This window comes from Sphingomonas phyllosphaerae 5.2, from assembly GCF_000419605.1.
Classification (GTDB): Bacteria; Pseudomonadota; Alphaproteobacteria; order Sphingomonadales; family Sphingomonadaceae; genus Sphingomonas; species Sphingomonas phyllosphaerae_B.
Map to the genome: position 1 here is coordinate 1,285,167 of NZ_ATTI01000001.1, position 108,066 is coordinate 1,393,232.

Annotated in this window: 120 protein-coding genes, 3 tRNA genes and 1 pseudogene (2 of these 124 running past the window's edge); 41 read left to right on the forward strand and 83 right to left on the reverse strand. The window is 66.9% G+C overall.

Annotated features, from left to right (window positions below):
* On the forward strand, window positions 1-550 hold the end of the coding sequence (locus tag SPHPHY_RS0105890; RefSeq protein ID WP_022685778.1) for a CitMHS family transporter. 758 nt of this gene lie to the left of the window's left edge; 550 of the gene's 1,308 nt are visible here — the last part of the coding sequence; the start codon falls outside the window, past its left edge; the stop codon is at window positions 548-550.
* A 26-nt stretch (window positions 551-576) separates the two neighbouring features.
* Entirely contained in the window at window positions 577-1,245 is a 669-nt protein-coding gene (locus tag SPHPHY_RS0105895; protein WP_022685779.1) for an alpha/beta fold hydrolase, read from the forward strand.
* Between the two features lie 94 nt (window positions 1,246-1,339).
* Here the strand turns inward: SPHPHY_RS0105895 and SPHPHY_RS20900 are convergent, their stop codons facing one another.
* The gene (locus SPHPHY_RS20900; protein WP_156025031.1) at window positions 1,340-2,512 is read right to left on the reverse strand and encodes a helix-turn-helix transcriptional regulator; all 1,173 of its coding nucleotides are present in this window, start codon (window positions 2,510-2,512) and stop codon (window positions 1,340-1,342) included.
* 130 nt (window positions 2,513-2,642) lie between these two features.
* On the opposite strand from SPHPHY_RS20900, the gene SPHPHY_RS0105905 reads away from it, so the two are divergent.
* The gene (locus SPHPHY_RS0105905) at window positions 2,643-3,218 is read left to right on the forward strand and encodes a PEPxxWA-CTERM sorting domain-containing protein (RefSeq protein WP_022685781.1); all 576 of its coding nucleotides are present in this window, start codon (window positions 2,643-2,645) and stop codon (window positions 3,216-3,218) included.
* A 110-nt stretch (window positions 3,219-3,328) separates the two neighbouring features.
* Here SPHPHY_RS0105905 and SPHPHY_RS0105910 read toward each other — a convergent pair whose 3' ends face one another.
* The 4 genes from SPHPHY_RS0105910 to SPHPHY_RS0105925 all read right to left on the reverse strand — a co-directional run bounded on the left by SPHPHY_RS0105910 (window position 3,329) and on the right by SPHPHY_RS0105925 (window position 4,618).
* Window positions 3,329-3,550 (reverse strand): hypothetical protein, encoded by a 222-nt coding sequence (locus SPHPHY_RS0105910; protein WP_022685782.1) that lies wholly within the window; start codon window positions 3,548-3,550, stop codon window positions 3,329-3,331.
* Window positions 3,551-3,569: 19 nt separating this feature from the next.
* On the reverse strand, window positions 3,570-4,091 hold the full coding sequence (locus SPHPHY_RS0105915; protein ID WP_231370366.1) for a GAF domain-containing protein: 522 nt from the start codon (window positions 4,089-4,091) through the stop codon (window positions 3,570-3,572).
* 142 nt (window positions 4,092-4,233) lie between these two features.
* A complete protein-coding gene (locus SPHPHY_RS21850; protein ID WP_022685784.1) occupies window positions 4,234-4,404 on the reverse strand; it encodes a hypothetical protein in 171 nt (56 codons plus the stop codon).
* Window positions 4,397-4,618, reverse strand: coding sequence for a hypothetical protein (locus tag SPHPHY_RS0105925; protein WP_022685785.1), 222 nt, complete (start codon window positions 4,616-4,618; stop codon window positions 4,397-4,399). The genes SPHPHY_RS21850 and SPHPHY_RS0105925 overlap by 8 nt, the downstream gene beginning before the upstream one ends.
* A 194-nt stretch (window positions 4,619-4,812) precedes the next feature.
* On the opposite strand from SPHPHY_RS0105925, the gene SPHPHY_RS22240 reads away from it, so the two are divergent.
* On the forward strand, window positions 4,813-5,319 hold the full coding sequence (locus tag SPHPHY_RS22240) for a hypothetical protein (protein WP_196802130.1): 507 nt from the start codon (window positions 4,813-4,815) through the stop codon (window positions 5,317-5,319).
* Window positions 5,320-5,414: 95 nt separating this feature from the next.
* On the opposite strand, the gene SPHPHY_RS19505 is transcribed toward SPHPHY_RS22240, so the two are convergent.
* The 5 genes from SPHPHY_RS19505 to SPHPHY_RS0105960 form a co-directional block, all read right to left on the reverse strand.
* A complete protein-coding gene (locus tag SPHPHY_RS19505; protein ID WP_081645254.1) occupies window positions 5,415-8,165 on the reverse strand; it encodes an EAL domain-containing protein in 2,751 nt (916 codons plus the stop codon).
* A 221-nt stretch (window positions 8,166-8,386) separates the two neighbouring features.
* Complete coding sequence (locus SPHPHY_RS0105945) at window positions 8,387-9,466, reverse strand: tyrosine-type recombinase/integrase (RefSeq protein WP_022685788.1); 1,080 nt, start codon at window positions 9,464-9,466, stop codon at window positions 8,387-8,389.
* A gap of 169 nt (window positions 9,467-9,635) precedes the next feature.
* Window positions 9,636-10,601 carry a MerR family transcriptional regulator gene (locus tag SPHPHY_RS20905; protein WP_022685789.1) on the reverse strand — a complete coding sequence of 322 codons (966 nt, stop codon included), beginning with the start codon at window positions 10,599-10,601 and terminating at the stop codon, window positions 9,636-9,638.
* 117 nt (window positions 10,602-10,718) lie between these two features.
* Window positions 10,719-10,907: a hypothetical protein gene (locus SPHPHY_RS0105955; RefSeq protein ID WP_022685790.1), complete on the reverse strand. Its 189-nt coding sequence runs from the start codon at window positions 10,905-10,907 to the stop codon at window positions 10,719-10,721.
* Complete coding sequence (locus SPHPHY_RS0105960) at window positions 10,904-11,116, reverse strand: hypothetical protein (protein ID WP_022685791.1); 213 nt, start codon at window positions 11,114-11,116, stop codon at window positions 10,904-10,906. Before SPHPHY_RS0105960 ends, SPHPHY_RS0105955 begins: the two co-directional genes overlap by 4 nt.
* A gap of 452 nt (window positions 11,117-11,568) precedes the next feature.
* Here SPHPHY_RS0105960 and SPHPHY_RS21320 point away from each other — a divergent pair, with 452 nt between their 5' ends.
* Both SPHPHY_RS21320 and SPHPHY_RS0105970 read left to right on the forward strand, forming a co-directional pair.
* Window positions 11,569-11,757: a hypothetical protein gene (locus tag SPHPHY_RS21320; RefSeq protein ID WP_156025034.1), complete on the forward strand. Its 189-nt coding sequence runs from the start codon at window positions 11,569-11,571 to the stop codon at window positions 11,755-11,757.
* 2 nt (window positions 11,758-11,759) lie between these two features.
* Entirely contained in the window at window positions 11,760-12,329 is a 570-nt protein-coding gene (locus SPHPHY_RS0105970; RefSeq protein WP_081645255.1) for a hypothetical protein, read from the forward strand.
* Between the two features lie 34 nt (window positions 12,330-12,363).
* On the opposite strand, the gene SPHPHY_RS21865 is transcribed toward SPHPHY_RS0105970, so the two are convergent.
* Entirely contained in the window at window positions 12,364-13,074 is a 711-nt protein-coding gene (locus SPHPHY_RS21865; RefSeq protein ID WP_156025035.1) for a hypothetical protein, read from the reverse strand.
* Window positions 13,075-13,221: 147 nt separating this feature from the next.
* On the opposite strand from SPHPHY_RS21865, the gene SPHPHY_RS21870 reads away from it, so the two are divergent.
* On the forward strand, window positions 13,222-13,575 hold the full coding sequence (locus tag SPHPHY_RS21870) for a hypothetical protein (RefSeq protein ID WP_156025036.1): 354 nt from the start codon (window positions 13,222-13,224) through the stop codon (window positions 13,573-13,575).
* Window positions 13,576-13,688: 113 nt separating this feature from the next.
* On the forward strand, window positions 13,689-13,889 hold the full coding sequence (locus SPHPHY_RS21875) for a hypothetical protein (RefSeq protein WP_156025037.1): 201 nt from the start codon (window positions 13,689-13,691) through the stop codon (window positions 13,887-13,889).
* 11 nt (window positions 13,890-13,900) lie between these two features.
* On the opposite strand, the gene SPHPHY_RS21880 is transcribed toward SPHPHY_RS21875, so the two are convergent.
* The 19 genes and pseudogenes from SPHPHY_RS21880 to SPHPHY_RS0106055 form a co-directional block, all read right to left on the reverse strand.
* Window positions 13,901-14,920 (reverse strand): hypothetical protein, encoded by a 1,020-nt coding sequence (locus SPHPHY_RS21880; RefSeq protein ID WP_156025038.1) that lies wholly within the window; start codon window positions 14,918-14,920, stop codon window positions 13,901-13,903.
* 181 nt (window positions 14,921-15,101) lie between these two features.
* Window positions 15,102-15,512, reverse strand: a complete 411-nt coding sequence (locus tag SPHPHY_RS21885) for a hypothetical protein (protein WP_156025039.1) — start codon at window positions 15,510-15,512, stop codon at window positions 15,102-15,104.
* A 95-nt stretch (window positions 15,513-15,607) separates the two neighbouring features.
* Window positions 15,608-16,153 (reverse strand): HK97 gp10 family phage protein, encoded by a 546-nt coding sequence (locus SPHPHY_RS19515; protein ID WP_022685794.1) that lies wholly within the window; start codon window positions 16,151-16,153, stop codon window positions 15,608-15,610.
* Window positions 16,150-20,199, reverse strand: coding sequence for a phage tail length tape measure family protein (locus SPHPHY_RS0105980; RefSeq protein WP_022685795.1), 4,050 nt, complete (start codon window positions 20,197-20,199; stop codon window positions 16,150-16,152). Before SPHPHY_RS0105980 ends, SPHPHY_RS19515 begins: the two co-directional genes overlap by 4 nt.
* Window positions 20,199-20,372, reverse strand: a complete 174-nt coding sequence (locus tag SPHPHY_RS21890; RefSeq protein ID WP_022685796.1) for a hypothetical protein — start codon at window positions 20,370-20,372, stop codon at window positions 20,199-20,201. The genes SPHPHY_RS0105980 and SPHPHY_RS21890 overlap by 1 nt, the downstream gene beginning before the upstream one ends.
* Window positions 20,369-20,629: a hypothetical protein gene (locus SPHPHY_RS0105990; RefSeq protein ID WP_022685797.1), complete on the reverse strand. Its 261-nt coding sequence runs from the start codon at window positions 20,627-20,629 to the stop codon at window positions 20,369-20,371. Before SPHPHY_RS0105990 ends, SPHPHY_RS21890 begins: the two co-directional genes overlap by 4 nt.
* Window positions 20,629-21,372, reverse strand: a complete 744-nt coding sequence (locus SPHPHY_RS0105995) for a phage major capsid protein (protein ID WP_196802131.1) — start codon at window positions 21,370-21,372, stop codon at window positions 20,629-20,631. The genes SPHPHY_RS0105990 and SPHPHY_RS0105995 overlap by 1 nt, the downstream gene beginning before the upstream one ends.
* Window positions 21,373-21,745: 373 nt before the next feature.
* Window positions 21,746-21,955 carry a hypothetical protein gene (locus tag SPHPHY_RS21895; RefSeq protein ID WP_156025041.1) on the reverse strand — a complete coding sequence of 70 codons (210 nt, stop codon included), beginning with the start codon at window positions 21,953-21,955 and terminating at the stop codon, window positions 21,746-21,748.
* Window positions 21,956-22,406: 451 nt separating this feature from the next.
* Complete coding sequence (locus SPHPHY_RS0106005; RefSeq protein ID WP_156025042.1) at window positions 22,407-22,694, reverse strand: hypothetical protein; 288 nt, start codon at window positions 22,692-22,694, stop codon at window positions 22,407-22,409.
* A gap of 87 nt (window positions 22,695-22,781) precedes the next feature.
* Entirely contained in the window at window positions 22,782-23,459 is a 678-nt protein-coding gene (locus SPHPHY_RS22475) for a hypothetical protein (protein WP_231370367.1), read from the reverse strand.
* Window positions 23,460-23,916: 457 nt separating this feature from the next.
* Window positions 23,917-24,147 (reverse strand): annotated as a pseudogene (locus tag SPHPHY_RS22780) (helix-turn-helix domain-containing protein); the annotation flags it as partial.
* Window positions 24,148-24,379: 232 nt separating this feature from the next.
* A tRNA-Arg gene (locus SPHPHY_RS0106020) sits at window positions 24,380-24,456 on the reverse strand.
* Window positions 24,457-24,516: 60 nt separating this feature from the next.
* Window positions 24,517-24,918: a hypothetical protein gene (locus SPHPHY_RS0106025; protein ID WP_043129955.1), complete on the reverse strand. Its 402-nt coding sequence runs from the start codon at window positions 24,916-24,918 to the stop codon at window positions 24,517-24,519.
* Between the two features lie 2 nt (window positions 24,919-24,920).
* Entirely contained in the window at window positions 24,921-25,580 is a 660-nt protein-coding gene (gene nth, locus SPHPHY_RS0106030; protein ID WP_022685804.1) for an endonuclease III, read from the reverse strand.
* Window positions 25,581-25,590: 10 nt separating this feature from the next.
* Complete coding sequence (dapB, locus tag SPHPHY_RS0106035) at window positions 25,591-26,319, reverse strand: 4-hydroxy-tetrahydrodipicolinate reductase (protein ID WP_022685805.1); 729 nt, start codon at window positions 26,317-26,319, stop codon at window positions 25,591-25,593.
* A gap of 88 nt (window positions 26,320-26,407) precedes the next feature.
* The gene (mqo, locus tag SPHPHY_RS0106040) at window positions 26,408-28,090 is read right to left on the reverse strand and encodes a malate dehydrogenase (quinone) (protein ID WP_022685806.1); all 1,683 of its coding nucleotides are present in this window, start codon (window positions 28,088-28,090) and stop codon (window positions 26,408-26,410) included.
* 225 nt (window positions 28,091-28,315) lie between these two features.
* Window positions 28,316-30,895, reverse strand: a complete 2,580-nt coding sequence (gene clpB / locus SPHPHY_RS0106045) for an ATP-dependent chaperone ClpB (protein WP_022685807.1) — start codon at window positions 30,893-30,895, stop codon at window positions 28,316-28,318.
* 75 nt (window positions 30,896-30,970) lie between these two features.
* Window positions 30,971-31,768: a glycosyltransferase family 2 protein gene (locus tag SPHPHY_RS0106050; protein WP_081645257.1), complete on the reverse strand. Its 798-nt coding sequence runs from the start codon at window positions 31,766-31,768 to the stop codon at window positions 30,971-30,973.
* Window positions 31,738-32,790 carry a glycosyltransferase family 4 protein gene (locus SPHPHY_RS0106055; RefSeq protein WP_022685809.1) on the reverse strand — a complete coding sequence of 351 codons (1,053 nt, stop codon included), beginning with the start codon at window positions 32,788-32,790 and terminating at the stop codon, window positions 31,738-31,740. The genes SPHPHY_RS0106050 and SPHPHY_RS0106055 overlap by 31 nt, the downstream gene beginning before the upstream one ends.
* 60 nt (window positions 32,791-32,850) lie before the next feature.
* Between SPHPHY_RS0106055 and SPHPHY_RS0106060 the strand changes: the two genes are divergently transcribed.
* A complete protein-coding gene (locus SPHPHY_RS0106060) occupies window positions 32,851-33,627 on the forward strand; it encodes a glycosyltransferase family 2 protein (protein ID WP_043129956.1) in 777 nt (258 codons plus the stop codon).
* A gap of 12 nt (window positions 33,628-33,639) precedes the next feature.
* Window positions 33,640-34,614 (forward strand): hypothetical protein, encoded by a 975-nt coding sequence (locus SPHPHY_RS0106065; protein WP_028056550.1) that lies wholly within the window; start codon window positions 33,640-33,642, stop codon window positions 34,612-34,614.
* A 203-nt stretch (window positions 34,615-34,817) separates the two neighbouring features.
* Here the strand turns inward: SPHPHY_RS0106065 and SPHPHY_RS0106070 are convergent, their stop codons facing one another.
* The 6 genes from SPHPHY_RS0106070 to dnaK form a co-directional block, all read right to left on the reverse strand.
* The gene (locus tag SPHPHY_RS0106070; RefSeq protein WP_022685810.1) at window positions 34,818-36,218 is read right to left on the reverse strand and encodes an efflux transporter outer membrane subunit; all 1,401 of its coding nucleotides are present in this window, start codon (window positions 36,216-36,218) and stop codon (window positions 34,818-34,820) included.
* Window positions 36,215-37,375 (reverse strand): HlyD family secretion protein, encoded by a 1,161-nt coding sequence (locus tag SPHPHY_RS0106075; protein WP_022685811.1) that lies wholly within the window; start codon window positions 37,373-37,375, stop codon window positions 36,215-36,217. The genes SPHPHY_RS0106070 and SPHPHY_RS0106075 overlap by 4 nt, the downstream gene beginning before the upstream one ends.
* Entirely contained in the window at window positions 37,372-39,024 is a 1,653-nt protein-coding gene (locus tag SPHPHY_RS0106080; RefSeq protein WP_022685812.1) for an MFS transporter, read from the reverse strand. Before SPHPHY_RS0106080 ends, SPHPHY_RS0106075 begins: the two co-directional genes overlap by 4 nt.
* 108 nt (window positions 39,025-39,132) lie before the next feature.
* Complete coding sequence (gene era / locus SPHPHY_RS0106085) at window positions 39,133-40,125, reverse strand: GTPase Era (RefSeq protein ID WP_022685813.1); 993 nt, start codon at window positions 40,123-40,125, stop codon at window positions 39,133-39,135.
* A complete protein-coding gene (dnaJ, locus tag SPHPHY_RS19520) occupies window positions 40,122-41,243 on the reverse strand; it encodes a molecular chaperone DnaJ (protein WP_022685814.1) in 1,122 nt (373 codons plus the stop codon). Before dnaJ ends, era begins: the two co-directional genes overlap by 4 nt.
* Before the next feature lie 149 nt (window positions 41,244-41,392).
* Window positions 41,393-43,297, reverse strand: a complete 1,905-nt coding sequence (gene dnaK / locus SPHPHY_RS0106100) for a molecular chaperone DnaK (RefSeq protein ID WP_022685815.1) — start codon at window positions 43,295-43,297, stop codon at window positions 41,393-41,395.
* Between the two features lie 177 nt (window positions 43,298-43,474).
* Here dnaK and SPHPHY_RS0106105 point away from each other — a divergent pair, with 177 nt between their 5' ends.
* Window positions 43,475-43,756, forward strand: coding sequence for an NADH dehydrogenase ubiquinone Fe-S protein 4 (locus SPHPHY_RS0106105; protein WP_022685816.1), 282 nt, complete (start codon window positions 43,475-43,477; stop codon window positions 43,754-43,756).
* Between the two features lie 145 nt (window positions 43,757-43,901).
* Here SPHPHY_RS0106105 and SPHPHY_RS0106110 read toward each other — a convergent pair whose 3' ends face one another.
* Window positions 43,902-44,441 (reverse strand): NUDIX hydrolase, encoded by a 540-nt coding sequence (locus tag SPHPHY_RS0106110; RefSeq protein WP_022685817.1) that lies wholly within the window; start codon window positions 44,439-44,441, stop codon window positions 43,902-43,904.
* 93 nt (window positions 44,442-44,534) lie between these two features.
* Between SPHPHY_RS0106110 and mscL the strand changes: the two genes are divergently transcribed.
* Entirely contained in the window at window positions 44,535-45,002 is a 468-nt protein-coding gene (gene mscL, locus SPHPHY_RS0106115) for a large conductance mechanosensitive channel protein MscL (RefSeq protein WP_022685818.1), read from the forward strand.
* A gap of 202 nt (window positions 45,003-45,204) precedes the next feature.
* On the opposite strand, the gene SPHPHY_RS0106120 is transcribed toward mscL, so the two are convergent.
* The 9 genes from SPHPHY_RS0106120 to hisB form a co-directional block, all read right to left on the reverse strand.
* Entirely contained in the window at window positions 45,205-46,740 is a 1,536-nt protein-coding gene (locus SPHPHY_RS0106120) for an amino acid permease (protein WP_022685819.1), read from the reverse strand.
* An 88-nt stretch (window positions 46,741-46,828) separates the two neighbouring features.
* Window positions 46,829-47,221, reverse strand: coding sequence for an HIT domain-containing protein (locus SPHPHY_RS0106125; RefSeq protein WP_022685820.1), 393 nt, complete (start codon window positions 47,219-47,221; stop codon window positions 46,829-46,831).
* Between the two features lie 10 nt (window positions 47,222-47,231).
* On the reverse strand, window positions 47,232-47,579 hold the full coding sequence (locus SPHPHY_RS0106130) for a phosphoribosyl-ATP diphosphatase (protein WP_022685821.1): 348 nt from the start codon (window positions 47,577-47,579) through the stop codon (window positions 47,232-47,234).
* A 32-nt stretch (window positions 47,580-47,611) separates the two neighbouring features.
* Complete coding sequence (gene hisF, locus SPHPHY_RS0106135) at window positions 47,612-48,385, reverse strand: imidazole glycerol phosphate synthase subunit HisF (protein WP_028056553.1); 774 nt, start codon at window positions 48,383-48,385, stop codon at window positions 47,612-47,614.
* A 7-nt stretch (window positions 48,386-48,392) separates the two neighbouring features.
* Window positions 48,393-49,463, reverse strand: coding sequence for a bile acid:sodium symporter family protein (locus SPHPHY_RS19525; protein ID WP_331271027.1), 1,071 nt, complete (start codon window positions 49,461-49,463; stop codon window positions 48,393-48,395).
* Window positions 49,460-50,194, reverse strand: a complete 735-nt coding sequence (gene hisA, locus SPHPHY_RS0106145) for a 1-(5-phosphoribosyl)-5-[(5-phosphoribosylamino)methylideneamino]imidazole-4-carboxamide isomerase (RefSeq protein ID WP_022685824.1) — start codon at window positions 50,192-50,194, stop codon at window positions 49,460-49,462. Before hisA ends, SPHPHY_RS19525 begins: the two co-directional genes overlap by 4 nt.
* A complete protein-coding gene (gene hisH / locus SPHPHY_RS0106150) occupies window positions 50,182-50,787 on the reverse strand; it encodes an imidazole glycerol phosphate synthase subunit HisH (protein WP_022685825.1) in 606 nt (201 codons plus the stop codon). The genes hisA and hisH overlap by 13 nt, the downstream gene beginning before the upstream one ends.
* Window positions 50,784-51,095 (reverse strand): YciI family protein, encoded by a 312-nt coding sequence (locus SPHPHY_RS0106155; RefSeq protein ID WP_022685826.1) that lies wholly within the window; start codon window positions 51,093-51,095, stop codon window positions 50,784-50,786. Before SPHPHY_RS0106155 ends, hisH begins: the two co-directional genes overlap by 4 nt.
* The gene (gene hisB, locus SPHPHY_RS0106160; RefSeq protein WP_022685827.1) at window positions 51,092-51,679 is read right to left on the reverse strand and encodes an imidazoleglycerol-phosphate dehydratase HisB; all 588 of its coding nucleotides are present in this window, start codon (window positions 51,677-51,679) and stop codon (window positions 51,092-51,094) included. Before hisB ends, SPHPHY_RS0106155 begins: the two co-directional genes overlap by 4 nt.
* 83 nt (window positions 51,680-51,762) lie before the next feature.
* Here hisB and SPHPHY_RS0106165 point away from each other — a divergent pair, with 83 nt between their 5' ends.
* Together SPHPHY_RS0106165 and SPHPHY_RS0106170 are read left to right on the forward strand one after the other, a co-directional pair.
* Entirely contained in the window at window positions 51,763-52,248 is a 486-nt protein-coding gene (locus SPHPHY_RS0106165; RefSeq protein WP_022685828.1) for an SspB family protein, read from the forward strand.
* Between the two features lie 103 nt (window positions 52,249-52,351).
* Window positions 52,352-52,765 carry a GNAT family N-acetyltransferase gene (locus SPHPHY_RS0106170; protein ID WP_028056556.1) on the forward strand — a complete coding sequence of 138 codons (414 nt, stop codon included), beginning with the start codon at window positions 52,352-52,354 and terminating at the stop codon, window positions 52,763-52,765.
* A gap of 316 nt (window positions 52,766-53,081) precedes the next feature.
* Here SPHPHY_RS0106170 and SPHPHY_RS19530 read toward each other — a convergent pair whose 3' ends face one another.
* Window positions 53,082-53,660, reverse strand: a complete 579-nt coding sequence (locus SPHPHY_RS19530; protein ID WP_022685830.1) for a hypothetical protein — start codon at window positions 53,658-53,660, stop codon at window positions 53,082-53,084.
* A 56-nt stretch (window positions 53,661-53,716) separates the two neighbouring features.
* Between SPHPHY_RS19530 and fumC the strand changes: the two genes are divergently transcribed.
* The 3 genes from fumC to SPHPHY_RS0106190 are packed head-to-tail and all read left to right on the forward strand — an operon-like array spanning window position 53,717 to window position 55,611.
* Window positions 53,717-55,111: a class II fumarate hydratase gene (gene fumC / locus SPHPHY_RS0106180; RefSeq protein WP_022685831.1), complete on the forward strand. Its 1,395-nt coding sequence runs from the start codon at window positions 53,717-53,719 to the stop codon at window positions 55,109-55,111.
* A 57-nt stretch (window positions 55,112-55,168) separates the two neighbouring features.
* A complete protein-coding gene (locus tag SPHPHY_RS0106185) occupies window positions 55,169-55,381 on the forward strand; it encodes a hypothetical protein (RefSeq protein WP_022685832.1) in 213 nt (70 codons plus the stop codon).
* Complete coding sequence (locus tag SPHPHY_RS0106190) at window positions 55,378-55,611, forward strand: hypothetical protein (protein ID WP_022685833.1); 234 nt, start codon at window positions 55,378-55,380, stop codon at window positions 55,609-55,611. Before SPHPHY_RS0106185 ends, SPHPHY_RS0106190 begins: the two co-directional genes overlap by 4 nt.
* Before the next feature lie 366 nt (window positions 55,612-55,977).
* Here SPHPHY_RS0106190 and SPHPHY_RS0106195 read toward each other — a convergent pair whose 3' ends face one another.
* The gene (locus tag SPHPHY_RS0106195; protein WP_022685834.1) at window positions 55,978-57,123 is read right to left on the reverse strand and encodes a CaiB/BaiF CoA transferase family protein; all 1,146 of its coding nucleotides are present in this window, start codon (window positions 57,121-57,123) and stop codon (window positions 55,978-55,980) included.
* Between the two features lie 171 nt (window positions 57,124-57,294).
* Between SPHPHY_RS0106195 and SPHPHY_RS0106205 the strand changes: the two genes are divergently transcribed.
* The 4 genes from SPHPHY_RS0106205 to gmk all read left to right on the forward strand — a co-directional run bounded on the left by SPHPHY_RS0106205 (window position 57,295) and on the right by gmk (window position 60,502).
* Window positions 57,295-58,401 carry an S-(hydroxymethyl)glutathione dehydrogenase/class III alcohol dehydrogenase gene (locus SPHPHY_RS0106205; RefSeq protein ID WP_022685836.1) on the forward strand — a complete coding sequence of 369 codons (1,107 nt, stop codon included), beginning with the start codon at window positions 57,295-57,297 and terminating at the stop codon, window positions 58,399-58,401.
* Window positions 58,402-58,414: 13 nt separating this feature from the next.
* Window positions 58,415-58,798: a VOC family protein gene (locus tag SPHPHY_RS0106210; RefSeq protein WP_022685837.1), complete on the forward strand. Its 384-nt coding sequence runs from the start codon at window positions 58,415-58,417 to the stop codon at window positions 58,796-58,798.
* A 156-nt stretch (window positions 58,799-58,954) separates the two neighbouring features.
* Window positions 58,955-59,785 (forward strand): S-formylglutathione hydrolase, encoded by an 831-nt coding sequence (gene fghA, locus SPHPHY_RS0106220; protein WP_022685839.1) that lies wholly within the window; start codon window positions 58,955-58,957, stop codon window positions 59,783-59,785.
* A 57-nt stretch (window positions 59,786-59,842) separates the two neighbouring features.
* Window positions 59,843-60,502 carry a guanylate kinase gene (gene gmk / locus SPHPHY_RS0106225; protein WP_022685840.1) on the forward strand — a complete coding sequence of 220 codons (660 nt, stop codon included), beginning with the start codon at window positions 59,843-59,845 and terminating at the stop codon, window positions 60,500-60,502.
* Between the two features lie 696 nt (window positions 60,503-61,198).
* On the opposite strand, the gene SPHPHY_RS0106235 is transcribed toward gmk, so the two are convergent.
* The 5 genes from SPHPHY_RS0106235 to aroA form a co-directional block, all read right to left on the reverse strand.
* A tRNA-Leu gene (locus tag SPHPHY_RS0106235) sits at window positions 61,199-61,282 on the reverse strand.
* A gap of 63 nt (window positions 61,283-61,345) precedes the next feature.
* Window positions 61,346-61,627 carry an integration host factor subunit beta gene (gene ihfB / locus SPHPHY_RS0106240; RefSeq protein WP_022685841.1) on the reverse strand — a complete coding sequence of 94 codons (282 nt, stop codon included), beginning with the start codon at window positions 61,625-61,627 and terminating at the stop codon, window positions 61,346-61,348.
* Window positions 61,628-61,811: 184 nt separating this feature from the next.
* Complete coding sequence (gene rpsA, locus SPHPHY_RS0106245) at window positions 61,812-63,515, reverse strand: 30S ribosomal protein S1 (protein WP_022685842.1); 1,704 nt, start codon at window positions 63,513-63,515, stop codon at window positions 61,812-61,814.
* Between the two features lie 329 nt (window positions 63,516-63,844).
* Window positions 63,845-64,468 (reverse strand): (d)CMP kinase, encoded by a 624-nt coding sequence (cmk, locus tag SPHPHY_RS0106250; protein WP_022685843.1) that lies wholly within the window; start codon window positions 64,466-64,468, stop codon window positions 63,845-63,847.
* On the reverse strand, window positions 64,465-65,802 hold the full coding sequence (aroA, locus tag SPHPHY_RS0106255) for a 3-phosphoshikimate 1-carboxyvinyltransferase (protein WP_022685844.1): 1,338 nt from the start codon (window positions 65,800-65,802) through the stop codon (window positions 64,465-64,467). The genes cmk and aroA overlap by 4 nt, the downstream gene beginning before the upstream one ends.
* 100 nt (window positions 65,803-65,902) lie before the next feature.
* Here aroA and SPHPHY_RS0106260 point away from each other — a divergent pair, with 100 nt between their 5' ends.
* The 3 genes from SPHPHY_RS0106260 (at window position 65,903) to SPHPHY_RS19535 (ending at window position 68,379) form a co-directional block, all read left to right on the forward strand.
* Complete coding sequence (locus tag SPHPHY_RS0106260; RefSeq protein WP_022685845.1) at window positions 65,903-66,223, forward strand: FYDLN acid domain-containing protein; 321 nt, start codon at window positions 65,903-65,905, stop codon at window positions 66,221-66,223.
* A gap of 85 nt (window positions 66,224-66,308) precedes the next feature.
* A tRNA-Ala gene (locus SPHPHY_RS0106265) sits at window positions 66,309-66,384 on the forward strand.
* Between the two features lie 240 nt (window positions 66,385-66,624).
* Complete coding sequence (locus SPHPHY_RS19535) at window positions 66,625-68,379, forward strand: methyl-accepting chemotaxis protein (RefSeq protein WP_022685846.1); 1,755 nt, start codon at window positions 66,625-66,627, stop codon at window positions 68,377-68,379.
* A 649-nt stretch (window positions 68,380-69,028) separates the two neighbouring features.
* Here the strand turns inward: SPHPHY_RS19535 and SPHPHY_RS0106275 are convergent.
* Both SPHPHY_RS0106275 and rpsD read right to left on the reverse strand, forming a co-directional pair.
* Window positions 69,029-69,217, reverse strand: a complete 189-nt coding sequence (locus SPHPHY_RS0106275) for a hypothetical protein (protein WP_022685847.1) — start codon at window positions 69,215-69,217, stop codon at window positions 69,029-69,031.
* A 228-nt stretch (window positions 69,218-69,445) separates the two neighbouring features.
* Window positions 69,446-70,060: a 30S ribosomal protein S4 gene (gene rpsD, locus SPHPHY_RS0106280; protein ID WP_022685848.1), complete on the reverse strand. Its 615-nt coding sequence runs from the start codon at window positions 70,058-70,060 to the stop codon at window positions 69,446-69,448.
* Between the two features lie 235 nt (window positions 70,061-70,295).
* Here rpsD and SPHPHY_RS0106285 point away from each other — a divergent pair, with 235 nt between their 5' ends.
* On the forward strand, window positions 70,296-70,598 hold the full coding sequence (locus tag SPHPHY_RS0106285; RefSeq protein ID WP_022685849.1) for a chorismate mutase: 303 nt from the start codon (window positions 70,296-70,298) through the stop codon (window positions 70,596-70,598).
* A 125-nt stretch (window positions 70,599-70,723) separates the two neighbouring features.
* Here the strand turns inward: SPHPHY_RS0106285 and SPHPHY_RS0106290 are convergent, their stop codons facing one another.
* Window positions 70,724-71,464: a murein L,D-transpeptidase catalytic domain family protein gene (locus tag SPHPHY_RS0106290; RefSeq protein ID WP_022685850.1), complete on the reverse strand. Its 741-nt coding sequence runs from the start codon at window positions 71,462-71,464 to the stop codon at window positions 70,724-70,726.
* Window positions 71,465-71,670: 206 nt separating this feature from the next.
* On the opposite strand from SPHPHY_RS0106290, the gene SPHPHY_RS19540 reads away from it, so the two are divergent.
* Window positions 71,671-72,252, forward strand: a complete 582-nt coding sequence (locus tag SPHPHY_RS19540) for a L,D-transpeptidase family protein (protein ID WP_022685851.1) — start codon at window positions 71,671-71,673, stop codon at window positions 72,250-72,252.
* Window positions 72,253-72,256: 4 nt separating this feature from the next.
* Here SPHPHY_RS19540 and SPHPHY_RS0106305 read toward each other — a convergent pair whose 3' ends face one another.
* The gene (locus SPHPHY_RS0106305) at window positions 72,257-73,036 is read right to left on the reverse strand and encodes a TSUP family transporter (RefSeq protein WP_022685852.1); all 780 of its coding nucleotides are present in this window, start codon (window positions 73,034-73,036) and stop codon (window positions 72,257-72,259) included.
* Window positions 73,037-73,092: 56 nt separating this feature from the next.
* Between SPHPHY_RS0106305 and SPHPHY_RS0106310 the strand changes: the two genes are divergently transcribed.
* Complete coding sequence (locus tag SPHPHY_RS0106310; protein ID WP_022685853.1) at window positions 73,093-73,782, forward strand: NAD-dependent deacylase; 690 nt, start codon at window positions 73,093-73,095, stop codon at window positions 73,780-73,782.
* 238 nt (window positions 73,783-74,020) lie between these two features.
* Here SPHPHY_RS0106310 and SPHPHY_RS0106315 read toward each other — a convergent pair whose 3' ends face one another.
* Genes SPHPHY_RS0106315 through SPHPHY_RS0106325 form a run of 3 tightly spaced genes read right to left on the reverse strand, consistent with a single transcriptional unit; the run spans window position 74,021 to window position 75,852 of the window.
* Window positions 74,021-75,109: an RluA family pseudouridine synthase gene (locus SPHPHY_RS0106315; protein WP_022685854.1), complete on the reverse strand. Its 1,089-nt coding sequence runs from the start codon at window positions 75,107-75,109 to the stop codon at window positions 74,021-74,023.
* The gene (gene crcB / locus SPHPHY_RS0106320) at window positions 75,106-75,486 is read right to left on the reverse strand and encodes a fluoride efflux transporter CrcB (RefSeq protein WP_028056557.1); all 381 of its coding nucleotides are present in this window, start codon (window positions 75,484-75,486) and stop codon (window positions 75,106-75,108) included. The genes SPHPHY_RS0106315 and crcB overlap by 4 nt, the downstream gene beginning before the upstream one ends.
* A gap of 36 nt (window positions 75,487-75,522) precedes the next feature.
* Complete coding sequence (locus SPHPHY_RS0106325) at window positions 75,523-75,852, reverse strand: DMT family transporter (protein ID WP_022685856.1); 330 nt, start codon at window positions 75,850-75,852, stop codon at window positions 75,523-75,525.
* Between the two features lie 91 nt (window positions 75,853-75,943).
* On the opposite strand from SPHPHY_RS0106325, the gene SPHPHY_RS0106330 reads away from it, so the two are divergent.
* Entirely contained in the window at window positions 75,944-76,165 is a 222-nt protein-coding gene (locus SPHPHY_RS0106330) for a hypothetical protein (RefSeq protein WP_028056558.1), read from the forward strand.
* Window positions 76,166-76,244: 79 nt separating this feature from the next.
* Here the strand turns inward: SPHPHY_RS0106330 and SPHPHY_RS0106335 are convergent, their stop codons facing one another.
* The 7 genes from SPHPHY_RS0106335 to SPHPHY_RS21905 form a co-directional block, all read right to left on the reverse strand.
* Window positions 76,245-76,814, reverse strand: coding sequence for a hypothetical protein (locus tag SPHPHY_RS0106335; RefSeq protein ID WP_028056559.1), 570 nt, complete (start codon window positions 76,812-76,814; stop codon window positions 76,245-76,247).
* A gap of 98 nt (window positions 76,815-76,912) precedes the next feature.
* A complete protein-coding gene (locus SPHPHY_RS0106340; RefSeq protein WP_028056560.1) occupies window positions 76,913-77,341 on the reverse strand; it encodes an OsmC family protein in 429 nt (142 codons plus the stop codon).
* Between the two features lie 115 nt (window positions 77,342-77,456).
* Window positions 77,457-77,762, reverse strand: coding sequence for a glycine zipper 2TM domain-containing protein (locus SPHPHY_RS0106345; protein ID WP_028056561.1), 306 nt, complete (start codon window positions 77,760-77,762; stop codon window positions 77,457-77,459).
* Between the two features lie 85 nt (window positions 77,763-77,847).
* Entirely contained in the window at window positions 77,848-78,441 is a 594-nt protein-coding gene (locus SPHPHY_RS20910; RefSeq protein ID WP_022685861.1) for a winged helix-turn-helix domain-containing protein, read from the reverse strand.
* 22 nt (window positions 78,442-78,463) lie between these two features.
* Window positions 78,464-79,378, reverse strand: a complete 915-nt coding sequence (locus tag SPHPHY_RS19550; protein ID WP_156025047.1) for a transposase — start codon at window positions 79,376-79,378, stop codon at window positions 78,464-78,466.
* Window positions 79,375-80,352, reverse strand: coding sequence for a hypothetical protein (locus tag SPHPHY_RS20915; protein ID WP_196802133.1), 978 nt, complete (start codon window positions 80,350-80,352; stop codon window positions 79,375-79,377). Before SPHPHY_RS20915 ends, SPHPHY_RS19550 begins: the two co-directional genes overlap by 4 nt.
* Complete coding sequence (locus SPHPHY_RS21905; RefSeq protein WP_022685864.1) at window positions 80,301-80,444, reverse strand: hypothetical protein; 144 nt, start codon at window positions 80,442-80,444, stop codon at window positions 80,301-80,303. The genes SPHPHY_RS20915 and SPHPHY_RS21905 overlap by 52 nt, the downstream gene beginning before the upstream one ends.
* A gap of 104 nt (window positions 80,445-80,548) precedes the next feature.
* Between SPHPHY_RS21905 and SPHPHY_RS0106370 the strand changes: the two genes are divergently transcribed.
* From SPHPHY_RS0106370 to SPHPHY_RS0106380, 3 genes are read left to right on the forward strand one after another with little or no spacing between them, the layout of a single operon-like run.
* Window positions 80,549-81,001: a PaaI family thioesterase gene (locus tag SPHPHY_RS0106370; protein WP_022685865.1), complete on the forward strand. Its 453-nt coding sequence runs from the start codon at window positions 80,549-80,551 to the stop codon at window positions 80,999-81,001.
* Entirely contained in the window at window positions 81,001-81,384 is a 384-nt protein-coding gene (locus SPHPHY_RS0106375) for a PaaI family thioesterase (RefSeq protein ID WP_043130701.1), read from the forward strand. Before SPHPHY_RS0106370 ends, SPHPHY_RS0106375 begins: the two co-directional genes overlap by 1 nt.
* Window positions 81,381-82,016, forward strand: a complete 636-nt coding sequence (locus tag SPHPHY_RS0106380; RefSeq protein WP_022685867.1) for a trimeric intracellular cation channel family protein — start codon at window positions 81,381-81,383, stop codon at window positions 82,014-82,016. The genes SPHPHY_RS0106375 and SPHPHY_RS0106380 overlap by 4 nt, the downstream gene beginning before the upstream one ends.
* 419 nt (window positions 82,017-82,435) lie before the next feature.
* Here SPHPHY_RS0106380 and SPHPHY_RS0106385 read toward each other — a convergent pair whose 3' ends face one another.
* From SPHPHY_RS0106385 to SPHPHY_RS0106420, 8 genes are all read right to left on the reverse strand, one after another.
* Window positions 82,436-83,194 carry a phosphoadenylyl-sulfate reductase gene (locus SPHPHY_RS0106385; RefSeq protein WP_022685868.1) on the reverse strand — a complete coding sequence of 253 codons (759 nt, stop codon included), beginning with the start codon at window positions 83,192-83,194 and terminating at the stop codon, window positions 82,436-82,438.
* Window positions 83,187-83,648, reverse strand: a complete 462-nt coding sequence (locus SPHPHY_RS0106390) for a DUF934 domain-containing protein (RefSeq protein WP_022685869.1) — start codon at window positions 83,646-83,648, stop codon at window positions 83,187-83,189. Before SPHPHY_RS0106390 ends, SPHPHY_RS0106385 begins: the two co-directional genes overlap by 8 nt.
* Entirely contained in the window at window positions 83,641-85,272 is a 1,632-nt protein-coding gene (locus SPHPHY_RS0106395) for a nitrite/sulfite reductase (protein WP_022685870.1), read from the reverse strand. Before SPHPHY_RS0106395 ends, SPHPHY_RS0106390 begins: the two co-directional genes overlap by 8 nt.
* Window positions 85,273-85,311: 39 nt before the next feature.
* Window positions 85,312-85,608, reverse strand: a complete 297-nt coding sequence (locus tag SPHPHY_RS0106400; RefSeq protein WP_022685871.1) for a DUF2849 domain-containing protein — start codon at window positions 85,606-85,608, stop codon at window positions 85,312-85,314.
* Window positions 85,605-86,393: a uroporphyrinogen-III C-methyltransferase gene (gene cobA / locus SPHPHY_RS0106405; RefSeq protein ID WP_028056564.1), complete on the reverse strand. Its 789-nt coding sequence runs from the start codon at window positions 86,391-86,393 to the stop codon at window positions 85,605-85,607. Before cobA ends, SPHPHY_RS0106400 begins: the two co-directional genes overlap by 4 nt.
* A 159-nt stretch (window positions 86,394-86,552) precedes the next feature.
* Window positions 86,553-87,467 (reverse strand): DUF808 domain-containing protein, encoded by a 915-nt coding sequence (locus tag SPHPHY_RS0106410; RefSeq protein WP_022685873.1) that lies wholly within the window; start codon window positions 87,465-87,467, stop codon window positions 86,553-86,555.
* A gap of 23 nt (window positions 87,468-87,490) precedes the next feature.
* Entirely contained in the window at window positions 87,491-88,900 is a 1,410-nt protein-coding gene (gene astD / locus SPHPHY_RS0106415; protein WP_022685874.1) for a succinylglutamate-semialdehyde dehydrogenase, read from the reverse strand.
* Between the two features lie 46 nt (window positions 88,901-88,946).
* On the reverse strand, window positions 88,947-90,305 hold the full coding sequence (locus SPHPHY_RS0106420) for a protein adenylyltransferase SelO family protein (protein WP_022685875.1): 1,359 nt from the start codon (window positions 90,303-90,305) through the stop codon (window positions 88,947-88,949).
* Window positions 90,306-90,343: 38 nt separating this feature from the next.
* Here SPHPHY_RS0106420 and SPHPHY_RS0106425 point away from each other — a divergent pair, with 38 nt between their 5' ends.
* Genes SPHPHY_RS0106425 through SPHPHY_RS0106435 form a run of 3 tightly spaced genes read left to right on the forward strand, consistent with a single transcriptional unit; the run spans window position 90,344 to window position 93,146 of the window.
* Complete coding sequence (locus tag SPHPHY_RS0106425; protein ID WP_028056565.1) at window positions 90,344-91,216, forward strand: alpha/beta fold hydrolase; 873 nt, start codon at window positions 90,344-90,346, stop codon at window positions 91,214-91,216.
* A gap of 41 nt (window positions 91,217-91,257) precedes the next feature.
* A complete protein-coding gene (locus tag SPHPHY_RS0106430; RefSeq protein ID WP_022685877.1) occupies window positions 91,258-92,016 on the forward strand; it encodes an SDR family oxidoreductase in 759 nt (252 codons plus the stop codon).
* The gene (locus tag SPHPHY_RS0106435; RefSeq protein WP_022685878.1) at window positions 92,016-93,146 is read left to right on the forward strand and encodes a glycosidase; all 1,131 of its coding nucleotides are present in this window, start codon (window positions 92,016-92,018) and stop codon (window positions 93,144-93,146) included. The genes SPHPHY_RS0106430 and SPHPHY_RS0106435 overlap by 1 nt, the downstream gene beginning before the upstream one ends.
* 204 nt (window positions 93,147-93,350) lie before the next feature.
* Here SPHPHY_RS0106435 and SPHPHY_RS0106440 read toward each other — a convergent pair whose 3' ends face one another.
* Window positions 93,351-93,692, reverse strand: a complete 342-nt coding sequence (locus tag SPHPHY_RS0106440) for a hypothetical protein (protein ID WP_231370368.1) — start codon at window positions 93,690-93,692, stop codon at window positions 93,351-93,353.
* Window positions 93,693-93,725: 33 nt separating this feature from the next.
* Here SPHPHY_RS0106440 and SPHPHY_RS0106445 point away from each other — a divergent pair, with 33 nt between their 5' ends.
* The 3 genes from SPHPHY_RS0106445 (at window position 93,726) to SPHPHY_RS19560 (ending at window position 96,803) form a co-directional block, all read left to right on the forward strand.
* Window positions 93,726-94,841 (forward strand): glycosyltransferase family 4 protein, encoded by a 1,116-nt coding sequence (locus SPHPHY_RS0106445; protein ID WP_022685880.1) that lies wholly within the window; start codon window positions 93,726-93,728, stop codon window positions 94,839-94,841.
* A gap of 74 nt (window positions 94,842-94,915) precedes the next feature.
* Window positions 94,916-96,319 carry an NAD(P)H-dependent flavin oxidoreductase gene (locus tag SPHPHY_RS0106450; protein ID WP_022685881.1) on the forward strand — a complete coding sequence of 468 codons (1,404 nt, stop codon included), beginning with the start codon at window positions 94,916-94,918 and terminating at the stop codon, window positions 96,317-96,319.
* A 46-nt stretch (window positions 96,320-96,365) separates the two neighbouring features.
* Window positions 96,366-96,803: a hypothetical protein gene (locus SPHPHY_RS19560; RefSeq protein WP_043129960.1), complete on the forward strand. Its 438-nt coding sequence runs from the start codon at window positions 96,366-96,368 to the stop codon at window positions 96,801-96,803.
* A 592-nt stretch (window positions 96,804-97,395) separates the two neighbouring features.
* On the opposite strand, the gene SPHPHY_RS0106460 is transcribed toward SPHPHY_RS19560, so the two are convergent.
* Together SPHPHY_RS0106460 and SPHPHY_RS0106465 are read right to left on the reverse strand one after the other, a co-directional pair.
* Window positions 97,396-97,587, reverse strand: a complete 192-nt coding sequence (locus SPHPHY_RS0106460) for a hypothetical protein (RefSeq protein WP_022685883.1) — start codon at window positions 97,585-97,587, stop codon at window positions 97,396-97,398.
* A gap of 351 nt (window positions 97,588-97,938) precedes the next feature.
* Entirely contained in the window at window positions 97,939-98,937 is a 999-nt protein-coding gene (locus SPHPHY_RS0106465; RefSeq protein ID WP_028056568.1) for a 2-hydroxyacid dehydrogenase, read from the reverse strand.
* A 74-nt stretch (window positions 98,938-99,011) separates the two neighbouring features.
* Between SPHPHY_RS0106465 and SPHPHY_RS0106470 the strand changes: the two genes are divergently transcribed.
* From SPHPHY_RS0106470 to SPHPHY_RS0106485, 4 genes are read left to right on the forward strand one after another with little or no spacing between them, the layout of a single operon-like run.
* Window positions 99,012-99,506 carry an SH3 domain-containing protein gene (locus SPHPHY_RS0106470; RefSeq protein ID WP_331271014.1) on the forward strand — a complete coding sequence of 165 codons (495 nt, stop codon included), beginning with the start codon at window positions 99,012-99,014 and terminating at the stop codon, window positions 99,504-99,506.
* Window positions 99,503-100,363 (forward strand): carboxylating nicotinate-nucleotide diphosphorylase, encoded by an 861-nt coding sequence (nadC, locus tag SPHPHY_RS0106475; RefSeq protein WP_022685886.1) that lies wholly within the window; start codon window positions 99,503-99,505, stop codon window positions 100,361-100,363. Before SPHPHY_RS0106470 ends, nadC begins: the two co-directional genes overlap by 4 nt.
* Window positions 100,360-100,869 (forward strand): hypothetical protein, encoded by a 510-nt coding sequence (locus SPHPHY_RS0106480; RefSeq protein WP_022685887.1) that lies wholly within the window; start codon window positions 100,360-100,362, stop codon window positions 100,867-100,869. The genes nadC and SPHPHY_RS0106480 overlap by 4 nt, the downstream gene beginning before the upstream one ends.
* Window positions 100,866-101,585: a ribonuclease T2 gene (locus SPHPHY_RS0106485; RefSeq protein ID WP_022685888.1), complete on the forward strand. Its 720-nt coding sequence runs from the start codon at window positions 100,866-100,868 to the stop codon at window positions 101,583-101,585. The genes SPHPHY_RS0106480 and SPHPHY_RS0106485 overlap by 4 nt, the downstream gene beginning before the upstream one ends.
* A 181-nt stretch (window positions 101,586-101,766) precedes the next feature.
* On the opposite strand, the gene SPHPHY_RS0106490 is transcribed toward SPHPHY_RS0106485, so the two are convergent.
* The 5 genes from SPHPHY_RS0106490 to dnaG all read right to left on the reverse strand — a co-directional run.
* The gene (locus SPHPHY_RS0106490) at window positions 101,767-102,945 is read right to left on the reverse strand and encodes a vWA domain-containing protein (RefSeq protein WP_022685889.1); all 1,179 of its coding nucleotides are present in this window, start codon (window positions 102,943-102,945) and stop codon (window positions 101,767-101,769) included.
* Between the two features lie 4 nt (window positions 102,946-102,949).
* The gene (locus SPHPHY_RS0106495; RefSeq protein ID WP_022685890.1) at window positions 102,950-103,801 is read right to left on the reverse strand and encodes an AAA family ATPase; all 852 of its coding nucleotides are present in this window, start codon (window positions 103,799-103,801) and stop codon (window positions 102,950-102,952) included.
* A 63-nt stretch (window positions 103,802-103,864) separates the two neighbouring features.
* Window positions 103,865-104,524: a DUF6975 family protein gene (locus SPHPHY_RS0106500; protein ID WP_028056570.1), complete on the reverse strand. Its 660-nt coding sequence runs from the start codon at window positions 104,522-104,524 to the stop codon at window positions 103,865-103,867.
* Between the two features lie 180 nt (window positions 104,525-104,704).
* Window positions 104,705-106,738, reverse strand: a complete 2,034-nt coding sequence (gene rpoD / locus SPHPHY_RS0106505; RefSeq protein ID WP_022685892.1) for an RNA polymerase sigma factor RpoD — start codon at window positions 106,736-106,738, stop codon at window positions 104,705-104,707.
* A protein-coding gene (dnaG, locus tag SPHPHY_RS0106510) for a DNA primase (protein WP_028056571.1) crosses the window boundary here: on the reverse strand, window positions 106,738-108,066 show its 3' portion. 567 nt of this gene lie beyond the right edge of the window; the window shows 1,329 of its 1,896 coding nt (coding positions 568-1,896); its start codon lies off the right edge, out of view — the gene reads right to left on this strand; it ends in the stop codon at window positions 106,738-106,740. Before dnaG ends, rpoD begins: the two co-directional genes overlap by 1 nt.

Sequence of the window (108,066 nt, forward strand, 5' to 3'; positions counted from 1 at the left end):
GCTGTCGGTGCTGATGATGATCGCCTTCGCGATCGCGATGATCGTCAATTATCCCGGCGTCGCCGAGCAGAAGGAGCGGATCGCCGCGCATGCCGGCAACGTGCTGTCGGTCGTGTCGCTGATCTTCGCGGCCGGCATCTTCACCGGCATCCTCGGCGGCACCGGGATGGTCGAGGCGATGAGCAAGGAAGTGGTCGGCATGATCCCGCCGGCGATGGGGCCGTATATGGCGCCGATCACCGCCGCGCTGAGCCTGCCGTTCACGTTCTTCATCTCCAACGACGCCTTCTACTTCGGGATGCTGCCGATCCTGGCGGAGGCGGGTGCGCATTACGGGGTATCGCCGACCGCGATCGCGCGCGCGTCGCTGATGGGGCAGCCGGTCCACCTGCTGAGCCCGCTGGTGCCGTCGACCTACCTGCTGGTCAGCCTGTGCGGGATCGACCTCGCCGATCACCAGCGCTTCACGCTGCTGCCCGCGATCATGGTGTGCGTCGTGATGACGCTGGTCGGGCTGATCGCCTTCGCCTTTCCGTTCGTCGCAGGATGAGCGCCACCCTTCTCCGGAGATCCGACGTGGACCGACCGCTCGTACCGCTGATGCTGCTCCCCGCGATGGGCTGCGACGGGCAATTGTGGGCGCGGCAGATCATGGATCTGGGCGACGTGGCACAGCCGGAATTCGGCGACCTCTCGCAGGACGAGACGATCGCGGCGATGGCGCGGCGCGTGCTGGCCGACGCGCCGGCGCGCTTCGCGGTCGCGGGTGTGAGCCTGGGCGGCTATGTCGCGATGGAGATGGTGCGCCAGGCGCCCGGGCGGGTGAGCCGCATCGCCTTGTTTGGGGTGCGCGCATCGATGGAGGCGCGCGCGCGATCGGTGCGGGATCAGGGCGCGCTCGCCACCGCGCCGCATGCCGATCCGCAGCTGTCCGCGATCGTCAGCGGCCCGGCGCAGGCAATGGCCGAGCGCGTCGGCCCGGCGGTGTTCGCGCGCCAGCAACGTGCGTTGCTCGAACGCCCCGACATCGCCGAGGCGATCGCCGCGATCCGCGTGCCTGCGCTGGTGGCGGTCGGCGACCGTGACCGGATCTGCACGCCGGCCGACGCGCGCGCGCTGGCGGCGTTGATCCCCGACGCGCGCTTTCACATCGTCCGGTCGTGCGGGCACCTGTCGCCGATGGAGCGGCCGGGCGAGGTGACGATGCTGCTGCGGCGCTGGTTGATCGGCGAGCGATCGGCTTGAACGCACAAGCGGCACGTCGCCGCGCGCCGGGTGTCATTGCCGGCCATCCCGTCGGCTCGCTTCCTCTCATCGCCGCATGTCCGGGCGAGGGCGGCTAGTCGATGCTTTCGATCGCATGCCGGATCTGATCTGACGGCGTCGCTGTCTCCGGGCTGACGCTGTGGGCACGATGTTGACGTACCTCGGCCGGCGTAGACCCGAAAGCCTTGCGGAAGCTCCGCAACAGCGCAGCCTTGTCACGAAAGCCATATCGCGCGGCCAGCTCGTTGAGCGTGCTGGTGTTAAGCGGGTTGCTCACCGCGCGGTGAGCAGCGCGAAGACGCCGCATACGATCATAAGCAAGAAGGCCCCCGTCGCGCTCGAACAAGCGGTACAATACAGATCGCGAGATACCGAGGGCAGTGGTGATGCCCGCGATCGACAACGATCCTGGTTGTTGCGCGGCGACATAGGCCTTCGCCGAGGCGAGCAAGGAGATATGCTCGGTACGCCGGTTGGCGCCCGCCTGTATCATCGCGGAGGCGGCGAGATCACGCAGGATAGTTGCATAGAGCGGCGCGCTACTCGCCGTCGCAACAGGGAAGAACCGGATCATCTCCAGCGCCACGTCATGCAGCAAGGTCAGCTCGGGAACCGGGGCAAGCGGCCCCTGTGCGGCGACGGGACCTACGACCTCTTCGAGGAAATCGCGCGAGAAGTACATAATCAGGCAGCGGATGCGCGTCGATGTGGCGGTGCTGGGCTGGCTATAGTCGCGCAGGAACGAAACCGGCGCGTTCAGTTCCATCGTCCCGCCATCCGCCTCGAACGACATCGTGCCTTCGATTAGCTGGACGAGTTGCAGGTAATCGGCTTCGACCGCGTTGACGAGCGCCCGGTCGCGTACCGCGACGAAGGGGTCGACCTCGATCAAGGTGATCTGAAGCCCGCCAAGGTTCCACAGGTCGCCGCGCGCGAGAAAAGGCCCCGGCACAACCTGTTGCAGTCGCGCGCCCCGCGAATGCGCGGCCCAGTATGCGAATTGCTCGTCCTCCGGCAGGGCGGACGTGTCCATGGCGATCTTCGGGATGGAGCTGCGCGAATCAATGTGCATTGCAGATCCAGGAAGGTTGATCGTCAGGCGCTCTGTCCGGCAGGCGACGCGTGCACGCAAGTCGCGGATCGGGATCGTAGAAAAAGAAGCGAACCGCGTCTTTTGAGAGCCGATGGCTCCACCTTGCCCGGCCAGCGAACCTGGAATCCCGTGGATGGAGGCCGGTAGTCCCAACCAAGTAAATTCCCCGCGACCTGCAATTCCCGATCGCCTATCGGCCCAGTCATCTTACGAGAGGGCGGCGCCGGAAATAACCCGGTCGATGTCTTTGCCCTCGGCAAGACGTTATGAGGGGGACATATAAATGCTAGCAAAAATCGGCGCGGCCGTGCTCGCGCTCTATCTGGGTGTTCTGGCGCTTCCAGTGCAGGCTGCTGTCTTCGAATGGAAAATCACCGGCGCTTTTTCGGGTGCCGGCATGCTGACGACAACGGACCAGCCCTTCAGCTATGATATCGACGAGCCGCCGACGGGCCAAAGCGTTGCAGGCTATCTCGTGACGTCGATGACGGGGAAGTTCGGGGGACCAGCCGTCTCACTCGTGGCGGCAGATCCGGAAAAAGGTCCGTACTACGCCTCGAACCTGATTTATCCCACCGGCACCAAGCCGATGATCGATGAGAGCGGTCTGCTTTTCAAGAATGCTACGCGCACCTATAACCTGTTCGCGAGCCAGACCTGCGGCGGAGATACTGGTGAGTGCAGCATGATCCCCCGGATCGGCTACCCCGGTATCTCTGGCGGTAGCAGGCAGGTCGCTCTGACGATCACGGCCGTTAAGTCTGCCGTTCCCGAGTCCGCGACCTGGGCGATGATGCTTCTGGGCTTCGGTGTCGTGGGTTATGCGATGCGTCGCAAGCCCGCGCTACAACTCGTCTGACGTCATCAGTGATCGTGTAGATAAAGGCCGCGGGAGCCATCCTGCGGCCTTTCGCGTGCCCGGTGCAGCTTCATCCGTCTTGATCCGGCAAGCGAGCGCTGGCGGGTGGATCAGTCGCAGACGAGGCCAGCGCGTTCGTGCTGCCAGCCCGCAGCTCCGTCCTGCCCGACCGTCAGCAAATGCGACGAGAACGGTCTGGCCAACGCGACGCGATCGTCGAACGAGCACGTCAGCCAGCGGTCCTCGTCTTCCTCGTCGAGGAGGGCTAGCGTCGCCTTCGGATGGATCGGCGCCACTAGAGTGTCTGAGATGACCGTCAGGAAGGCGAACACCGCGAGGTTCGACGGCGCCTCAATGGGCAGTTGACACACTTGCCTGCCGACGTCGTTCCATCGCTTCCATCACCTTGACGGCCAAGCTCTCCAGCTTCACCGTCTCCTCGGCTGTCAGAACTCTTCCCGGCTGTGTGCCGATCACGCAGAGGGTGCCAAAACCCACACCATCGGGCGTTCTCAGCGGTGCGCCGGCATAGGAGCGGATGCCGGGATCTCCCGTCACCAGCGGATTGGAGGAGAAGCGGTCATCGACGGTCGTGTCGGGCACCGAGAATACGCCCTGTCCTCGAATGGCGTGAGTGCAGAAAGAAATCGAGCGCGGCGTCTCTGATGGTTCGAGACCAACCTTGGCCTTGAACCACTGCCTGTTCTCATCGAGCAGTGAGATCAGCGCGATGGGCGTCCCGAACGTCCGTGCAGCCTCTCTCACGATCTCGTCGAACTCAGGTTCGTTGGGGGTATCGAGGATACCGTAGCCGGACAGCGCCGCGACACCTGCCCGGTCCGAGTCATCTAGCTGATGGAGAGACATAACCATCCTGCCAATGTGGCCCATACCCAAGAATTTCCGGTTAACGCGCCTCCGGACCGGCGAAACTCTGGCGACGCAGCATGCCCATGTTTCCACCAACCCGGCGACAAGCCAGCGGTGCGCCGCCACTCAGCGGCAACCGCAAGCATCAGTAAAGCCGCAGACGGTCCATCATCTGCTGCACGCTTTCAGGAGATCGATCGAGCAGGCGTGAGACCTCCGCCGGGTCATCACCTGCCGCCAAGCGGTTTCGCAACGTGGTGATGTCGGACTGTTTCCAGCGACGGTGCGCCAAGGCCCTGGCGTCTTCCTCAGCCATTCTGAACCCATGGCGTTCGGACGATCGTGCCGGCAATCATTTCGTCGGCGAACATCCTGCGCATCAACTCAGCGTCCGCGATGTGCGTGAAGACGACCCTGGTTCCGCCTGCCGGGATCGTCTCAATTGCACTGATGGAGACTCCGCTTGCCGCCGCCCGTGCCTGGACCTCGGCTTGCGTGGCAGTCACGTTGATGGCTCGCGACATGGTCATTCTCCGGTGAGTTTTGCATCAAGCAGCGGTGGCCACTGTGACGTGTAAGTGCGGACGATCGCGGCCGCTTGCGCTCCCCACAGCGTTACATAGAGTAGCGCGGACGACAGGGGATGTTGATCGGTTGTCGTCCTGCCGGTAAGCGGAAGCACACAGTTCCTCAGGCGGCCAAGCCTGCGACGAAGAAGTCGGCGATGTCCACATCGGGGCATCGAGTGCTGGAGCGGGAGGGCTCAGGTGACCTCGCCGGACGGTTGTTTCAGCAATCCGTGCGCGATCGGCCTGAGATCCCGCGTCTTGAGCTGTGGCGTGATTATTTCAGCTTTGTCACGATCGAGACAGGATTCTCCTTCAACGACGCTTTTGCCGCGATGGTTTTCACCTTCTCTGCCTTTGGCTTCCGAATTTCCTTGCTCGACTTGCGCTGGCTCTTCGCCATGCTCGTTTCCTTTTGGGCGAGGCGCCCACCCCTCTTTACACGTTTTGCGGCGGCGACCGCATGGGAAATTACAACGCGGACTTGCGCGGCTTTCACCTCACTTGCACTGTGGCGGATAGGCCGGTGTCCGAGGCGGATATTGCGTATCCACTATGATCGAGTGGCCATCGCTGCCGGCCGAGGCTTCGGGCATCTGGACCGGACGGGGGTGGTGAGCACGTCAGATGCGCGTCTGGAGTATCGACCTCGCGCGCCGCAATGATCGCTGCGCTACGATCCATTGCGAGGAGGCCGCCCATTGCGGCAGCTGGTGATGGATCAGATCAGGTGGCCCGATGCGTCGGCTTCGCCCATCGTTCAGGGACGGATCGCCGGCTGCCGCGCGTGAAGGAGTTCGGCCGCTTGGTCGGCCGGCATCGGACGTCCGAACAGATATCCTTGCGCCAGAGGACAATCGCGGGCCATGAGATATGCCGCCTGGGCCTCTGTCTCCACCCCTTCGGCGACGACCGTGACGCCGAGTCGTTGCGCCAGACTCAAGACCGCATCGACGATTGCCGCGCCGCCAGGATCATCCAAAAGGTCTGCCACGAAGCCGCGGTCGATCTTGATGGTATCGACCGGAAAGTCGCGAAGATGCTTTAGCGAGGCATAGCCGGTGCCGAAGTCATCGAGAGCGATGCTGATCCCCGCGCGGTGGAACGCGGCCAGCGTGTCACCGACCATTTCGCCTCCCCGCCCCAGAAACACCGTTTCCGTTACTTCCAGCTCGATCAGGTTCGCTGGTAGATCGTGGGCCCGCAACTGCGCCATGACGCGATCGAACAGGTCGCCACGTCGGAACTCGGCCGAGGAGAGGTTCACCGCAACCGGAACGAGTGTCGCACCGTCGGTTCTCCATCTTGCCAGATCCAGGCACACCCTCTCCAGCATCCGCTCGCCAAGCGCGCCTGCGATCGCAAGATCGTCGAAGGCAGCGGTGATCGTGTCCGGACCCTGGACCCCGAGTGTATCGTGCCGCCAACGCAGCAACGCCTCGAAGCCCGACAAGCTACCGTCGGTAAGCCTCACTTTGGGTTGGTAGTATGGCATGACCCGATCGTCGCGCGTTATCATACGAGCCAGCGACAACATCGACGCGCGGCGCTGCATCCCGGCGCGCATCTCCGGCCTGAACATCGACACGGTTCCGCGCGCGCCGGCTTTGCCGGCATAAAGCGCTATGTCGGCGGACTTTAGTAGATCGGGAGCATTGCGCCCGTCGCGGGGGAACACGACGGCGCCGGCGGTCGCCTGGCAATCCATGGTCATCAGTTCCGCCTCCACCGGCTGGCGAAGCAGTTTCAGCGCCGCGGCGAAGCGCTCCTGCGCGGCCTCAATGGTGTCCGCCTCCACGATTGCCGCAAATTCGTCACCCCCGAGGCGGGCGACCAGCGCCTCTTGCCCCAGAGCGTTTCCGAGCCGGTCCGCGACGGTGCACAGGAGCCGGTCGCCAGCGTCATGCCCGATCGTATCGTTGATGTCCTTCAGATGATCCACATCGAACAAGGCGAGTGCCAGCACAGTACGACAGTCGCCGTCCTGCCTTGCGATCGCCTCTTCGAGCATGAGGCTGAACGCCGTGCGATTAGCCAGCCCCGTGAGCGGATCGTGTTCCGCTGCCCAACGTATCCGCTGCTCGGCCGTGACGCGCTCTGTAACATCGCGGACCGTCACCAGCACACGCTCGATACGATCATTGGCGGCCTTCACCCGCCATCCGCTTGTTTGTATCCAGCGGATCGCGCCGGTGTCAGCCCGGCTGATCCGCAGCGTCACGTCGAAACGCGCAGCCGCACTCCCGTCGGGAAGAGCATCGATCAGCCGCTGCAGCAGCGGCCGATCTTCCTCGATGACCAGCGCCAGCGCATTCGCCGGATCGGCCGCTACGCCGTGCCCGAGGCCCAACATCGACCGAAATTCGTCCGACCACGTGAGATGCCGAAGCACGGCATCATAATCCCAGATGCCGATCCCCGCTGCTTGCGCCGCAAGACGGAAGCGTTCCTCGCTGACCTGCAACGCTTCCTCGGCACGTTTGCGGTCGTGAATATCCTCCAGTGTACCGAACCAGGCCAGAACGAGGCCCGACTCGTTCAGATGCGGCGACGCGCGCGACCGAAACCATCGATAGTGCCCGTCATGGGACCGTAGTCGGTAATCGATTTCGATGGGGGAGCTGGTGGCGATCGCGTGTTCCCAGGCACCGAGTGTCTGCTGGATGTCGGCCGGGTGCAACGCGTCGACCCATCCGCTGTCGAGCGCCCGGGCCCGGTCGATGCCGGTGATTTTCTCCCATCGCGAGCTGACCGTCCGTATTGCCCCACTCGGATCTGCGCTCCAGCTGATATGATGCGCAAGTTCGACGCTGAGCCGATAGTGATCCGTCGCGATTTCCCCATCACGTTCCCGGTCGGCGTGCATCGGAGCCAGAAGTTGCGACGCCGACGAAGCTGAGCCAGCCTTAAGCCCGTGCGTGTCCTGCTCTGGCCGCTCCATCATGCTTTCCCCCGCATTTAACCGAGTCGTATCACGGTGGCATCGTAAAGTCGTGAATTTACCGGTGGTTAGGTTGGTGTAGTAATGCTGCGCCGCCGCAATGTTCCGGGGCGCTTCATGGCTGGCAACGTCCGCCAACGACGAAGACGGTGCTGCTGCTACCGCTCGTCTGGCACGACCCAGACCACCTTCCATCCTTACGCACGGCATCAATCGGGCGTGGTCGTGCGAACTCTCCTTGATGGCAGGAACTTTCGAAACTGTTACCGCGCCGCGGATCTCGTCCAGCGTATGTTCCGCTGCGCGCTGGCGCTCCGGGACAGCCTCACGCCGACCCCGAACGATCCGCCGGATTGCGATAGCCGCGAGGCGATGGTGCGGGGCCGTCTCCGACCCTCCGTTGTCCGGGAAGTGCGCGAGAACATTCAGCGGCGACGCATTCGCGCACTGGAGCGTCCATCGTCTGTCGGGGACGGTTTGAATCCGGCCGATCGTCACTGCATCGCCGCGCCGGCACGAAAATGCAGACAATGCCCGTCGCAGGCTTGCGGCCGCCACCCGCACCGCCATTGTACGCGCATGCTCGGGCACGTTGTCGCAAGGATCGGCAGGGGCTGGTGGTGCTTTCCTTGGAAAGCTGGTGCACCCGACTGGATTCGAACCAGTGGCCTCTGCCTTCGGAGGGCTCGGGATTGCCGCTTTTCTGCGGTTTTTCATAGCGCGTTCCTCCTTTGGACGCGTGAACAGGGCGGGAACTGACGTTCGAAGCTGACACATAACTTGCACGGCGCTCATCGCCTGTTCGCCGCCTTGAGAGCGTCTTGCATGAAGTCCGGATGGTGGTGCGCGTAGAGCTCGGTTGTGCGGGTGTCGGTGTGCCCGAGCCAGCCGCCGATCAGGTGAAGCGGCACGCCTCGCTGCGCCATCCAAGTGCCGCAGGTATGCCGCAGCGTGTGGGGCGTCACGCCTGACAGGCCGGCCCGCTTGCACGCGGAGCCGAAGCTGCCGTTGCCGCGCGACTCAGCGGTACCGTCCCAGCCGCCACCGATATCTTTGATTCTCGCGCCGCTATCGTGAACCACGTAGCCGAGATCATCGCCGCGCTTTCGAGCCAAGCGGAGGAAGGTCACTAGCCGCGACGGAATGGGCTGCCCCCGAACGCGGCGCTTTGTCGTGCGACGGGTGCCGATCGGTGCAAAATCGATGCGTTCGTTATCGAGGTCGACCTGAGGCCAGCGGAGATCCAGGATCGCGCCCGGTCGAGCACCAGTATAGAGCGCGATGACGATGTAGAGCGGTAGGTAGAGGCGAACGTCACCGCGGCCGGTCCTGGCGGCGTTGAGTAGGCGAGCGGCTTCGCGGTGTGTCAGCCATCGATCCTTACCTTCAGGCTTCTCGGGCAACTCGACGTGCGGAACACGGGTAAGCCGCCCCTCCTCGTGAGCGAAGTTGAGCGCGGCCCGGAGTGTTGTCAGCTCTCTGCGCATCGTCGCCGGCGCGCGCTTGCGCCACGTCGCGTAAGCCCGGCAGGTCTGCTTGGTGATCGCATCGACTGTCTGGTCGCCCCAGAACTCGATTAGCGGTACCAGCGCATAGGCTATCCGCGCAGGATCGGCGGTGTGCGGCGCATGCATGGTCGCATAGAGATCAAGCGCGAACGCTATCGGGTAAGCGCTTGGGTCAGCGGGACCACTCGGTCGCTCGGCGATGTGCCGTTCTCGAATGAACTCGGCAAGCTGCGCTTCAGCCTCTCGGCGGTCTGTCGTGCGAGTGCTGCGGCGCCGCTTCTGACCCCCTTCGTACCAGACGATGTAGAGTGAGGGTCGCCCGTCAATATCTTCGATGCGGGCGCCGAGGTTGGGGCGGGGCATTGGATCTCCTCACGCGCTGCGATCCACGCCAGCGCTTTGTCAGGGTCGAACAGGAAAGCCTTGCCCAGCTTTACCGCTGGGAGACCTTGATGGCGCATCGTGCGCACAGTGCGTGCGGAAATCCCGCCGATTGTCTCGGCTAGCTGCTCGGCCGTCTGATAACGGCCCGTCACGATGCCGCACCCGCTGCCTCAACTTGCTCGAACCCTGTTCCTAGCGCTGCCGCGATCGCTGCCGGATCAACACCGGGCGCATGAATGTCGAAGTCATCGTCCTCGGTCTCACCAAGTCGCACCTCGGCCTCGATCCCCGCACGAGCAAGGCGAAGCTGGATACGTCCTGCCTCTCGCTGTCGCCTGTAGTACGCTGGCGACTTGAGCCCCCAAACCCGCTGAAACGCGCCGGACACAGGGATGAAAATTGCCGTGCCGAAGTCCTCGGGATTCTGGTCGTTAATACCGCCGAAGAACGAGCCGTCCTGGCCGAACGCGACGCGCCAACTTTCATCCGGGTTCAACGCTAGCAGCCAACTGTATGAGCCAGCGTAGCCTGGTGCGAGAATGTCGTAGACAAGGTCACCGTAAAGGTTGGCAAGATCTTCTTTGCCAGGGCCGAGCCTCTCGGCAACGGCAAGGATCGCTTCATGGCTGTCGTGCTCGCAGTTCCATAAAACCTTGTTGACGACCTCGTCTTCCGACTCAGCCGGCCGGCTGGCCGCCAGCCAGTCGCCGTATGCATTCCCACGAAGACCCGCTGGAGGCTTGTCGTACGGTCCCCTCAACTTGATCGGAACGGGCGTTCCCGCGCGAAAAAGGGACAGCTGCGTAGCGAGCCGTGCTGCCGTCACATAATTTGAAGGATGCAGTTCTCGCTTCGCGCCTAATTGCGCAGCTGATTGCAGAAGCGCAGCTAGTGAGCGCAACGATGAGATATTCAGGCGAAAGGCGCGCAACTCACCGAGAATTGCTGCGATGTTCACCTGCACCCAATCGAAGCGCCTATGGCTGCCCTTACCTGTCCCGCCCTCAGCAGGGATTAGAAGGCCCTCTCGGTTCCAGTAGTTGAGCGTGGAGGAGTCGACCCCGGTCAGCGTCGCGATCTGGGCTCGGGTGTAAAGCTGGGATTGCGGGTTCATAACATTCTAAAAGCACATCGTGCGCTTGATGTAAAGGACTATCGTGCGTTTGGCGGGGCAATGCCATTGCCCCGCCGACGATCGTCCGTAATTCGGACGAAGGGGCGGGGCAGGGCGTCAGGCGCGCTCGTGCGCCTTCAGCCAGTCGGACAGACCATCGAGGCTTTCGTCCACGAGGCAATAAGCACCGCGAACTGCCTCGATGTTCTCGCCTTTGTCATGGCTCAGCATCATGCGCAGAACGCCCTCTGCGCCACGGAGGCGGTGCTTGATGGCGTGCAGCGCTTCTTTGTCGTCGACGGTCATGCCGGCTTCCTTTCGATCGCGTCGGAAAGGTCGTGAAGGTCGAGGCTTACCTGGTCGGCGAGGTAGCCGAGCCCCTCGCACGCCGAAGCTGCAGACGATCCCGCAACATCGATGTGCAGCGACTTGGCGAGCATCGCCGCCATGCCGCCGATCATCGATGCACGTTCAGCGAGTGTCCGCGCCGACTTCGCCTGATCGTCTCGGCTCATGACGTTGTCCCCAGATCATCTTTGTAGAGGGCCGCCTCGAGACCCGACAGCATCTCACTCACGCGAGCGAGTGCGATCTCCGCGCACACCGTTGCAGAAGCGAGGTCATCGCGGTCCCCAGAACCGCTTGCCATGGCCAGAACTGCGGCGACAGATGTGACGTTTAAGGCGGCGTCTGCCGCCACTCCCGCGAGCCGCCTTGCGGCATCTTTCTGCGCCGGGCTCATGCGCGCCTCCCGAAGCTGGCGGCGAGGCTGCCGGCGGGCGCAGGGAAGTGTGGTGCGTCGCTACGTGTCATAGCGACACCGATAGACACGCACGCGGGCTTGGCCGGCACACGGGCCGGCTGTAGGAGACTTGTAGCCATTTCGATCTCCATAGGATCGGTTGTGGTCAGAGCCGGCGCGAGGTGTAGGAGCCTTGCGCTGGCTCGCCTTTTATGGTTGCTAGAAATGATGAACGCAACTGAAAAGATGCAACCAAAAAAACGCGGACGCCCGGCGATCGGGCAGGGCGTGCCGATCCAGGTCCGCCTACAGCCGGATCAGCTTGCGGCGCTCGACGGGTGGATCGCCCATCAAGAGCCAACGCCGTCGCGCCCGGAAGCGATCCGTACGCTCTTACGCCAAGTTCTTGCCTGAAGATGGCGGATGCGACTGCATGGATCTCGGCCGGCGCGGCAGCTGTGCAAGCTGTCGGTGCTGTGGCTGCTATTTGGTACTCGGGTAAGCTCGCGCGAGAAGCCGCCTCGCGCGAAAAGGCTGCCGACCAAGCCAACGCACGGCGGATCGAAGAGGCAAATGCAGCTGCCGCTGAACAGCGCCGGCTCGACTCCGAAGCGGCGGAGCTGCGTGTTCTAGAGGAGCAGCGGGCGAGGCACAACGAACCAATCGTAAGCGGCGTCGATGCAGCGACGCTGGCGCTTGAAGAGATACGACTCAGCATGGCTGAGCACGAGCGGCTGATTGATGACGCCTCATCTCGTCAGCAATTACCCGGAGTTAAGCAACAAATTGCCGAAACTCGCATATACGCTCTATCTCAATATACCGATGACGTGAAAGCCGCAGCGTCTTTGTTAAAGCTCAGTGAGCTTGTAAAGACGCGCCGTTCGGCAGCGTTTCTAACATCGCAAGATTGGCATAACATACTAAAGGAGCAAATTGCTATGATAGAGGAGCAGATCTCCGAGACTTTGCAGCACCTCTGGTAGGCAAATGGCTAGTTCATAGCTGTATAGCATTCGCCTAATCGCTAGTGAGAGCGGATTCTCTTAGTCTAACGTCGAAAAGATCCTCCCCGATAAGCGGGAATCCGTCCGGGTATTGGTGGATTAGAAGGTCAGCCGGGTGCGTTCTACCGCGCAGCACCGCATAAGCAATTAGACCACCTCGGACCCTAATCAATTGTGTCCAGAGTCCGTTCTTGGCGGTAAATTGAAAGTCCAAATCCTCGATAAAAGGTGCGATCTGATAGATCGTTCTGCCGGTGCCCGGAGTTAAATATCCAAGACCCAGGTTTATTCCCGCTCCGGCGAGATGGAACTCCTCTGGGCTAATCATCCAAACTCTAACATCGTAGACTGGATATTCGCCGCTATGGACCAGAAAAGGATTCACCTGCACATTTCCTTGAGCAAAGCTTGGAGAAAAGTAACAGAAAGCGTCGCCCCCTGTCGTCACGCCTTCCAGCCTATCTGTTGAGGTGTCGAGGCGATCGAGAAGTAAACTTGTTCTTTGCTCAATAAGAGCAAAAGAGCTTTCAGCTTTCGCCTGTTTCTTTACCCGAAGAAATTGACCGGTTGCCCAAGACGACAAAAAGAATGAGCCGCTGAAGCCCGCCACTATCTGCGAAGCCCCCATAGCTTGGCTAGAGTACACGTTCCAAGCTGTCCAGCTACCGGCGATTACCGCCGGGATCCAAAATTCGCGCGCTAATTGGATGAAGGTGTGACGCATGAGTTCAGTATGCCCGGGGCGGGCGGGCCACACCAGCCCAACGCTCGCTTAGCTCGAACGAGTCGGAACAAGCGACTGTAAATTATCACGCTAGGGCCGCCTCGGCAGACGCGCTAGCTTGCCCGAAGAACTTCCGGGGAAGCAGATATGAGATCCGTCTTAAAAGCCGCCGCCGTAGCATCGCTACTGATGGCTATCCCTACAGCGGGAGCCGAGCCAATTGTTGGCGGTGGCTATGCCGATTGCTCGGTCTTGCTCGACAACAATGCGTTCAACGTCAATCAACCCAATATGCAGTGGCTTCTAGGCTACCTCTCGGGTGCGGCTATGTCGGCAGAAGCAATGAATCAGGTCCACCACGTTGCTAGTGATCTGCCCGGCGCTGTATCCGACTCATCCGCGGCGACACTTGTCACTCGTGCGAGACAACTTTGCCTTAATGACCGGTCCGACAAGCTGTGGCAGGTGGCTACGGCAATGATGATCGATTTGGGACGGTAACCCCCCCCCCTGCGCGATCGCCCATACTGCACCCACCGGATCCGATTTGCTCGGTGCCTGGATTGCCGCGAATTAGCCGATGAGTCGGCGAGAGGCTATGCGCCGGACCCTCAATGACTAGCGACCCGCCCTCAAGCAGCTTCACCGCGATCCCGCCGCCTTACAGCGTCACAGCCTTAGCCGAACGTTGGAGCTGCTCGGAAGGCGTGATCCGCAAACAGCTGCAATCCGGCGCGATCGGCCATTTTCGGATTGGTACTTTGATCCGCATTCCGGATGCTGAGGTTCGGCGAATCGAGGATGAACTGGCATGATCGTTGTGCACCTAAAGGGGCCGATAATAGAAAACGATGCTTCGCCACTCTCCTTCTTTTAGCGCATCTTCAAACGAACGGCTTTGCGGAGCGCTAGTTCTCTCATTCCAGTACGCAGCCAGCATCCTGCGGTGGTATGAGGCTCGAAATTTTTCTTTAACGATTCTGTCGATACCATGCGTGTCGTAGGCGGTGACGTGAGCGGCAAATTCCCAGTGCTTGTTGGGCGGACGCTGCAGCCTTACTACGACATCATTAAATTCTCGGAGCAAATCCGCAAGATTTTCGGAAGATCCTAGCTTCGTCGGCGAATCTGCTCCCCTAAGTACGATTTCGATAAGCTTTTCTGCCTCATGGGGCATTCTGATAACAAGGCGATCAACATCGATATGGCTATCGTTAGACAGCCTGATCCTATACTCTGCTTGCTCTTCAAAAAATGGGTTCTTGATGAAGGCACTGCCGTAACGGGCGTCACGGTGCAGGCCGACGAAAGAGGCGCTCTCATAAGACACCCCCCGATGCCCAATTTGCGAGCAGACCTGCCCAACAGTTTTGCCGCTTAGCTCGCTAGGGAAGATAATTTGAGCTTCAGGAAGGAGCTTCGTAAATGCCTCTATGTCCGAAATTCTCACGGCAGAATTGTAGCCGGGATATCCATCATGCTCAGCAGCGAAGACAGGTGCGAGGTCAGCAAGGCGGCCATAAGCTAAACTAAGAACAAAGCCGTTATCTTCGTTAATATGCGTTATTGAGATAGAGGCATTTGATTTCTCGTCTACGAAAACGCCCTGCTCTAAAGCTAAAGCACGCTTCTCCGAGTTGTCGACATGTATACTTGGAAATTGGTGTGACGTGACACCTTCATTGGCGTCGCCTATGAAGCGGCTGCCGCTTAGATATTCTAGCAGCCTGTAGTAGTATAGCGATCCAAAGGCAAACACCCCCGAGGCGACATCATCGAGGCGTTTGTGCTCAACGAATTTATAGAACCCCTTCGCAGGCAAATCGGCGCTCCCTAAATGCTTCATAGAAGCACATCGTAGGCATAAAGAGGTAATCGTGCCAATACCTGTTTATGTGCAACCGCTACCGCATGACCGGGGCGCAGATCGCGCTGTCCGCCTGCTCCGGCTCTGGTCGATTAGCTTAGTGGAGGCTGGGCCGGCTGCCGACCAGTCATATTGAGGGGATTAAGCTCAAACTTAGGGTTTAAGTCACTCGAAGGGCTCGTAGGACGATCGCAGCTGAGTAGCTTGCCTGCGAAAACGAACCGAAAAGCGTAATCTTGCGTGGGTTTACTAAATCAACCTGTACTCGGTAGGCAACATCGATTGCAGTAGACGACCAAGGTGTTTTACCGTCACGAGAGATACGCATAGAGGCAGCGCACTCTACTGCCTTCTCCTCTGGTTGGCTGCGCAAGGCAGTGGCTTCTACAGCTATCAGGCTGACTCCTGGCTTGGTCCCACCCGGTAGAATAGCGGTGTTGAGCTGTTCGAGGACTTCCGGCGACGTGCAGACTTCGGCCTTGCCGGCGGCCACAAGCTCGACTGTCGTCGGCTTGTCGCAGGCGTAGAGGAGCAACGCAGCCATCAATATCCAGACGCGCCAATATCTCATGATTGAACCCTTCAATCCTTTGTGCGTGCGGGAATTGCACTCCAACTTCGAGATAATGCTGGTGAGCGATTCAACGCGCAACCTTCCATTCCGGACTATCCGCTAGGAGCATCATTCGCCGCATCCTCGCTTTCCTTTACGGAGCCGGAAAGCCGTGAAGTTATGTAGCGCTGCGCCGCCGCCATCGCCTCGCCTTCCGCAGTGTCGACGGCAGGCCGCAGGAAGGGGTGCGGGGCGACGCCGGGGTGATGAACGATCGGCCCGACTGCCTCGCCCCCGATAACCAGCGTGCCCTGCTTCACGCCGCGGTTAATCGCGTTCACGCTCAGCCCGCTGCGGTCGCTGTCGTCGCGCACGGCGATAATATGCGGCTTCGTGCCATACTCGACCCAAGGGGCGAGGTAAGCGCCCGGGCCGGCTGTGTGGATCTTGGCCGCGACCTTCGGGCTGTCTGCCGACGCCACCACCTTGACCTTGATCGTGCCGCGCACCGTGTCGTTGATGCACCGTTGCCGCGCTTCGTCGGCGATCACCTTGCCGCCGGCACGCGCCGCGCCCTTAAGCACCTTCGCGATCTGGCGCGGCAGCTGGTCGAGAAGCTTCCGCCGCAGCGCCTCACGCCCTTCTATCGTGACCGTCATGCGGCCTGCACCACGCTGATGGCTTGTCCCTGACCTTGGTTCGTCACATCGCGCAGGACCTGCCGCGTCATGCGAGTGTGTTGGGCGATCTCGGCAAGCTGCATCTGGCTCTCGCGGCGGAGTCCGGCGATCTCTTCCTTGAGCTCCCTGACAACGTCCGTTTGGTCGGTGCTCGGCGATGTTGGCGCTGCCGCCGCCTGCGCCGCCGCTGCTGCTGCCATAAACCGCTCAGTGTCCGACTGCCCGCCGCGACTGCCGGTGATCGCGGCGATCGCCTCCAGCGCGGAAGCCGTCTGCGATCGCACTCGGTCTAGCTCCTGCCGGCTGGTTGCCTCGTTCCCGGCCGCCATCAGCAGCGACTGTGACAACCCAGTGAGCGTCTTGGCCGCGTCGAGGTCGCCGCCGCGCGTCGCCGCCAACGCAGCGTTGAACTGCCCCTGCAACATCGCGAAGCCGTTGCCGACGTCCGCCGCGCCCAAGCCCCGGATGCGGCGCACCTCGTCCATGATGGTGCTGCCGACGCCCTTCCATGCGTCCTGCAGATCCTGTGCAGCCTTCGCCGCGTCCTGCGCCGCCTCCGTCGCCCACACCTGCATCTGAAGCGCGCGGTTGCTGGCGTCGAGCTTAGCGAGGTCGAGCTCGCGGATGGCTGCCGTCTCGCCCTTCAACTCCAGCAAGCGCCGTTCCAGCGCTTGCCGCTCGGACAGGACGTCCGCGGCCGATCGCGCCCCGTCCATCTCTTTCTTCAGCTCGGCAAAGGAGGGAGCGAGTTGCAGCAAGGTCGCAAACGTTGCCTGCCCGGCAGTTGTCGTCAGGTTCTGCGCCTCCACAAGCGCGCGGAAGCCGGAAAGCGTATCGGGCATCGTTGCACCCAGGCTGACGAACGCCTTGCCGAGCTGCGCCAACCGCGCCGCGTTCTTCTCGGCCGGCGTGTAGAACGCCTCAAAATAGCTGCCGACGGCGCTGTTGAGGTCGCCGACGCTATCGAACTGCGCCGCCAGTCCGACCTTCGCATCGATGCCCAGCGTCCGCGCTGCGGTGCCGAGCAGGTCGAGCGATCCCGAGACCTGTTCCACCGTCGAGGACACGCGCACCAGCGTCTCGAACATGCCCTCGCCGAGCTTGGCGAAGCGCTCGAAACCAGGGAACGCGGAACTGGCCATGCCGTCCGCAGCCGCGCCGAACACCACGGTCAGCTTCTCCTGGATCTCGGTGCCGGTGAGCCCCTTCAGGTCGATGCGGCCAAGATTGACGACGAACCCGCTCACCCGCGACTGGATATCGCTCGTTGCCACGCCCAGCGGCCCCGCCGCCGCGGTTATCGCCTTATTGAAGTCCGACAGGATCAACGTGAATTGATTTTCCAGGCCGGCATCGGCGCCCGTGTACTTCGTGCTGTACTTCGTGCCGGTCGTGATCCCGAGGAACTTGGACGTCTTCTTGACGTCCGAATAGTAGGACGCGTCGAAGCCGCTGTTGAGCACCGATCCGACCGACTGCGGCCCGGCGAACAGGCCATTGCCTGTCACCTCCGTCTTGCTGCCGAACAGGTTGGCCAGCGCGCCGCCGAAGATCGGCACCATGGCCTTGAGCACCGATCCGATCGCGTTCGTCTGGAAGCCGGTCGACACGAGCGAGTCCGCGTTCACGTTGCCTGCGCGCACCACCAGCGAGGCCAGCCCGCCGATCCGCCCCTCGATCGATCGCAGCGTTGACGCCATCTCGCGGGAGCTGCCGAGCAGGGGGTCGATGCCCTTCAGGTCGTCGATGGCGCGCACGACCGATTCCGACTGCGCCGTGCTGTCGCCGAATACCGTCCCGGCACCGGTGTTGCTCGCGGGGGGTTTGGCGCTGCTACCGCCTCCGCTGAAGCCGACGCTGGCCATCACGCCCAGCATCGCGGCGACCGCGGGGAAGCCTGCCGGCCCGAGGCTGGCGAACATGCGCGCTGCGCCGCCGGCCACGTCGACCGCAGTCCGCGCGAGCTGCACCAGCGTCAGCGCCTTCTCTGCCGCCGCCATGGCCGCGTAGCCGCGACTATTCTCCGCGAACATGCCCTTCGCCGCGCCCGCGAGCGCCGTGGTGTTGGCCAGGCGCAAGCGACTGCTCTCGCGAATCTCCTGCTCGCGGGACAGGCCAGCGCGCGCGATGCGATCCTGCTGCGCGCCGTAATCCCCGAGGATCGACACGACGTCACCGATCGAATCGCCTGCGCGACCGAAGGCGCGCGACATAGCGTTCGCTGCTCGATCGGCGTCCCTGCTGATAGCCTCGAAGACGTTGACGTTCGTGCCCAGCAGCTTGTCGAGCCCCTTTACCTCCAGGTCGACCGTGGTGGTGATCGCGGGGATGCTGTCGAGTTCGCCCTTGAACTCCGCGACGGCTTGCTTCGCCTTCTCCGCGGCTTCCCGGATCGCACCGAACTGGTAGTCGCCCGCCTGATCGTCGGTGATGAGACCCGCCTTGCGCACCCTTTCGATCTCGGCCAGCGCCGTCTGATATCCGCGCTGCGACGCGCCTGCCGGGTCGAACCGCCCTTGCAGGCTCTCGTATGTGCTCTGAAGCTCTCGCACAGCCCGTTCGGCCAGCTTCAACTCGGCGCGGTGCTCGCGCAATTCCTTGTTGTGATCGCGCACGGCCGAGCGCGCGCCCTGCTGCGCCGCCTCCGCCGCATTGACGGCCTGCGTGGCACGCGTGAGGTCCGAGCGGTAGACGTCCAGCGCCCTGCCGCCTGCCTTGTCCGCCGCCGCTCCACGCTCCTGCACCAGCGCCAATTCGGCACGCGCACGGGCGAGGGGAGTGGTGGCCGTGGCCAGCGCCACCTGCTTCTCAATGAGGGATGCGGAGGCGCGCGCCGCGCCCGTCGCGCCGCCCGCGAGCATCGCCAGCTCCTTGCGAAGCTTCTCGTTCTCGCGACTGGCCAGCACCGCGCCGCCGGCCGTGGTGCTCAGTTGCAGCGCAAGCTTGCCCAGCTTCGGATCTGCTCGCGCCAGCGCACCGATCGTGTCCACGAGCTTGCCGACGTCGCCGTTGGCCTTAGCGATTGCCGCGGTAACGCGGGCGTCGGTCATGCGCATGATGACCGGCGCGCCCGAGGACATGCTGCCGGCGATCGGCGCGTTCACGTCGAGCTGGTTCCGCGCGAGACGGAAGGTATCAGCGCGCGCCTCGCTCATCGCCTTGTCGTTGGCCGCGAGCTGAGCCTGCCGCGTCAGTACGGCGTTCAGCACCAGCGTCTTGTTCTGCTCGACCAGCCGACCGGTCGTGTCGTCGATGAAGTTGCCGATATCGGATTGGCGCGCCTGGAAGGTCTTCATCGCCTCCTCAGCCTTCTTCGCCGCGTCCTCATTGTCGAGCAACTTGCTGCTGAGGGTGCCGACCACCAGCGCGCCTGCGGTCAGGGCCAAGCCCCAAGGTCCCATCATGAAGGCGCCGAACTTGCCGGCCGCCCCGCCCATATAGGTCATCTGGCTGGCGACCTGCCCGCCCTGGATGGCCAGCACGTTCAGCACGTTCGTTCCCATGCTGACCTGCGTGAACACGTCCTGCGCCTGGGGCGCGATCGCTGCCATAGCGCTGCCGGTGCTCTTCATGCCCCGCGCCGCGCCGTTGCCGGCCGCCTCAAGCGCTGCCAATCGCGCCGCCGCCGCCTCGAGCTTATCCGCCGCCGCGCCGGCGCCCAGGTCCCGCGCCGCCGCCGCCTTCATGGCCGCATCGTACGCGCGCACCTCCGCCGCCGTCTTCCCGAACACAGTCGCTTGCCGCTCAAGCCGGCTGGTAAGGCGGATCGTCTCTTGCTCGATGCGGACCATGGCTTTCGACGCGGTGTCGCCGGCCTGATCCGCCGCGTTCGCGAGGGTGCTGAATTGGAGGCCAGCTTCGCGGACGTTAAGTCCGCCCCGAACCGCCTTCTGCACCTTCTCCCACTCGCGAATGATGTTCGCCTGGGTCTTGCCGACCACATCGTCGAGCGTCTTGAAACCGCCGAACACGGCTCCGAAGTCGATCGCGAACTCGGCGCTGAGTGTGGCGTTGTCCTCGTCCATCAGCCTGCCTCCACCAGGTTCGCAAGGCGCGACAGCCGCGATCGGCTCGCACGAGCTTCCGCACGCTGTCGAAGCAGCAGCGCGTCAAACTCCTGCTGATGACGGGTGAGCAACTCCTTGCCGTCCGCCTCAACAGCCCTGATCTCGGCGAGTACCGCCGCGAGTTCGATCATGGCTGCGTCACCTGCTCTTCCAGGTCGGCCAAGCGGCCTGCGAGATGGTCGATGACAATCAGGAGGGTGTCCGTCAGCCGCTCCTCACGGCGCAGCATCGCGCCCTTCAGGCCATCTAGCTCGCAGAGGATGCGATCCTGCGTCGATAGTTTCGCCATCGCCGCCGCGTCGCGGGCGCTATCCGCGATCGACTTCGGCTTCAGCGGTGCAAAGTGTCGCCGAAGATCGGCAAGCGCCTTTTCGACTTCCGCGCTCATTACCACGCGGCTCCGGTCACCATCTGCACCGCGCCCGGCATCCGCGATGCCCACGCGCAGCGCAGGATCAGGCGAAGGGCAAAGCCTGCCGTCTGGAAAATGCTCGTCACCGGCGCGGCTACGGCGTTGGGGCTGCCAGCAGTCGCTATCTGTGCCGGGTTCGTGTCCTCCCAATGGATCGCGGTCGCGGTCGCCACGTCCACCTGCGGAAGCCCGTCAAAGGCCGATGCGATCGCGTTCGTCTCGACTGCAACGACAGTGCCAGGCGCGAGCCGGGGCGTCGGCACGATCACGTCGGCGAAGGCGGCTGAGCGAAGCCGAACGGCGACTTCCTGTCGCGGATTGGCGAAATAGAGGATGCCCGTGCCGCCGCCGGCAGCGCTGATTGCCCCTGCCAGTCCCGCGAGGTCCGCAACCATGGCGTCCGCTGGGCCACCGGACGCCGCCGCGATCGGCGAGACACCAGCGAGCAACCCGGCCGGGCGCGCATCGGAACCGGCAGCGTCGGAAAACAGGGCGGCGTCGAGCGCCGATGCAGCCGCGTCCCGCATAGCCATCTCGATCACATCCAGGGCGTTCTCCGCCGAGTATTGAGCGAGGTCACCGCTGATGCCTGTGATCGCCGCCAGCTTCCGTTGCGGTCCAAGGGTCGCGCCTGCGAAATTCCCGGTGACGGCTGGGATCGGCTGCCCTTCTGCGACGAACGCCGGATCGCGGATCACCTTGCCGAGGCCGGGCAGCACGGCGACGTTCTGCCCGGTCAGGTCGACCCGCGCACACGCTGCAAACAACCGCGCCGCCGCACTGGCGGGCGCGAGGCTGGCGAGGAACGCCGCGACAACCTTACCGCTAGCGAGTTGCCCGCCCCAGCCATTGCTTGAGGCAGGCGCGGTCGCAGCCTTCGTCAGCGCCTCGCATACGCCGGGGTCGCTTCCCCAATAGTGCTTGGCGACGTCCTCCGGGCGCATCCCAAGCATCTTGGCTGATGCGACAGATACGGCGTGCTGCCGCCACAGCTTCAGCACGTCTGCGTCGGGGCGATCGGACGGGAGAAAGAACTTTGTCATGGCGCCGTTCTACCTTCGTTTCTGGCGAAGTTTCGTCACGCGTGACGGTTTATTTTGCCCACCGGCGCGCCCACTCTTGCACGATCTCGGAAAGCGCATCTTCCACCTTCGCTCGGTCCTGCGCATCGCGCTCGGTCAACCGCCGCGCCTCAATCAGCGCCAGCAGCAGACTGTCGTTACCTGCGATGCGGTAGAGCACAACTCGATCAGATTGGCGCTGCCGGTATCGGCGCGCGCGTTCGGCTGGCGTGAGGGCCATGCGCTACCCCCCTCAGGCTAGGTTCGCGAAAGTCCGCGAAAGTTCGCAGGTGCGAACCAGAGCGAACCATATTCAACGATGGCCGAAGTGGCGGATTTCTGCGGGTTTTTGTTGGTTGCCACAGGTTGCCAAAGTTCGCACTGGCAACCTGCCTGCGTACTTTTCAAACAAGATGTGGACTTCGTGGATGAAAGGTCAGCGCCTAGTCTCCGCCTAGTCATCACCGGCTCCAGGTAGAACAAAGCGGGGCGAGGCGGGTTTGCGAGCGGGTTGCCGGCAGTTGAACCGGCTTTAAAAAGTCCGCACCAATTTCCCCCACGGAGAAAAAATCTCTGCGTGGCAGCGGGACCGGTACGGGACGGGAGGGAACCTGCTAAGTTGAGGGCCCCCCCCCGGGGTAAGAGGTGCCGAGCAGCAGGCCATCGCCAGTGGCTGCGGCCCGGTGCCGGGATCAGACCTGCGCGTAAGGTTCGAACGTGTCGATGAATTGATGCAAGCTGTCGCTGGAATCGGGAGCGTTGTCCGCATGCTCCCGAGCGGACCCGATCGCCTGACGCAACCGAGCACGATCGCCATCCGCCATGTCGCGCAGAACGCCAGAACCAAGGGCATACAGCACAACGAACTCGAGAATGCTCTGACGGGCCATGACGGAAGACAGCATCTGAAATTGACGATTGGCTACGTCGGATTGGCTTCGCATAGCCTTCACCAGCCGTTCGCTCTTCGGTGCACGCATTCGGGTCTCTCCTGTTTGTCGGTCGGTGAAGCGTAGCAAACGTGCTGCGCTCTAATCGAGGGTGCTCAAGGGCGTTCAGCATGCCCATCAGCGCTGCCACGGCATCACGCCGCCTCCCGAGCGCCGCCGGTGTGCCTCCTCGTCGGGCGTGAGATCCCGGCGGTAACCCTCGACGTCGTATCGAAAGGTCGCGCCCTTGATCACTAAGGTTTTGTTGTGAGCGTCCACGTGGTCAGGATGGATTGGTGCGATGGCCGACACTGGCTCACGCTTGTAGCGCAGCCCTGAGTTACCGGCCTCGTCGACATACCATTCGATGTTTGAGCGGTTTGCCAACGCACCTGCATTGCGAATACACGCGAAAGCTTCCGAGCTCGCGTGTTCTGCCGCCGGCTCGTACGTTTGCTCGAAACTGCGACGCTGATCTTCCTGACAAAGTGCGACTAAGTCGGATGCGCGCGGCATCCACCGTTCCGCCCGCACCCACTTGGAAATGGCTCGCTCGAGCCGGTCAGCTGGCAAATCGGCAACGTCTAGCGCGAGAAGACGCAGCGCCTCACCATGTGCAGCTAGATCAGTTGCTGCGGTAGGACGGTAACGCAGGCCAAGCTCCGCGATCAGCCTGCCAATCGCCGGCGGTACGTTCGGCTTCTTCAGCGGCTCGGGCCGCGTGGAGCATGTCGAGCGCCGGATCGGGCCGAGATCCTCGTACGCTCCGGTCCGATTGGTGCGGACCAGAGTAGCCGCTTCGCTGTGATAATCCATTGTTGGTGTCCTTGATCGGGTAGAGGTCGGTCCAGAGGCGGAAGGTCGATTGATCGAGGACCTCGCCTGGCGGGTGACCGGCATCAGCCAGCGTCCGGAGCTTGCCGACTGCGAGGGTCAGTGCTCGGGTGGTTTCCCTCGCTCCCTTCGAGTGACGCATTTCCAGCCAGCCTTCCCAAGCATCGGCAGGGATCCAATCCGGGAGATCGAAAGTGGGCTGCGCACGCGCACGCTTCTTCTGAGAAGACGTAGTCTTCGAAGAAGTAGGTTCCTTGGGAGGTTCCGTGTCCCGTTTTTGGGACTCTTTCTCGGGAAAAACGGTACTGTTTAACGGTCCCGTTTTCGGGACGCTTTGCTCTACCGGTGCCGTCTCTGGGACCGTTTCGATCGGCAGCCTGTAGACTTTCACCTGACGTGTTCGGCCGCACCGACGACCCGTGTCGAGCAGGAGCCCGGCAGCTTCCAGCGAGGCCGTCGACTTCATTACGGTCTTGCGGTCGCAGCCGGTCCACTCGCAAAGCGCCGCCACCGACGGGAAGCACTCTCCTGCCTTGTCTGCGTGATCTGCGAAGGCGATCAGGACCAGCTTGTCCAGCGGACGGGTGGGCTGTTGCCGCGCCGCCCAATAGCTTGCGTGGCTCACCCGAACTTCTTCGCGGCCCGGGCGAAGCACACCTGCCGACGCCATGCCTCAGTCGTGATGATCTCAACGGCGCTGGCGATCGCGTTTGCGCCGCCGGACGGCTTCACGTAAAAAGGCGTGAACCGATCGCTCCCAAGCGCCTGGTCACTCGCCCTCGTACCGGTTGCCGCCGGTGCGAGGGCTTCTGATTCTTGGGGTGGCGGATCAGCGTAGCTGACACATGACTTGCACGGGGCCGCCGTAACGCCCCATAAATTGCTGCTAAGCCGTTGATTTGTGGTGCACCCGACTGGATTCGAACCAGTGGCCTCTGCCTTCGGAGGGCAGCGCTCTATCCAGCTGAGCTACGGGTGCCGGTCGCGCCCGATTAGCAGGCGATCGCGGCGGGCGCTACCCGTTTCGACGTGCAAAACGTCATCGGGCGAGCGTCACCGGCTGGAAAGGGGCCAGGCCGCAACTCGCGCCGCGTGCCGGGCCGCTGGCGTAGAGCACCGTGATGATGTCTTGCGCGCATAACTGGCCGATCGAGGTCGCGTAGCCGAAGCGCCGTTCGCTGCCGAGCCCGGGGCAGCCCTGCGGCAGGGTGACGCGGTACAGTTTGCGGCCGCTGGTGCGGAAATCGATCACGCGGTCGCTGCGCACGAGGCTTTCCTCGATCGCCTGGATCGGCAGGCAGGTGCGGGGCGCGCCGGCCGGCGTGGCGACCGGCACGACAGGACGATCGCGCGCGGGCGCCGCTGCGGTGATCAGTAGACAGGGGGCGATCAGCAGGACGGAGGCGGGCAGCAGGACGGAGGCGGGCAGCGAGCGGCGCATCGTCACTCCTTGGCGGGTTTGGCCACGGGGGGCGGGGTCTTGGGCTTGAACGCGCACAGGTCGATCTCGATGCAGCGCCAGCATTCGGGCTTGCGCGCCTTGCAGACGTAGCGGCCGTGCAGGATCAGCCAGTGATGCGCATGGACCCGGAACGGCGCCGGAGTGACGGCATCGAGCCGCTTCTCGACCGCGAGCACCGTCTTGCCCTTCGCCAGCCCGGTACGATTGCCGACGCGGAAGATGTGCGTATCGACCGCGAAGGTCTCAGCGCCGAACGCCACGTTCATGACGACATTGGCGGTCTTGCGCCCGACGCCGGGAAGCTTCTCCAGCGCCTCGCGGTCCGGCGGGACGCAGCCGGCATGTTCGTCGATCAGCGCCTGCGACAGCGCGATGACGTTCTTCGCCTTGGTGTTGAACAGGCCGATCGTGCGGATGTGCTGTTTCAGCCCGTCGAGCCCCAGCGCGACCATCTTCGCGGGCGTGTCGACCTGTGCGAACAACGCGCGTGTCGCCTTGTTCACCCCCGCATCGGTGGCCTGTGCGGACAGCACGACCGCGACCAGCAGCGTGTAATCATTGACCGATTCAAGCTCGGTCTCGGGATGCGGATTGGCCTCCGCCAGGCGACGGTAGAATTCGGCGACAGTCTTCCGGTTCATGGTGCCTTCTTCAAAGCCCGAGCACCTCGGCCATCGCATAGCGGCCCGGTGCGCGGCCGGCGAGCCACAGCGCCGCCTTTACCGCGCCGCGCGCGAAGATCGTGCGATCCTCGGCGCGGTGAGCGATCTCGATCCGCTCGCCCTCGCCCGCGAACACCACCATATGGTCGCCGACGACGGAGCCGCCGCGCAGACTGGCGAAGCCGATCGTGCCTTCGCTGCGCGCACCGACAAGCCCGGCGCGGCTATCGACGCGGACCTCGGCGAGCCGCGTCGCGCGCCCTGCCGCGGCGGCGTCACCGAGCAGCAGCGCGGTGCCGGAGGGGGCATCGACCTTGTGGCGATGGTGCATCTCCGCGATCTCGATATCCCAGTCGGGTCCCAGCCGCGCCGCTGCCTCGCGCACCAGCATTTCCAGCAACGTAACGCCGAGAGAGGTATTGCCGGTCTGGAGCACCGGGATCACGTCCGCGGCCTGTTCGAGCAGCGCCTGATGCGTGGCGAGCAGCCCGGTGGTGCCGATCACGATCGGGGTGCGTGCCGCAATCGCCGCCGCCAAATGCGATTCGAGCGCGGCGGGTGTCGAGAAATCGACCAAAACGTCGGCGGCGTGCGCGATCGGGAACGGATCGCTGCCCGCGTCGGCACCACCCGCGATCGCCACACCTTCCGATGCGGCGATCGTCGCGATGGCGCGGCCCATGCGGCCGTTGTTGCCGTAGATGCCGATGCTGGTCATGCCGGGTGCCTTGAGCCGAAGAGCGATGTGAGTGCCCCTCTCGCATGAAAGACCCGGTCAGGAACAGGGGCGGCGTTGCACCACGAGACTATAGCGCGAGATCGGGATGGCGATCCGGCTTCACGCGCGTCGCGGCCGGGCGCGGCGTCGTGGCGACCTGGACAGCGGGCGAGGCGATGGCGAGTTGCAGCACCTCCGCGGTCTGCGCCCACTCGCTCGCCAGCCGATCCGGCTGATCGTTGAGGGCGACGCCGTAGCTGGGCACCATCGCGGTGATCCGCTGATGCCACGCCGGGGTCGCCAGCCGATCGGCGAAGACCTTCCTGAGCAGGTTCAGCATGATCGACGGCGCGGTCGAGGCACCGGGGGACGCGCCGAGCAGCGCCGCGATCGAACCGTCCTTCGACGCGACGATCTCGGTGCCGAGCTTCAACACACCGCCCTTTTCAGGATCACGCTTGATGATCTGCACGCGCTGACCCGCCTGCCACAGCCGCCAGTCGGCGTCCTTTGCGCCGGGCAGATATTCGCGCAGCGCGTTCATCCGGTCCTCCTGGCTCATGATCAGCTGCCCGGCGAGATATTCGACGAGGTCGAAATCATCCCAGCCGACGCTGAGCATCGGGCGGAAATTGTCGAGCGTGACCGAGGCGGGGAGATCGAAGTACGACCCCTCCTTGAGGAACTTGGTGGAGAAGGTTGCGAACGGGCCGAACAGCAGCACCTGCTTGCCGTCGAGGTAGCGCGTGTCGAGGTGCGGGACCGACATCGGCGGCGATCCGGTCGCCGCCTTGCCGTAGACCTTGGCGAGGTGGCGTTGCGCGATCGCGGGATCGTCAGTGACCAGGAACGAGCCGCCAACCGGGAAGCCGGCGTAATCTTCCGCCTCCGGAATGCCCGACTTCTGAAGGATCGGCAGCGCACCGCCGCCCGCGCCAGCGAAGACGAAGCGGGCGGTGATCACCTGCTCGCTGTCGTCCTTCATTCCCGTGGCGGTGACGCGCCACGTGCCGTCGGCGTTGCGCTCCAGTGCACGAACTTCGTGTCCCGTGGTCAGCGTGAACTTCGGCTGTTTCTTCAGCGTCGCGATATACTGGCGCGTCACCTCGCCCCAGTCGCAATCGGTACCGAGCGGCGAACGCGTCGCGGCAAGCGGTTCGCCACCGGCGCGGCCCTCCATCATCAACGGCACCCACGAGGCGATCTGCGCCGGATCGCTGGTGAATTCCATGCCGGAGAACAGCGGGCTGGCGCCCAGCGCCTCGTAGCGCTTCTTCAGATAGGCGGTGTTTTCCGCTCCCCAGACCAGATTCATATGCGGCGTGGAGTTGATGAACGAGCGCGGGTTACCCAGCACCCCGGCCTTCACCTGCGCGGCGAGGAACTGGCGGGTGACCTGGAATTGTTCGTTGATCTCGATCGCCTTGGCGATTTCGACGCGACCGTCGGCCTTGTTGACGGGCGTATAGTTCAGTTCGCACAGCGCCGAGTGACCGGTGCCGGCGTTGTTCCAGCCATTCGAGCTTTCGTCCGCGACCGTGTCGAGGCGCTCGACCAGCTCGATCGTCCAATCGGGTTCAAGCTGCTTGAGCATGACGCCCAGCGTGGCGCTCATGATCCCGCCGCCGATCAGCAGGACATCGACCTTCCGTTCGCTGCGCGCCGCGCGCGCGGTCGGCGCGGCGATCGAGGCGGTGCCGGCGGCGAGCGCCGTACCGAGCAGGTTGCGACGCGTGACGCCGGGGCGGGGGGAGGGGGTTTCGGTCTGCACCGCAGGATCTTTCCGCTATGACGACCATCCCTGCGGAGCGGTGATCCGCTGCGCAGGGATGGTCGCAGGATGATGGTCAGTGACGCGGGCGGCGGTCAACGCCGCCCTGCATCGCTATGTAATCCTCACCCAAAAACGGATCGCTTCGCCTTCCAGATGGCGGCTGAGGTCGCGACGTTCAAGGCGTGGCGTGTGACAAAGCGTCCCCTGCCACGCCCTGCGACGTCACGCGACGTCCAGCATCAGCTTCCCATCGCCTTCGTCGACATGGACGTTCGCGCCGTCCTTCACCTCGCCACGCAGGATCAGTTCGGCAAGCGGATCCTGGAGGTGGCGCTGTACCGCGCGCTTGAGCGGACGGGCACCATAGACCGGATCGTAGCCGACGCGCCCGAGCCACGCGCGCGCGGCGTCGGTCAGGTCGAGCGTGACCTTGCGATCCGCCAGCAGCTTGCCGACTCGCCCGACCTGGATGTCGACGATCGGCCCCATGTGCGCCTGACCCAGCCGGTGGAACAGGATGATCTCGTCCAGCCGGTTGAGGAATTCCGGACGGAAATGCGCGCGCACCACGTCCATCACCTGTGGCTCGACGCTTTCCACCGCATCGTTCTCGCCCATGTTGGCGAGATACTGGCTGCCGAGATTGGAGGTCAGGATGATCAGCGTGTTCGAGAAGTCGACGGTGCGCCCCTGGCCATCGGTCAGGCGACCGTCGTCGAGCACTTGCAGCAGCACGTTGAACACGTCGCCGTGCGCCTTCTCGACCTCGTCGAACAACACCACCTGATAGGGACGGCGCCGCACCGCCTCCGTCAGGACGCCGCCTTCCTCATAGCCGACGTAGCCCGGCGGCGCGCCGATCAGCCGCGATACCGCGTGCTTCTCCATGAACTCGCTCATGTCGATCCGCACCATCGCGCTGGAATCATCGAAGAGGAATTCGGCGAGCGCCTTGGTCAACTCGGTCTTGCCGACGCCGGTCGGCCCGAGAAACAGGAACGAGCCGAGCGGCCGGTTCGGGTCCTGCAAGCCCGCGCGGGCGCGGCGGACCGCCGTGGAAACGGCGCGCACCGCATCGGCCTGCCCGATCACGCGCTTGCCGATCACCTCTTCCATCCGCAGCAGCTTTTCGCGCTCGCCCTCCAGCATCCGCTCGACCGGCACCCCGGTCCAGCGGCTGACGACGCCTGCGATATCGTCGGCGGTCACTTCCTCACGCAGCATCGCGCCCTTGGTGGTCGCCGCGGCTTCGGCGAGCTGCTTCTCCAGCGCCGGGATACGGCCGTAGGAAAGCTCCCCTGCCTTGCCGAGATCGCCCTGCCGCTGCGCCTGTTCCAGCTCCAGCCGCGCGGCGTCGAGCTGTTCCTTCAGCTTCGCCTCGCCCGCGATCTTGTCCTTCTCGGCGCGCCAGCGGCCGGTGAGTTCGGCGGACTGCTGCTCGAGGTTGGCGAGTTCGCCCTCCAGCGTTTCCAGCCGGTCGATCGACGCTGCGTCGGTCTCGCGCTTGAGCCCCTCGCGCTCGATCTTGAGGCGCAGGATGCGACGGTCGAGCGTCTCGATCTCCTCGGGCTTGCTTTCCACCTCCATGCGGATGCGGCTGGCGGCCTCGTCCATCAGATCGATCGCCTTGTCGGGCAGGAAGCGATCGGTGATGTAGCGGTTGGAGAGCGTCGCGGCCGAGACCAGCGCGCCGTCGGTGATCCGCACGCCGTGGTGCAGTTCGTACTTCTCCTTCAGCCCGCGCAGGATGCTGATCGTGTCCTCGACGGTCGGCTCGCCCACGAACACCGGCTGGAAGCGGCGTTGCAGCGCCGGGTCCTTCTCTACGTGCTTGCGATATTCGTCGAGCGTGGTCGCGCCGACGCAATGCAGCTCGCCACGCGCCAGCGCCGGCTTGAGCAGGTTGCCCGCGTCCATCGCGCCCTCGGACTTGCCGGCGCCGATCAGGGTGTGCATCTCGTCGATGAACAGCACGATCTGACCGTCCGCGCCCTTCACCTCGTCGATGACGCCCTTCAGCCGTTCCTCGAACTCGCCGCGATACTTCGCGCCCGCGATCAGCGCGCCCATGTCGAGCGCCATCAGCGTCTTTTCCTTCAGGCCGTCGGGTACGTCGCCATTGGCGATCCGCAACGCCAGCCCCTCGACGATCGCGGTCTTGCCGACGCCGGGCTCGCCGATCAGGACGGGATTGTTCTTGGTGCGGCGGGCGAGCACCTGGATCGTGCGCCGGATCTCCTCGTCGCGCCCGATCACGGGGTCGAGCTTGCCGTCGCGCGCCGCCTGCGTCAGGTCGCGTGCGAACTTCTTGAGCGCGTCGTAGCGATCCTCGGCGCTGGCCGTGTCGGCGGTCCGCCCGCCGCGCAATCGCACGATCGCGGCATTGAGTGCCTCGGGCGTCGCGTTCGCGGCCTTCAGCGCCTTGCCGGCGGTGGTGTTGAGGCTGAGCGCCAGCGCCACCAGCAGCCGCTCGACCGTGACATAGCTGTCGCCGGTCTTCTGCGCGATCTGTTCGGCCTGGTCGAGCACGCGCACCGCATCCGCCGACAGGCCGGGGGTGTTCTGCGCGCCCGAGCCGCTGACCGCGGGAATGCGCGCGAGCGCGGCGTCGGTTTCGGTCACCGCGCGGCGCGGATCGCCGCCCGCGGCGGTGATGAGCCCGGCGGCCATGCCCTGCTCATCCTCGAGCAATGCCTTGAGGAGATGCTCGGGCGCGATCTGCTGGTGGCTCATGCGGATCGCAACGGTCTGCGCGGACTGGAGGAAGCCCTTCGCGCGGTCGGTGAATTTCTCTAGGTTCATCTGGAAGCCCTGTCTCGCTTGGCTGTCAGATGGTGTTGCTATTCGGCCACACAAGGGGATCGCCGCCGCGCGGTGTCAATCCCGCCACGTCTTTGCGCGCAGGTTCAGATTGTCCATGCGCCGCGCCGCCAGCCGCGGACCGAGGAAGCGATAGAAATACCAGTCCTTCGCCGTGGCGGGCGTGAAATGGTAGAGCAGCCGCTCTGGCAGGGTCCAGTTCACCGCGCTGCGGTCGCTGCGCCGGTCCGACGGCACGCACCAGAGATCGAACGGATAGACGACACGGCCCTGCTGCACGACCCGCTGCATGATCTCGTGATCCTCCAGCACGTAGCGCCACCAACGCTCCGCATAACCACCCGCCGCGCGCAACGCGTCGGTGCGGAACGTCTGGCCATAGCCGCCGGTGTGGGTCTGTTTCGGCCAGAGCCGGCTGGCGACCTGCACATGGCGGCGCTTGCGCAACGCGGCGCCCTCGTCGTCGGCCGGCACGTCGGTGCCCATCACGGCCACGACGCCGGGCGCGAAGGCAGCATCGGCGGTCGCGAGGTAATGCGGCGGATAGAGCGTGTCGGCGTCGCCGAATGCGACGAACGGCGTCGTGACCGCCGCGAGCCCGCATTCCAGCGCATGGATCTTGCCGGGGCGATCCTCGTGCAGGTGGACGATCTCGATTCCCGTCAGCGTCGCGCCGATCCGCCGCGCCAGCGCCGGCGATCCGTCCGTCGACGCGTTATCGACCAGCACCAGCCGGAACGGCCGCAGCGTCTGGCGACCGAGACTTTCCAGCGTGGCGGGCAGATAGTCGGCCTCGTCGAAATAGGGGATGACGAACGACCATTTCACCGCAGCATCCCCGCGAGCACCTGGCATGCCGGCACGCTGCTATCCAGCCCGTGCGTCGCCACCACGTGACGACGCGCCGCCGCGCCCATCGCCGCGATCCGGACCGGGTCGTCGAGCAGTGCCGCGGTCCCCGCCGCGAACGTTGCGCGATCCACGCGCAACCCGCAATCTGGCGGGATGACGTCGTCGCCCATCCGCGCGCCGAACCCGACCACCGGCTTTCCGCACGCCATCGCCTCGACGATCGCGCGCGGAAAGTAATCGCGCCGCCCGGCGTGGAAGTAGAGATGGCTTTGATGGAGGAGCCCCGGCACGTCGCGATGCGGGACGTGCCCCAGCCATTCGATGTGCGGATAGCGCCGCGCCAGCGCCGCGCCGTCCGGGCCGCCGCCCGCCACCGCCACGCGGTAACGCCGCGACAACGCGCCGACCTCGGCGAAACTCTTCCACCGCGACAGGCGGCTGATCGCGATCACGTCCCAGCGGGTCGGGCGTTGCTCGGGGTGGAACAGGGCGGTGTCGATCGACTTGGGCAACCGCAGCATTCGCGTGCGCGGGATCGCGACGCGCCAGAACGGCGGGTGCGCCAGCGCCCGTTCCTGCACGGCCGATTCCGGGAACACCATCTTCGCGAGCGGCAGCAGCCGGCTCCAGTAATCGCCGCCGATGATGACCGCGAAGCGGCGCTTCTCGGGCCGCAGCAGCTGGTCGAACAGATGATAGCCGATGCCGCCGTTCGTGCCGATCACCACGAACAGCGCGTCGGTGGCGGCGCGCGCGGCGGCGAGCATCACGGCGCTGACATGGTCGCGCGCCGGGTTGCGTGGATTGTCCGCGGTGAACAGGCGGACGGTGTAGCGGCTGGCTGCGTCGCCGGGAGCGGCGACGACGCATGCCTCGTGCCCGATCCCCCACAACTCGACTTCCACCCCCATCGCCGATAGGATAGCGGGCATCCGACGATCGCGATTGATCCACGCCAGCCATTCGGCCTGGTCGGCGACGCTGACGTAGGTGGGATAGCTGAGGATGAAGATGATACGCGTCATGGAATGCTCGCTGGTAGCCGGTTCGCGGCCTCCTGCCCAGCATCGGGCGGCGCGCGCATCATGATGCCGTTCGGCGACGAAGGGCCGCGGATCAGCTGCCTGATGGTCACCGCCGACCGCCGCCAGCTGGCGGAACGCTCGGTCGACTGCTTCCTTTCGCAGCATTATCCCAACCGCGAGCTGATCATCGTCGACGACGGTGCGGAGGATTACACCCCGATCCTGACGGCAATTCCGGCGGAGCGGTTGATCCACCACCGGCTGGTCAAGGACCCCGCGCGCACGCTGGGCGAATTGCGCAACCTGTCGCTCGATCTCGCGCGCGGCGACCTGCTCGCGCAATGGGATGACGACGACTGGTTCGATCCCGAGCGGCTGACGCGCCAATATGCAGCGCTGGGCGCGAAGGCGGCATGCTGGACGCACGCGACGCTGGTGCATCTCGACGATCCCGAATGGCTGGAGCGGCCGTATATCGGCCATATCCAGGGCGGCGCGCCCAGCACGATCCTGCACGTCCGCGACGACCACATCCGCTACCCTTCCGAGCGGAAGGGTGAGGACAGCACGTATCGCGACGAATGGGGTCGACGTGGCGCGGTGACGATGGGCGCCGAATGGTCGGCGCTGCTGATCCGCTGCTTCCACGGCAGCAATACGTGGGAGCGCGATCACTTCACTCGCCGCGTCGCGCTGCGCCCGATCGATATCGTCGAATGGAACATCCGCAAGCTGCTGGGCACGACCGCCAATTACTCGCAGTTCCGGCTGACGCCGCGGCAGCGCGCGTCGTTCGATGCCTTTTACGCGCAGTCGCGCGCGCTCGGCATCTTCTGACGCGCACGCGCGGTGTTTCAACAACGTCTCGAGCGCCTTCGGGCGCTGGCGGATCGCCCGGCGGCGCGGGTTGCGGGCAAGGTGGCGCGCGTTGCGTTCTTCGTCGGCATGATCGCGTGGATGGCGTTGAAGATCCGGGCGATCGGGTGGCGCGACGTCCTCGCCAGCCTGCCAGTCAACCCGCTGTTCTACATCCTGTTCGTCGTCGGGTTCCTCGTCCTGCCAGCCTCGGAGATCGTGGTGTTTCGCACGATCTTCGGGCGCGCGTTGCCGGGCGCGTTCCCGATCCTCATCCGCAAGCGCATCTATAACAGCGCACTCGTCGGCTATTCGGGCGAATTGTATCTCTTCGTCTGGCTGCGGCGCGTGATCGGGTTGCCCGGCAAGACGATCGCGATCGGGCTGAAGGACAATGCGATCCTGTCCGCGCTCGCCTCCGGGATGGTCACGCTGGTCTTGCTGGTCGTGTTCGCGGCAGCGGGCGATGCGCGGCGGATCGCGGCCTGGCTCGATCCCGGGCCGGCGCTGCTGATCGCGGGGCTGCTCGGCGCGGTCTTCCTCGCGCCGCTGTTGTTCCGGATGCGGCGGCAGTTGATCGCGATGCCTGTGCCGCAGATGATGCGCGTGATGACGATCCACGGCGCGCGGATCGTCGCGTCGGTGGTGTTGCAGGCGACGCAATGGGCGGTCGTGCTGCCGCAGGAGCCGTGGAGCGTGTGGCTGGTGTTCCTGACCGCGCAGATGGTGATCTCCCGCCTGCCGATCATCCCCAATCGTGACCTGCTGTTCCTCAGTGCCGCGCTGGAGATGAGCGGCGCGATCCAGGGCCCGCGCGAGGCGATGGCCGGGCTGTTGCTGGCGGGCGGGGCGCTGACGCAGGGGAGCAACCTGGCCTTTTACCTGCTCACCTCGCTCTGGAAGCAGCCGCCGGTCGAGAACGTCGATCTTCCGAGCGACGACGAGGACCGGATCGCCGGGATGCCCTAGGGCGGTTTCCGACCACGTTGCACCACCGACATCGCCCTTTGGGTGCTCGCTACGCGACGGGTGATTCCGGTCCGCCGCGGCGTTGCTCCCCGGTTACGATGCCGAAGCATCGCGCCCTCCTCGCGCCTTGCGGCGGATTCCAAATCCCCGCCGTGCCGATGGCGCAACATGATCGGAAACCGCTCAAGCGGCGCGCCGTCGCCTTAGCGGGTCACTGCCGCCACGTCGTCGCGCGTCCAGCCGCCGCCCATCGCCTGGTAGAGCGCGACATAGCTGTTGAGCCGGTCGGCCCGCGCTTGCGCCAGCGACAGTTCGGCAGTCAGCAAGGTGCGCTGCGCGTCGAGTTGCTCGATGTAGCTGGAATAGCCCGCGCGGTAGCGATTGGTGGCGTTCTGGAGCGCGCCACGCGATGCTGCCGCCTGCTCGGCAAGCGCCTGCGCCTGTTCGCCGGTGCGACGGACACCGGCCAGCGCGTCCTCGACCTCGCGGAACGCGGTGAGCGCAGTGCGCCGGTAGGCGAATGCCGCCTGATCGCGCCGGGCGGTGGCGGCGCGTTCCTGCGCACGCAGCCGCCCGCCGTCGAAGATCGGCGCGAGGATGCTCGCCCCGAGCGAGAACACCACCTCCGGCTGCGCCAGCGCGGTCGACAGCACGAGGTTGGCGGCACCGGTGAGCGACAGGTTGGGCAGCATCGCCGCCCGCTGGCTGTCGAGCGAGCGGTCCGCCGCGACCAGCGTCTGTTCGGCCTGGAACAGGTCGGGGCGGCGACGGAGCAGGTCGGCGGGGAGGCCGTCCGGGATCGCCGGTGTCGCCAGCCGCTCCAGCGTCGTGCCGCGGGCGACCGCACCGGGCACGTCCCCGGTCAGCAGCGACAGTGCGTTTTCGGCGCGGGTGATCGCCAGCTCGGCGGCGGGAACCAGTTGCGCGGTCGCCGCATATTCAGCCTGCGCCTGCCGGTATTCGAGCCGTGAGGTGTAACCGGCCTCGAACCGCCGCTGCGCGATCCGCAGCGCATTGGTGCGCGCCGCCAGCGTGTCGCGCGCGATCGCAAGGCGGTGGTCGAGCGCACGCAACGTGATGTAGCTTTGTGCGGCCGTGGATGCGGTGGCGAGGCGCACGGTGTCCGCCGCTGCCTCGGTCGCGAGCAATTGCGCCTGCGCCGCGCGCGTCGCCTGCCGCAATCGCCCGAACAGGTCGAGATCGTAGCTGAGCGTCACGCCGGGCTGCACCGCCGCCGAACGCGCCGTGGTGCCGAGCGCGCTGATCTGCTGCCCCTGCGTTTCGGGCACGGACCCGCCGAGCTGCGGCGAAAGCTGCGCGCGCGCCAGCGCCTCGGCAGCGCGGGCTTCCTCGACACGCGCGGCGGCGGTCTGGATATCGAGATTGTTGGCGAGCGCGCGCTGCACCAGCGCGGCCAACGTCGGATCGCCGAACGCCCGCCACCAGTCCGCGCGTACCGGCCCGCCCGCGGTGAGCGCGTTGCGCCACGCCGGCGGTGGCACGACCGCGGCGGCCTCCGGCGCGGCGCGGCGCGGACCGGGCAGCGCGCATCCCGCGAGCAGGAGCGGGAGCAGGGTCGGGAGCAGGGCGGGCGCGCGCCTCATTGCGCGTTCGACACGCCGCCGGTGTCGACGCGCGCCTGTACCGACATACCGGGGCGCAGCCGCTGGCTGAGCCGCTGGCCGGGATCGACGCGGATGCGCACCGCGATCCGTTGCGGCACCTTGGTGAAGTTGCCGGTGGCGTTGTCGGACTTGAGCACCGCGAATTCGCTGCCCGCGGCCGGCGAGATCCGCTCGACCCGGCCGGTCAGTCGTTCGTTGGCAAGCGCATCGACGGTGAAGCTCGCGCGCTGCCCGACCGCGATCCGCGCGGTTTGCGCTTCCTTGAAGTTGGCGATCACCCACGTCTCGGGCGGGACGAGGAACATCAACTGCGATCCCGCTGTCACATATTGGCCGTTGCGGACGCCGACCTCGCTGAGGCGACCGCCTTCCGGTGCGCGGATCACGGTGTTCGCGAGGTCGATCTTCGCGAGCCGCAGCGCGGCACGTGCGCCCGAGACGCCGGCCTGCTGCCCGCCGCGCCCGACCTCGACGGTGCGGATGTCCTGACGCGCGATCTCCTGCGCGGCCTGCGCCTGGTTCAGTTGCGCCTGCGCCTGGCGAAGCGCGGCAAGCGTCTGATCGCGTTCGCGAAGCGATACCGAGCCGTCCGTGACCAGATCGTTGACGCGGTTCATGTCGGCCTGTGCGCGCATCAACTGCGCGCGTGCGTTGGCGACGGCGGCACCCTGCGCGCCGAGGCTCGCCGCGCGGCTGGCGGCGGTCTGCTGGCTATTGGCGAGCGTCGCCTGTGCGCTCTCCACCTGCGCTTGCGCCTGCTCGACGCGTTGTGCGTAGATCCGGTCGTCGATCGCGACCAGCGGCTGCCCGGCGCGGACGTTCTCGAAATCGCGCACCAGCACGCGCGTGACGTACCCCGACACCTGCGGCGCGATGACGGTGGTGCGTCCGCGAACATAGGCGTTGTCGGTCGATTCGTAGGCGGTGGTGAACGGCCAGACGCGCCACGCCGCCAGCACCGCCGCAATGCCGGCGATCGCGAGCACCAGGATAAGCGCCACCGCGGTGCGCGACAGCGCCGGCGGGCGCCAGCCCGAACCGGCGGGGGCGGGGGTTGGCGCGGGCATTGCGGTATCCTCGGCCACCTTCTCCTCGGTGGCGGGCTGCGGGGCGACGGGCGAGCGGATGTCGGTCATGCGGTGGCCTGAACGCGTGCGCGCCACGAACGGCGCAACAGCAGGAAGAGGAGATAGAGGAAGGTGAGCGCGGCGAGCACCGCGATCATGCGGAACATGTCGTCATAAGCGAGCACGTTGGCCTCACGCGTCGCGGCCTGCGACAGCAGCGCGCCGCCCTCCGCCGCGCGCAGCGACGGATCGCCGACCACGCGCGCCACGCCCGCGCCGCCGGCCTGCAAGCGCGCCTGGACGATCGGGTCCGTGGGGTCGACCGCCTGCACCAGGGCGGCGCTGTTCGCCTTCTCGCGGACGATCTGGTAGGTGCTCAGCAGGGCGGTGCCCGCCAGCCCGCCGATCGAATTCAGCACGCCGAACAGCGCCAGGAAGCTGATGACGTGCCCGGCGCCCTGTTGCAGCGCGCGCGTCATCCCGAACAGCAGCGAAGGCCCGAGGAAGAACGCGCCGGCGAAGGCGATCGTCGCCTGCGTCAAATAGAGCTGCGGCGCGCGCGTCAGGCTGGTCGAGTAGGAATCGACCCACGCGGCGACGGCGACCAGCCCGATCGCGAGCATGACCGGATGCGCCAGCTTCGTGGGGTCGAGCGTCAGCGCGCTGATCACGAAACCCGCAACGGTGGCGAGGAAGATGATCGTGAAGAACGGCACGAGCTGATCGTTGTTCTGGCCCAGCACCGTCAGCAGCCCGACCGCGCCGTAGGTCTGTTCCGACAGCACGATCCGCGCCATCAGCGTGACGATCGCGAAGCGGATGATGTCGGCGCTGCCCAGCCAGCGCGTGTTGAGCAGCGGATTCGCGCGGTGATGCTCGATGATGAGCGCGGCGGCCAGCATCGGGATCGCGGCGAGCAGCGCCCAGCCGATCCACGTCGATTGCGTCCACCACACGTAGCGGCCGAGCCCCAGCACCGCCGCGAACAGCCCCATCGATCCGGCGAACAGCGCGAAGGTGACGAAGTCCAGTTTCTCGAACGCCTTCTGCCGCGTCGTCGGCGGCAGTCGAAAGGCAAGCACCGCCGCGAGGCTGAGCGCCGACAGCCCGAGTTCGAAGAGGTAGAGCGTGCGCCACTGGCTCATGGAGAGGAGTTCGGGCGAGAACAGCCGCGCGAGGGGGGTGGCGAGTTGCGGCACGCCGATCCCCAGCACGATCGCGCGCAACCGCCATTTCGCAGGGAAGGCCTGCATCAGATAATAGAGCGCGAAGGTGTTGAGCGCGGCGCCGGCCATGCCGCTGGCCCCGCGCACCAGCACCGCCGACCAGAAATCGCGCACGAAAAGATGCCCGAGCGTCAGCAGCAGGTAGAGCGAGAGGAAGATGATCGCGAACGGCCGCAGCCCGAATTGCTGCCGGAACTTGATCAGCAGCAGGTTGATGCTGACGTTGGTCATCACATAGACCGTCGGCAGCCACGCGATCTCCGCCGGATCCAGGCCGAGCGCTCCCGCCAACGTCACCGTATTGGCGGCGACGAGCGCGTTGCCGAAGCCGCTGGTCAGCCCGACCAGCACCGCGACCAGCGCATAGGCGATCTTGCGCGCCAGCGGATGGTCCGGCGAGCCCGGCGAGCCCGGCATGACCGGGCGTTCGTGCGGGGCATAGTCCCACCGTTCCTCGGCGAGGACGGTACGAAGACGGGTGAACAGGGCCATGACCGGAGCGTGTCCGCCGTCAGCGCCGGCGGAGCGAAGCAGTCCGGGACGGCACGCGCGCGGCCGTGGATCGCTTCGCTACGCCCGCGATGACGCGGCGGGCAGGGATCACTCCACCCAGTCGAGACCGAGGTCGCGGTAGACGCTGCGGTCTTCGTCCCAGTTCGGCTTGACCTTGACGTGCAGGTAGAGGTGCACGGGACGATCGAGCAGCACCGCCAGCTCGGCGCGCGCGCGTGCACCGATCTCCTTGATCCGCGCGCCGCCCTTGCCGAGCACGATCGCACGCTGCGATGCACGCTCGACCATGATCTGCTGGTGGATCTCCGCCGAGCCGTCCTCGCGATCGGTGAACTTCTCGGTCTCGATCACGCTGGCGTAGGGAAGCTCGGCGTGGAGTTGCAGGTAGAGCTGCTCGCGGGTCACCTCGGCGGCCATCGCGCGTTCGGTGGCGTCGGAGACCTGGTCCTCGGGGTAATGCCACGGCCCTTCGGGCAGCGCCTTGGCCAGCACGCGCTTGAAATGCGCGACGCCGTCGCCCGTCTGTGCGGAGATGAAGAACGTCTCCGCGAACGGCAGCAGCGCGTTCAGCTTTTCGGCGTGCAGCAGCAGCTTGGGCTTGTCGGCGAGATCGACCTTGTTGAGCACGAGGTAGATCGGCTCCGGCCGGCCCTTCAGCGCCTCGACGATCTCGGTCACCTTGGGGCCGAGCCCGCCCTTGCCGTCGACGATCAGCGCGATCACGTCTGCGCCCTCGGTGCCGCCCCACGCCGCGGCGACCATCGCGCGATCGAAGCGGCGGTGCGGCTCGAAGATGCCGGGCGTGTCGACCAGCAGCAGCTGCGTGTCGCCCTCGATCGCGACGCCCATCAGCCGGGTGCGCGTCGTCTGCGCCTTCGGGCTGACGATCGCGACCTTCTGCCCGACCAAGGCATTCACCAGGGTCGACTTTCCGGCGTTCGGCGCACCCACCACCGCGACCAGCCCGCACTGCCGCGGCGTCGCCTGCTCCGGCGAATGTTGCGAATGTTGAGACGCTGGCGCGTTGGATCGAGGCGGCGCGTCGGACTCAGGCGGCGCGTTTTCTGGCGTTTCGTTCATTCGCCGGCAATGGCATTCTTGAGCCGCGAGAAGAAGCCCTGGCTCTGCGGGCATTCGTCGCCGGTCTCGGTTTCGCGGAACTCCTCCAGCAGCGCGCGCTGGCGGGTCGACAGCTTGGACGGCGTCTCCACCTCGATCTGTATGACCAGATCGCCGAAGCCGCGGCCCTGCAGCACCGGCATGCCCGCGCCACGCTGCCGCAACTGCTTGCCCGACTGGATACCGGCCGGGATCTTCACCTCGTGGCGTTTCCCGTCGAGCCCGGGGATCGACATCGTGCCGCCGAGCGCCGCCGTGGTGAAGCTGATCGGTGCGCGTGCGAACAGCGTCGTGCCCTCGCGCTCGTAGATCGCGTGCCGCTTTACGTGCAGGAAGATGTAGAGGTCACCGGCCGGCGCACCGCGTGCGCCCGCCTCGCCCTCGCCGGTCAGGCGAACGCGCGTACCCTCGTCGACGCCGGGCGGCACCGAGACGGCAAGCGTCTTGGTCTTCTCGACGCGACCCTCGCCACGGCAATCCGCGCACGGATCGGTGATGACCTGCCCCGAGCCGTGGCATAGCGGGCAGGCGCGTTCGACCACGAAGAAGCCCTGCTGCGCGCGGACCTTGCCGTGGCCGTGACAATGCTGGCAGGTGTGCGCGTGGGTGCCGGGCTTCGATCCGGTGCCGTTGCAGGTGTCACAGGCGGCGGAGATGTCGACGGTGATCTCCGTCTCCTTGCCGTGGAACGCCTCCTCCAGCGAGATCTCCATGTCATAGCGCAGGTCGGCGCCGCGACGAACCTGCTGCCGGCCGCCGCCGCGCTGCCCGCCCATGAACTCGCCGAACACGCTTTCGAAGATGTCCGAAAAGCCGCCGAAATCCTGCGACTGCTGTCCGCCGCCGCCGCCGTTGCGGAACGCGGCGTGGCCGAAGCGGTCGTAAGCGGCGCGCTTCTGCGGATCCTTCAGACAGTCATAGGCTTCGCTGACCGCCTTGAACTTCGCCTCGGAATCCTTGCAGCCGGCGTTCTTGTCCGGGTGATACTTCATCGCGAGCTTGCGATAGGACGACTTGATCGTCCCGGCATCCGCGGTGCGCTCGCATTCGAGCAGCTCGTAATAATCGATTTCGGTCATGCTGTGCCCCCGCTCCCGACACCGTCACCCCGGCGCTCCGACTGCCTGCAAGTCAGGCGTTCAGGGCCGGGGTCCATCGCCACGTGCGGTTTCGTTCGTGGCGCCGGATACCGGCCTTCGCCGGCGTGACGGGAGGGGTTCATGTCACTTTACTTGTTGTCGTCGACTTCCGAGAACTCGGCGTCGACCACGTCGTCCTTCTTGGTCTCGGCCGTTGCGGCGTCGTCCTGCGGGGCAGCGTCGGTCTGCTGCTGCTTCTCGTAGATCGCCTGGCCGAGCTTCATCGCGACCTGCGCGAGCGCCTGGCTCTTCTCGTTCATCTGCTCGGCATCGCCGCTCTCGACCGCCGCCTTCGCCGCGTCGATGCCCGCCTGGATCTCACCCTTGAGCGCTTCGTCGACCTTGTCGCCATTGTCGGCAAGCTGACGCTCGGTGGTGTGGATCAGCGATTCGGCGTTGTTCTTCGCCTCGGCCGCCGCACGGCGCTTCTTGTCCTCCTCGGCGAAGGATTCGGCGTCGCGCACCATCTTGTCGATGTCGGCGTCAGACAGGCCGCCAGAGGCCTGGATGCGGATCTGCTGCTCCTTGCCGGTGCCCTTGTCCTTGGCTGACACGTTCACGATGCCGTTCGCGTCGATGTCGAACGTCACCTCGATCTGCGGCACGCCGCGCGGGGCGGGCGGGATGCCGAGCAGGTCGAACTGGCCGAGCATCTTGTTGTCGGCCGCCATCTCGCGCTCGCCCTGGAAGACGCGGATCGTCACCGCCTGCTGATTGTCATCGGCAGTCGAATAAGTCTGCGACTTCTTGGTCGGGATCGTGGTGTTGCGGTCGATCATGCGCGTGAACACGCCGCCCAGCGTCTCGATGCCCAGCGACAGCGGGGTCACGTCGAGCAGCAGCACGTCCTTGACGTCGCCCTGCAACACGCCCGCCTGAATGGCGGCGCCCATCGCGACGACCTCGTCCGGGTTGACGCCGGTGTGCGGGTCCTTGCCGAAGAACGACTTCACGATCTCACGCACGCGCGGCATGCGGGTCATGCCGCCGACCAGCACCACTTCCGAAATCTCGTTCGCGGTGACGCCGGCGTCCGACAACGCCTTCTTGCACGGGTCCAGCGTGCGCTTGATCAGGTCCTCGACCAGCCGCTCCAGATCGGCGCGGGTGATCGTCTTCACCAGATGCTTCGGGCCGTTCTGGTCCGCGGTGATGAAGGGCAGGTTGACCTCGGTCGACGCCGCCGACGACAGCTCGATCTTCGCCTTCTCGGCGGCTTCCTTCAGCCGCTGCAGCGCCAGCTTGTCCTTGGCGAGGTCGATGCCCTCGTCCTTCTTGAAGCCTTCGGCCAGATATTCGACGATCTTGTTGTCGAAATCCTCACCGCCCAGGAAGGTGTCGCCGTTGGTGGCCTTCACCTCGAACACGCCGTCGCCGATCTCCAGGATCGAGACGTCGAACGTGCCGCCACCCAGATCGTAGACCGCGATCGTCTTGCCATCCTGCTTGTCGAGGCCATAGGCCAACGCCGCCGCGGTCGGCTCGTTGATGATGCGCAGCACCTCAAGGCCGGCGATCTGGCCGGCATCCTTGGTCGCCTGACGCTGGGCGTCGTTGAAGTACGCGGGCACGGTGATGACCGCCTGCGTCACCGTCTCACCCAGATAGGATTCGGCGGTTTCCTTCATCTTCTGCAGCGTGAAGGCGCTGATCTGCGACGGGCTGTAATCCTTGCCGCCGGCCTGCACCCACGCGTCGCCGTTGGCACCCTTCACGATGTGATAGGGAACCAGCTCGGTATCCTTCTTGGTGATCGGATCGTCGAAGCGACGGCCGATGAGGCGCTTCACCGCGAAGATCGTGTTGTCGCCGTTGGTCACCGCCTGACGCTTCGCGGGCTGGCCGATCAGACGCTCGCCGTCCTTTGCGAACGCGACGATCGACGGCGTGGTGCGCGCGCCCTCCGCATTCTCGATGACCTTCGCCTTGCCACCTTCCATCACGGCGACGCACGAATTGGTGGTGCCGAGGTCGATACCGATTACTTTTGCCATGAGTGCTTTACCTAGCCCCTGCATATTGTGACTTCATCGCCGAAACGCCCCGTTACGGCAGCGCAACCGCGTTTGACGATTGGCGATATAGGTGGCGTGCCGCGGCCCGCAAGATTGCAGATGTGCCGTGGCGGGAACCATTGCCTGATCGCCGCGTGGAACGTAGAGGAGCCTATCATGCAGACCGCCCGCATCTACCAGCGCCCGAAGAACGCCATGCAGTCCGGCAAGGCCCGCACCGACAGCTGGCAACTCGAATTCGAACCCGGCGAGGCGAAGCGCGCCGACCCGCTGACCGGCTGGGCCGGCAGCGGCGACACGCGCGACCAGATCCGGCTGGCGTTCCCGACCTGCGAGGCGGCAGTCGCCTATGCCGAGGCCGAAGGGCTGGCGTACACGGTCATCCCGACGCCGACCAAGACGCTGAAGCTGCAGAGCTACGCCGACAACTTCCGCTGAGCGGGACTCCCCCACGAGGGCCCAGGCGCGTGTTCTTCCTCTCGGTGACGCGCGTCTGACACATTCAGTGTCGGCGATATGTCATTTGGACGACCGCGCGAGGCAGAGATAGGCCCCTGCCTGCGCAGGGGCGCTGGCGCATCGGTTACGCGATCAAGGTATCGGCGAGCAGCACCAGCATCTTGACGTCCATCGCCACGCCTTCGGCGCGCTTGCTCGCCACGAACGCGGCAATCTCGGTGCGCGGCACGAGATGCACCTCGATATCCTCGTCCGCCTCGCCGCCGCCCGCGCCGATCTTCACCAGATCGTGCGCGCGCACCAGGGTGAAGCCCTCGCTGTTCATGCCCGGCGAGGAATGGAAGAAGCCGAGCTCCTCGATCCGCCCGGCGCGGTAGCCGGTTTCCTCCTCCAGTTCGCGCGCTGCGCCGACGGCGACCGCCTCGCCCTCGGTCTCGTCGCCGATCAGCCCGGCGGGCAGCTCCAGGCAGCGGCAACCCAGCGGCACGCGATATTGCTCGACCAGCACGATGCGGTCGGCATCGTCGATCGCGACGATCACCGCGGCCTGGATACCGCGCTGACGGGCGACGAACTCCCAGCCGCCCTGGGTCACGACCTTGATATAGCGGCCTTCCCAAGCGGTTTCGGGCGGGAAGGCGGCGTCGCGGTGCGGATGGGTCATGGCGCGTTATCTATCCGGGCGATGGCGCTTGGCGAAGCGAAAAACCGTGGTTAACCTCGATCGTATCATCGCAACAGGGAAGGGCGAACGTTCATGCTCAAGGATTTCCGGGCGTTCATCGCCCGTGGCAACGTGCTGGACCTCGCGGTCGGCGTCATCATCGGCGGCGCGTTCGCCACGATCACCAAGTCATTGACCGACGACATCATCATGCCGGTCGTCGGTGCGATCTTCGGCGGGTTCGACTTCTCCAGCTTCTTCATTCGCCTCGGGCCGGTCCCGGCGGACTTCAAGGGGTCGCTGGCCAGTTACGCGCAGCTGAAGGCGGCGGGGGTGCCGTTGCTGGGGTATGGCGAGTTCGTGACCGTCGTCATCAACTTCGTGATCCTGGCGTTCATCGTCTTCCTGCTGATGCGCAGCGTCAACCGGCTGATCGCGACGGTCGAGCGCGAGAAGGCCGCCGGAATCGCCGAGCCCGCCGCCGATCCGGCCGAGGTGGTGCTGCTGCGCGAGATCCGCGACGCGCTGACAGCGCGCGGGCCGGTCCCGCCGCAGGTCTGACGCTCATGAGGAGATAGCCGAGGCTCCTGCGCGGGCAGGGGCCTCGCTCTCGCATGGCTTCCCGCGCGGGTGCCCGATCCTCCAGCGAAGTTGCTGTGTCCGATGCGTGGACATGGGCCAGCCTCCGCCGGGAGCGTCGGTGAAAAAGGAAGGGCCGGAAGGACCGCTCCTTCCGGCCCTTCTCTCGTCGGTCGATGCCGGGTCAGTATTCCTCGGGAACCTCGACGATGCCGCGGCCCAGATGGCTGTGGCGGCGGCTGTAGCCGAAGTAGATCAGCAGCCCGAGCGCCCCCCAGACCGGCAGCACCAGCATCGCGGCCGACGGAAGGTTGAAGAACAGGAACACGCAGCCGGCGATCGTCAGCGGTCCGACCAGCCACAGCGCGGGCGTGCGGAAGCTGCGCGGATGCCCCGGAGCGGTGCGGCGCAGGATCATCACCGCAACCGCCACCATCGCGAAGGCGTACAGCGTCCCGGCGTTGGCGATGTCGGCGAGCTGGCCGACCGGCAGGAACGCCGCCGCGAACGCGACGCCGACACCGGTCATCATCGTGACGATGTGCGGCGTCTTCCACTTCGGGTGGACGGTCGACAGCCGCTCCGGCAGCAAGCCGTCGCGGCTCATGACGAAGAAGATGCGCGTCTGGCCGAACATCAGGATCAGGATAACCGAGGGCAGCGCGACGAAGGCGGCAATACCGAGCAGGTTGCCCACCCCCGACCAGCCGATCACGCGCAGCACATGGGCCAGCGCCTCACCCGAGCAGACCAGCGCATCCTTGTGCTGCGGCAACGCGCACTGGCGCGCCAGTTCCTCGGACCCGGCGGGGAACGGGATGCCGTTCGGCCCGATGATCGGCTGCCCGCCGATCGTGCCGATCGCGCCGGCCGCGACCAGGATGTAGAAGACGGTGCAGAACAGCAGCGACCCGATCAGCCCGATCGGCACGTTGCGCTGCGGGTTCTTGGTCTCCTCCGCCGCGGTCGACACCGCATCGAAGCCGACATAGGCGAAGAAGATCGTCGCGGCCGCGCCGACGGCGCCCACCCCGGTGCCGAACCCGCCGAAGACGCCGGCGGGCAGGAACGGGTTGAAGCGATCGGCGCTGAAATAATCGCTCGGCAGCGTCAATGCGACGAACGCGGTCAGCGCCGTCACCTTGATCGCGACCAGCACGGCGTTGACGCGCGCGCTCTCGGTCGTGCCGACCATCAGCAGCCACGTGATGAGCAGCGCGATGACGATCGCGGGCAGGTTGATGAACCCGCCCGGCGCGCCGCCCAGCGCCAGCGGCGCGGCGGACAGCCATGCCGGCAGATGCACGCCGAGGAACTGGTTGAGGATCGTGCCGGTGAAATATCCCGACCAGCCGACCGCGACCGCGCTGGCCGCCACCGCATATTCGAGGATCAGCGCCCAGCCGACCGTCCAGGCGAGCAACTCGCCCATCGAGGCGTAGGTATAGGTGTAGGCCGATCCCGCCACCGGGATCATCGCCGCGATCTCCGCATAGCAGAGCGCTGCGACGATGCAGATCGCGCCCGCGATCGCGAACGCCAGCATCAGCCCCGGCCCCGCCTTTTGCGCGCCTGCGGCGGTCAGCACGAAGATGCCCGTGCCGATGACGCAGCCGATGCCGAACAGCGTCAGTTGGAACCAGCCCAGCGTCCGATGCAGAGATTTCTTCTCAGCGGTGGCGAGGATGGCGTCGAGAGATTTGACGCGCCCGAAAATCATGTAGCTCGTAGCCCCTGGAAGATCTGATTGGGGTGGAGCCTAGCGGCGGATCGCGGACGCGCAATAGTGTTGCGTTACGATGACCGTATCATTCGCGACCATCGTTCTCGATAAGCATCGGGCCGAGCGCGCGACCGCCCATGATGTGGACGTGCAGGTGCGGCACCTCCTGGTGCGAATCGAGTCCGGTGTTGGCGATCAGGCGATAGCCGCCGGCGACCAGCCCGGCGTCGCGCGCCGCCTGCCCGATCGCGCGTGTGAAGCTGACGATCTCCGTCTCCGTGGCATTTGCGGAGAAATCGTCCCAGCTGACGTACGATCCGCGTGGCACCGCCAGCAGGTGCGTCGGCGCCCACGGCGCGATGTCGTGGAAGACGATCGTGTGATCATCCTCATAGACGCGCCGCGACGGGATCTCGCCACGCAGCAGCTTCGCGAAGATATTCGCATCGTCATACGGGCGGGTGGCGTCGACGCTCATGCGCTTTTCCTCATTCGGCGCGAAAAGAGAGGGGGATCGGTCCGCGGGCCGCCTTCTCGTCATGCCCGCTGGTCCCCTCGCGCTGCGCCAGTTCGGCGCGCACATCGTCCAGCGTCAGTCCGGCGTCGGCGAGCAGCACGAACAGGTGATAGAGCAGGTCCGCCGCCTCGGGCACGATCGCGCGCGCGTTCTGTCCCATTGCGGCGATGACGGTTTCGGTCGCCTCCTCGCCCAGCTTCTGCGCGATCCGCCCGCGCCCGCGCGCGAACAGCGATGCGGTATAGGAGCCATCGGCGTCGGCGCCCTTGCGCGAGGCGATCGTCGCGAAGAGCCGGTCGAGCGTGTCGGTCGAGGTCATGTGTGCCGGGGTGCCGTTTGCGCCGCGTGCGGTCAATGGGGGAGCAGCGGGGCGCGCACCGGTACGCCGGCGGCGGCAAGCGCAGCATGCGCATCGGCGATCGTCGCCTGTCCGAAATGGAAGATCGATGCCGCCAGCACCGCCGAGGCGTGCCCTTCGGTGACCCCCGCAACCAGATCGTCGAGTGAGCCGACCCCGCCGCTGGCCACCACCGGCACCGCAGTGCGGTCGGCGATCGCGCGGACCAGCGCGAGGTCGTAGCCGTCGCGGGTGCCGTCGCGGTCCATCGAGGTGACCAGCAACTCGCCCGCCCCGAGTTCGGCGAGGTGCAAAGCGTGCGCGACCGCATCGATTCCGGTCGCGCGGCGCCCGCCGTGGGTGAACACTTCCCAACCGTCGCCGCTGCGTCGTGCATCGACGCTGGCGACGCAGCATTGGCTGCCGAATCGCTCGGCGATGTCGGCGACGATTTCGGGCCGCGCGACGGCAGCGGAATTGACCGCGATCTTGTCCGCGCCCGCCAGCAGCAGCGCGCGCGCATCCTCCGCGCTGCGTACCCCGCCACCGACCGTCAGCGGCATGAAACAGACCGCGGCGGTGCGGCGCACCACGTCGAGCATCGTGCCGCGCGCCTCGTGGCTGGCGGTGATGTCGAGGAAGCAAAGCTCGTCGGCGCCGGCCGCGTCATAGGCACGTGCCTGTTCGACGGGGTCGCCCGCATCGATCAGGTCGACGAAGTTGACGCCTTTGACGACGCGCCCACCGGCGACATCGAGGCAGGGGATCACGCGCGCTCTGACGGTCATGCGCGGCTCATGCCCGGCGCGCGGGCGGGGGGCAAGGCGGCGCGTCGTCGGACGGCACGTGGCGCGGATCATCGGCATAGCGCCGCGCCAGCCCGGCGCACACGAACAATTGCACCTGGTGGAAGATCATCAACGGCAGGACGATCAGTCCGACGGCGTGCGACGGAAAGAGGATAGCCGCCATCGGAATGCCGCTGGCCATGCTCTTCTTCGAGCCGCAGAAGACGGTCGCGATCTCATCGGCCACGGCAAACCCCATCGCGCGCGAGGCCAGCGTCGTGGCGACCAGCACGACCGCGAGGATCGCCAGCGACAGCGCCAGGATCGCGGCAAGCGTGAGCGGCGACAGCTGCGTCCACAGCCCGGCGACGACGCCCGCGCCGAACGCGGCGTAGACGACGACCAGCACCGATCCGCGATCGACGACGCTGGTCAGCGTCGGATGCGCCAGCAGCCAGCCCTGCGCCCACGGCCGGATCGCCTGGCCGGCGATGAACGGCAGCAGGATCTGCAACGCGATGTCGCGCACCGCCTCCAGCGATAGCCCGCCGGTCGCGCGCGTCAGCAGCTGCGCGACCAGCAGCGGAGTCAGCACCACGCCGACGAGGTTCGAGAGCGACGCGCTGCACAGCGCCGCGGGCACGTTGCCGCGCGCGATCGAGGTGAACGCGATCGAGGATTGCACCGTCGAGGGCAGCAGGCAAAGATACAGCAGTCCGGTGACGACCTCGCCCGGCAGCCAGCTGCGCGTCGCAGCCGCGACGCCGAGGCCGAGCAACGGAAAGAGCATGAAGGTACTGACGAACACGAGCAGCTGGAGCCGCCAGTGCGCCAGCCCCGCCCAGATCGCCTGCGGGGCGAGCCGCGCGCCGTAAAGCAGGAACAGCAGCGCGACCGCGACCGTGGTGCCGTGTTCGACCCACGTTGCCGCGGCTCCGCGCGCCGGCAGGATGGCGGCGAGAGCGACCGTCGCGATCAGCAGCAGCAGGAAGCGATCGGCGCGGGCGAGCAGCCGCCGCAGCTTCCCGGGCGGGCGTGCGGGATCAGGGCCCGGGGTGGAGGCGGGGGCGATGCTCAGTTCCCCGCCACCCGCAGCGCCTCGGCCAGATCGAGCCGGCCATCGTAGAGCGCGCGGCCGGTGATGACCCCCTCGACCCCGTCGACCGAATGACCGGCGAGCGCGTGGATGTCGTCGATCCCGGCGACCCCGCCGCTGGCGATCACCGGGATGCGAACCGCCCGCGCCAGCGCGACGGTCGCATCGACGTTGCAGCCCTTGAGCAATCCGTCACGCCCGACGTCGGTGAACAGCAACGCGGCGACGCCGGCATCCTCGAAGCGGCGCGCGAGATCGGCGACCGGGGTGGTGGACACCTCCGCCCATCCCTTGGTCGCGACCATTCCGTCGCGCGCATCGACTGCGACGACGATCCGTTCCGGGTAGGCGGCGGCCATGTCGCGGACGAATTGCGGCTGTTCGAGCGCGGCCGTGCCGATCACGACGCGCGCGACGCCCAGCGCCAGCCACGCCGCGACCGCTTCCGGAGTGCGGATCCCGCCGCCGAGCTGGACGCGACCTGGAAAGGCTGTGACGATGCCGCGCACCGCGTCGCCGTTGACGCTCTCGCCCGCGAACGCGCCGTCGAGGTCGACGACATGGAGGTGCGTCGCCCCCGCCGCCGCGAAGGCGCGCGCCTGCGCCGCGGGATCGTCGCCGTAGACGGTGGCGCGCGCCATGTCGCCTTCGGCGAGGCGGACGACCTGACCCTGCTTCAGGTCGATGGCGGGGAAGACGATCAGGGGCGCCATGCAAGGAACCTTTCGAGCAGCGCAAGGCCGTAGCGCTGGCTCTTTTCGGGGTGGAACTGCACGCCGAGCACCGTGTCGCGGGCGACCGCGGCGGTGACCGGCCCGGCGTGGTCGGTGGTGGCGACCACGCCATCGCCGGTGAAGGCATAGCTGTGGAGAAAATAGGCCTCGCCGGGCACGATCAGCGCATGGGCGGCGCCGGGCACGACGTCGTTCCAGCCCATGTGCGGCACCTTCGCGTCGCTGCCGGCCGGATCGATGCGGCGCACGGTGCCCGCGATCCAGCCGAGCCCGCGATGGATGCCGAGCTCCTCGCCGGTCTCGGCCAGCAACTGCATCCCCACGCAGATGCCCAGGAACGGCGCCGCCTGCCGCAGCACGCGCTCTTCCAGCGCGGCGACCATGCCGGGGATCGCCCGCAGGCTCGCCGCGCAGGCACCGAAGGCGCCGACGCCGGGCAGGACGATGCGATCGGCGTGCAGCACGGTCTCGGGATCGGCGGTGACGGTCAGGTCGGCACAGCCCGCGGCGCGCAACGCATTCTCGACCGAGTGGAGGTTGCCGGCCTGATAGTCGATCAGCGCCAGCGTCATGACAGCCAGTCGTGCAGCGGGGTGGCCGCGAAGCTGGCGCTGAACGGCACGACCTCGAACGTGGCGACCCCGCTGGCGACGAAGGGATCGGTCGCCATGACCGCATCCACCGCGGCGCGGGCGCCACGCATCACGATCACCCCGCCACTGCGCGGCTGGCGGCGGCCGGCGATCAGGAACACACCTTCCGCAAACCCCTGCTCGAGCCACGCGACATGCGCGGCCAGCTGCGCATCCACCTCGTCGAGCGGGCGGACGTAGCTGAGCAGCACGGCGCACATGTCGCCGGAGGTGCGGAACGTGCTCATAATGTGCCCTTCGTCGACGGGATCGCATCGGCCTTCCGCGGGTCGATCTCGACCGCGGTGCGCAAGGCGCGCGCCAGGCCCTTGAACATGCTTTCGGCGATATGGTGGTTGTTGTCGCCGTACAGCGTCTCGACGTGCAGGGTGATGCCCGCGTTCTGCGCGAAGCTGTGGAAGAAATGCTGGAACATTTCCGTGTCCATGCCGCCGAGCCGCGCCTGCGAGAAGCGCGAGCGCCAGACGAGCCACGGCCGGCCCGAGATGTCGAGCGCGACCCGCGTCAGCGTTTCGTCCATCGGGCTGAGCGCGTCGCCGTAGCGGCGGATGCCGCGCTTGTCGCCCAGCGCCTGCGCCACCGCGCTGCCCAGCGCCAGCGCGGTATCCTCGACCGTGTGATGCTCGTCGATGTGCAGGTCGCCGTCGCAGCGGACGTGCAGGTCGATCAGGCCGTGCCGCGAGAGTTGTTCGAGCATGTGATCGAAGAAACCGACGCCGGTCTTCACGTCGTAGGTCCCGGTCCCGTCGAGGTTGACGGTGACGGCGACCTTGGTCTCGGTCGTGTCGCGGCGGATCGTGGCGGTGCGCATCCGTCGTCCATAACGTGGCGGACGCCCCAGGCAACCTTGCCAAGCGACCTTGACCGCACCGCCCGGCGCGCTACCCATGGCGCATGAGCGATATGCTGCCCGACAGCCTGATCCCCTATGATGACATCGTGCAGGAAGCCCTGCGCGCGGTCGTGGGGCGCGTGCTGGGAACCGTGGCCGAGTCGGGCGGGCTGCCGGGCGACCACCACTTCTACATAACCTTCAAGACGCAGGCGCCGGGGGTCGACATTCCGCAACGGCTGATCGAGCGTTTCCCGGACGAGATGACGATCGTCCTCCAGAACCGCTTCTGGGACCTGACGGTCGACCAGGAGCGTTTTTCGGTAGGGCTCAGCTTCAACCAGGTGTCGTCGAAGCTGGTCATTCCCTATTCGGCGATCACCGGCTTCCACGATCCGACGGTCAATTTCGAACTGCGCTTCCAGGCGCAGGAAGGGCCGGGCGATGGCCCCGGCGGACACGATCCGGCGGAAAACGACGGCCCGACGGTTACCCCGGTCGAGGACGGGTCGAACGTCGTCGCGGTGGATTTCAAGAGGAAGAAGTGACGATGCGAGCGGCGCCGGCACGGTTCGCCGTGTCCGACGTCACGGGGCCTGCCCGCGTGACGTGCCCGCGCGTCCGCACCACGGTGGCGAATCGGCAAGCGGCATGATCGAGACCATCCAGACGCCCGGCGACGAGGAACTCGCCGCGATCCTCGCGCCGCTCGCTGCGCATAACGACGCCGCGGCCGGCCCGACCGAGCGGCACAAGGTGGCGATCGTGACTCGCGACGCGGACGGCGCGATCGTCGGTGGCGTGTGGGCCGAGGCGAGCTATCGCTGGCTGTTCGTCAAATATCTCGCGCTGCCGCCGCAAGCGCGCGGCCACGGCCAGGGTCGTGCGCTGATGCTGGCAGCCGAGGAAGAAGCGCGGCGGCTGGATTGCATCGGCATCTGGCTCGATACCTTCAGTTTTCAGGCGCGCGGCTTCTACGAGAAGCTCGGCTATGGCGTGTTCGGCCAGATCGACGACTATCCGCCGGGCGAGGCGCGGTTCTTCCTCTCGAAACGGATCGGCTAGGCTGGTCGGTGGTCAGCGGCGTGCACGGGGGTGTGCGACGTCGGGTAGCCGCGAAGGAAAGCCGGTCTGGCACCTGGCGTCAGGGCGGGATGGGTGAATTGCTCGTCGTCAGGTCGCAGCGAAACGCAGCGATCATCGCCATCAAGCCTCGTCCCGATCCGTCCGTTCGATGATAGTGGAGCCGCTCGGTCCTTCGCGCATCGATCGCGCTCGCGATTTTCAGCGACGACGGCAGAGCCGCGACCGCGGATCGAAAAGTCGGATCGGAGAGGGCTGGACGTGGACCTGACCGTACACCGGCGCGGAGGCGATCGGTTCATGGTTGCGTGGCGCGCGGGCCGTCGCTCGGCACCGGGCAGGTATAAGCAACCCGGTAGGGACGCCCCCAGCAGCGCAGGAGGCCATCGAGGACCTGAACGTTCGGCGGCCAGCGGACTGCGGCCGGCTTGCCGTCCGCCCCCACCGGCGCGAAGCCGGCGGGACGGGGCAGTACCGCCAGGCGGTCGCGTGCCGTCTGCAGCGCGGCGCGGTCGGCATTCAGAAAGGCGATGCTGCCGTCGACATACAGGTTCCAGCCGAGTCCGGGATCTTCCAGCGGCGGATCGTAGCTTTGCCGGAACAGCGCGACGGCCTGCCCGGTCTGGCCGATGTTCGCACGTAGCTGTCCCTCGTGCCACGTCAGGATGCGGCTGTCGGTGCGATGCCGATTCCGCCAGTCGCGGATGAGGTCCGCAGCTTCCCGCTCGCACCCTCGTGTGCTCAGCTCGCGCCAGCCGCCCGCCATGTCCTGATCGAAGCGATCCTGCGGCAGGTCCATGATCGCGGCGCGGTCGGATCGGCAATCCGGCACGGCGGCCCCGGCGGTCAGCAGGAGAAGGGCGGCGAGGATGATCATGGGCGCTCCGTGGCTCCGGTCGTGCAACAACATCGCACAGTGCGAGTTGCCCTGCCATGACCCACGCTACCCGCACCGAAACCGACTCGATCGGCCCGATCGAGGTTCCCGCCGACGCTTATTGGGGGGCGCAAACCGAGCGCAGCCTCGAGAATTTCCCGTTCGGCGCGCGGGAGCGGATGCCGATCGAGATCGTCCACGCGCTGGCACTGGTGAAGCAGGCGGCGGCACGCGTGAATCGCCGCCACGGGCTGGAGGCGGAGAAGGCCGAAGCGATCGAGCAGGCCGCGCAGGAGATCTTCGCCGGCAAGCTCGACGATCAATTCCCGCTCGTCATCTGGCAGACCGGCAGCGGCACGCAGAGCAACATGAACGTCAACGAGGTAATCGCGGGCCGGGCGAACGAGATCCTGACCGGCACGCGCGGCGGCAAGACGCCGGTCCATCCCAACGACGACGTCAATCGCGGGCAATCGTCGAACGACAGCTTTCCGACCGCGTTGCACATCGCCTGCTCGATCGCGGTCCGGCAGCGGCTGATCCCCGCGGTCGAGCGGCTCCACGATGCGTTGGCGGCCCGGGCGCAGGAATGGCGCGACCTCGTCAAGATCGGGCGGACCCATCTGCAGGACGCGACGCCGCTGACGCTGGGTGACGAATTTTCCGGCTACGCGCACCAGCTCGATCGCTGCCTGCGGCGGATCGAGCCGGCGGTGGAGCAGGGCACAGACCGGCTGGCGCAGGGCGGCACGGCGGTTGGCACCGGGTTGAACGCGCCGGCCGGGTTCGCGCGCGATTTCTGCGCGGAACTGCGCGGGATCACCGGGATTGCGTTCAGCCCGGCGGACAATTTCTTCGAGGCGTTGGCGTCGAACGATCCGCTGGTCCACCTGTCGGGCACGCTCAACACGCTGGCGGTGGCGTGCACGAAGATCGCCAACGACATCCGCCTGCTCGGCTCCGGCCCGCGCTGCGGGCTCGGTGAGCTGGACCTGCCCGCCAACGAGCCGGGCAGCTCGATCATGCCCGGCAAGGTCAACCCGACACAGTGCGAGATGCTGACGATGGTCGCCGCGCAGGTGATCGGCAATCACGTCGCGATCACGGTCGGCGGCGCGCAGGGGCATCTGGAGCTCAACGTGTTCAAGCCGGTGATCGGCGCAGGCGTGCTGCGCTCCATCGACCTGCTCGCGACGGGATGCGAGAGTTTCGCCGAACGCTGCGTCGACGGACTGCGTGCGAACGAGGCGCGGATCGGCGAGTTGCTCGACCGCTCTTTGATGCTGGTCACCGCGCTGGCGCCCGAGATCGGTTACGATCATGCCGCCAAGATCGCCAAGCACGCGCACGAGAACGGGCTGACGCTGAGGGAAGCGGGGCTGGCGCTAGGGCTGGTCGACGGTGATACTTTCGACCGCGTCGTGCGGCCAGCGGCGATGCTGGGGCGGTGACCGGAACCGCAGCGCCGGCCCGGCATTGTTGATCCGTAACAAACAGGGGTTTCCAACATGGGTGCAACCACGATCGGCGCGCTGATCGGCGGCGCAATCGACTCGATGTCGGGCGACGACGGCGCGGCGGATGGCGCGCTGTACGGCGCGATCACCGCCAACGTCCTGAAGCTCGTCCTGCCGGTGGTCGCGACCTATGCGATCGGGTGGGGCGTGCTGAAGGGCATCGAGGTTCTCAGCGACACGGTTTCGGAAAGGATCAAGGCATGATTCGCAGCATTTTGGGTGGGTTGATCGGGCGCGAACTCGATCGTCGCGGTCGTGACGGTGGTGCTGGCGGTGCGATCCTCGGCGCCGTTGCCGCGCGCGCGGTGACACGGATGGGTCCGTTGGGTTGGGCATTGGGTGGCGCTTACGTAGCGAAGAAGGCGTACGACCGGCATCAGGCGGGCAAAATCAGCCGTGCCGGACAGCCATCGCGGGTGCCGCCGGCGGTCTGATTCAAGCAAGGCGGGCGGGTGTTGCCCGCGTGTCTCGCGCCCGCTTTGATGATCTACAACAAATCGTCGTTGCGAGCGTAGCGAAGCAATCCGGGGAGTTTCGGCTCCCCCGTTGGCTGTTTTGGCGCGCTTGCATCAACGGTTTGAGGGCCGGTCGACGATCGGCCGCCTTCCTGGAGAACGCCGTCATTGCCAGCGAGGCAATCAAGGGCGTCCTGCGGGGCGCTCAATTGCTTCGCTGCGGTCGCAATGAGGGGTGGAGGGTGTACGTCTTCCCCTTCGCGGGAGCGTGGATCGCCAAAGTCGATCGATCATCTTTAGTCGCTGGCAGTTCGGCACCAGCGAAGCGCTGAAGGCTGATCCTAGCTAGGTCCCGCGCCAATCCGCGTCGGGATGTTCGTTCAGGCGCGGACTGGGAACGCCGCTGGTCGCACGCGCGCCATCGTAACGGATTGGTGAGGCAAGGCCCGGGATGCCGTTCGTCATCAACTGCATTCCACGCGCGACGACCTGCGGGTCCGAAAAAACCTGATCGACGCGGTTCACCGGGCCGACCGGCACGCCGGCGGCGTCCAGCGCAGCAAGCAGCGCCGCGGCCGGCCACGACACCGTCCGCGCGACGAGTAGCGGCAGCAGTGCCGCGCGATTCGCCACGCGAGCGGGGTTCGTCGCGAACCGCGCGTCAGCCGCGAGTGCCGGCACGTCCAGTACCGCACACAATCGCGCGAACTGGCGATCGTTGCCGACCGCGACGATCAGGTCGCCGTCGCTGGTCGGAAAGCTCTGATACGGAGCGAGGTTGGCGTGGCCGTTGCCCATCCGCTGCGGCACGATCCCGCTCGCCATCCAGTTGAGCGCCTGATTGGCAAGCACCGCCACCTGCGTGTCGAGCAGCGCCATGTCGATATGCGTGCCCACTCCGCTGGCCTGCCGGGCGACGACCGCGGCGAGGATCGCGACGGTGGCGTAGATGCCGGTGAACAGGTCGGCGTGCGCGACCCCGCCTTTCTGCGGCGGGCCGTCGGGCTCGCCAGTGATCGACATCATCCCGCCCATGCCCTGGATGATGAAATCGTAGCCGGCACGGTGCGCATAGGGGCCGTCCTGCCCGAAGCCGGTGATCGAGCAGACGATCAGCCGCGGGTTGGCCGCACGTAGCGTGGCGGCGTCGAGCCCGTATTTGACGAGGCCGCCGACCTTGTAGTTCTCGATCACGACATCGGCACGCATTGCAAGGTCGCGGACCCGCGCCTGCCCCTCAGCCGTGGCGATGTCGATCGCGATCGAGCGCTTGCCGCGGTTGCAGGCATGGTAATAAGCCGCCGACAGAGGCTCGCCATCGCCGCTCGTGATGAACGGCGGCCCCCAGTGACGGGTGTCGTCGCCCTCCGTCGGGCGTTCGACCTTGATCACGTCCGCGCCGAGGTCGGCGAGCAACTGTCCCGCCCACGGACCGGCAAGGATGCGGGCGAGTTCGAGGACGCGCAGGCCGGCGAGGGGGCGATGGGTCATCGTACCGGTCTAGCGGGTGGCCAGCCTCGCGCGAAGCCGCGACGTCGCGAAGATTTCCGTCTCTCGCACCGGACGGGCGAGCGACCCGGCTGCCTTCCACGTGAACCCGACCTTGAAACCCGCCACCTGCGCCGCCTAAGACCGGCATGACATCAGACGAAGAGGCATCCCATGAAGACCCGCGCCGCCGTCGCGTTCGAGGCGAAGAAGCCGCTGGAGATCGTCGAACTGGACCTCGAAGGGCCGAAGCCGGGCGAGGTATTGGTCGAGATCATGGCCACCGGCATCTGCCATACCGACGCCTATACGCTCGACGGGCTCGACAGCGAGGGGCTGTTCCCGAGCGTGCTCGGCCACGAAGGCTGCGGCGTGGTACGCGAGATTGGCGCGGGCGTGACCAGCGTGGCGCCCGGCGATCACGTCATCCCGCTCTACACCCCGGAATGCCGCCAGTGTAAGTCGTGCCTCAGCGGCAAGACCAACCTGTGCACGGCGATCCGCGCCACGCAGGGCAAGGGGCTGATGCCCGACGGCACGACCCGCTTCAGCTACAAGGGGCGCCCGATCTTCCATTACATGGGCTGTTCGACCTTCTCGAACTTCACCGTGCTGCCGGAGATCGCGGTGGCGAAGATCCGCGCGGACGCGCCGTTCGACACCAGCTGCTATATCGGTTGCGGCGTGACGACCGGGGTCGGCGCCGTGGTCAACACGGCGAAGGTCGAAGCGGGCGCGACCGTGATCGTGTTCGGGCTGGGCGGGATCGGGCTGAACGTGATCCAGGGCGCGAAACTGGCCGGCGCCGCGCGGATCGTCGGGGTCGACCTGAACCCCGATCGCGAGGAATGGGGGCGACGGTTCGGGATGACCGACTTCGTCAACCCGAAGGATGTCGGGGACGTCGTCCAGCATCTGGTCGCGCTGACCGACGGCGGCGGCGATTATACCTTCGACTGTACCGGCAACACCGCCGTCATGCGGCAGGCGCTGGAGAGCGCGCATCGCGGCTGGGGCGAATCGATCGTGATCGGCGTGGCCGAAGCGGGCAAGGAGATCGCGACGCGGCCCTTCCAGCTCGTGACCGGGCGCGTGTGGAAGGGGACCGCGTTCGGCGGCGCGCGCGGGCGCACCGACGTGCCGAAGATCGTCGACTGGTATATGAATGGCATGATCGCGATCGACCCGATGATCACGCACCGGCTGTCGCTTGACGAGATCAACAAGGGCTTCGACCTGATGCATGCGGGAGAGAGCATCCGCAGCGTCGTTATCTACTGAAAGGGAACGGACGATGTTCAGCCATGTGATGGTCGGATCGAACGACGTGGCGCGGTCGCAGCGCTTCTACGACGCGCTGTTCGCAGTGCTGGGCGGCAAGGCCGGGCGACAGGACGATCGCGGGCGCGTCGTCTATGCGCATGATGGCGCGTTGTTCATGATCACGGCGCCGATCGACGGCGAGCCGGCGTGCCACGCCAATGGCGGCACGGTCGGCTTCCGCATGAACAGCCCGGAACAGGCAAAAGCGTGGCATCAGGCCGGCGTGGCGCATGGCGGCACCGCGATCGAGGACGAACCGGGCGTGCGCACCACTCCGTTCGGGCCGCTCTATCTCGCCTATCTCCGCGACCCCGACGGCAACAAGTTGTGCGCCGCCCACCGCGGGGCGGCCTGAGCTGCTGGTGCGGTCGTTTGTGCGCGGGTCAGGGTCGTTCCCCGCCGATCGTGGCGGTCTCGATCCCGGTCGCGACCCGGCTGTCGTCGTTAGATCGCGCATCGCGGATCGGGCCGCGGCGCGGGCGATACGTCGTCATTGAAAAGGAAGGGTGTGATGGAAACCGTCTCCACCGCTCGCGCGCATGGCGGGACGCAGGGTGTGTACCGCCACGCCTCGGGCGCAACCGGCACCGACATGACCTTTGCGGTCTTCGTGCCCGATCATGCGCCTGGCGCGACGCTGCCGGTGGTCTGGTATCTGTCGGGGCTGACGTGCACCCATGCCAACGTGACCGACAAGGGTGAGTATCGCCGTGCCTGCGCGGAGCACGGATTGATCTTCGTCGCGCCCGACACTTCCCCGCGCGGCGACGACGTGCCGGATGAGGATGCGTGGGATTTCGGCAAGGGCGCCGGCTTCTACGTCGACGCGACGCAGGCACCGTGGGCGACGAATTACCGCATGTGGTCGTACGTGACGGAGGAACTTCCGGCGCTGCTCGCCGCGCGCTTCCCCGTCGATATGGCGCGCCAGTCGATCATGGGGCATTCGATGGGCGGGCACGGCGCGCTGACGATCGGGCTGCGCCACCCGGAGCGGTTTCGTGCCGTCTCCGCCTTCTCACCGATCGTCGCGCCGACCCAGGTGCCGTGGGGCAAGGCGCTCGATCGCTATCTGGGCGATGACGCGGCCGTGCAACGCCGCCATGATGCGGTGGCGTTGATCGAGGACGGCGCCCGCGTGCCCGAACTGCTGATCGACCAGGGCGAGGCCGATTCGTTCCTCGACGAACAGCTTCGCCCCGCATTGCTGGCGGCTGCCTGCGCCACGGCCGGGATCGACCTGACCCTGCGGCTGCACGCCGGCTACGACCATAGCTATCATTTCATCTCCACCTTCATGGCGGATCAACTGGCGTGGCATGCCGCGCGGCTGCACGCCTGACGCGCGGTGTGACGCTGCACGCTTGACGCAACGCGGTATGGCGGGCCATCAGCGCACATGGACCATCGCCTGCCCGCCGACCCGCACAACATGAAGCGTCGCGGCGTGCTTTTCGTGCTCTCCTCGCCGTCAGGTGCGGGCAAGTCGACGATCGCGCGCATGCTGCTCGCCAGCGAGCCCGAACTGTCGCTGTCGGTTTCCGCCACCACCCGCGCCATTCGCCGCGGTGAGGAAGACGGGCGCGACTATCATTTCGTGTCGCTCGACACCTTCCGAGAAATGGCGTCGAACCACGAATTCCTCGAGTGGGCGCATGTCTTCGACCAGCGCTACGGCACGCCACGCGCGCCGGTCGATGCGATGCTGTCGGCGGGCAAGGACGTGCTGTTCGACATCGACTGGCAAGGCGCGCAGCAGCTGCACCAGATCGCCGGTGGCGACGTGGTGCGCGTCTTCATCCTGCCGCCGTCGATGGAGGAACTGCGCCGTCGCCTGGAGGGGCGTGGCACCGACGCGCAGGAGATCATCGAACGCCGCATGAGCCGCGCCGATGCCGAGATCAGCCATTGGGACGGCTATGACTATGTGCTGGTCAACGACGACGTCGAGACATGCTTCGCGAAGGTGAAGACGATTCTCGCGTCGGAGCGGCTGAAGCGCTCGCGCCAGACCGGGCTGATCGGGTTTATCCGGAAGCTGCGGACGCCGGCAGGATAGCGGGCGTACGTCGGACGCTTGCGGGTCCGTCCGGCGACGTGGCTGAGTGGGCCGACGGAGCGCAGCTTGAGGACCTGATCGGCGGTCGAGGCGCTCAGCGCAGCCGGGGCCGGGGAGGGCGCTGACAGGCCGCTTCGTACGTGACGCTCGTTCGCGAGGTCGCAAAAAGGCGCAGGCCTAGTGACGTCCCCTCAGCAGGCGCCGATCGACATCCTGTCTGGTCCCTGCCAGCGCCATTGTTGCGAGCGTAGCGAGCAGGCGCGGAACGCCGGATCGCTTCGCTACGCTCGCAAAGACTGGTGGAGCGAGCAACTCTGCCCGATCGTGGCAGCGCGGTTCGCGCGAACGGATCGATATTCCATGTGGCGAGCAGTCCATCGCCCGCGAAGCGCAGAATGGCGACACCGCTCAGTCATGGAGCCCGCCAACTGGCCTGCCCACGAAGGGCGCCACGTCGCTATCGCGGTAGCTGAAGCGGCAAGCGACCTTACACCCGTTCAGAACGCCGATGGCCAGAACCCCGTTGAGCATCGCGCACCGAGCCGATCTGAACAGACCGCGCAGCAATGCCGCGCGTGGCGTCTTCGGAGCGCGCCTCGGGAGGTTCATCACGAGCCATGGATAGGCCGCAAGCGCCCACGATATTCTCGAAGGCGGCTCCTCCAAGAACCATCGCTGCCGGTGGAGGAGGTCGCCTGGTGCGGGCGGCGGGACTCGAACCCGCACGCCAATGGCAGAGGATTTTAAGTCCCCAGCGTCTACCGATTCCGCCACGCCCGCGCCTGCCGCGTCACGAAGCCGTTGCAGCAGCCCGCGTCAACCCGTTGCGGCACCGAAGGCGCATCAAGAGACGTTGAGGCGGACGCGCATTTCCTTGCCGGGCTTGAAGAAGGGTACGCGCTTGGCATCGACGTCGACCGTCTCGCCGGTACGTGGGTTCCGGCCGGTGCGGGCATCGCGAGCACGGGTGGAGAAGGCACCAAAGCCGCGCAATTCCACGCGGCCATCGTCGGCGAGGCGCGCGACGATCTCGTCGAAGAAGGTCGAAACGATGGCCTCGACATCACGCTGCGACAGACCGGGATTGTCCTTGAGCAGCGCTTGCACCAATTCCGACCGTATCATTGCGTTTCGTTCCTTGACGACGGCGTTAAACCCAAGTCGGGCTAATACAGGTAAGTATGGCCCCGCGGTAGCACCGAACTGGTAACGATTGCGCAAAATGGGTCACTATGCTGCTGTTAACCAACGAGAAGGGGACCGGCCTTGCGGCCGATCCCCTTTTTGTGTCGCAACCGACAGGACGCGCTTACTTCTTGTCGCGTGCCTTGAGCGCCTCACCGAGGATGTCGCCCAGCGATGCACCCGAATCGGACGAACCATATTGCGCCACGGCCTGCTTCTCCTCGGCGATCTGCATCGCCTTGACCGAGAAGGTCGGCTTCTTGGAACGGTCGAAACCGGTCACCATCGCGTCGAACTTCTGCCCGACCTGGAAACGCTCCGGACGCTGCTCGTCGCGATCGCGGCCGAGATCGGTGCGCTTGATGAAGCCGGTCGCGCCATCGTCGCCCGCCTGCACTTCGAGCCCGGCATCGCGGACTTCGAGGACGGTGACGGTGATGACCTGGTTCTTGCCCAGGCGATCGCCCGCACCCGCCGCGACCGGACCGCCACGCTCCAGCTGCTTCATGCCGAGCGAGATACGCTCCTTCTCCGGATCGATGTCGAGCACGACGGCCTGCACCGTCTCACCCTTGCGGTGGAGGTTCAGCGCGTCCTCACCCGAAACGCCCCATGCGATGTCGGACATGTGGACCATGCCGTCGACGTCGTTGTCCAGGCCGATGAACAGGCCGAACTCGGTGGCGTTCTTGACCTCGCCCTCGACGGTCGAGCCGATCGGGTGCGCGGCGGCGAAAGCCTCCCACGGGTTGTTCTGCGCCTGCTTCAGGCCCAGCGAGATGCGGCGCTTGTCCTCGTCGACCTCGAGCACGACGACTTCGACTTCCTGCGAGGTCGACACGATCTTGCCCGGATGGACGTTCTTCTTGGTCCAGGACATTTCGGACACGTGGACCAAGCCCTCGATGCCGGCTTCCAGCTCGACGAACGCACCATATTCGGTGATGTTCGTGACGCGGCCCGACAGCTTGGCACCGACCGGATACTTGGCGGCGGCGCCATCCCACGGATCGCTCTCGAGCTGCTTCATGCCCAGCGAGATGCGCTGCGTGTCCTTGTTAATGCGGATGATCTGCACCTTCACGGTGTCGCCGATGTTGATCATCTCGCTCGGGTGGCCGACGCGCTTGTAGCTGAGGTCGGTGACGTGCAGCAGGCCGTCGATGCCGCCGAGATCAACGAACGCACCGTAATCGGTGATGTTCTTGACCACGCCGTCGATGATCTGCCCCTCGTGCAGCGACTGGATCAGGCCCGAACGCTGCTCGGCGCGGGTCTCTTCCAGCACGGCGCGGCGGCTAACGACGATGTTGCCGCGCTTGCGGTCCATCTTCAGGATCTGGAACGGCTGCGGAATGTCCATCAGCGGCGTGACGTCGCGCACCGGACGGATGTCTACCTGCGAACCCGGCAGGAACGCCACGGCGCCGTTCAGGTCGACGGTGAAGCCGCCCTTCACGCGACCGAAGATCACGCCTTCGACCCGTGCGGTCTTCGTGAACTCCAGCTCCAGCTTGTCCCAGGCGGCTTCGCGGCGGGCGCGATCGCGGCTGAGCATGGCTTCGCCGTGCATGTTCTCGACGCGGTCGACGTACACCTCGACTTCGTCACCGACCTTCAGGTCGGCCTTCTGCCCGGGCGCCGGCGCAAACTCGCGCAGCGGCACGCGGCCTTCGCTCTTCAGGCCGACGTCGATGACGACCAGATCGTTTTCGATGGCGGTGACGGTGCCCAGCACCACGCGACCCTCGAAGCTGTCGGCGCCGCCGAACATGTCATCGAGCATTGCCGCGAATTCGTCACGCGAAGGAGTTGCCACTGAGGCCATAAATGCAGACGTCCTAATTCGTTTTCCGGCCAGGCGGTTGGTTCCGCCGGTCTTGGCCATCACCGTCGCACCGGCCCCGTGCCGTGCGCGACATCAAGCGAATCGGGGATGGCGGGGCCATTCGCGAATGTGCGAAAAGGCGCAAGAGAATCTCTGTCGCGCCGCGCCTCCGCGAGCCCCAGCCCGCCGGACCGCCGCGCCCTAGCCGAAAAGTGCCTGGCAGGCAAGGTAACAAGGAGCGCCGTGGTACAGGACAGGCGCGCGCAGTACCACGCACATTCCGCTTCCGGATACCGTCGAGGACCGGGCAGGGCAGTGCGGGCGACCGCTCAGGCGCGCACGCGTCCCTCGACCAGCGCGATCGCACGCGCGACGGCGGCGTCGACGGAGAGGAAGCTTGTATCGAGTTCCATCGCATCCGTCGCCGGAACCAAGGGTGCGGTCGAACGCGAGCTGTCGCGATCGTCGCGGGTGCGAATGTCGGCGAGCACCTGATCGTAGCTGGTATCGTCGCCGCGCTTGCGTAGCTCGTCGTGGCGGCGGCGTGCCCGGATCGGCGGCGTGGCGCGCACGAAGAGCTTGGCGTCCGCGTCCGGTGCGATCACCGTGCCTATATCGCGCCCGTCGAGCACCGCGCCGCCCGGCTGGTGCGCGAATTTCTTCTGCCGCTGCAGCAAGGCCGCGCGCACCAGCGGGTGGGCGGAGACGATCGACGCCGCCTGGCCGACCGAATCATCACGCAGCGTCGCATCGGCGAGCAGCAGGTCATCGAAGTCGCATGCCGCGACGGCGTCGGCCTCGATCGCCGGGTCGAGTTCCAGCCGCCGCACCTGCGCGGCGACCGCCCGGTAAAGCAGCCCGGTATCGAGGTGCGGGATACCATAATGCCGCGCGAGCGCGCGTGCAATCGTGCCCTTCCCCGACGCTGCGGGGCCATCGACCGCGATGATCATGCCGCCGCTCCCGACAGTGACGCGAGCTGCTCGTAGAAGGCGGGATAGCTGGTGGCGACCGGCGCGATGTCGTCGATGGCGATCGCGTTTCGCGCGTGCAGCCCGGCGACGGTCATGCTCATCGCAATACGATGATCGAGCTTGGTGAAGACGGTGGCGCCGCCGGCGATCCGCTCGCCTCCCGAGCCGTGGACGGTCAGACCGTCTTCATGCTCCTGCGTCCGGACGCCGTTCGCCTCCAGCGCGGCACGCATTGCGGCGATGCGGTCGCTTTCCTTCACGCGCAATTCCTCCGCCCCGCGCGCGACCGTCTCACCGGCGGCGAAGGCGGCAGCGACGAACAGCGCCGGGTATTCGTCGATCATCGACGGGGCCAGATCGTGCGGCACGACGATCCCGGTGAGCGCGGCATGGCGAACGTGCAGGTCGGCAACCGGCTCACCGCCGACGATGCGCGGGTCGACTTCGGTGATGTCCGCCCCCATCATGCGCAGCGCGGTGAGCAGCCCGGCGCGGGTAGGATTGAGGCCGACATTCTCGATCACGACGTCGCTGCCCGGCACGATCGATGCCGCGACCATCCAGAACGCCGCCGATGACGGATCGCCGGGGACGACGATCGACTGCGGCTTCAACTCCGCCTCTCCGGTCAGCGAGATGATCCGGCCGCGCGGGCCGCGCTCGACGGTGATCTGCGCGCCGAAGCCGGCCAGCATCCGCTCGCTGTGATCGCGAGTCGGCACCGGCTCGATCACACGTGTGATGCCCGGCGTGTTGAGCCCGGCGAGCAATATCGCCGACTTCACCTGCGCAGATGCGACGGGTAGCTCGTATTCGATCGGCACCGCCGGGCAGGCGCCGCGCACCGTCAGCGGCAGGCGCGTGCCTGGCGACGCCTCGATCGACGCACCCATCTGCGCCAGCGGCACGGTGACGCGCGCCATCGGGCGCGAAGACAGCGATGCGTCGCCGGTAAAGGTCGCGGTGATCGGGTGGCTGGCGACCAGCCCCATCAGCAATCGCGTCGAGGTGCCGGAATTGCCCATCTCCAGCCCCTGCCGCGGCTGCAGCAGCCCGCCGACGCCGACGCCGTGGATGCGCCAGACACCGTCGCTGCCGCGCTCGATCGCGGCGCCCATCGCGCGCATCGCCGCGGCGGTGGCGAGCACGTCCTCGCCCTCCAGCAGCCCTTCGACGCGGCTCTCGCCGACGGCGAGCGCGGAAAGCATCAGCGACCGGTGGCTGATCGACTTGTCGCCGGGCACGCGGATGCGGCCGGACAGTGTCGTCGCAGCGGGAACGGTAAACGGAGTGGGGGAAGAGGTATGCGCCATGCGCGCCGCGCCTTGCCAGCCGCCTTGCGCTATGGCAAGGCGCGCTCCACTTCACAGGACTATCCTGTTCGAACCACCCATCCGAAAGGCTTTTCACGGCATGATCCAGCCGGAATGGGGCACGAAGCGTACGTGCCCGAAATGCGCGACGCGTTTCTACGACCTCACCAAGGACGAGCCCGTCACCTGCATCAACTGCGGTTATGCATGGGAGCCGGAGCCGATCCTGAAGTCCAAGCAGCCGATGCCGTTCGAGGCGGCCAAGCCCGAGAAGGAGAAGGTCGACGCCGACCTGGCCGGTGACGACGAGGATCTGGACACCGGTGAGGACGAGGAGCCCTCGCCCGACGACGAGGTCGATCTGGGCGGCGACGACGACCTTGGTGTCGAAACGACCAGCGAAGAAGATGAAAACAACTGATTTTTGAAAAAAGGCTTGGCATGCGGCAAAACGTCGCTTGCCAAGCCTGCAGCCCCCGGTTAGTGGGCTGCCTCCCGAACGGAATGGGGCCGTAGCTCAGCTGGGAGAGCGTCGCAATGGCATTGCGAAGGTCAGGGGTTCGATCCCCCTCGGCTCCACCATTCCTCCGATACTGCAAAGCGATACCGCGAAATTCCGCGACGTATCGCTTTTTGTCGTTCGATATAGGGCTTCCCTGCGCAGCGCACCCATAGGGTTCTCGTCGGCTTCGGAGTTGGAGCGGCGGCAGGCGGCCGTTCGTACGCTGGCAATTCAGACACTTACGGTTGCGCCGTGATCCTTGCTTAGGCTTGCCTTAACCGGCCCCGCGCTATCCCCCTCGCGTAAGTCGAGGGGAGTCCATGTCTTTTTCCAATCTTGCCATACCTCGGAAGCTCGCGCTGGCGTTCGCGTCGCTGATCGCGACGTTCTCGATCGTCAGCGGCGTGGTGTTCGTGAACGTGATGCGCCTGCATGATGTCGCCATGGAACGCGACCTGGCGAAGCTGGCGTCCGATCACGCCGACGACATGCTGACCGGCGTCGTCGAGGGGCAGAGTGCCGTGCGCGGCTATGTGCTTCTGGGCAAGCAGGCGTTCCTCGACACGCATGAGGAAAACAGGCGTGCGATCACCGTCGCTGCGGGCAAGCTGAAGGAAAGCGCGCCGCGCGCCGATCAGGCCCGGCGTGTCGACAGCTTCCTGGCGGCCGTGGCGGAGTGGCAGAATAACAAGGTTGCCCCGACGCTTGCGGCCTATGGCAATCCTGCGACCAGGGAGACGGCGCGCGAGCTTGCCGGCGCGAAGCAGCTCGGCGACATGCGCAAGATCCACAAGGAGATCCAGACGGCGCAGGGCGAGTGGGTCGAGCGGCAGGACCGGTTGCAGCAGCAGGCGGAATGGACCGTGGAGATCGCACTGGGATTGGGCGGGTTGTTCGCGGTTACGCTTGCCGCGGCAATGGGTTGGCTGTTGTCGCGGTCGCTGGCGCGGCCGGTCGTCGCCATTGCCGACGTCATGGCCGATCTGGCGTCGGGCCGTACCGACGTGAACGTGCCGAGCACCGATCGCGGCGACGAAGTCGGCGCCATCGCAAAGGCGGTGCTCGTCTTCCGGGATGCCGCGATCGAGAAGCAGCGGGCGGATCGCGAGCAGCAGTCGGTGATGGAAGAGGTCGGCATCGGCCTCGAACGCCTCGCCAACGCGGATCTCAGCGCGCGCTTCGCCGACTTCCCGCCGGCTTTCTCGCGGCTGGAGAACGACTTCAACCGGGCGATCGGCGCGATGGCGCAGGTGATGTCCTCGGTCATGCAGGCGTCGAGCGACATCAAAAGCGGCGCGGCCGACATCCGTTCGGCGTCCGACGATCTGTCGCAGCGTACCGAGCAGCAGGCCGCCAGCCTCGAGGAAACCGCCGCGGCGATGGAGGAGATCACCAGCACCGTCCAGCGCACCGCGAAGGACGCCGCGAAGGCCGATCAGATCGTCGCCGCAGCACGGCACGAGGCCGCGGCATCGGGCGATGTCGTCAGCCGCGCGGTGGACGCGATGGGCGGGATCGAGCGATCCTCGCACGAAATCAGTGACATCATCAGCGTGATCGATGCGATCGCCTTCCAGACGAACCTGCTCGCGCTCAACGCCGGGGTCGAGGCGGCACGGGCTGGCGACGCGGGCAAGGGCTTCGCGGTGGTTGCGTCCGAAGTGCGCGCGCTGGCGCAGCGCTCGGCCGATGCCGCCAAGGACGTCAAGGTGAAGATCAACGCCTCGGCGGAACAGGTCGAACTCGGGGTCGGGCTGGTCGGCGACGCCGGCACGGCCCTGAAGCGGATCAATGCGCGGATCGACGAGATAAGTGCCTTGATGTCAGGCATTAGTGCGTCCGCGGAGCAACAGGCGATCGGCCTCGAGCAGGTCAATACGGCCGTCGGCGAGATGGACAACGTGACGCAACAGAATGCCGCGATGGTCGAGCAGGCGACCGCCGCCGCCCGGAGTCTGGCGAGCGAGGCGGATCAGCTTTCGCTGCAAGTATCGCGCTTTGCGATCGAGGCGCCATCCGCCGCGGCGGGGTCGCGTGTGCACGGCGGCAGCGAGCGGCGTCGCCTAGCGGCCTAGTCGCCGGGGTTCGGGTTGCGGTGTGATCGGTCGGCGCGGTTCCGGAGCGGGAAGGCCGCCGCGGGGACGAGTGGTGACGCCGCGTATCGCAACATGCGCGATCAGCGCCGCGATTTGGCGCTCCGGTCTCGCAATCGGTCTTCAGGTGAACACCTCGGTGCCGGGAACGCGTCGTTCGAATATCGGCTGCGCAGTTCTCCGGGGTTCCGACGAGCAGGCGGGCGCAGGTCGGACCTCCGGGGAATGCTGGCAAGGCTGTTTCGATGGCCACGGCTGGCGCCAGCCGAGCGGGCAGGGTAGGACAGAGACGCTTTCGACGGGCAGGGTCCAACTCGGTCCGATTTCCATCGGCAGCGGCACGGCCAGACCGATCGTGACTGTTGCCCAGCCTGTCGTCACCGGCCCATCAACGGGCCGCTAACGGGCCCGCTACCTGATCTCCGGCTGCCGTGGCCAATATGATTTCGACGAAGGATGCGCGCGAGATACAGGTCCCGTGGCGAGACCTGAGCCGGTGCGTGAACTTGGCGGCGGGGCAGGGGCGGCGCTCGCGCCGGGGCGGGGCTGCGCGCCACGTGCGGTCACCGATCGATCATTGCGACCTTTGGGGCTGTTCGACGCCGACCCGATCGGTTGCGGCGTCGGGCGATCAGCGGACCGGCTTGTCGGTCCGCTTGATCAGCCATGGCGCCGACCGCTGGGACGGCATGTCGGGGCGCGACACCTTCGTGGTCGTGCCGGGCTGCAACCCGAACCAGTGCGGACGATCGACGGCGACGAGGATCGCGAGAACGGTCGAGCCGATGGCGAACCATGCCGAAAGAGCGCGTGACGTCATTGAGAACCTCCTTCCCGCATGGGGCAGTGATCGGCCGTATCGACCGGAGCGCATGGATGTAGCGCCCGTGCGCGATCCCGGTGTAGCTCTCTCATGACAAATGCTTGCTGAGATCCGGTTAACGATCGCCACGCGGGCATCGCGACGAGCAGGCAAAGAAAAAGGACGGCCCCGCGGGGGACCGTCCTTTTTCTTGTCGACCGGCGGTGGAGCCGCCGGGCCGCCGGATCAGCGCGAGTAGAACTCGACGACCAGGTTCGGCTCCATCTTCACCGGATACGGCACCTCGTCCAGCGTCGGCACGCGGACCAGCGTCACCTTGGTGTTGCCGTCCTGTGCGACATAGTCGGGCACTTCGCGCTCGGCGAGGTTCTGTGCTTCCATGACCAGCGCCATTTCCTGCGCCTTGCCACCCAGCGAGATCTCGTCGCCGACGTTGCAGCGGCGCGACGCGACGTTGCACTTCACGCCGTTGACGCGGATGTGACCGTGGCTGACCAGCTGACGCGCTGCCCAGATCGTCGGCGCATACTTCGCACGATAGACGATCGCGTCCAGGCGACGCTCGAGCAGGCCGATCAGGTTCTGCGAGGTATCGCCCTTCATGCGCGACGCTTCGTCATAGGCGTGACGGAACTGCTTCTCGGTCACGTCGCCGTAATAGCCCTTGAGCTTCTGCTTGGCGCGCAGCTGGATGCCGAAGTCCGACACCTTGCCCTTGCGGCGCTGACCATGCTGGCCGGGGCCGTATTCGCGCTTGTTGACCGGGCTCTTCGGACGGCCCCAGATGTTCTCGCCGAGACGGCGATCGAGCTTGTACTTGGCGCTATGGCGCTTCGACATGATACTTCCTTGGCAATATGCGAACGACGTTTTCCGCCTTCCTGGTCCGAAAACCGGTTTCCCACTTTTCGGGGAAGGCAGGGTTGTTCCCGGTCTCGCGCCACACCTCCGAGAAAGAGGTGCAGGCCCGCCGCTTCACCGGGATGCGGGGGCGATTGCGAAGCGGCGCGCCTAGCCGGGACAGGCGCCGAAGTCAAGCTGGACAGGAGCGCCGCGCCGCGCCAAGCAGCGCGCCATGAGCGAGATCCTGCCCGGCGAGCGTTGCACCGACATGACCGAAGTCCGCGCGGGCGTGGACGCGCTGGACCGCGAACTGGTCGCGCTGCTGCGCCGTCGGTTCGACTATATGGACGCGGCGGCGCGCATCAAGCCGGCGCGCACGGCGGTGCGCGACGAGGCGCGCAAGGCGCAGGTGATCGCACAGGCCGCCGCCGAGGCCGCGCGGCTGGACCTGCCCGCCGAGGCCGTGGCGGCGATGTGGGAGACGCTGGTCGAAGCGTCGATCGCGTATGAGCTGAAGGCGTTCGACGCGCGGTAGGCGGATCGCAGCGGCACGCGCGGCTTCCCGAACCTTCGGCATCATCCAGCGGTTCGAAGTTTAGTGAACAGGTTCCGGGCCGGGTCCGGGGCGACCGGTGACCCAGCGGATCGGCCGGACGTCGCTCAAACCTTTGCGGCGTAGATCATCCGGCCCGGCCCGAGCCGCTCGAAAACCTCGGTAAGCTCGCTTTCGCCGACCGCGAAGCAGCCCTGGCTGCGGCCAAGCATCCCGCGTTCGCGGATCATGTCGGGATTGGCATACCAGGCGGCGTGCACGACGATCGCACGGTCGAGCGCATTGTTGTTGGTTGCGTCCAGCCCGAGCAGCCGCTGCGAGCGGCCGTGCTTGCCGACGTAATAATCTGCGGTTGCGAAGGCGCCCTCGCACGAGGCGTTGGAGCCATTCTGGTTCGAGAAGCGCTGGAGATAGCCGGTGTGCGCGGGGTCAGACCCGCTGCCGTGCGCGACGAGCTTCGAGACCGTGCGGCCGTCCTCGAGATTGATGAGGTGGAAGCGCGGCAGGCCGGAGCCGGTCGTGAAATCAGCGACGGCGATCCGGTCGCGCTTGGCGATGCGGCTGCCGTGCTGTTCGAGCGCGGCGAGCGCGCGGCGCAGCAGGCGCGGGTTGACGCCGGGCGCATCGATCGCGGGCGGCACCGCGGCGCTGGCGACCGCCGGCTGCGTCACCGGCGTGTGCGACGGGTGGAAGAAGTCGTCCGGCAGCAGCGACTCCGGCGCGCTGCGGCGCGCGCGCTCACGCATCCCGGCCGACACCGCACCCGGGATCATCAAGGCGCCGGCGAACAATCCGCCGGTCTTCAGCAAAGCACGACGCGACGGCGCCATATCCTGCGACATGGTCATGAGTAACGCTAATCCCCGCTTGAACACCCGCGATGTAGCATGGAACGAGTTAATTATAGGCAACGTTAACCGCTGTTTGTCGCCGCCGCCCGCGCATTTGCCGCAGATGCCGAACGCTTCGTCGTCCGGCACCGATGCGGCGGTCGCGCGTTCGATGCGGTGAGTGATCCGGATGGTCCGGGATCGACAACCGAGATCGGAAAGACATGGCCACGCGCCGAATCGCTCCCGTGCTGCTCGCCGCGCTGCTGACCGCCGGCGTTGCGGGGCCAGCCTATGCCGGTGCGACGGACGCGCGCGCGATCACCGTGGCAGCCGCGACGCTGCCGCCGAACCGCTTCCTGTGGACCCCCGCAGCCAGTGGGCCGGGACGCGTCAGCGTGCTGATCTCGGTGCCCGACCAGCGCGCCTATGTCTTCCGCGGCGAGCAGCTGGTCGCGGCATCCTCGGTGTCGACCGGGTCGGATGAGCGGCCGACGCCACTGGGCACGTTCACGATCCTGCAGAAGGAGCAGGACCACCGTTCCAACCTCTACGACGACGCGCCGATGCCGTACATGCAACGCCTGACGTGGGACGGGGTGGCGATGCATGCGGGCCGCAATCCCGGCTTTCCGGCCTCACACGGCTGTATCCGGCTGCCGACCGGCTTCGCCAGGAAGCTGTTCGAGGCGACAAAGCTGGGCGCGACGGTGGAGGTGACCGCCGACGCCTATGTCGCAGGCGCGTACGTGCGGAGCGGCGAAGCCGGGCAGGCCGCCCGTGCGAACGATTACGCCAGCCGGTAGCCCATCAGCGGCCCAGCCACGCCCACAATGGATTGGCCGGATCCGCGAGCAGCTTGACGGTCAGTGCGACCGACATGATCACGAGCAGCGGCCGCACGCCCTTCCCGCCGAAGCGCAGCGCCGCCCACGCGCCGCATTGATTCCCGAGCACGTTCGCGGCGGCCATCGCCCCGCCGAGCAGCCACAATACCTTGCCGCCCGCGATCATCGCCACCAGCGCGGCGACGTTGGTGGAGAGGTTGAGGAACTTGGTGTTGGCGATCGCGCGCACCAGCCCGAGCCCGCCGAGCGCGACCAGCGCCGTGGTGAGGAACGAGCCGGTGCCCGGGCCGAAGAAGCCGTCGTAGAAACCGAGCAGGGTGGTGGCGACGGTGAGCCCGGCGCGGCCGAGGCGCGCATGACGGTCGACCTCGCTCATCGGAGGGGCAAGCAGGAAGTAGAATGCCATCGCGATGAGCAGCACGGGGACGAACGCGGCGAGGAAGCGCGGGTCGACGTGCTGCACCGCCACCGCGCCGCCGACCGAGCCGGCGAAGGCACCCGCGGCGGGCAGCGCGAAACGGCGCAGGTCGACATGGCCCGCGCGCCAGAAGGTGACGAACGCGGAGCCCGTGCCGACCGCGCTTTGCAGCTTGTTGGTGGCGAGGGCCGCGACCGGCGGCACGCCCGACGCGAGCAGCGCGGGGATGGTGAGCAGCCCCCCGCCGCCCGCCAGCGCGTCGATCGTGCCGGCGACGAACGCGACGGCGACCAGGAAGGCGAAGATGTCGGGCGCGAGATGCATGGGTGCGCGGCCTATGCCGCTTTCGTGCGCGCCGCCAGCATCATAGGGTGCCCGGCATGAGCAGCATCGTCATCCTCACCGGCGCCGGCATCTCGGCCGAGAGCGGCATCGCCACCTTTCGCGGGCCGGGCGGGTTGTGGGAGGGACACCGCGTCGAGGACGTGTGCACCCCCGAAGCGTTGGCAAGCGACCCGGTGCTGGTGCACCGCTTCTACGATCTGCGGCGCGCCGCGCTGGCCGGGGTCGTGCCGAACGCCGCCCATCTGGCGCTGGCACGGCTCGATCGGGAGTGGGCGGGCGAATTGTTGATCGTCACGCAGAACGTCGATGACCTGCACGAGCGCGCGGGCGCGCGGCGGATGCTGCACATGCATGGCGAACTGCGCGCGGCGCTGTGTGCCGCATGCGGCGAGCGGCGGGCGTGGGAGGAAGCATTGCCGCCGGCCACGGTCTGCCCGGCATGCGGCGCGGCGGCGTTGCGGCCGGACATCGTGTTCTTCGGCGAGATGCCGTACGGGATGGAGCGGATCGAGGCGGCGCTGGCGCGCGCCGATCTGTTCGTGTCGATCGGGACGTCGGGCGCCGTCTATCCGGCGGCGGGGTTCGTGCAGATGGCGCGGCATCATGGGGCAGCGACGCTGGAGCTGAACCTGGAACCCTCGGCGGGCAGCGCGTGGTTCGACGAGACGCGCGCGGGCGCGGCGGGAACGTTGGTGCCGGCGTGGGTCGGGCAGATGTTGGACTAGGCGGCGCGGCGTTACGGTCGGGACTTCGGAGCGTCGGCGCAGCACGGCTGGTGGACTGACGGCGCCGCAAGCCCCGCGCATCGGAACGGCGTATCGCGCGCCACGTCGCGATGGCCTTGTTCACGACCGCACGACCGTCGTCCCGGATCACGTCCGGGCAACGGTCGATGCTGATGACGGGTGGGTGTCGACCCTGTCAGGCCGCGCGGCCGGGCCGACGCTGCCGGACATACCCGCGCTACTTCGCCGCGCCGCGCCCGCGGCGTTCGCCGCGCCGTGCCTTGCGGACCGACTTGGCATGGGCGCGAGCGCGCGTCTTCTTCTCCTCGCGCGTCGGTGGCAGCTTGACGTCGAGCGGCATCATGTCGCCGGCCATCGCCTCGAACCCCAGCGTGGCGAGGCTTTCGGAGAAGTGCGTCGGCAACTCGGCGGTCACGTCGATCTCGCCGCCGTCCGGATGGTCGACACGGATGCGGCGCGCGTGGAGGTGCATCTTGCGGCTGATCCCGCCGGTCAGGAACGCCGCCGGACCACCGTATTTGCCGTCGCCGACGATCGGATGGCCGATCGCCGCCATATGGACGCGCAACTGGTGCGTGCGTCCGGTGAAGGGTTGCAGCTCGACCCAGCAGGCGCGGTTGCCGGCGCGCTCGATCACGCGGTAGCGGGTGCGCGCGGCCTGTCCGTTCTCCTCGTCGACGTGCATCTTCTCGCCGCCGGTGCCGGGTTGCTTGGCGATCGGCAATTCGATCATGCCGTCGTCGATCGACGGCACGTCGACGATCAACGCCCAATAGACCTTCTTGGCGGTGCGGCTGGAGAACGCCTTCGCGAAGAACGCCGCCGCCCGCGCGCTGCGCGCGACCAGCAAGGCGCCCGACGTGTCCTTGTCGAGGCGGTGGACCAGCTTCGGGCGGCCCTCCGCCTCATATTGCAGGGCATCGAGCAGACCATCGACGTGCTGGACGGTCTTGGTGCCGCCCTGCGTCGCCAGGCCGGGTGGCTTGTTCAGCACCAGCGCGGCGGTATCCTTGTGGATCACCATCTCGCGCGCGAACATCGCCTCGTCATCGCTGAGCGGCGCACGCTCGCGCTTGGGACGTTCCTCGACGCGTTCCGGCTCGGGCGGCGGCACGCGCAGGACCTGCCCGGCCTGGATACGGTCGCCGGGGCCGACACGCGCGCCATCGACGCGCAACTGCCCGGTACGCGCCCATTTCGCGACGGTGGTGAAGCTGGTCTCGGGCAGGTGGCGCTTGAACCAGCGGTCGACGCGGATGCCGTCGTCGTCATAGCCGACGGAAAACTGGCGGACGGCGTCGCTCATGCCGGCACCCGTGCAAGCGCGAGACCCGCGAAGAGCGCGACGATCGAGCCGGCCACCGACAGCAGGACATAGGCCAGCGCCGCGGCAAGCGCGCCACGTTCGATCATCCCGACGGCGTCGAGCGCGAAGGAGGAAAACGTGGTGTAGCCGCCAAGCACGCCGACGCCGAGCAGCAGCCGCCACGTCTCGCCGTTCGCACTGGCATGGCGCGCGAGGATGCCGACCAGCACGCCCATCAACAGCCCGCCGACCAGATTGACGGTCAGCGTGCCCCACGGCCAGCCGGAACCGAGCGCCTGCGTCATCGCGCGCCCGGTCAGATGGCGCGCCCCGGCGCCGATCGCGCCGCCCGCCATGACAAGAGAGAGGGAGTTCATCGCCGCGCCCTATCGCGTTTCGGCGCGCAAGGGAAATCAGCCGTGCGCCTGTCCCGAGAAGAGGTTCATCACCAGCACCCCGGCCACGATCAGCGCCATGCCGAGCAGCGCGGGCGTGTCGAGCCGTTGTCCATGCCAGAACCAGGCGACGGCGGTCACCAGCACGATCCCGACCCCCGACCAGATCGCATAGGCGATGCCGGTCGGCAGTGTACGCAACGCGAGCGAGAGGAGGTAGAAGGCGACGACATAGCCGACGATCGTCACCAGCGTCGGCCAGCCGCGCGTAAAGCCATTCGACTGTTTCAGTGCCGAGGTGGCGATGACCTCGGCGATGATCGCGACCAGCAAGAAGGCATAGGACATGCGGCCTTGTCGGCGATCGCGACCGGCGTGGCGAGGGGACCCATGTGTCTTGGTCTTGCAAGACACCATGTCGTGCGCCATCTTGGCATACATGCTCAACCTGCTTTCGATCGCTATCGGTCTGGTCGCCCTGTTGCTGGGTATCGTGCCGTTCCTGCCCTTCTTCGCCTGGGGCTATTGGTTCGTGATCCCGATCGCGGTGGTGGGTGCGGCGATCGGCGCGCTGTCGTCGCGCAATGGCGGGCGTAACCTGAACCTCGTGCTGATCCTGATCTTCGGGCTGCGGCTGATGCTGGGCGGCGGGTTGATCTGACGACGAAGCGCCCGGCTGGTCGGCCGGGCGCTTCGGAGATTGATGCCGGGCGACCGCTGCGGATCGCCTTTCATCCGGTCTAGCGGCAGACGACCTGCCCGCGATCGACGCGCTGGCCCAGCAGTGCGCCGCCGCCTCCGCCGATGACGGTGCCGAGCAGCTTCGACCCACCCCCCGCGATGATGTTGCCGAGCGCGCCGCCAGCCAGTCCGCCGACGATCAGCCCGGTCGTCCCGTCGTTGCGGCGGCAGTAGTAACGGTTGTCGGTGCCGCGATAGATGCGATCGTTGCGGGTCAGCGCGCGCTGCTGGTAATTGCGACCGTCGCGATAATAACGGCCCGCGTCGTAACGCCGCTGACCTGGCTCGGGGCGGTTGTAGTCGTAGCGGCGCGACTGGCGCCAGTCGCGGACATCGTCATTGCGATCGCGGCGCGCATCGCGGACGTTGTCGCGATATTCGCGGCGGGCGTTGCGGACATCGCCGCGCGAGTCGGCGTCGCGGAGGTCCTCGCGGTACTCCTTGCGCGCGTCGCGCACGTCCTCGCGATATTCGCGGTTGGCTTCACGGGGCCGCTGCGCCGCGGCCGGCACAGCCGCCAATGACGTCAAAGCGGTCGCACCGAGTACCGCCGTCATGATTATACGCATTACTTGCCTCCTGATGGGTAAGTCGATGCACGTAAAACGACGGCGGTGCCGATACGGTTTCGTGAACATGAAACTACTTCACGTTCACTTGCGGGACATTATTGCGTCAACTCGTGCGTCAGCGTGATCTCTGCCTTCAGCAGCTTGGAGACCGGGCAGTTCGCCTTCGCCTCCTCGGCGATGCGGGTGAATTCGTCCTGTTCGATCCCGGGAACCTTCGCCTTCAGGTCGAGCTTCGAGGACGTGATCGTGAAACCGTCGCCGTCCTTGTCCACGGTAACGCGGGCGTTCGTCTCGAGCGTGCCGTCGTTATAGCCGGCGCCGGCGAGTGCGAAGCTGAGTGCCATGGTGAAGCAGCTGGCGTGCGCGGCGGCGATCAGTTCCTCCGGGTTGGTGCCGGGGCCATCCTCGAACCGCGAGCCGAAGCCATAGCGCTGGTCCTTGAGCGCGCCGGACTGCGTGGAGGTCCAGCCGTGGCCGTCCTTGCCGAAGCCTTCGTAGCGTGCCGATCCGCTGCGGGTGGGCATGTCCTGCTCTCCTTCGTAGATGCCATCAAAAAGGCGCGGCCCGTGCATTCACGGACCGCGCCTTCTCTAACGTCGATCAACCGTAAAGGCTCAAAGGCGTGACGATTTTACCGGATCAGCGGCACGACCGCTTTCCGCTGCGCTCGATCTCGCGACCCGCCAGCGCGCCGCCCACGCCACCCAGCACGGTGCCGAGCGTGCGGTCGCCGCGCGAATCGATCGTGCGGCCGAGCAGGCCACCGGCGACGGCGCCGACCACCAGGCCAGTGGTGCCGTCGGGCTTGCGACAACGCAGGCGGCCATCGTTGCCGCGCCACTCGCGATACTTGTGGCGGCGCTGCGCGTCCGCATCCGTCGTCGTGGCCACCAGCGTCGGGGCGACCATCGCCATCGCGCCAAAAGCAAGCATGAGCTTACGCATGAACATTCTCCCGTTCGTCAAATCGTGATGATATCGAAACGTCGCTCTTTTAGCGCAGTTGCATGAACGTGTAACAACGTTGCGTTCATCGCGGGACAGTGGCGGCAGGCAGGTCGGCAACCAGCCGATATCCGCGGCCACGATCGGTCAGCAGCATCGCGGACGCGCCGTTCGCCGTCAGCGCACGGCGGACGCGCGAGACGTGGACGGCCAGGACGTTGGTGCCGGGATCGAAGCGCAGCCCGAACAGCGCGCGGTGCAGGTCGGCGTGCGCGACGGTGCTGCCGGCATGACGCGCGAGCAATTCCAGCAGCGCATATTCGCGCGGCAGGAGCGGAAGCGGGCACCCGCCACGTGTGGCGGTGCGGGAGAGCCGGTCGATCCGTAGCGAGCCGAGCGTCAACGTCGTGCCGAGCGCGAGCAATCGTTTCGCGCGTAGCGACACGAGCGCGTCGGAGCCGCGAGCCGCATCGTCGGCGCCGGCAGCCAGCGCCGCGACCTCCTCGGCTTCGTCGTGCGCGATCGCGAGGATGCGGGCGGCCGGGCAGCAACGCGCATCGCCGAGGGTGGCAGCGCGTACGATGGCGACGGCGGCATCCGGAGCATCGGTAAGCGTGACGCCGACGGCGTGAAGCGCCGCCGACAGGGTCGGGCGATCGACGAGCAGGCGGATGACCATCGGCCAGTCGATTAGCGGAGGACTACGGATCGCAGGGGAATGTCGGCTCCGATCCGGAGGTGGTCCGTGCGAGGATCGCCTTTGCCGCCGCCGTGACGAGCGGGCTGCTGTCGTCCATCGCGCGTTCGGCGGCGCGGTGTAGCGTGGTACGGTCGAGCGTGCCCCCGGTGAGTGCCGCCAGCGCGGTGGCGCGCATTCGCGGGTGCGGATGGCGCCCGGCGAAGTCGGCGGCGAGCGCGGTGCCGGTGTCGCCGCCGAGCCGGGTCGCGAGCGCGACCAGCGCTTCCGAGGCGGTGGTGGTCATCGCCTGCGTGACGGTGTCGGTGGCGGTGTCGAAGCGATATTGCGTGCGCCACGCCTGCGCCGGTGTCGCGGCTAGGATGTTGAGCGAGACCGAGAAACTGTCGGGCGGCTGCTGGACATGCACGTCGTGGTGCGCGCGATAGAGCAGCAGCTTGCCGGGTTCGAGCCGGGCACGTTCGTCGAACACCAGCCGCGCGGCTTCGCCGGCAAGCCCCGTCACGTCGCCATCGAAGAGGTAATAGTCGCTCCAATAGCCCGGGCCGAGGTAACCAGTGGTGAGGAAGGAGAAATTATGGTCGTGCGGCAGGTCGTAGAAGAACGGCGCGGTGCCGCCGGCCTTCACCACCGCATCGTCGCGCGCCGGCCAGAAATTGGCGCGCAGCGCGTAGCGCGTCGCTGGCGGACGGAGCATCAGGACCTGTGCGCCGTAGCTGCTTTCCCGCTGGCCCGCGAAGCGCTGTTCGAGTTCGGTGATCGCGAGATCGGCCAGGAAGCGGCGGTTCCGCCCCAGCCGCGCGAGCCAAGGCCCCAGCGCCGCGAGAGAGTGCTCGTCGCGTGCGTCCCAGCGCTCCCGCTCCAGCGCCTCGACCAGCTCGTCGAGCGTGATCGCGTCGCCGCTACAGGGGTCGATCACGCGCGGCACAGGCGCGCCTCCACCAGTGGCACTGTCGCCTGCGCCACGGCGCGTAGCTCCGGATGCGGATCGGTCGCGGCGAGTTCGTGCAAGCGGAGGAGCGCGGCGCTGGCATCGAGCGCCAGCCATTCGCGCATAGCTGCCCAGCGGAGGTGGAAGGCGGGTGCGCGGGTGGCGGCAGCGAAACAGGCGCCTGCATCGCGACGTCCGTCGATCCTGAGCAGCGCAAGCAGCAGGCGCGTGCGGGACATCGCCTCGTCGTTGATCGCGGCGCGCAGCACGCGGCCGGTGGCACGGTCGTACTCGCGGGTCAGCCCCGCGGTGCGGGTGGCGAACGTCAAGGCGACGACGTCCGCGCCGCTGCCCTCGACCAGATGCGCGCGCGTACGGCCATCGATGCGCACGACGTCGCCGTCAAGCAGCGGGACCGGCGGAAGCGCGCGAAGCGGCGGGGCGGTGGCGGTCTGGAAATCGTCGCCGGCGACCCCTGCTTCCCAGCGCAAAAGCCGCGCGCCGCCGGCGACATGGTAACGCGCGATCATCAACCGGCCGGACGCGACCAGCGTGGCGTCCGGCGCGGAGGCGGCAAGCGCGGCGCCGTCGAAGATCGTCGCGCCCAGCGTGCCGGCGGGGAGGTCGATCAACTGCACGGTGGTGCGCAGCCGGTCGCGGGTGACGCGCAGCGGCGGCTCGAACCACGGGTCAGCCGCGAGCGCGGCGATCAGCGGTTCGAGCAGCGCCGCGATCCACGATGCGTCGGCCAGCAGCGCGGCGGCGGCGTCTGCGACCTGCCCGGTCGCGTCCGGATCGCAATCGGCGAAGGCGGCGGCGACGCACGCGAGCGGGCTGCCCGCATGCCACGCCGTCACCGCCGCCCGTGCGCGCGAGGCGGTGGCGTCCAGTTCCGCCGCGGTCGGCAGCATCAGCGTAGCGGCGGGCGCGTCATGATGACGATCGTGGTGATATATTCGCACGTGTGATCAGCCACTTCCTCCAGCGCGCGGATCGCGCCGGCGTTGGCGACCAAGGTGTCGAGATCGGGGATCTCGGTAATGTCGATGTTCATGATGATTCCTCCCGTCAGGCGCGTTTTCCACGCGGGCGCGGGCGGAGCGTTAGTTAAAAGGATGCAACGTTGCGTCGCTGTGACGGGCGTGTAGAGGGCGGACGATGAGCTGGGATCCGATCGCCACGACGCGCTACTTGCTGGAGACGCGTACGATCGCCGGACATGGCGGGCGGCTTGGCCAGCGATATCATGCGCATGGCGACGACTGGATCGAGGTTGCGCAGCCGTGGAGCGAGGAACTGGTCGGCGACGAGGAGACCGGCGTGATCGCGTCGGGGCCGATCATCGCGCTGATGGATGTCGCGACCAGCCTGGCGGTTTGGCACCGCCTGCGCACGTTGGTGGCGCACGCGACGCTGGATCTGCGGATCGACTATTTGCGCCCGGCGCGCCCGCACCGAACCGTGATCGGCCGCGGCGAGTGCCTGCGGGTCGCGCGTTCGATCGCATTTACGCGCGGTATCGCGCACGACGGTGACGTGAACGACCCCGTTGCGCACGTCGCGGCGACGTTCATGGTGACGACCGATCGCTATCCGCGGGTGGCGGCGTGATCCTGCCGCCATACGCGCGGCTGCTGGGCGTCGCGGTCGAGATGGTCGGCGACGGGCCCGAGATCGTGATGCCGTTCGGGCAGCACGTCGTCGGGCGGCCCGGCTATCTGCAAGGCGGCGCGATCGCGGGGCTGCTGGAGGTCGCGGCGGTGGCGGCGCTGCGCCATGCGCTGGCGGGCGAGGAGGGGCCGCCCGTCAAGCCCGTCAACGCCACCGTCGACTTCATCCGCGGTGGACGCGATCGCACGACGCGCGCGGCCGGCACGATCACGCGGCTGAGCGCGCGCATCGCGACCGTCACAGCCATCGCGTGGCAGGACGATCGCGCGCGCCCGATCGCGAGCGCGCGGATGAATTACCTGATCGAGCGCGGCGCGGCGTGACCCCGCCGCTCGACCCCGTCGTGCTGCTGCCGGCGTTCGCGCCGTGGCTGGATGTCGCGGGGCTGGCGGTGTTCGCCGCGTCAGGCGCGCTGGCCGCGGCCAGACGTGCGCAGACGCCGGTGACGCTGGCGTTCTTCGCGCTGATCACCGGCGTGGGCGGGGGCACGGTGCGCGACCTGCTGATCGGCGCGCCGGTGTTCTGGGTGCATGATTCGCGCGTGGCGGCGGTCTGCCTGTTGATGGCGGCGGTGATCTGGGTGACGCCGGACCGGTGGTGGCGCGGCGCGGCGCTCGACTGGTTCGATGCGATCGGGCTGGCGGCCTATGCGGTCTATGGCGCGGCCAAGGCGCTGGGATATGGCGTGCCGCCGCTGCCTGCGGCGTTGATGGGGGTCATGACGGGGTGCGTCGGCGGGATCATCCGCGACGTGCTGGCGGGCGAGCCGTCGATCCTGATGCGACCGGAACTGTACGTGACCGCGGCGGCGCTGGCGGCGGGATGCTACGTGGGGCTGCGCGAGCTGGGCATGGTGCCGTGGCACGCCGCAGTGATCGCGGCGCTGGCGGGGTTCGCACTGCGATCGGCGGCGATCCGCTTCAAGCTGGCGTTACCGGCGTATGGCGAGCGGTGATATCGTGGGCGCTTGATCCTTCCGCGCGGGTGGCATCCGGATTGGCGGCGGCGCGGGGAACGTCCCGGGAGCGGTGAGATCAGGTTGGTACATCGTTGCGCGCGCAGCGAAGCGGTCCAGTGCCGGAGCAGGACGCCCTAAATTGCTTCGCTGCGCTCGCAATGACAGGCGCCCGAGCCGAGCCCGGAGCGGCGATGTGGACGTGATGCACCTTGGACGAGGTGCCCCGCGCGGTTTCCGAACACGCTGCACCACCGTCATCGCGCTTAGACTAGAGCGCGCCCGCTGCGCGGCGGGGTGATTTCGGCCCGCCGCGGCGTTGCTCCCCGGTTACGATGCCCAAGCATCGCGCAAACCTCGCGCCTTGCGGCGGATCGAAATCCCCCCGTGCCGATGACGCCACACGATCGGAAACCGCTCTAGAACGCCGGTTCCTCGCCGGGCTTCTCCGCAACGTGGATCCCGCATTCCACTTTGTCCCAGCCGCGCCAGCGGCCGGCGCGGGGGTCTTCGCCGGGACGGACCTTCGAGGTGCACGGCGCGCAGCCGATCGAAAGATAGCCTTGCGCCTCCAGCGGATGGCGCGGCAGATCATGCTCGGCGAAATAGCCGTCGAGCTTTTCCTTCGACCAGTCCGCCAGTGGATTGATCTTCAGCCGGCCTTCGTCTTCCTCGAAGCGCGGGAGCGCCATGCGGGTTTTCGCCTGGAAGCCCTTGCGGCCCGAGATCCACGCCTGGAACGGCAGCAGCGCGCGGCGCAGCGGCTCGACCTTGCGCATCTCGCAGCAGCCGTCCGGGTCGTAGGACCAGCGCAATCCCTTTTCGTCGCGCAGGCGCAGCAGCCGCGGGTCGGGACGGAACACGCGCAGATCGGTGAGGCCGAGCCGTTCCGACACCTCGTCGCGATAGGCGAGGGTCTCGCCGAACATCTTTTGCGTGTTGGTGAAGATCACCGGCACGTCGCGATCGACCTGCGCCACCATGTGGAGCAGCACCGCCGATTCCGCGCCGAACGACGATACGGCGGCGATCCGCCCGCGCAGCTCGCCGGCGAGCAGTTCGCGCAGCATGTCAGGCGCGTCCACGCCTTCGAACCGTGCCTGCATCGCGGCGGCATCGGCGACGGTGAAGGCGGGGCGGACGTCGATGATGTCCAGATCGTGCGCGGGCTCACCCATGACGCAATTTCCAGATCGGGACGGCGGCGTCGGCAGCCTTTTGGTAGACGTGGTCGTAGCGTTCCAGCGACCGGCGCAGCACGACGGGATCGACCGCCGCGCGTGGCGCGAAGCTGTCGAAGCCGCAGCGACGCATGAGCGGGATCTGATCGACCAGCACGTCGCCCTCGGCGCGGAGTTCGCCGACATAGCCGGCCTCGCGCAGCACGCGCGCCGCCGAATAGCCGCGTCCGTCGCGGGAGCTGGGAAAGGACACCTCGACCAGTGCGATCCGGCCCAGCATCGGAATCAGTGCGCGCGCATCGTCGCCGGGCTCGACCCGGACGGCGGTGGCGTTCGACTGCCCGGCGAGGAAGGCGTCCAGCGTCACGGCCGGTTCCTCGTGCGCAGCCTCGTCGCGGAAGCGCAGGTGCGCGCGGTCGTCGATCACGTCGACCTCGAATGCGTCAACCATAGATCGCTTCCTTGAACGGCTGCATGCCGACGCGCCGGTAGGTGTCGACGAAGCGCTCGCCGGTGTCGCGCAGGCGGACATAGGTGTCGGTGACGCGCTCGATCGCGTCGACCACGCCGTCCTCGTCGAAGCCGGGGCCGGTGATCTTGCCGAGCGACACGTCCTCCGCACCGGACCCGCCGAGGAGCAGCTGGAAGTTCTCCGTGCCCTTCCGGTCGACGCCGAGGATGCCGATGTGCCCGGCATGATGATGGCCGCATGCGTTGATGCAGCCGCTGATCTTCAGTTTCAGCTCGCCGAGGTCGCGCTGCCGGTCGAGATCGGCGAAGCGGCGGCCGATCTTCTGCGCGAGCGGGATCGAGCGCGCGTTGGCGAGCGCGCAATAATCGAGCCCGGGGCAAGCGATGATGTCGCTGATCAGGTCGAGGTTCGCGTCGGCGAGCCCGGCCGCCGCCAACGCTTCCCACACCGCCTTCAGGTCGGCGACGCGGACATGCGGCAGGACGATGTTCTGCGCATGGGTGACGCGCAACTCGTCGAAGCTGTAGCGTTCAGCGAGATCGGCCATGACGTCGATCTGCTCGGCCGAGGCGTCACCGGGGATGCCGCCGATCGGCTTCAGCGAAATGGTGACGATCGCGTGGCCGGGTTGCTTGTGCGGCTTCACGTTCTGATCGAGCCACACCGCGAAGTCCGGATCGCTGCGGTCCGCGACCGTGCCGTCGTCGGCGGCGAAGGCGGGCGCCGCGAACATCGCGGTGATGCGCGCGAGTTCGGCGGCGGGGGGATCGATGCCGAGTTGCTTGACGGCGGCGAATTCCTCCTCGACCTCGGCGCGATACTTGTCCGCGCCGAGTTCGTGGATCAGGATCTTGATCCGCGCCTTGTAGATATTGTCGCGGCGGCCGTAGCGATTGTAGACGCGCAGGCACGCCTCCAGATAGCTCATCAGCTCATCGGCGGCGACGAAGTCCTTGATCTCGGGTGCGATCATCGGCGTACGGCCCATGCCGCCGCCCACGAACACTCTCGCCCCCAGGACGCCGTCCCGTTCGATCAGTTGCAGGCCGATGTCGTGGAGGCGCATCGCGGCGCGATCCTCGTCGGCGGCGATCACCGCGATCTTGAACTTGCGCGGCAGGTAACTGAATTCGGGGTGGAACGTGCTCCACTGGCGCAGCAGCTCGGCCCACGGGCGCGGATCGGTGACCTCGTCGGCGGCGGCGCCGGCGAACTGGTCGGAGCTGATGTTGCGGATGCAATTGCCGCTGGTCTGGATGGCGTGCATCTCGACCGTCGCCAGTTCGGCGAGAATGTCGGCGGCGTCCTCCAGCTTGATCCAATTGTACTGGATGTTCTGGCGGGTGGTGAAATGGCCGTAACCACGGTCGTACTTGCGCGCGACATGCGCGAGCATCCGCATCTGGCGGCTGTCGAGCGTGCCATAGGGCACCGCGACGCGCAGCATGTAGGCGTGGAGTTGCAGGTACAGCCCGTTCATCAGCCGCAGCGGCTTGAACTGGTCCTCGGTCAACTCGCCCGCAAGCCGCCGGCGGCACTGGTCGCGGAATTCATCGACGCGGGCGTCGACGATCGACTGGTCGTATTCGTCGTACTTGTACATCGTTTCATCCTCGATCCCCGCAGCCGCTGCGGGGAAGGGTCAGATCACCCAGTCGCCGGCATGCGGGTCGGCGGGCTTCAGCGTCAGGTCGGGGCGCACCGTGGGGCCGAGCGCCCGGATGCGGTCCTTGATATGGGCGGGGCGGGGGCCGTCGGGGGTCTCGCTCGCCTCGATCACATAGGGCACGTTGACGCGGCGCGCGGCTTCTTCTTCACGCGCGATCGACTCGGCACGATCGCCGGCGTCGCGCGCCTCGGCGATATGGCGGGTCCAGCCGCGGCCGGTCCACCACACCACGTCGCCGGTCGCCAGATCGTTGCCGGTCACCAGCTTCATGCCATCTGCTCCGCTACCTGCGCATAGCCTGCCAGCCGGTCCTGCGCGTCGGACAGGTCGACGACCTCGCCGACGACGATGATCGCCGGGCTGGCGACCCGTTCACGCGCGACCATCGCCCCGAGATCGGCGAGCAACGTCTTGAGCGCGCGATGGCCGGGCAGCGTGCCCTTTTCCAGCACCGCGACGGGCATGTCGGGGGCGACGCCGTCGGCGATCAGCTTGTCGGCGATCGCCTCCGCAGTGGCGACGCCCATGTAGATCACCAGCGTGCGGCCCTGCCCGGCGAGGCCCGACCAGTCCTGATCGGTCAGCCCCTTGCACTGGCCGGCGACGAAGCTGACCGCCGAGCTGTGGTCGCGGTGGGTGAGCGGCAACATCGCCTCCGCCGCACAGCCGAGCGCGGCCGAGACGCCGGGAATGACCTCGACCAGCAGCCCGGCGGCGCGGACCGCCTCGACCTCCTCGCCGCCGCGCCCGAAGATGAACGGATCGCCGCCCTTCAGGCGGACCACGATGCTGCCGGCCTTGACGTGCGCGACGATCAGCGCGTTGATCGCCTCCTGCGGCAGCGTGTGGCGCGCGCGGCGCTTCGCGACCGAGATGCGATGCGCCGCGGGCGGGGCGAGATCGAGCACGCGCGGGTCGATCAACCCGTCGTGCACCACCACATCGGCGCCGCGCAGCGCCTCCACCGCACGGACGGTGAGCAGGCCGGGATCGCCCGGGCCGGCACCGACGAGGATGACGCGGCCGCGCGCGTCGGGATCGAGAAGCGTCGCCATGATGCGATCGCAGATGGGCGAGTGCGCGATGGCGCGCAATCGAGCGATGCTTGGCGGGGGCGTAGGATTGGTTTGCGGGGGCGTCATCCCCGGCTTGCTCCGTCGTCCCCGCGGAGGTTCTCGCTTGCCGCCTTTATGACACCGGCGAGGTATGACGGGTCAGTGCCTTGCGGCGTGCACCTTGTGCATGACCAGCGCGATCACCCCGCCGACGATCAGACCGACCACGCCGGCAATCGCCGCGCTTACCAGCCAGCCGAGCGCGCCGCCGCCGACGCCCTCGGCGAGGTGGTGGACGAACTCGGCCGGGCCGGGCAGGCCGACTTCGGCGACGTTGTGGATCAGCAGGTCACCGCCGACCCAGATCATCGCCGCGGTGCCGATCACGGTCAGCGCACGCATCAGCACCGGCACGCCCTTCACCAGCCCGCGCCCGACCGCCTGCGCCACCGCCGACGGGCGCCTGGCGAGATAGAGCCCGACATCGTCCGCCTTCACGATCAGCGCGACGACGCCGTAGACGCCGGCGGTGATCGCGATCGCGACGAGCGCCAGCGTCACCGCCTGCGTCAGGAGCGGCCGGTCGGCGACTTCGCGCAGCGCGATCACCATGATCTCCGCGGACAGGATGAAGTCGGTGCGGATCGCGCCCGAGACCTTCTGCTTCTCCAGCGCGACCGGATCGGTGACGGCCGCTTCCTCGACCTCGGCATGGCCGCCGGACACCGCCTCGATGACCTTCTCGGCGCCCTCGAAGCACAGGAACGCGCCGCCCAGCATCAGCAACGGCGCGAGCGCCCATGGCGCCACCGCACTCAGGATCAGCGCGGCGGGAAGCAGGAAGAGCAGCTTGTTGCGGATCGAACCCAGCGCGATCTTGCCGATGATCGGCAATTCGCGCTTCGGCGACAGGCCGACGACGTAACGCGGGGTGACGGCTGTGTCGTCGATGACGACGCCGGCCGCCTTCGTCCCCGCCTTGGCCGCGGCGGCGCCGACGTCATCGAGCGACGCCGCGGCGAGCCGGGTGAGGCCGGCGATGTCGTCCAGCAATGCGACCAGTCCGGATGCCATGAAACGTCCTTGGAAAAAGAGGATCAGCCGTCGGTCAGGCCGATGCCGATCGTCGCGCGCGCGGCCTCGGCTTCGTTGGAGACGACCGGATAGGCGCAATAATCGGCGGCGTAGAAGGCGCTGGGGCGGTGGTTGCCCGACCAGCCGATGCCGCCGAACGGTGCCGCGGAAGACGCGCCGTTGGTCGGACGGTTCCAGTTGACGATGCCGGCGCGCGCACCGGCCCAGAAACGGTCGAACAGCGCCGGCGTCTGGCTGATGAGCGAGGCCGACAGGCCGTAGCGGGTGTTGTTGGCCTCGGCGATCGCCGCGTCGAAATCGTCGGCGCGGACGACCTGCAGCAACGGGCCGAACAGCTCGATGTCGGGACGCTCGCCGGCGTCGGTGACGTCGATGATGCCGGGGGTGACGAACGGAAGATCCTCGACCGGTCGCGCCATATGCTGGATGGGGCGGCCGCCCTTCATCATCAACGCCAGGAAGCTTTCGGTCAGCCCGTCCGCCGCCTCGTTGTCGATGACGGGGCCCATGAACGGCTGCGGATCGTCGTGCGGCGCGCCGACGATCAGCCGGCGGGTCAGCCGCGCGAGTTCGTCGAGCAGCGGTTCCGCCAGCGTGTCCTGCACGATCAGCCGGCGCGCGGCGGTGCAGCGCTGCCCGGCGGTGGTGAAGGCGGACTGCACGATCAGCACCGCAGCGGCGTGCAGGTCAGGCGTGTCCCACACCACGATCGGATTGTTGCCGCCCATCTCGAGTGCGAGGATCTTCTCGGGCTTTTCCGCGAAGGCGCGGTTCAGCGCGATGCCGGTGCGCGCCGAGCCGGTGAAGAGCAGCCCGTCGATCCCGTCATGCGCGGCGAGCGCGCGCCCTTCGGTCGGGCCGCCGATCACCAGCCGCACCGTTTCGGGCGGGACGCCGGCGGCATGGAAGCAGTCGACCAGGAACGCGCCGGTCGCGGGCGTCTTTTCAGAGGGTTTGAAGACGACCGAATTGCCCGCGATCAGCGCAGGCACGATGTGGCCGTTGGGCAAGTGGGCGGGGAAATTGTACGGGCCGAGCACCGCGAGCACGCCGTGCGGCTTGTGACGGACCGCCATGCGCGTGTTCATCGGCGCGTCGAGCCGACGCTGCGCGGTACGTTCGGCATAGGCCGAGATCGAGATGTCGACCTTCGCGGCGACGGTGTCGACCTCCGTACGGGCCTCCCAGAGCGGCTTGCCTGTCTCGCGCGCGATCAGATCCGCGAAGGCGTCGGAGCGTTGACGGACGACGTTCGCGAAGCGCCGCAGCGCCTCCATCCGGAACGACAGCGACTTCGCCGCCCACGGCACGAAGCCGTCGCGTGCCGCGGCGACCTCCGCATCGACGTCGCTCGTCGCGGCACGCCACAATTCCACGCCGGTCGCGGGTTCGAAGGAAATCAGCTCAGCCATGCGCGTGGTCTTAGCCGTAACATTCGCCGTGGCGGAAGGGGGATCGTCAGGCGAGCGCGTCGCCCATCGTACGGATCGCGTCGATTTTGGCGTGGAAGCGCGTCCAGTCGTCGGCGGCGGCGACCGGCGCCCAGATCGCCTCGACCTCCTCGATCAGCATCGCACACGGTTCGCCCTGCCAATAGGCGTGGTCGCGTGCGCGCCGTGCGCCATAGGGCGCGAGCCGCGTGCGAACCTCGTCCCATTCGGTGCCGTAATGGGCGGGCAGGTCCTGCGCGAAGGCATCGAAGAAGAAACGGTCGACCGCCACGCCGGTGCCGCGCAGCGCGCGCTCGACCGACTGGACGACGGCGCGGTCCTCTTCCGCCGCACGCGGGCGGCGCCCGAGCCGCCAGAGCACCGCTGCGGCGATCGCGGGCTGATAATGCTCCGCGAAGCGATCGAGCGCGGCGATCAGCGGTTCGGACTCCGCGATCTGGCGCAGCGCGCCGGCCAGTTGCATGACATCCCACAGGATCGCCTCGGGCTGCCGGCCGAAGGCGTAGAGCCCGGCGTGGTCGAAATAGGCAGCGACGAACGCCGGATCCCATACCGGAGCGAATCGCCACGGGCCGTAGTCGAAGCTTTCGCCCGTGACGTTGATGTTGTCGGAATTGAGCACGCCATGGACGAATCCGGCGGCCATGTAGCGCGCGGCGAGGACGGCGGTACGCTCGACGACCAGTTCGAGCAGGCGTACCGGGTCCTCGCCTTCCTCACCGTAGAGTTCGCGCAGGACGTAGCCGGTGAGACGGCGCAGCGCATCCTCGTCGCGGTTATAGGCAAGCCGCTGGAACGTACCGATGCGGACGTGCGAATGGCTGAGCCGCACGAGCACCGCGCCGCGGGTCGGCGAAGGTTCGTCGTTGCGTTCCAGTGCTTCGCCGGTCTCGATCAGCGAGAAGCTGCGCGAGGTCGGGACGTTCAGCGCCTCGAGCATTTCGGTTGCCAGCACCTCCCGCACGCCGCCCTTCAGGGTCAGGCGACCATCGCCGAAGCGGCTCCACGGCGTCTGGCCGGAGCCCTTCGTGCCGAGGTCCAGCAACCGCCCGCGGCCGTCGCGGAGCTGTGCGAAGGTGAAGCCACGTCCGTCGCCGATATCGGGGTTGTACACGCGGAACTGATGCCCGTGATAACGCAGCGCCAGCGGCTGTTCGAGGGTATCAGGCAGGGGGGCGAAGCGGCCGAAATGGGCGATCCATTCCGCGTCGTCGAGCTTGTCCAGGCCGACCTGTGCGGCGGCGCGGTCGTTGCGGAAGCGCAGCCGCGTCTCGGGAAAGCGCGCCGCATCGACGACGTCGTAGAATGGCTCGCCGAGTGCGGTCAGCGGGCGTTCGGGGCGATATGCTTGCGGGTCCACGGCCATGCCGCGATATGGGGGTCGGGCGGCAGAAGGCGCAAGCGATGGCGGAATTTCGTGACATCTACTGGTGGTCGGCCGACGGGCTGCGCCTGCACGCGCACGATTATCCGGGGGCGGCGGACGTGCCGCCGGTGCTGTGCCTGCCGGGGCTGACGCGCAATGCGCGCGACTTCGCCGACGTGGCGCGCACGATCGCCCCCGGGCGGCGGGTGATCGCGCTGGACTTTCGCGGCCGTGGCGAGAGCGGCTATGCCAAGGATCCGATGACCTATGTCCCGCTGACCTATGCGCAGGACGTGGTCGCGCTGCTTGCGGAGCAGGGGATCGAACGGTTCGCCTGCATCGGCACGTCGCTGGGCGGGATCGTGACGATGTTGCTGGCGGGGATGGTGCCGGGGCGGATCACGGGTGCGCTGCTGAACGATGTCGGGCCGGAGATCGAGGCGGCGGGGCTGTCGCGGATCCGCGGCTACGTCGGCAAGCCCAGCACCTGGCCGACGTGGATGCACGCCGCACGCGGAGTGCAGGAGGGCAATGCCGCCGCCTATCCCGACTGGACGATCGAGAAATGGCTGGCGATGGCCAAGCGGCTCTATCGGCTTAATTCGGCCGGGCGGATCGTGCTCGACTACGACATGAAGATCGCGGAGCCGTTCCGTCTGCCGGGCGGTGAGGCGGGGCCGGACATGTGGCGCGCGCTGGCCGGATTGTCCGGGGTGCCGGTGCTGGTGGTGCGCGGGGCGGCCAGCGATATCCTCTCGGCCGATGTCGCGGCGCGGATGGTGGCCGCGCTGGCGGACGCCGCGCTGGTGACGGTGCCGCGGGTCGGCCACGCGCCGATGCTGGACGAGCCGGCGGTGCAACCTGCGTTGCAACACTGGCTGGCGCGCAGCGGGAACCGCGTTGCGGATTGAGGCGCTGTCGCGGTCCTGACGATAGCCGCCGAAGGACCAGCATGACCGACGCCCGCGATACCCACACCGAGGTGCTGCCCCTGAAGGGACGCCGTGCCGCCATCACCGGAGGAACGACCGGGATCGGGCGCGCGATCGCGCGGTTGCTGGCGGCGGAAGGCGCGCATGTGTTCGTCGGCGGGACCGAGCAGGCGCATCTCGATGAGGCGCTGGCGGATATCAGTGCGGTCGGGAACGGCGCGGGCGGGCTCTTCGACCTGTCCGATCCCGACAATGTCGCCGCGTTCCTGGCGGCGGCAGGCGAGGCGATGGGCGGCTACGACATCGTCGTCGCGAACGCCGCGGAGGCCGCATCAGGGCTGACCGAAATGGACGAGGCGGCGGTGCGCCACGCCATCTCGTTGAACTTCACGCAATATCTGCTGCTCGCGCATCGCGCCGCGGACGAGATGGCAGCGGGCGGCGACATCGTGATGATCGGTTCGACCAGCGCCTATGTGCTGGGGCCGCACTCCACGGTCTATGCGGCGATCAAGCACGGATTGCAGGGCTTCTCCATCGCGCTGCGCCGCGAACTGGGCGGCAAGGACATCCGTGTCGCGCTGGTCGAGCCGGGCAAGACCGGTTCCGACATGCAGATGCCCGATATCGATCCGGCGCAGCAACGCGAGCAGATCCGCGCCGGGCAGATGCTGCGCGCCGAGGATATCGCGGTCGGCGTGCAGTACCTGCTGACACAGCCGCGACGCACGGTGATCCAGCGGCTGACGATCAGCCCGCGGGTGCAGGAGGAAGAGTGATGCGCACGTGGCCGCATGATGCGCTGGTCTTCACGCCGCACGACGTGGACCTGTCGCGCTCACCGCTGGCGGGAAAGATCGACGCCGAGACCTATGTGCTGGGCGCGTTCAATCCGGGGATGACGCGGCTGCCGAACGGCAACCTGCTGCTGATGGTGCGGGTCGCCGAGGCGTTGCGCCATCCGGTTCGCGAGCAGCAGATCCATGCGATCCGCTGGGACGATGGCGCTTATGTGCTAGATGCATGGCCGTTGTCGCTGGTCGACACGTCCGATCCGCGCAAGTTCATGATGCGTGGGGCGGGATGGAAGGTGATGGCGCTGACGTCGCTGTCGTGGTTGCTGCCGGTCGAGCTCGACGCCGAGGGGCGCGCCGTGGTGGCGGTGCATTACGACCGCGCGATCGCGCCGCGCACGAGCTATCAATGCTATGGCGTCGAGGACGCGCGGATCAGTCGCGTCGACGGACGCTATTACATGACGACCTGCTCGGTCAGCCCGGAGCGGCATTCGACCACGCTCTATACCAGCGACGATGCGCTCGACTGGACGCTGGAGGGGATCGTCCTGGATCACCAGAACAAGGACATGCTGATCTTCGAAGGGAAGGTGGCGGACAAGTTCTGGGCGCAGACGCGGCCATTGGGGGACCTGTATTTCGCCTATCCGCCGGAAGCGGAATGGCGTGCCGGGCCGTCGATCAATCTGGCGACCTCTCCCGATGCGCTGCACTGGAAGCCGTACGATCAACCCGGCATTCGTCCGCATGCCAAGACGATGGCGACCGCGCGGATGGGCGGCGGGGCGCCGCCGGTCGCGGCCGAGGTCAACGGGCAGCCGGGCTGGCTGTCGCTGTGGCACGGGGTGGAGCCATCGGGCGTGGTCGGCATCTATCGCACGTATTGGACGCTGCTGGACCGCGACGATCCGGCGCGGGCGCTCGCCACGAGCGACGTGCCGCTGCTCGATCCGGCACCCGACCTGCTGAAGCCGCTGGCGGAACTGCTCTACGTCCAGGACGTGGTGTTCACGACCGGGATCGTCGACGGCGGCGCGCATTGGATCGTCGCGAGCGGCGAGGCGGATCTGGCATGCCGGATCACGCACATCCCGAAGGACGCTGTGGACTGACGGGCGTGTTGCGGAGTGGCGGTTTTTTCCGGCGCCCCTGACCGGTGGTATGCGTCACCGGCGCGGTGCGGCCACAGCGGTAGTTCGCCTCGTGAGCACATACGGCGAAGCCCGGGACGACGGTTCGTCCCGGGCTCCACCTGAACCAAGGTCTCAGCGGGTTTCGCGATCGCCCGGGTGGGGATCGCGAAACCCGCCGGAAGATCAGTTGCTGTCGGAATCGTCGTTGTCGTCGACGACGATGATCACGCCGGCGGCGACGACCGCAGCGGCGAGGACCAGACCGATGATGGCGCCCGGTGCGGCGAGCTCGCTCTTGCCCTTGGCGGCGGTGCCGGCGCGTGCCGACTTTGCAACCGACAGCGATGACGCCGGGTTGGAGACCGGCGCGGCCATGGCGGGAGCGGCTGCCAGGGTCATGGCGGCGGCGGCGGCGAACATCGAAGCGATCTTCATCATGGGTCTCCTAAACGGTGTCGAATAAAGAGCACACTCCTTGTCGCGGTTCCGGCGCGATAGGAAGCGGAAGATGATGCGCGGCAGCATTTCGGACGTTATGTGGCGGCTATGTCACAAGCGATGTCCATTTTTTACACTTTCGACGTCTTCGATCCCGATGGTACGGAGCCGTGGAGCCGGCGCGCGGTGCAATTGATGACCGCGTTCGGAGACCGCGCGCGACATGTCGTGGCGGCGCAGGACTGTCGCGGAACATTGCCGCCCGGCGTGCGCGGCGAGCTGGCGCAGGTGGTGCCGCCGCTGACCGGGGCGGTGTCGGTGGCCCGGTACGAAGCGATCGCGCGGGCGATGCGCGGGCACGATCTGGTGCTGAGCCACGGCGCCGGGGCAATCGACGCGGTGATGGCGCGGCGTGCTTTTCCGCGCGATACGCCGCCGATCGTCCATCACGAGGATCCGGCCGCGGCGACGGTCGGCGGCAGCGCGCGACTGTACCGGCGGATCGCGCTCGGCGCCGCCGCGGGACTGGTGGTGAGCGGGACGGCGGCTGCGGAGACGGCGCGCGCGCGGTGGAAGGTGGCGGCCGACCGGGTCCATGCGATCCCGGACGGCGTCGACCTGCCGGCGTATGCGCGTGTGCCGGATGCGAAGGCCGTCGCCGGCTTCCGCCGCAAGCCAAGCGACGTGGTGATCGGCGTGGTTGCCGACCGATCGGGCGCTGACGATATCGCCTTGCTGGTGCGCGCGGTCGCCGGGCTGGCGGCGCGGTTCCGGCTGGTGGTGATCGGCGCCGTGGAAGGCGGCGAAACGCGCGACGCGGTGGAGCGCGCCGCGCTGGCGATGGGGATCGATGACCGGCTGCTGCTGCCGGGCGCGATCGCTCCGGCGGCACGCTATCTCGGCGGGTTCGACGTGCTGCTGCTGCCGATGCGTGGCGGGCCGGCGCCGGCGATCGTGGTGGAGGCGATGGCGGCGGGGTTGCCGGTGATGGCGCTGCGCGGCAGCGGGGCCGAGGGGGTGCTTTCCGCGGAGAATGGTGCGCTGCTGTCGCCGTTCGCGGCCGAGGTGCCGCTGCGGGACGCGCTCCAGCCGCTGGCGACCGACGCGGGGCTTCGCGCGCAGGTGGGCGCGGCGAACCGCGCACGTGCCGCGGCTATGCATGACGGCGCTGCGATGATCGCGCGATCGGCGGCGGTTTACGCCGCCGCGATGGGCAAGCCGGGCATACTCGGCTGAGTCGCATTTTGGTCGCGTCCCGGCCCGATTGCTTTATACGGGGCGCTTCCATCTTTCGTGAAACGGGAAAACGCGTGTTCAAGGGGCTGAAGCCGATCGTCTATGGAGGCCGCGAGGTCTGGCCGCTGGTGGAAGGTGGCAAGGGTGTCGCCGCGACCAATCACGCCTCGGCCGGTGCCTGGGCGGCGGCGGGCGGGATCGGCACCGTTTCGGCAGTGAACGCCGACAGCTATGATCCCGACGGCAAGATCATCCCGCAGATCTATCGTGCGCTGACCCGGCGCGAGCGGCACGAAGAACTGATCGAATATGCGATCGAAGGTGCAGTGCAGCAGGTGCAGCGCGCGTGGGAAATCGCGGGCGGCAAGGGCGCGATCAACATCAACGTGCTGTGGGAAATGGGCGGCGCACCGCGTATCCTGCACGGCGTGCTGGAGCGCACGCGCGGGCTCGTTTCGGGCGTCACCTGCGGCGCGGGGATGCCGTACAAGCTGAGCGAGATCGCCTCGTCCTACAACGTCAGCTATCTGCCGATCGTCAGCAGCGGCCGCGCGTTCCGCGCGCTGTGGAAGCGAGCCTATTCCAAGGCCAGCGAGTGGCTGTCGGCGGTGGTCTACGAGGACCCGTGGCTGGCGGGCGGGCACAATGGCCTGTCGAATGCCGAGGACCCGCTGAAGCCCGAGGATCCCTACCCGCGTGTGAAGGCGCTGCGCGAGACAATGCGCGAGGGCGGGGTGCCCGATACGACCCCGATCGTGATGGCGGGCGGCGTCTGGTACCTGCGCGACTGGAACGACTGGATCGACAATCCGGAGCTGGGGCAGATCGCGTTCCAGTACGGCACGCGGCCGCTGCTGACGCAGGAAAGCCCGATCCCGGAGGGCTGGAAGGCCAAGCTGACGCAGATCGAGGAAGGCGAAGTGCTGCTGCACCGTTTCTCGCCGACCGGCTTCTATTCGTCGGCGGTGCGCAACCCGTTCCTGCGTTCGCTGGAGGCGCGGTCCGACCGGCAGATCGCGTTCTCGACGCAGGAGGCGGGCGACCATGTCTTTCAGCTGGACGTCGGCGTGAAGGGCAAGAACTTCTGGGTGACGCGCGGCGACCTGCTGCGTGCGCGCGAGTGGTTCGGCGCCGGCTTCACCGATGCGCTGAAGACGCCGGACAACACGCTCGTCTTCGTCTCGCCGCAGGAAAAGGGTGAGATCCGCAAGGATCAGGCCGATTGCATGGGTTGCCTGAGCCAGTGCCTGTTCTCGAGCTGGGCGGACACCGAGACGAACTCGACCGGGCGGCTGGCCGATCCGCGCAGCTTCTGCATCCAGAAGACGCTGCAGGATATCGCGCACGGCGGTGATACCGATGCGAACCTGATGTTCGCGGGCCATTCTGCCTATAACTTCAAGCGTGATCCGTTCTATTCGAACGGCTTCGTGCCAACGGTGAAGCAGCTGGTCGATCGCATCCTGACGGGCGACTGAGACGCGGGAGGGGCGGCCTCCGGTTGCGCTGCCCGTGAACCCGTCTGTGCGCCTGCTTACGACGACGTTGTCGCAGGTGGCGGCGGCCTTGCGGTCGGCGCATGACCCGTGGTGGGTAATCGGCAGCGCGGCGGTGTGGCTGCACGGCGTCGGCACCGCGGTATCCGACGTCGACGTGCTGACCAGCGCCAGCGACGCGCGTGCCATGCTGGCGGCGTGGCCGGATGCGGTGATCGGTGCGGCCGGCGAGCGCTTCCGCTCGCAGCCGTACGCGCGATTGCCGGGCCGAGGGCTGCCGATCGAGATAATGGCGGGGCTCGAGGTGCGGGTCGGCCACATCTGGCCGGCGGTGCGGCCGATGACGCGCACGGCACGAGGCGGCGTGTTCGTGCCGGAGCGGGCGGAGCTGGTGGCGATCCTGCGGCTGTTCGGGCGTGACACGGATCTGCGGCGTGCTGCTCTGCTGGAGCGAGGGGTGGTTTAGGTCGGCCCGGCGCTTTGGCCCTGGCCTTGTGCCGGTCCCTTCAGGCAGTGATCGACATCCAGCGTCTTGCGGGTGCCAGGCTGCTCGCGATTGACGATGATCCAGCTGTTCTGGCGAGCCGCGCCGCCACGATCGGGCAGACCAGTCCCCCCTGCTCGTCATCGCGAGCATCGCGACGTAATCCAGCGTTCCGCACGACGCCCTGGCTTGTTTCGATAGCAATGATGGCACTTGCAGGGCGCTGGCGGAATGTCGATTGATCCCGGCACGACTCCGTAGAGCAACGCTTTGCCAGCCACTTGCTTCGACGGGCTCATCATGACGGGGTGGGGCACTGATCGATGCCGATCGACGGTAAGTCTCTACGTTCGACCTAAACGATCCCCTTTGCGGGTTCGCGGCACTGCGCCAGAGTTCCGTCGTTCAGGTCGTTGGGGGATAGTGAGCATCTGTATCGCAACCAGGGTGGCGATCCACGCGAGATGATATCGGATCACGCCGGCTCAGTGTCGCGACATTCGATTCTCCCGAAGCAGAACGGCGCGCCACCGTTCCCGGTGACGCGCCGTTCTTGTCGCTGCTGCGGCGCCGCTCAGTCGACGACGGTGCCGACCACCGCGCCACCGACCCCGCCGACTGCTGCGCCCTTCTCGACGCTGCCACCGGTTGCTGCTGCAACACCGGCGCCACCCGCGCCGCCGATCGCCGCGCCGCGCAGCGTCGAGCACGCCGACATCGACACGGCGGCGGTGACGAGCAGGGCGGACATTGCGATCTTTTTCATGTGTTTGTTTCCTGTGCTGGTGAATGGCGCGTCAATGCGGCGGTGCCGGCAGGGTTCCGAACGGACATGCTTCGTCACGGACGGGCAGTACCTTTGCGCGGCGTGGATTGCGGCACGGGAATGTCGCCGACGCGCGCAGGCAGACCTGCGCGCACGCGACTGGTGGGCCATGATGGAAAACTCCACACCCCCGACCATGCGTCGATCGCGTCCGCAGCGAGGCCGTACGCGGCCCTGACGCTGACAGCGTCCAGGCGGCGGCGATCCATCAGGCGTTATGCCGGGGCTACAGCGAACGTGTCACGGCCGCATCGATCCCGGGCGGCGGGGAGCCGATTTCGCCAGCCCGCGTCAGGCCCAGCCCTCGAGCACCTGGTCGGGCGGGCGATGGCCATCCGCCCACATGCGGATATTGGCGATGACGCGCTCACCGGAGGCGACACGGCCCTCCCACGTCGCCGAGCCCATGTGCGGGGTCATGACGACATTGGAGAGCGCGAGCAGCCGCGGGTCGATTTCGGGTTCGTGGCGCCAGACGTCGAGTCCGGCACCGGCAAGCCGCTTGTCCTCCAAGGCGCGGATCAGCGCATCCTCGTCGAGAATGCCACCGCGGCTGGCGTTGATGACGAAGACGTGGGGGCGTAGCAGCGCGATGCGGCGCGCGTCGATCAGGTCGCGGCTGTCGGCATTGAGCGGGGTGTGGATCGTCAATATGTCGATCGCGCCGAGCAACTCGTCGAGATGTGGGTGCCATTGCGCGTTCAGCTCGGCCTCCACGACTTTCGGCAGCCGCTGACGGTTGTGATAATGAATCGAGAGTCCGAAAGCGCGTGCTCGGCGTGCGACCGCCTGCCCGATGCGACCCATGCCGACGATGCCGAGCGCCTTGCCGCCGATCCGGTAGCCGAGCATCCCGCCCGGGCTCCAGCCCTTCCATTCCCCCGCGCGGACCAGCTTCTCGCCCTCGGCAAGCCGGCGCGGGACGGAGACAATCAGCGCCATCGTCATGTCGGCGGTGTCCTCCGTCAGGACGCCGGGCGTGTTGGTGACGATGATGCCGCGCGCGCGTGCCGCCTTCAGGTCGATGTGATTCACGCCGGCACCGAAATTGGCGATCAGCCGCAGCCGTGGCCCGGCACCCTCGATCAGCGCGGCGTCGATCGTGTCGGTGACCGCGGGCACCAGCACGTCGCATTCCGCCATCGCCGCGGCGAGCGCGTCGCGGCGCATCGGCAGGTCGTCGGGATTGGCGACGACATCGAACAGCTCGTCGAGCCGCCGCATCACGACGTCGGGCAAGGCCCGCGTCACGATCACCTTGGGATGGGCGCAGCGTCGCGGATCGGCCATGCCGAGGGGATTGGCGAAGACGTGCGCGTGCGTCAACGGTTGATGCCGCACGCGAAGCGTGGCTAGAGAGCGACGTGAACAGGGATCATCTCTCGATCGTGGCGATGGCGGCGTGCCTGTCGATCATCGCCCCGTCGCCGGCCGCCGCGGCGAGCGAGCCGAAGAAGCCACCCTTTACCGGGTCGATCGCCGCATCGCGCGCGCGGATGCGGACCGGGCCGGGGCGCAACTTCCCCGCCAGCTGGATCTACGTGCGTCCCGACCTGCCGGTGCGCGTGCTGGAGGCCTTCAAGGAATGGCGGCGGGTCGAGGACCCGGACGGGACGCAGGGGTGGATGCTCAACGCGCTGCTGAGCAGCACGCGGACCGCGATCGTGCGCGGGACCGAGCCGGCCGAACTGCACGATCGGCCGGGCGGGCCGACGATCGTCTGGCGCGCGCAGCCGGGCGTCGTCGGGCGGATCACGCGCTGCGGCAACGGATGGTGCCGGTTCGATGTGAAGGGGCAGGCGGGATTCATCCAGACCGATCGCATCTGGGGTGTCGAAATGTCGGAGCGACTGCCATGACTTTCCGGCTTGACGGGTTCGACCTCGACGCATTCGTCGCGGCGACGCTGGCAGAGGATCTGGGGCCGGAGGGTGCAGGAGGGGGCGGCGACGTCACATCCGCCGCCGTGATCCCGGCCAGCGCGCGGTTCGAGGCGGTGATGGACAGCCGCGACGCGATCACGGTGTGCGGGCTGGAGATCGCGGCGGCGTTCTTCCGGCACCTCGACGCGAACGCCATGGTCGAGATGCTGGTGCGCGACGGCGCACGGGTGCCGGGCGGGACGGCGTTGATGCGCGTCACCGGCAACGCGCGCGCATTGCTGACCGCCGAGCGATCGGCGCTGAACACCGTCCAGCATCTTTCGGGCATCGCGACGCTGACCGCCCGCTACGTCGATGCGATCGCGGAGAGCGGCGCGACGTTGCTCGACACGCGCAAGACGATCCCGGGACTTCGGCGGCTGGAGAAATATGCGACGCGGACCGGCGGCGCGCAGAACCACCGCATGGGGCTGTGGGACGCCGCGATGATCAAGGACAATCACGTCGCGGTCGCCGGCGGAGTCGGCAAGGCAGCGGCATTGGCGAAGGCGGCGGGGATCGCCACGATCATCGTCGAGGTCGACCGGATCGACCAGATCGAACCGGCGCTGACCGCGGGCGCGACCCACCTGCTGCTGGACAACATGCCGCCCGACGTACTGCGCGCCGCCGTGGCGATCGTTGCCGGGCGGGTGCCGACCGAGGCGTCGGGTGGCGTGACGCTGGACACGATCGGCGCGATCGCGCGCACCGGCGTGTGCTATGTCAGCGTCGGGCGGATCACCCAGTCGGCTCCCGCCGCCGACATCGGGCTGGATTTTGCAGAGTTATGACCGAGCCGACGACAAGGAAGAAGACGCCGAAGCCGGTGGCGAAGATCACGCTGCGCGAACGGTTGCTGCCGGCCGGGCGACCGCCATCGATCGAGCGGTTCGAGCGATTGTACCTCGCATCGTTCGCGGTTTCGCTGCTTGGCTGGGCGTTCAGCTGGCAATCGACCGCCGACCGGCTGGCGATCGATCCGAAGACCGCGGCGTTCGGCTGGCTCCTGCCCGCGGCGCTGGCGCTGAGCGGTGCGATCACGGTGCTGCTATGGTATCTGATCGCGCGGCGCGCGAGCCTGGCGGCGAAATGGGTCGTGACGATCCTGACCGGGCTGGCGGTGGTGCGGTTCGTCATCAACCTGATGGTGGTGTTTCGCGGATCGGTGCCGATGGTCGCGACCTTGCTGTCGGCGGCGATCGTCGTGTTGAGCGTCGCGGCGACGGTGCAGTTGTTCAAGGCCGATGCCCGAGCGTGGTTCGGCGAAGACCTGAGCGCGGAGGAAGACGCGGAATGACGAAGGCGATCTCATGGGCCGTGGCAGCGATGGTGGCGCTCGCCGCGCCGGGGGTGGCGAGCGCGCAGGCGCTGTCGTGCGCGATCCCCACCGACGTGCCGCGGCCGCGCCCCGACCTGCCGACGGCGAGCCAGCCAGCGCGGCGCCTGCCGATCGGCAGCTATACGCTGGCGATCAGCTGGAGCCCCGAATATTGTCGCAGCAACGGCGACCGGCCCGGTGCGCGCTTCCAGTGCGGATCGAACAACCGCTTCGGCTTCGTGCTGCACGGGCTGTGGCCGGACGGCGTCGGCAAGGACTGGCCGCAATATTGCCGCGCCACCCCGCTGCTGTCGCGGCAGGTGATCCGCCGCACGTTGTGCGCTACGCCGTCCCCGCAGCTGTTGCAGCACGAATGGTCGAAGCACGGGACGTGCATGGCGGGCTATACGCCGGAGCGCTATTTCGGGCGGTCGACGGCGATGTTCCGCGCCCTGCGCTTTCCCGACATGACGCGGCTGGCGCAGGCGCCGATCACCGCCGGCCGGCTTGCGGAAGCGATCGCCGCGGCAAATCCGGGCCTGCGCGCGGACATGATGCGGGTGACGGGGACGCGCGGCGGGGCGCTGGACGAAGTGTGGCTGTGTACCGACAAGCGCTTCCGGTACGCGCGGTGTCCGGGGCATCAAGGCGGGCTCGATCCGTCGGCGCGGATTACGATCGCGGCGCTGCGGTAGGCGGAGCGCCGCGTTGCGTCGGGTGCCGTTTCCCGGCGCGGCGTAACGCGCCCGCCGCGTGGCGCATCATCCGTGAGCGCGCTTCGCCGGTATCGTGCAGGAGGCCGTGCTCCACGGCATGTCGCGTGGAACAGCCCTAGCGGGACAAGGACAGCGTTTCGTCGGCCCTCCGGGGCGCGACCTACCGCTTGCGGGTCAGTTCGCGCATCGCGGCGTCCAGCCCGTCCAGGGTCAGCGGGTACATGCGGTCGCCCATCAGCTCGCGGACGAGCGCGATCGAGGTGGTGTAGCTCCAGTGCGCCTCGGGCAACGGGTTGAGCCACGCCGCGGCCGGATAGGTGGCGGTCAGGCGTTGGAGCCAGACCGCGCCGGGCTCGTCGTTCATATGCTCCACCGAGCCGCCGGGTTGGGTCAGCTCATAGGGGCTCATCGACGCATCGCCGACCAGCAGCAGCTTGTGGTCGTGCCCGAAGCGGTGAAGCACGTCCCAGAGTGGCGTGCGTTCCTGGAAGCGGCGACGATTGTCCTTCCACACGCCTTCGTACGGGCAGTTGTGAAAGTAGAAGAATTCGAGATGCCGGAACTCGGCAGTGGCGGCGGAGAACAGTTCCTCGCACAGCCGGACATGCGGATCCATAGAGCCGCCGACGTCGAGGAACAGCAGCAGCTTCACCGCATTCCGCCGTTCCGGGCGCATCGCGACGTCCAGCCAGCCACGCCGTGCGGTGCCGGCGATCGTCGCGTCCATGTCGAGCTCGTCGGCCGCGCCCTCACGCGCAAAGCGACGCAGGCGGCGCAATGCGACCTTGATGTTGCGGGTACCGAGCTCGCGGGTGTTGTCGAGGTCGCGGAAGGCGCGCTGTTCCCAGACCTTGATCGCGCGGTGGTGGGTCGATTCACCGCCGATACGGATGCCCTCGGGATTGTAGCCGGCGTTGCCGAACGGACTGGTTCCGCCGGTGCCGATCCACTTCGACCCGCCCTGATGCCGCGCGTGCTGCTCCTCCAGACGCTGGCGCAGCGTGTCCATGATCGCGTCCCATGAACCGAGCGCCTCGATCTTCGCCATCTCCTCGGCGCTCAGATAACGCTGGGCGATCGCCTTCAGCCATTCCTCCGGGACGTCGCCGCCCGTCTGCGCGAACGATATCTCCACGCCCTTGAAGACGCGCGCGAACACCTGGTCGAATCGATCGAACAATCCCTCGTCCTTCACGTAGACCGCGCGCGAAAGATGGTAGAATTCCTCCGGCGTGCGTTCGATCACCCCGGCGCGCAGCGCGTCGAGGAGCAGCAGATGCTCCTTCATGCCCACCGGGATGCCGGCGGCGCGCAGTTCGTCGAGGAAGGCGAGGAACATCGAGTCAGGGCCGCGTGCCGCGCCGGGCCATGAAGGCCAGCCGTTCGAACAGCATCACGTCCTGTTCGTTCTTGAGCAACGCACCGTGCAGTGGCGGGATCGCCTTCGTCGGATCGCGATTCTGGAGCACCTCGAGCGGCATATCCTCGTGCAGCAGCAGCTTCAGCCAGTCGAGGAGTTCGCTGGTCGAGGGTTTCTTCTTGAGGCCGGGGACGTCGCGGACCTCGTAGAAAATGTCCATCGCGCGCGATACCAGCAGCTTCTGGATGCCGGGGAAGTGGACGTCGACGATCGCCTGCATCGTCTCGCGATCGGGAAAGCGGATGTAGTGGAAGAAGCAGCGGCGCAGGAAAGCGTCGGGCAGCTCCTTCTCGTTGTTCGAGGTGATGACCACGATCGGGCGCCGTTCGGCGCGGACGGTCTCGCCGGTTTCGTAGACGTGGAACTCCATCCGGTCGAGCTCCTGGAGCAGATCGTTGGGGAACTCGATATCCGCCTTGTCGATCTCGTCGATCAGCAGCACCGGCGGCACGGGGCGGGTGAACGCCTCCCACAATTTGCCGCGGCGGATGTAGTTGCCGATGTCGTGGACGCGCGGGTCGCCGAGCTGGCCATCGCGCAGCCGCGCAACCGCATCATATTCGTAGAGACCCTGTTGCGCGCGAGTGGTCGATTTGACGTTCCACTCGATCAACTCGGCACCCAGCGCGCGCGCGATTTCCTGTGCCAGTACGGTCTTACCGGTGCCAGGCTCGCCCTTGACCAGCAGCGGCCGACGCAGCGTGACAGCGGCGTTGACCGCCACTTTCAGGTCATTGGTCGCGACGTAATCCTGCGTGCCGTTAAAGCGCTGCATCCATCATCCCGTTCGTCATCGAAGATCGGGTATGGATAGCGGCTCCGGCGGGGCCGAAGCAAGTTACATCCCGTGACGCGCGGCGGCGCGCGATTCGAGCAATTGCCAAAGGCCGCGATGCTGCGCGAGCATCTGCTGCGCACCGAAAGCCATAGCGCGCTCGACCGAGGCATTGGCCTCGACGGTGCGAAGCAGCGCAATCGCCTGCGCCGTGGCGTCGGCGAAGGGCGCGCCCGCGGGAAGCGCCATGCGCCGCGCACAGCCGTCCAGCACGCCGCGCACCGCCGCCCAGTCCAGGACGAAGGCCACCGCGGTGCCGGTCGCACAGCCCGCGCGGCTGGAGCGTGCCAGCATTTCCAGGGCGTTACGCTGGCCGAGAATGGCGGCCTGCGACGCCGCCTGCCCGGGGGTAGAGGGAAGCGGACCGGCAGCGGCGGTAAGCCGGACCAGCAGCGCGCGCTCGCCGCTCATCGTCACGACCGCCTGTTCCAGCCAAGCAGTGGCGAGCGGATCGACGCTGCCGTTGCGGGCATGATCGACGATGCCTGGGAAGGCGCCGTGAATGACGCACAGCGCGTGGATCGCATCGGCGATATCGCGAAGTGTCGCGCTCGTCTGCATCAGTGCGCGCGCATGCGGCGCATTGGCAGTGCCGTCGGTGGCCACCATCGCCAATATCGTGTCGGCGCGGCCCGCCGGCCGCTCTTCGATTGCGATGGTCACGCTATCCTCCACGAAATTCCGTCGGTTAACGCAATACGCGCAGCCGACGGGACGGTCGTAGCGAGAGGATGTAAAGGCGCGGTTTACAGTGGCTTGTATTGCGACGAACGACCCGTACGGAAACGTTTCGATATATACCAAAAAAACCCGCCGGCGCATCGCCGGCGGGTTAACCCGGGCTTATTGGTCGAGGAAGCTACGCATCTTGCGGCTGCGCGACGGGTGCTTCAGCTTGCGCAGCGCCTTCGCCTCGATCTGGCGAATACGCTCGCGCGTGACGCTGAACTGCTGACCGACCTCCTCCAGCGTGTGATCGGTGTTCATCCCGATCCCGAAGCGCATCCGCAGCACGCGCTCCTCGCGCGGGGTGAGGCTGGCGAGCACGCGGGTGACGGTCTCCTTGAGGTTCGCCTGGATCGCGGCATCGACCGGGATGACCGCATTCTTGTCCTCGATGAAGTCGCCGAGATGCGAATCCTCCTCGTCGCCGATCGGCGTTTCGAGGGAGATCGGCTCCTTGGCGATCTTCATCACCTTGCGCACCTTCTCCAGCGGCATCGAGAGGCGCTCGGCCATCTCCTCCGGGGTCGGCTCGCGCCCCTGCTCGTGCAGGAACTGCCGGCTGGTGCGCACCAGCTTGTTGATCGTCTCGATCATGTGGACCGGGATACGGATCGTGCGCGCCTGATCGGCGATCGAGCGCGTGATCGCCTGGCGGATCCACCACGTGGCGTAGGTCGAGAACTTGTAGCCGCGACGATATTCGAACTTGTCGACCGCCTTCATGAGGCCGATGTTGCCTTCCTGGATCAGATCCAGGAATTGCAGCCCGCGATTCGTGTATTTCTTGGCGATCGAGATCACCAGGCGCAGGTTCGCCTCGACCATCTCCTTCTTGGCGATACGCGCCTCGCGCTCCGCCTTCTGGACCATGTTGACGATGCGGCGGAACTCGCCGAGCGCCATGCCGGTCTGCTGCGAAATCTCGCTAATTTCGGTACGGATGCGGTCGATCGCCGCGACCTCGTTGGTCGCGAACGCGGTCCACTTCTTGTCGAGCCCGGACACCGAGGCGACGAAGCCCTCGTCCAGCTCATGCCCCATGTAGCGGTCGAGGAAATCCTTGCGGTTGACCTTGTGGCGCTCGGCCAGACGCAGCATCTGCCCGCCCAGCGTCGTCAGGCGCCGGTTGTAGCTGTAAAGCTGGTCGACCAGATATTCGATCTTGGTCTGGTGAAACTGCACGCTCTCGACCTCGGCGGTGAGGTCCTCGCGCAGCTTCTGGTACTTGCGCTCCTCGGCGGCCGACAGGTCGTCGCCCGACGACATCGCCTCCAGCCGGTTCTCCTGCATCTTGGAGAATTTGCGGTAGATCGCGGTGATGTTGGCGAACTTCTCGAGCGCCTGCGGCTTGAGCGTCTCCTCCATCTGCGCGAGGCTGAGGGTGTTATCCTCCTCCTCGTCGTCCGACGGGCGCGGCGTGCGCCGCTCGGTCATGTCGTCCTCGTCGTCGGCCGGCGCCTCTTCGGGCTCGTCCTCTTCCTTGAACTGCGGACCGGTGTTCGACGCGCTGATCTCGCCGGCGGTGTCGTCCTCCGCACCCTCGACCTGCTCGGCGGACGGACCCTTGGACAGCATCGCGTCGAGATCGACGATCTCGCGCAGTTGCATCGTGCCCTCGTTGAGCGCGGTCGACCAGTCGATGATCGCGTTGAAGGTGATCGGGCTTTCGCATAGCCCGAGGATCATCGTGTCGCGGCCGGCCTCGATGCGCTTGGCGATCGCGATCTCACCCTCACGCGAAAGGAGCTCGACCGCCCCCATCTCGCGCAGGTACATCCGCACCGGATCGTCGGTACGGTCGATCGTTTCCTTCTTCTTCTCGATCGCGGGCGCGGCGCCATCGGCCTCGCCGCCGTCGACGGCTTCCTGCTCGTCGTCGTCGGCGCGCTCCTCCGGCTCACCGTCCTCGCCGGCCTCCTCGTTCTCGACGATGTTGACGCCCATCTCGTTAAGCGCCGACATCACGTCCTCGAGCTGGTCGGACGACATCTGATCCTGCGGCAGCGCTTCGTTGAGCTGGTCGTAGGTGATGTAGCCGCGCTTCTTGGCGCGTGCGATCAGCTTCTTGATGTTCGCGTCGTTCAGGTCGATCAGCGGGGCATCGGCCACTTCCGCGCCTTCGTCAGCTCCGCCACCGTTCATCTTCGCCATCAATCGTCCTCGGGTCCAAGCGCGCGGGCGTCTTCGTTTGCCTGCACCAGATTTGCAAGCCGCTCGTCCAGCGCCCGCTGTTCGTTCACCAATGCCACTTGTCGTTCAAACGCTTCGGTAGTGAAATGCGTCTTCATCGCAGAGGTTGCCTCTGCCAGAGCCGCATCTACTTCAGGCCTCGCGACCAGTACCGCGATCGCCTCATCAAGGTCATCGCGCGCCTGTTTCTCGTCGCCGCCAGCGCGATTGAACGAATAGTGCATCGTATCGGCTCTAAGAAGATCGTGGGAGATCGCTTCGAAACCGGACCGCGCCAATATGGTGATAAGCCGTCCGCTATCAAGCGCGCCGTCCCGCCGGTCCTCGAGTGCGACATCCACGACCGCCTCGAACAGCCGCCCGAGCGCCCCGTCGGCGAGCTTGAGGCTGCCGAGAACCTCCATGTGGCGCGCGATTTCAGCCGGATGGCGAATCAGACCGGCCAGCACCGCCTTCGCGACGACGGGATCGATCCCGCCCGCCGCGCGGACCTTCTTGGCATCCTCGGTGACGGGAAGGGGTGGGGGCGTCCATTTCTGCCCCGGCTTGCGCTGCCCCATCGGGTAGAAGGGCTGGCGTTGCTGGAAGGATTGGCGGTTGCGCGCGAAACGCTCGTCGAAGCGATCACGAAACTCGGCCTTATACTCGGACTTGACCGATGAATCGGCGATCGTTTCGGCCAGTTCGGCCAACCGCTTCTTCAGCCCGGCACGCTGCTCGGGCGTGTCGAGCGGCTCTGCGGCGAGTTCGTGCTTCCAGAGGCGGTCGACCAGCGGCTCCGCCTCGCGCGCAACCGCTTCGAACGCGGGCGCGCCCTTCGCGCGGATCAGGTCGTCGGGGTCATGGCCCTCCGGCAGGGTCGCAAAGCCGAGGCTGCGCCCGGGGGCCAGCATCGGAAGTGCGCGGTGGGCGGCACGGACGGCGGCCTTCTGTCCGGCCTTATCGCCATCGAAGCACAATACCGGCACGTCGACGACGCGCCACAACCGCTCCAGCTGCTGCTCGGTCAAGGCGGTGCCGAGTGGGGCGACGACCTCGCCGATGCCGGCCTGCGCCAGGGCGATCGCGTCCATATAGCCCTCAACCACGAACAATCGTTCGGTCTTGCGCGCGGCGGCGGCGGCGCGATCGAGATTGTAGAGCGTCCGGCCCTTGTCGAAGAGGGGGGTGTCGGGAGAGTTGAGGTACTTGGGCTCGCCTTCGCCGATGATCCGCCCGCCGAACGCGATCACGCGCCCGCGCGGGTCGCGGATCGGGATCATCAGGCGACCACGAAAGCGGTCGTACGG

Coding starts and splice junctions, on each gene's coding strand:
- SPHPHY_RS0105905 (WP_022685781.1), top strand. CDS start 2,643: ATGCTAGCAAAAATCGGCGCGGCCGTGCTCGCGCTCTATCTGGGTGTT.
- SPHPHY_RS0105915 (WP_231370366.1), bottom strand. CDS start 4,091: ATGGTTATGTCTCTCCATCAGCTAGATGACTCGGACCGGGCAGGTGTC.
- SPHPHY_RS21850 (WP_022685784.1), bottom strand. CDS start 4,404: ATGGCTGAGGAAGACGCCAGGGCCTTGGCGCACCGTCGCTGGAAACAG.
- SPHPHY_RS0105925 (WP_022685785.1), bottom strand. CDS start 4,618: ATGACCATGTCGCGAGCCATCAACGTGACTGCCACGCAAGCCGAGGTC.
- SPHPHY_RS22240 (WP_196802130.1), top strand. CDS start 4,813: ATGTCCACATCGGGGCATCGAGTGCTGGAGCGGGAGGGCTCAGGTGAC.
- SPHPHY_RS19505 (WP_081645254.1), bottom strand. CDS start 8,165: ATGGCGGTGCGGGTGGCGGCCGCAAGCCTGCGACGGGCATTGTCTGCA.
- SPHPHY_RS0105945 (WP_022685788.1), bottom strand. CDS start 9,466: ATGCCCCGCCCCAACCTCGGCGCCCGCATCGAAGATATTGACGGGCGA.
- SPHPHY_RS20905 (WP_022685789.1), bottom strand. CDS start 10,601: ATGAACCCGCAATCCCAGCTTTACACCCGAGCCCAGATCGCGACGCTG.
- SPHPHY_RS0105955 (WP_022685790.1), bottom strand. CDS start 10,907: ATGACCGTCGACGACAAAGAAGCGCTGCACGCCATCAAGCACCGCCTC.
- SPHPHY_RS0105960 (WP_022685791.1), bottom strand. CDS start 11,116: ATGAGCCGAGACGATCAGGCGAAGTCGGCGCGGACACTCGCTGAACGT.
- SPHPHY_RS21320 (WP_156025034.1), top strand. CDS start 11,569: ATGATGAACGCAACTGAAAAGATGCAACCAAAAAAACGCGGACGCCCG.
- SPHPHY_RS0105970 (WP_081645255.1), top strand. CDS start 11,760: ATGGCGGATGCGACTGCATGGATCTCGGCCGGCGCGGCAGCTGTGCAA.
- SPHPHY_RS21865 (WP_156025035.1), bottom strand. CDS start 13,074: ATGCGTCACACCTTCATCCAATTAGCGCGCGAATTTTGGATCCCGGCG.
- SPHPHY_RS21870 (WP_156025036.1), top strand. CDS start 13,222: ATGAGATCCGTCTTAAAAGCCGCCGCCGTAGCATCGCTACTGATGGCT.
- SPHPHY_RS21875 (WP_156025037.1), top strand. CDS start 13,689: ATGACTAGCGACCCGCCCTCAAGCAGCTTCACCGCGATCCCGCCGCCT.
- SPHPHY_RS21880 (WP_156025038.1), bottom strand. CDS start 14,920: ATGAAGCATTTAGGGAGCGCCGATTTGCCTGCGAAGGGGTTCTATAAA.
- SPHPHY_RS21885 (WP_156025039.1), bottom strand. CDS start 15,512: ATGAGATATTGGCGCGTCTGGATATTGATGGCTGCGTTGCTCCTCTAC.
- SPHPHY_RS19515 (WP_022685794.1), bottom strand. CDS start 16,153: ATGACGGTCACGATAGAAGGGCGTGAGGCGCTGCGGCGGAAGCTTCTC.
- SPHPHY_RS0105980 (WP_022685795.1), bottom strand. CDS start 20,199: ATGGACGAGGACAACGCCACACTCAGCGCCGAGTTCGCGATCGACTTC.
- SPHPHY_RS21890 (WP_022685796.1), bottom strand. CDS start 20,372: ATGATCGAACTCGCGGCGGTACTCGCCGAGATCAGGGCTGTTGAGGCG.
- SPHPHY_RS0105990 (WP_022685797.1), bottom strand. CDS start 20,629: ATGAGCGCGGAAGTCGAAAAGGCGCTTGCCGATCTTCGGCGACACTTT.
- SPHPHY_RS21895 (WP_156025041.1), bottom strand. CDS start 21,955: ATGGCCCTCACGCCAGCCGAACGCGCGCGCCGATACCGGCAGCGCCAA.
- SPHPHY_RS0106005 (WP_156025042.1), bottom strand. CDS start 22,694: ATGCGTGCACCGAAGAGCGAACGGCTGGTGAAGGCTATGCGAAGCCAA.
- SPHPHY_RS22475 (WP_231370367.1), bottom strand. CDS start 23,459: ATGGATTATCACAGCGAAGCGGCTACTCTGGTCCGCACCAATCGGACC.
- SPHPHY_RS0106025 (WP_043129955.1), bottom strand. CDS start 24,918: ATGCGCCGCTCGCTGCCCGCCTCCGTCCTGCTGCCCGCCTCCGTCCTG.
- nth (WP_022685804.1), bottom strand. CDS start 25,580: ATGAACCGGAAGACTGTCGCCGAATTCTACCGTCGCCTGGCGGAGGCC.
- dapB (WP_022685805.1), bottom strand. CDS start 26,319: ATGACCAGCATCGGCATCTACGGCAACAACGGCCGCATGGGCCGCGCC.
- clpB (WP_022685807.1), bottom strand. CDS start 30,895: ATGAACCTAGAGAAATTCACCGACCGCGCGAAGGGCTTCCTCCAGTCC.
- SPHPHY_RS0106050 (WP_081645257.1), bottom strand. CDS start 31,768: ATGCCAGGTGCTCGCGGGGATGCTGCGGTGAAATGGTCGTTCGTCATC.
- SPHPHY_RS0106055 (WP_022685809.1), bottom strand. CDS start 32,790: ATGACGCGTATCATCTTCATCCTCAGCTATCCCACCTACGTCAGCGTC.
- SPHPHY_RS0106060 (WP_043129956.1), top strand. CDS start 32,851: ATGATGCCGTTCGGCGACGAAGGGCCGCGGATCAGCTGCCTGATGGTC.
- SPHPHY_RS0106070 (WP_022685810.1), bottom strand. CDS start 36,218: ATGAGGCGCGCGCCCGCCCTGCTCCCGACCCTGCTCCCGCTCCTGCTC.
- SPHPHY_RS0106075 (WP_022685811.1), bottom strand. CDS start 37,375: ATGACCGACATCCGCTCGCCCGTCGCCCCGCAGCCCGCCACCGAGGAG.
- SPHPHY_RS0106080 (WP_022685812.1), bottom strand. CDS start 39,024: ATGGCCCTGTTCACCCGTCTTCGTACCGTCCTCGCCGAGGAACGGTGG.
- era (WP_022685813.1), bottom strand. CDS start 40,125: ATGAACGAAACGCCAGAAAACGCGCCGCCTGAGTCCGACGCGCCGCCT.
- dnaJ (WP_022685814.1), bottom strand. CDS start 41,243: ATGACCGAAATCGATTATTACGAGCTGCTCGAATGCGAGCGCACCGCG.
- dnaK (WP_022685815.1), bottom strand. CDS start 43,297: ATGGCAAAAGTAATCGGTATCGACCTCGGCACCACCAATTCGTGCGTC.
- SPHPHY_RS0106105 (WP_022685816.1), top strand. CDS start 43,475: ATGCAGACCGCCCGCATCTACCAGCGCCCGAAGAACGCCATGCAGTCC.
- SPHPHY_RS0106110 (WP_022685817.1), bottom strand. CDS start 44,441: ATGACCCATCCGCACCGCGACGCCGCCTTCCCGCCCGAAACCGCTTGG.
- mscL (WP_022685818.1), top strand. CDS start 44,535: ATGCTCAAGGATTTCCGGGCGTTCATCGCCCGTGGCAACGTGCTGGAC.
- SPHPHY_RS0106120 (WP_022685819.1), bottom strand. CDS start 46,740: ATGATTTTCGGGCGCGTCAAATCTCTCGACGCCATCCTCGCCACCGCT.
- SPHPHY_RS0106125 (WP_022685820.1), bottom strand. CDS start 47,221: ATGAGCGTCGACGCCACCCGCCCGTATGACGATGCGAATATCTTCGCG.
- SPHPHY_RS0106130 (WP_022685821.1), bottom strand. CDS start 47,579: ATGACCTCGACCGACACGCTCGACCGGCTCTTCGCGACGATCGCCTCG.
- hisF (WP_028056553.1), bottom strand. CDS start 48,385: ATGACCGTCAGAGCGCGCGTGATCCCCTGCCTCGATGTCGCCGGTGGG.
- hisA (WP_022685824.1), bottom strand. CDS start 50,194: ATGGCGCCCCTGATCGTCTTCCCCGCCATCGACCTGAAGCAGGGTCAG.
- hisH (WP_022685825.1), bottom strand. CDS start 50,787: ATGACGCTGGCGCTGATCGACTATCAGGCCGGCAACCTCCACTCGGTC.
- SPHPHY_RS0106155 (WP_022685826.1), bottom strand. CDS start 51,095: ATGAGCACGTTCCGCACCTCCGGCGACATGTGCGCCGTGCTGCTCAGC.
- hisB (WP_022685827.1), bottom strand. CDS start 51,679: ATGCGCACCGCCACGATCCGCCGCGACACGACCGAGACCAAGGTCGCC.
- SPHPHY_RS0106165 (WP_022685828.1), top strand. CDS start 51,763: ATGAGCGATATGCTGCCCGACAGCCTGATCCCCTATGATGACATCGTG.
- SPHPHY_RS0106170 (WP_028056556.1), top strand. CDS start 52,352: ATGATCGAGACCATCCAGACGCCCGGCGACGAGGAACTCGCCGCGATC.
- SPHPHY_RS19530 (WP_022685830.1), bottom strand. CDS start 53,660: ATGATCATCCTCGCCGCCCTTCTCCTGCTGACCGCCGGGGCCGCCGTG.
- fumC (WP_022685831.1), top strand. CDS start 53,717: ATGACCCACGCTACCCGCACCGAAACCGACTCGATCGGCCCGATCGAG.
- SPHPHY_RS0106185 (WP_022685832.1), top strand. CDS start 55,169: ATGGGTGCAACCACGATCGGCGCGCTGATCGGCGGCGCAATCGACTCG.
- SPHPHY_RS0106190 (WP_022685833.1), top strand. CDS start 55,378: ATGATTCGCAGCATTTTGGGTGGGTTGATCGGGCGCGAACTCGATCGT.
- SPHPHY_RS0106195 (WP_022685834.1), bottom strand. CDS start 57,123: ATGACCCATCGCCCCCTCGCCGGCCTGCGCGTCCTCGAACTCGCCCGC.
- SPHPHY_RS0106205 (WP_022685836.1), top strand. CDS start 57,295: ATGAAGACCCGCGCCGCCGTCGCGTTCGAGGCGAAGAAGCCGCTGGAG.
- SPHPHY_RS0106210 (WP_022685837.1), top strand. CDS start 58,415: ATGTTCAGCCATGTGATGGTCGGATCGAACGACGTGGCGCGGTCGCAG.
- fghA (WP_022685839.1), top strand. CDS start 58,955: ATGGAAACCGTCTCCACCGCTCGCGCGCATGGCGGGACGCAGGGTGTG.
- gmk (WP_022685840.1), top strand. CDS start 59,843: ATGGACCATCGCCTGCCCGCCGACCCGCACAACATGAAGCGTCGCGGC.
- ihfB (WP_022685841.1), bottom strand. CDS start 61,627: ATGATACGGTCGGAATTGGTGCAAGCGCTGCTCAAGGACAATCCCGGT.
- rpsA (WP_022685842.1), bottom strand. CDS start 63,515: ATGGCCTCAGTGGCAACTCCTTCGCGTGACGAATTCGCGGCAATGCTC.
- cmk (WP_022685843.1), bottom strand. CDS start 64,468: ATGATCATCGCGGTCGATGGCCCCGCAGCGTCGGGGAAGGGCACGATT.
- aroA (WP_022685844.1), bottom strand. CDS start 65,802: ATGGCGCATACCTCTTCCCCCACTCCGTTTACCGTTCCCGCTGCGACG.
- SPHPHY_RS0106260 (WP_022685845.1), top strand. CDS start 65,903: ATGATCCAGCCGGAATGGGGCACGAAGCGTACGTGCCCGAAATGCGCG.
- SPHPHY_RS19535 (WP_022685846.1), top strand. CDS start 66,625: ATGTCTTTTTCCAATCTTGCCATACCTCGGAAGCTCGCGCTGGCGTTC.
- SPHPHY_RS0106275 (WP_022685847.1), bottom strand. CDS start 69,217: ATGACGTCACGCGCTCTTTCGGCATGGTTCGCCATCGGCTCGACCGTT.
- rpsD (WP_022685848.1), bottom strand. CDS start 70,060: ATGTCGAAGCGCCATAGCGCCAAGTACAAGCTCGATCGCCGTCTCGGC.
- SPHPHY_RS0106285 (WP_022685849.1), top strand. CDS start 70,296: ATGAGCGAGATCCTGCCCGGCGAGCGTTGCACCGACATGACCGAAGTC.
- SPHPHY_RS0106290 (WP_022685850.1), bottom strand. CDS start 71,464: ATGACCATGTCGCAGGATATGGCGCCGTCGCGTCGTGCTTTGCTGAAG.
- SPHPHY_RS19540 (WP_022685851.1), top strand. CDS start 71,671: ATGGCCACGCGCCGAATCGCTCCCGTGCTGCTCGCCGCGCTGCTGACC.
- SPHPHY_RS0106305 (WP_022685852.1), bottom strand. CDS start 73,036: ATGCATCTCGCGCCCGACATCTTCGCCTTCCTGGTCGCCGTCGCGTTC.
- SPHPHY_RS0106310 (WP_022685853.1), top strand. CDS start 73,093: ATGAGCAGCATCGTCATCCTCACCGGCGCCGGCATCTCGGCCGAGAGC.
- SPHPHY_RS0106315 (WP_022685854.1), bottom strand. CDS start 75,109: ATGAGCGACGCCGTCCGCCAGTTTTCCGTCGGCTATGACGACGACGGC.
- crcB (WP_028056557.1), bottom strand. CDS start 75,486: ATGAACTCCCTCTCTCTTGTCATGGCGGGCGGCGCGATCGGCGCCGGG.
- SPHPHY_RS0106325 (WP_022685856.1), bottom strand. CDS start 75,852: ATGTCCTATGCCTTCTTGCTGGTCGCGATCATCGCCGAGGTCATCGCC.
- SPHPHY_RS0106330 (WP_028056558.1), top strand. CDS start 75,944: ATGCTCAACCTGCTTTCGATCGCTATCGGTCTGGTCGCCCTGTTGCTG.
- SPHPHY_RS0106335 (WP_028056559.1), bottom strand. CDS start 76,814: ATGCGTATAATCATGACGGCGGTACTCGGTGCGACCGCTTTGACGTCA.
- SPHPHY_RS0106340 (WP_028056560.1), bottom strand. CDS start 77,341: ATGCCCACCCGCAGCGGATCGGCACGCTACGAAGGCTTCGGCAAGGAC.
- SPHPHY_RS0106345 (WP_028056561.1), bottom strand. CDS start 77,762: ATGCGTAAGCTCATGCTTGCTTTTGGCGCGATGGCGATGGTCGCCCCG.
- SPHPHY_RS20910 (WP_022685861.1), bottom strand. CDS start 78,441: ATGGTCATCCGCCTGCTCGTCGATCGCCCGACCCTGTCGGCGGCGCTT.
- SPHPHY_RS21905 (WP_022685864.1), bottom strand. CDS start 80,444: ATGAACATCGACATTACCGAGATCCCCGATCTCGACACCTTGGTCGCC.
- SPHPHY_RS0106370 (WP_022685865.1), top strand. CDS start 80,549: ATGAGCTGGGATCCGATCGCCACGACGCGCTACTTGCTGGAGACGCGT.
- SPHPHY_RS0106385 (WP_022685868.1), bottom strand. CDS start 83,194: ATGGGTGAGCCCGCGCACGATCTGGACATCATCGACGTCCGCCCCGCC.
- SPHPHY_RS0106390 (WP_022685869.1), bottom strand. CDS start 83,648: ATGGTTGACGCATTCGAGGTCGACGTGATCGACGACCGCGCGCACCTG.
- SPHPHY_RS0106395 (WP_022685870.1), bottom strand. CDS start 85,272: ATGTACAAGTACGACGAATACGACCAGTCGATCGTCGACGCCCGCGTC.
- SPHPHY_RS0106400 (WP_022685871.1), bottom strand. CDS start 85,608: ATGAAGCTGGTGACCGGCAACGATCTGGCGACCGGCGACGTGGTGTGG.
- cobA (WP_028056564.1), bottom strand. CDS start 86,393: ATGGCGACGCTTCTCGATCCCGACGCGCGCGGCCGCGTCATCCTCGTC.
- SPHPHY_RS0106410 (WP_022685873.1), bottom strand. CDS start 87,467: ATGGCATCCGGACTGGTCGCATTGCTGGACGACATCGCCGGCCTCACC.
- astD (WP_022685874.1), bottom strand. CDS start 88,900: ATGGCTGAGCTGATTTCCTTCGAACCCGCGACCGGCGTGGAATTGTGG.
- SPHPHY_RS0106420 (WP_022685875.1), bottom strand. CDS start 90,305: ATGGCCGTGGACCCGCAAGCATATCGCCCCGAACGCCCGCTGACCGCA.
- SPHPHY_RS0106425 (WP_028056565.1), top strand. CDS start 90,344: ATGGCGGAATTTCGTGACATCTACTGGTGGTCGGCCGACGGGCTGCGC.
- SPHPHY_RS0106430 (WP_022685877.1), top strand. CDS start 91,258: ATGACCGACGCCCGCGATACCCACACCGAGGTGCTGCCCCTGAAGGGA.
- SPHPHY_RS0106435 (WP_022685878.1), top strand. CDS start 92,016: ATGCGCACGTGGCCGCATGATGCGCTGGTCTTCACGCCGCACGACGTG.
- SPHPHY_RS0106440 (WP_231370368.1), bottom strand. CDS start 93,692: ATGCTGCCGCGCATCATCTTCCGCTTCCTATCGCGCCGGAACCGCGAC.
- SPHPHY_RS0106445 (WP_022685880.1), top strand. CDS start 93,726: ATGTCCATTTTTTACACTTTCGACGTCTTCGATCCCGATGGTACGGAG.
- SPHPHY_RS0106460 (WP_022685883.1), bottom strand. CDS start 97,587: ATGAAAAAGATCGCAATGTCCGCCCTGCTCGTCACCGCCGCCGTGTCG.
- SPHPHY_RS0106465 (WP_028056568.1), bottom strand. CDS start 98,937: ATGGCCGATCCGCGACGCTGCGCCCATCCCAAGGTGATCGTGACGCGG.
- nadC (WP_022685886.1), top strand. CDS start 99,503: ATGACTTTCCGGCTTGACGGGTTCGACCTCGACGCATTCGTCGCGGCG.
- SPHPHY_RS0106480 (WP_022685887.1), top strand. CDS start 100,360: ATGACCGAGCCGACGACAAGGAAGAAGACGCCGAAGCCGGTGGCGAAG.
- SPHPHY_RS0106485 (WP_022685888.1), top strand. CDS start 100,866: ATGACGAAGGCGATCTCATGGGCCGTGGCAGCGATGGTGGCGCTCGCC.
- SPHPHY_RS0106490 (WP_022685889.1), bottom strand. CDS start 102,945: ATGTTCCTCGCCTTCCTCGACGAACTGCGCGCCGCCGGCATCCCGGTG.
- SPHPHY_RS0106495 (WP_022685890.1), bottom strand. CDS start 103,801: ATGCAGCGCTTTAACGGCACGCAGGATTACGTCGCGACCAATGACCTG.
- rpoD (WP_022685892.1), bottom strand. CDS start 106,738: ATGGCGAAGATGAACGGTGGCGGAGCTGACGAAGGCGCGGAAGTGGCC.